The following is a 115,343-nucleotide window of genomic DNA, read 5'->3' as shown; positions in this document are numbered from 1 at the left end:
TAAGAACATACGTTCCAATCTAGTATACTCTTTTTATTAGAAAAGGGAAAGCAAAAAATAATGTAAGCTTGGATTTCCAAGCTTACATTATTGATGCGTCCGTCATAATCTCTATTTTTCATTATAAGTTAGATAAGAATAAGAAACAAGATGATATATATAATGTTGAGAGTTTTCAAATTTCTGTATATTATAGGTGTACTAAAGTGTAAGGGAATGAGAGGCATGGCATACGTAATTTCACTGCAAGGGCCGATGGCAAGCGGAAAAACAACATTGGCTAAAAGATTAGAAGAGAGAGGATATTCGGTTATATATGAAAATCCTTATCCAATTGTAGAAAAGCGAAAGCAATTAAATTTGGATGTGAATTCAAAAGAAGGGTTTATCATAAATCAAAAAATGTTTATCGAAGTAAAAATAAAGGAGTTTCAAAATGTGAAAGATTCAGTTGTTATTTTTGATCGTGGACCTGAAGATATTGAATTTTATACACTTTTTTATCCAATGATTATAGGGAAAGAGTGGGATATAGAAACTGGATTGAAAGATGAATTATATAAATTAAGAGAATGTCGTTCAGATGCGATTTTTTATTTAGATGTGACGAAAAAGAATGTATATGATAGAAAAAATAACGATAGGACAAGAAAACGAAGTACATTTGATGAGCAATTTAAATTAGTAGAAACGGAAAAAGATTGGTATAGACAATTTCCTGTAACTTATTTGGACACGAATAGATTAACAGTGGACGAATTAGAGGCATATTTTATGAGATGGTTGAAGGAGAAAGCGTTATGAAAAAAATACTTTTATTCGTATATCCAACATTTGCGGAGTTTGAAATAACGGTAGCTACAGCATTGCTGAAAAAGAAATATGACATCATTACAGTAGGTTTAACTAAGGAATTGGTTATAAGTGAAACTGGGTTGCAAGTGCAGCCGCATATAGAAGTAAGTGAAGTACGTGTAGATGAGTATGAGGGGATACTTATTCCAGGTGGAGAAGAAGTACAGTTAAAAGATGCAAAAACTCTTTTTTCAATCATTCGTCAATTTCATGAACAAGAAAAATTAGTGGCGGCAATTTGCGCTGGACCGTATGCGCTAGCAAAAGCAGGCTTATTTAAGGGGATTTCTTATACTGCGACTATAGATTATCAAAAATTCGATTGTTTTCCAGTAAAAAATTTTGTGTATGAAGAAGTTGTGAAACATTCAAATATTATTACAGCACAGGGGCATGCATTTGTAGCATTTGGAATAGTGATTGCCTCTTATTTTGGAGTGGCAGACGAACATAATACAAATTTTTATTGTGGTAAAGGCAATGTAGTAATGGAGAAACTTTTACGAGAAAACGTGTAAAAGCTAGCAAATGCTAGCTTTTTTCTTTTTTACACCGATAAATTACTAACGTTTTTGGATCGCGCCATATACCGTTATGGAGAGATAATTCCTTGTTGATTTCTTCTGTTAGCCATTCTTTCATCTCGGCTTGAAGATACATATTATCGGGTATATTTAGCGATGGAAACATGCTAGAAATATAGTTTACTATTGGGGTAGCATGATGAAAAACGAGCGCATTATGAATAACTGTTTCTTCAACAGTTGGAAAAACGGATTGTAATATCTCTTTACCGTTTTCTAAACAAAATGGAGTGACTGATGATGTTGTTTTCGGTAAATCAAATGCGTCTAACATGCGGTTACACATTTCAATTATACGAGGTAGTGTAACGTTAGAATTTGTTGTAGCTAAAAGTGAGCCGCCGGGACGAATTACTTTATGTAATCCTTGAATTGTTGTTTCAACGTCTTTCACATGGTATAACATATGTCTTGCAATTATTAGGTCATAACAATTTGTTTCAAAAGGAAGTTTATTAGCATCCCCTCGTTTCCATTCTATTAAGTTATTCGTCTTAGCAGCTTGAGCAAGCATAGCTTCGGATTGATCCAACCCGGTTAATGGGCCTTTATGACCATTTGTTTGTAAAAGGGAAAGGAATTTTCCACTAGCGCACCCAACCTCTAATATGCTTTCTTCCCCTTGAAGTTGTAAATGTTCAATAACGATTTCATCTAAATTCACTTGTTTTTCTTCGTAATGTTTATGCGTATCGATACGTGTTTGTAAATTGTTACTGACGCTATATTGCCGTTTTACATCATTCATTTTTTCACATTCCACCTTCGTGCAAAATTGCTGAATCGCATGTGTTAATACGTCGGTTTTCTTTAAACCTTCATATTGAAGTGCAGATTCAAACCTTTCAAGTAATTTTTCTTCAATTCGAAAATGAATATCTTTTCGCTTCGTCATTGAAATATCGCCCCTTTGCATCTGTTAGTGAGACTATAGCACGTCTGAAAAATTTGTGTAAATCATTTGTGTACACAAATGGAGGAGATGAAAAAAATGTTTGAATGTGAGTTTAAACTATTGACGATTTAACCGTTTTCATATATTCTTAAATTAAGAAATATTCAAATAATTAAAAGAAATGAGAGAGTCACATGCTTCTTCAAGGAACACATCGAATTGGTCGTATGGCCATGTTGTTGGCACTTGCGGATGAGAATGAAAGCCCTGTATTATCTATTCCAAAAGGTTGGAAGTATTGTACGGGGAAAGTGGGTTCGATGAATTCGCAAAAAGTTGTAGCAGCAATGGAAACAGCGGCTAAGAGCAACCAAGTTATTGAAACAGATGTTTACAGAGAAACACATGCACTTTATCATGCAATTATGGAAGCATTGTACGGAGTGACGAGAGGTCAAATTCAGTTAGCAGACGTTCTTCGTACAGTAGGACTTCGATTTGCGATTGTGCGCGGTAGACCATACGACGGAAAAAAAGAAGGCGAATGGGTTGCTGTTGCGCTATATGGAACGATTGGTGCACCTGTAAAAGGATCTGAGCATGAGGCGATTGGTTTAGGAATTAATCACATATGATTTGCCCATAGTCTATTAGTTAGAAGGGGGCCTTACTTTTTTAGGACAGAAGTCTGTCTTAAAAAGATAAGGTCCCCTTTTGCCTTTTTAAGGAGGAAAAAAAGAATGATTACGTTAACAGGACACACATTGACAATTGAAGAAATGAAGAGATTGTTACTTGAAGGGGAAGGTGTAACAGCCTGTCCAACTAGTATGCAAAAGGTGGCGGAGTGCCGCGAAGTTGTTGAGAAAATTGTCGAGGACGGAAAAGTCGTTTATGGTATTACAACTGGATTTGGAAAGTTCAGTGATGTGCTTATTCAAAAAGATGATGTAAAGGCACTTCAACACAATTTAATTCAGTCACATGCATGCGGTATAGGCGATCCATTCCCTGAAGAAGTATCACGCGGTATGTTAATTTTACGAGCGAACACGATGCTTAAAGGAGTATCTGGTGTTAGACCGCTTGTTGTAAATATGCTTCTTGAGTTTGTAAATCGTAAAATTCACCCAGTTGTCCCGCAACAAGGTTCACTTGGTGCAAGTGGAGATTTAGCACCTTTATCTCATCTCGCTCTCGTATTATTAGGCGAAGGTGAAGTGTTCTATAAAGGGAAACGCGTTCATGCAATGGTTGCTCTTACAGAAGAAGGGCTTGAGCCAATTGAACTTGAAGCGAAAGAAGGTCTTGCGTTAATTAATGGTACGCAGGCGATGACAGCACAAGGAGTTCTTTCTTATATAGAGGCAGAAGCAACGGCGTATCAAGCTGAACTAATTGCTTCGATGACAATTGAAGGGTTACAAGGCATTATTGATGCATTTGATGAAAATGTTCATAAAGCACGTGGTTATAAAGAGCAAGTAGATGTAGCAAGCAGAATTCGTGACATTCTTCATGATAGTAAGTTAACAACAAAACAAGGAGAACTACGTGTACAGGATGCCTATTCACTTCGCTGTATCCCGCAAGTACACGGTGCTTCTTGGCAAGTTTTGAATTATGTGAAAGAAAAATTAGAAATTGAAATGAATGCAGCAACGGATAATCCGCTAATCTTTGATGGCGGAGAAAAAGTAATTTCGGGCGGGAATTTCCATGGTCAACCGATTGCGTTTGCGATGGACTTCTTAAAAGTAGGAATGGCGGAACTTGCAAATATTTCGGAGCGTCGTATTGAGCGTTTAGTAAATCCGCAATTAAATGATTTGCCTCCATTTTTAAGTCCAGAACCAGGACTTCAGTCTGGTGCAATGATTATGCAGTATGCAGCAGCATCACTTGTTTCTGAGAATAAAACGTTAGCACATCCAGCGAGTGTAGATTCAATCCCGTCGTCAGCTAACCAAGAAGATCATGTAAGTATGGGAACAATTGCTTCACGCCATGCACATCAAATTATTCAAAATGCAAGACGTGTTCTTTCAATTGAGATGATTTGTGCAATGCAAGCAGCAGAATATCGTGGTATTGAAAACATGAGTACAGTGACGAAGAGCTTCTACCATCAAGGTCGTCAGCAAGTACCTTCTATTACAAATGACCGTATATTCTCAACGGATATTGAAAATATTGCGCATTGGTTAAAAACGAATTATTCGATAAAAGAAAGATTAGATGTAAATGCAGCACTATAAAATGAGAAAAGGGAGAGATTGAAATGGAAAAAGTACAACAAACAATTCGCGCGCCAAGAGGTACAGAGTTACAAACGAAAGGGTGGGTGCAAGAAGCTGCACTTCGTATGTTAATGAACAATTTAGATCCTGAAGTTGCTGAAAAACCAGAAGAATTAGTTGTATATGGCGGAATTGGCCGTGCAGCTCGTAACTGGGAAAGCTACAATGCAATTGTAGATTCATTAAAAACGTTAGAAAGCGATGAAACGTTACTTGTTCAATCAGGAAAACCAGTTGCCATTTTTAAATCACATGAAGATGCACCGCGCGTTCTGTTAGCGAACTCAAACTTAGTACCAAAATGGGCGAATTGGGATCACTTCCGAGAACTAGAGAAAAAAGGACTTATGATGTACGGACAAATGACAGCTGGTAGCTGGATTTACATTGGAACACAAGGGATTCTACAAGGAACATATGAAACATTTGGTGAGGCAGCTCGTCAACATTTCGATGGTTCATTAAAAGGTACATTAACACTTACTGCTGGTTTAGGTGGTATGGGTGGTGCACAACCTCTTGCTGTAACGATGAATGGCGGTGTTGTCATTGCTATTGATGTAGATAAGCGCAGCATCGATCGTCGTATTGAAAAGAGATATTGTGATAAGTATACAGAATCATTAGAAGAAGCATTGGCTATTGCAAACGAGTATAAAGAGAAGAAAGAGCCTATTTCAATTGGATTATTAGGTAATGCAGCAGAAATTTTACCTGAGTTAGTAAATCGTAATATTATCCCTGACTTAGTTACGGACCAAACATCTGCTCATGATCCATTAAACGGTTATATTCCAGTAGGTTATACGTTAGAAGAGGCAGCGAAACTTCGTGAAGAAGACCCAGAACGTTACGTACAATTATCAAAAGAAAGTATGACAAAGCACGTAGAAGCAATGCTTGCGATGCAAGAAAAAGGCGCAATTACATTTGATTATGGAAATAACATTCGCCAAGTTGCTTTCGATGAAGGTTTGAAAAATGCTTTCGATTTCCCAGGATTTGTTCCAGCATTTATTCGTCCATTATTCTGTGAAGGAAAAGGACCATTCCGCTGGGTAGCTCTTTCTGGTGATCCAGAAGATATTTATAAAACAGATGAAGTAATTTTACGAGAATTCGCTGACAATGAGCATTTATGTAACTGGATTCGTATGGCGCGTCAACAAGTGGAGTTCCAAGGGCTTCCATCACGTATTTGTTGGCTAGGTTACGGTGAGCGTGCGAAGTTTGGCCGCATCATTAATGAAATGGTGGCAAATGGTGAATTATCAGCACCGATCGTTATTGGTCGTGACCATTTAGATTGCGGTTCAGTAGCATCTCCAAACCGTGAAACAGAAGCGATGAAAGACGGTAGTGATGCAGTAGCAGACTGGCCAATTTTAAATGCATTAATTAATAGTGTAAACGGTGCGAGTTGGGTATCTGTTCACCATGGTGGCGGCGTTGGTATGGGTTATTCACTTCACGCTGGAATGGTTATTGTTGCAGATGGAACAGAAGCAGCAGCAAAACGTATTGAGCGCGTATTAACTTCTGACCCTGGTATGGGTGTTGTTCGTCACGTTGATGCAGGATATGATTTAGCAGTGGAAACTGCGAAAGAAAAAGGCGTTAACATTCCAATGATGAAATAAGGGGGAGAAAACATGCTGGACACTTTACTAATAAATATCGGTCAATTACTAACAATGGATCAAGAAGATGGCTTGTTAAGGCGGGAAGCGATGAACACGCTTCCTGTTATCGAAAACGGTGTGGTTGGAATTGAAAATGATGTAATTACTTTCGTTGGAACAGCGGAAGAAGCGAAAGGACTTCAGGCGAAAGAAGTTATTGATTGCGGCGGGAAAATGGTTTCTCCTGGTCTTGTTGATCCGCATACTCATCTTGTATTTGGTGGATCTCGCGAAAATGAAATCGCACTAAAATTACAAGGAGTTCCGTACTTAGAAATTTTAGAACAAGGCGGAGGTATTCTTTCAACTGTAAATGCAACGAAACAGGCGTCGAAGGAAGAACTTGTTCAAAAAGCGAAATTCCATTTAGACCGTATGCTATCTTTCGGAGTTACTACTGTAGAAGCGAAGAGCGGTTACGGATTAGATGATGAGACGGAATGGAAACAATTAGAGGCAACAGCACAATTACAAAAAGAGCATCCAATCGATTTAGTTTCCACATTTTTAGGTGCTCATGCAGTTCCGAAAGAATATAAAGGTAGATCGAAAGAATTTTTACAATGGATGTTAGACTTATTGCCAGAAATGAAAGAGAAGCAATTAGCGGAGTTCGTTGATATTTTCTGTGAAACAGGTGTGTTCTCTGTCGAAGAATCAAAAGAGTTTTTATTAAAAGCGAAAGAGCTTGGCTTTGATGTGAAAATTCATGCGGATGAAATAGACCCTCTTGGTGGTGCGGAAGCAGCGGCAGAAATTGGTGCAGCATCAGCGGACCATTTAGTTGGCGCTTCTGATAAAGGGATTGAAATGCTTGCAAACTCGAATACAGTAGCAACATTATTACCAGGAACAACTTTCTATTTAAATAAAGAAAGCTTTGCTCGTGGTCGTAAAATGATTGATGAAGGTGTTGCAGTTGCGTTAGCTACAGACTTTAACCCAGGTAGCTGTCCAACTGAAAATATTCAGCTTATTATGAGCATTGCGATGCTAAAACTGAAAATGACACCAGAAGAAGTGTGGAATGCCGTAACGGTTAACTCATCATATGCCATTAACCGTGGTGATGTAGCTGGGAAAATTAGAGTTGGTCGTAAGGCAGATTTAGTTTTATGGGATGCTTATAATTATGCTTACGTACCGTATCATTACGGCGTAAGTCATGTGAATACAGTATGGAAGAATGGTAATATTGCATATACAAGAGGTGAACAATCGTGGAGCACGGCCACTATTTAAAGAAGAATGCAAAGTTTATTGATCGTGAAGTGACAAAATGGAGTGAGATAATTAAAGATTGGGAGGAAGGCGTAGAAATATTCGGTGCTGCCTTAATTGGAGCACCCCTTTCTAAGCCATCTATTAGTCATTCAGGAGCAAGTTTTGCTCCAAAAACAATTCGTGCGATGTTAGATGCATATAGTACGTACGCAATTACAGAAGAACACGATATGAAAGAAAGTGTCTTATATGATTGCGGCGATATCACGATGCATGTGACGGATATAAAAGAAAGTCATAACCGAATTGCGAAAACAGTTGGTCATGTAACGAAAGTAAATCCGAACATGATACCAATCGTTCTTGGTGGTGACCACTCGATTAGTTTTCCGAGTATAACAGGCTTTACAAACAGTAAAGGAAAGGTCGGGATTATTCAATTTGATGCTCATCATGATTTACGTAATTTAGATGGTGGAGGCCCGTCAAATGGTACACCATTCCGTAGTTTATTAGAAAATGATGTCATTACAGGGAAACAACTTGTTCAAATTGGAATTCGTAATTTTTCTAACGCACGTGCGTACCATGAATATGCAATAGAGCATGGCGTAACAGTGTATACAATGAAAGACGTACGAGAGCGAGAAATAAAAGATATTATCACGGAAAGTATTGAAGTATTAAGAAAACAAGGTGTGACTTCTATTTATATTTCTCTTGATATGGATGTACTAGACCAAGCGTTTGCACCAGGTTGTCCAGCAATTGGGCCTGGTGGAATGGATAGTACGACTTTACTAGATGCGATTGAATTCCTTGGTAAAGAACCGCTCGTTCAAGGAATGGATATAGTAGAGATTGATCCAACTCTTGATTTTAGGGATATGACGAGCCGAGTAGCTGCGCAAGTAATTATGAGTTTTCTTTTAGCGAGGGAAACAATTAGTAAGCGGGTTAGTATATAGACGGAAAAGTAGATCTTTATCTATGCATTATCAAAAACACATTACTACTCAAAAGTAGTGATGTGTTTTTATGTTAAAAGAGAATGAATGTGTATGGAACCGTTAATAAAATTGCGGGTTGTTATAGTGTATTGTGTAAATTTAATTTCTTGCTTCTGAAGTGTTGACTTGTAAAATAATTTTATGATAAAATAAAATTTTTGCTAAAAAACTAAAAGTATGTTAAGCTTGAGAAGGTTACCATATATGGAGGTGGATTATTTGTTTCAAATTGGCGATAACATTGTTTATCCAATGCAGGGAGCAGGTATAATTAAAGCCATAGAAGAGAAGGAAATCTCAGGAGAAAAACAACAGTATTATGTTATAAAAATGTCGGCTAGTAATATGGAACTAATGATTCCAGCAGGGAGAATATCGAATTCGAATATACGACCAGTTACGGATATAACCGCATTAGTACACATAATGGATATTTTTCAACATGGGGAGTCAGATAGATTACTTACGTGGAAACAAAGGTATAAATTGAACACTGATAAAATAAAGACGGGTAAAATGCAAGAAGGTGCTGAAGTTGTGCGTGATTTAATGCGTATACAGAAAGAAAAAGCACTTAATGCAAGCGAAAAGAAGATGTTAGATAACGCATATGAATTTTTGATTAGTGAGCTGGGATTAATTGAAGGTATCACAGAAAATCAGATAAAAAGCTTTTGTTAAGGTTCATTACAAATAATGTATTATATCCCAAAAAAGATCTTGAATTTTTTGGGAACATAATTATAGAAAATTTATCATTTCAAAGACATTCAACTCTTTCACACCACTTTTAGAGCATTACCTCTATTGTTATTACTACAATCAAATCCATTTTTATTTTTTAATTTCATTTATGAATGTTCGAAGTTTAATTGAATACTTCGATAAAATAGTTACTTGATTTTTGCAATCCTGATTCACACTGGCACGGACGAGGAGCCGTAAGGATGAAAGAGAGGTAGGGCTTTCATTGTTTTAGGTATATAAGTTATTATTTTTAGAAGAATACTGAACCATATTCACTTCTATTGATAAGGTATTTTTTATATTAAAGAGATAAATGAATTGACAACCATATATGTTCAACAAAAAAGGTTTCCTTCTAAGGAAACCTTTTTAATATTATTTATAGCATTTTATTTTTTTTATATTCGAATTTTTTATTGTAAAGTCGTAAAAATTGACGTTACTATCTAAAAGTAAGTATGATGCGATTATAGTAAGATTTTTTAGGGGGAAGAAAGATGACAAGTTCAAGTAATAAAGCAGCGAGTATTTATGAAGGAACAAATGTAAACGCTGGGGGATCTTTTGAAAACGTTGAAGAAACAAAGTTGTTTGATCCAATTCAAATTGGAGCTTGGTCTCTTCGTAATCGTATAGCAATGGCACCAATGACAAGATGCTTTGCAGATAATGAGACTGGAGCAGTGGGTGCTGATGTAGTGGAATACTATAGAAAGCGTGCTGCTGACGGAGTTGGATTAATTATTACAGAAGGAATTGTCATTAGTCCAAGAGCGAAAGGGAATCCAGGAGTACCAGGAATTTATACACAAGAACAAATCGATTCTTGGAAACCTGTTACAGAGGCAGTACATAAAGAAGGCGGGACGATTATTGCTCAAATATGGCATGTTGGGCGTATGAGTCATCATGAAATAATTGGTGGCCAAATGCCGCAAGCACCATCTGCTATCGCTGCAGAGGGAAATGTTCCACGTTTTCGTAAACCGTTTGATACGCCAGAAGCAATGACGTTAGAAGAAATACAAGAAGTGATTGGTCAATACGCACAAGCTGCGAAAAATGCAATCGAAGCTGGATTTGATGGAATAGAAATTCACGGTGCACACGGATATTTAATTGATCAATTTACGTATGACTCTGCGAATAAGCGAACAGATAAATATGGCGGTAATTTAAAACAAAGGTTAACGTTTATGAAAGAAGTAACGGCTGCTGTAATAGAAGCTGTTGGAGCTAATAAAACACTTCTTCGCTTCTCTGCTTTCAAAGGTGATAATCCTACTTATATGTGGGAAAATCCTGAGCTTGCAATTGAAACGTTCGTAAATATGTTCAAAGAAGTTGGATTAACGATGATCCATCCTTCAACGATGAATTATACGCAAGAAATTGCTGACGGAAAGAATTTTCATCAACTAGTAAGAAAATATTGGGATGGTACAATTGTTGGGGTTGGTAATTTAAATCCGAAAGAGGCCGAAGAAGCGTTGCAAGAAGGAACGATTGATGTAGTGGCATTCGGCAGACCGTTAATTGCTAATCCAGACTTTGTTCATCGAATTAAACATGCTGAAAGTTTAGTTGAATATGACGCGAAAGAGCATCTTGTTACGTTAGTATGAATAAAGATAAAAGGAGAACACATCGAGTGTTCTCCTTTTATTATGGGATTTTATAGGGGGAAGCGGGATGAGTGAAACGCTACTCGTTATTATTAGTATATTACTATTTTTAATGTTGCTTTTAATCGTCTTTTTTATCATTACATTTTTTATAAAAAAACGAACACATCATTCTATTTTAAAGTTACATCCATACTTAGGAAGAATGCGCTACTTACTGGAAAAGATAGGGCCTGAATTTCGACAATATTGGTTTGATCATGATACGGATGGAAAGCCTTTCTCACGTTATGATTTTCAAAGTGTTATGTTTTTAGCGAAATATCGCTCTGAAATACTTGGTTTTGGATCAAAACGAGATTTTGAAGCTTCTGGCTATTATATTGCTAATACATTATTTCCGATATTGACTGAGGAATTAAGTGTGAATCTCACGCAAGAGCGAGAAGGTAAAAAGTACGTGATTCATAAAGAAGGGTTATTTTCAAGAAGAGAAAAATTGACAGCGGATACAACGAATCTTTGGCTGTACGAAGAAGATGATGCAATTATAGTCGGTGAGAACCGTAAATATCCGTGGAAGCTACATGGTATGTTTGGTGCATCTGCGACTTCTTACGGCGCGATTGGAGAAAATTATATTTTAGCGAGTGGTTTTGGAGCAAAAATGGCAGGCGGATCGTGGATTAATACTGGTGAAGGTGGCGTTATTCCAGAACATTTACATACAGGAGCAAATATCCTTGCGCAAATTGGTCCAGGGTTATTTGGATACCGCGATGAGGACGGTAATTTTTCAATGGGAAAATTCAGGGAGAAAGCAAAAGAAAGTAATATTAGAGCATTCGAATTGAAATTTGGGCAAGGTGCTAAAATACGTGGTGGTCATCTAGAGGGACAAAAAGTAAATGAGAAAATTGCTTCTGTTCGCAACGTCAGAAAGGGAGAGACGATTAATTCACCGAATCGATTTTCATTTTTAAAGAATGCAACGGATACACTTTGTTTTATTCAACAGTTGCAAGAAAGCGGCGGTAAACCAGTTGGAATGAAAATTGTAATTGGTCAGCAGGAGCCTTTGGAAGATTTATTTAAAACGATGAAAGAGTTAAATATCTATCCAGATTTCATTACAATTGATGGTTCAGAAGGTGGATCAGGAGCGACGTATAAATCGATGGCAGATAGTATGGGAATGCCGCTTATTCCAGCGTTACTGACATGTATTGATACAGCGAATCATTATGGTGTTCGGGACAAATTCAAAGTGTTTGCATCGGGGAAATTAATCACACCAGATAAAGTGGCGATTGCTTTAGCGATTGGAGCGGATGCTGTAAGTTCAGCCCGCGGATTTATGATGGCAAGCGGCTGTATTATGGCCCTTCAATGTAATTCTGGCCAATGTCCATCTGGTGTAGCCACGACGAATCCGCATTATCAAAAAGCGTTAGATCCGTATGAGAAGAAGTGGCGAGTCATGAATTATATTATTAGTATGAGATATAGTTTATTTTCATTAGCAGCGGCAGCGGGAGTGAAGAGCCCGCGCCATTTAACTAGAGAGCATATTGTGTTTAAAGACGAGATGGGGAGAGTAGTTCCTCTTTCGGAATTGTTTCCTATAGTAAATCAAATCTAAAAGTATATTTGATATGTAAGATTTTTCAGAGGAATAATCATATTGTTTGGAAAAATTAGGAGTATAATAGGGAAGTGTTTTTAAAAATGACTATTTTTAGGGAGAGATTTACTTGCAGCAAGGTTCGTACAGTATTACAATTTTTTTACTCGTCATAGGGCTCGTTATATTTAGACGCATGCGTTCTATGAATCGACCAATTAAAAATAAAGGAAGACGATTACTATTGCCATTATTCTTCTTATTACCAGGTTTTTCTTTATATGCTGCACCGATACAACTTGTTGGTTGGCAAATTGGTATAGCTGCTGGGATCGGTCTGTTATTGTCAATTCCACTTATTATTTTAAGTGGGTATGAAGTTAGAGAAGATGGCCAAATTTATGCGAAAAAAAGTATCGCTTTTATTGCTACATTTTTAGTTATCGTTCTTTTACGTGCTTATTTTAGAAGACATTTACAAGGTTTAGATCCAAAGTCAATTGGCATTCTTTTCTACACTCTTGCGGTTTGTTATATAGTACCCTGGCGTATTGGATGCTATATGAAATTTCGTAAAGTATATGTAGAGAAAGAGAAAATTGAGATGTCAATAAGCTAAAAGTCATACATTTGTATGGCTTTTTCTTTTAAAATTTATCGGGTAAACGAATGAAAATAAGGTGTGAAAAAAATATCGTTTAATTTTCTGAATATTTTTACTTGAATTTCTTGAAAAATCATTGTAATCCACTGGGATAAAGGCGTTTATAAAGGTTTTCACATGTAATGAAAAGTGCTCGTTCACTTGAAAGAACAAAAAATGTTTGTTAAGGTAGGGAACCATAAGCGAATACAAGAAAATAGAAAAAGTCATTTTTCGAAATTTTGAATGGCTTATGGGCTAAGGGAGAGATTTGGTGAAGATTGAAATTATGGTTTCGCTTGCTATTTATATGGCAGGTATGTTGTATATCGGATATTGGTCTTATAAGAAGACATCCGATTTATCAGATTATATGTTAGGCGGAAGAGGACTCGGTCCAGCAGTTACAGCTTTATCAGCTGGTGCTTCTGACATGAGTGGTTGGATGCTAATGGGATTACCTGGTGCGATGTATGCAACAGGATTATCAAGTGTATGGATTGCGATAGGTTTATTAATAGGTGCTTATGCAAACTATTTAATCATTGCCCCGCGTTTACGAACGTATACAGAAGTGGCAAATGATTCAATTACGATTCCAGACTTTTTAGAAAATCGATTTAAAGATCGTACGAAAATACTTCGTTTTGTCTCCGCTATCGTCATTTTAGTATTTTTCACATTTTATGCGTCGGCTGGTTTAGTTTCAGGTGGACGTTTGTTTGAAAATTCTTTTAACCTTGATTATAAAATTGGTTTATTTGTAACAGTGGGTGTCGTTGTTGCGTATACACTATTTGGTGGTTTTCTAGCCGTAAGTTGGACGGACTTTGTGCAAGGGTGTATTATGTTTATTGCGCTTGTACTAGTGCCAATTGTTGCTTTTACGGATGTCGGTGGTGTAACAGAAACATTCAATACGATTAAGCAAGTTGATGCATCACATTTAGATATGTTTAAAGGGACTACAATACTTGGTATTATTTCATTTTTAGCATGGGGTCTTGGGTATTTTGGTCAACCACATATTATTGTCCGCTTTATGGCAATTACCTCTATTAAAGATTTAAAAACTTCTCGTAGAATCGGTATCGGTTGGATGACGATTTCAATTATAGGTGCAATGCTTACTGGTCTAATTGGTATCGCTTATTATGCTAAAAATAATGCGACATTACAAGACCCAGAAATGGTCTTTGTAACATTCTCAAATATTTTATTCCATCCATACATTACAGGATTTTTATTATCAGCTATTTTGGCTTCGATTATGAGTAGTATTTCCTCACAATTACTTGTTATTTCAAGTGCAGTAACGGAAGACTTTTATAAAACGTTTTTCCGTCGTAACGCAAGTGACAGAGAACTTGTATTTATCGGTAGATTATCAGTATTAGTAGTAGCTATGATCGCAGTTGTTTTAGCGTATCATCCAAGTGATACAATTTTAACACTTGTAGGTTATGCCTGGGCTGGATTTGGTTCAGCATTCGGACCAGCTATTTTATTAAGTTTATATTGGAAAAGGACGAATAAGTGGGGCGTTCTTGCAGGTATGATTGTTGGTGCAGTAGTTGTTATAGCATGGGTACAAATTCCAAGTTTAAAAGCGACTATGTATGAAATGGTACCTGGATTCTTCTGTAGTTTATTAACTGTTATCGTTGTAAGTTTATTAACGAAAGAACCCGTTAAGGCAGTTCATCGTGAATTTAATGAGATGGAAGCAGTGCTGGAAGAGGAAACGAAATAATTAGCGAAGAGAGTAGACGAAACTGGCGTTTACTCTCTTTTTATTTAAAATGAAAATACGGAATTCGTTGACAACTAAAAGTAAGTAACTTATAATAAATTTGAGTTCAAGATAATTTATGTTACGAATACAGATTTTAAATAGAGTAAATATTTTTTGAGAATTATCTCGAATTTGAGATGATTTTGATAAAGTAGACATTCAAGTGTGATATTATAATTAATATCTCGAATTCGAGATAAGATTATAATGACGGATTTTACTTTTCAGTATGGACAAAATGAATAATGAATTTTAATGAATAAAAGTTTTTAAAATGAAATAAAAAGGGGCGGAGAAAATGACAAAGAAAACGATGGGAATTCACCACATTACAGCAATCGTAGGACATCCACAAGAAAATGTAGATTTTTATGCTGGTGTATTGGGGTTACGTTTAGTGAAACAAACAGTGAATTTTGATGATCCAGGTACGTACCATCTTTATTTTGGAAATGAAGGAGGAAAGCCTGGAACAATTATTACGTTTTTCCCATGGGCAGGTGCTCGTCAAGGTATTATTGGAGATGGTCAAGTAGGAATTACGTCTTACGTTGTACCAAAAGGTGCAATGGAGTTTTGGGAAAATAGATTAGAAAAATTCGATGTTTCGTATACAAAAATGACTCGTTTTGGAGAACAGTATTTAGAATTTGATGATCCGCATGGTTTGCATATAGAATTAGTTGAAAGAGAAGAAGGCGAATTAAATAATTGGAGTTTTGGAGAAGTTACACCAGAAGTAGCAATTAAAGGGTTTGGAGGTGCTGTTCTTTTATCTGCACAGCCTCAAAAAACAGCTGAATTGTTAGAACATATTATGGGTCTTGAGAAAATTGGAGAAGAGGGTGAATTTGTTCGATTCCGTTCTTCTGCTGACATTGGAAATATTATTGATTTGAAATTATCAACAATCGGTCGTGGCCAAATGGGCGTTGGCACAGTTCATCATATTGCTTGGAGAGCGAGTGACGATGCAGATCAGCTAGACTGGAAAGAGCATATGACTCGTTTTGGATATCACGTAACTCCTGTACAAGACCGAAATTATTTTAACGCGATTTATTTTAGAGAACATGGTGAAATCTTATTTGAAATTGCAACAGATCCTCCTGGTTTCGCTCATGATGAATCGTTAGAGACGATGGGTGAGGAATTAAAGTTACCGGAACAATATGAACAACATAGAAAACAGATTGAACAAACGCTTTTACCATTTGAAGTGAGAAATTTAGATTAAAGTGATTGAAGGGGGAAAAGGATTATGATGAAACATGTTTTTCAAAAAGGAAAAGATACGTCAAAACCAGTGTTGTTATTACTTCATGGCACAGGTGGTAATGAATTAGATTTACTATCACTTGCAGAAATAGTTGATCCGGAAGCGCCGGTATTAAGCGTTAGGGGAAATGTGTTAGAGAATGGGATGCCGCGTTTCTTCCGCCGATTAGCAGAAGGCATTTTTGATGAAGAGGATTTAATTTTCCGTACGAAGGAATTAAATGAATTTTTAGATGAAGCGGCTAAAGAATATAAATTCGATAGAAATAACATTGTAGCTATCGGTTATTCGAATGGGGCAAATATCGCAGCAAGCTTATTATTCCATTACGAAAATGCATTGAAAGGTGCTGTGCTTCATCACCCAATGGTACCAAGAAGAGGAATGCAATTAGCAAATTTAGCAGGGAAATCTGTGTTTATTGCTGCTGGGACAAATGACCCAATTTGTTCATCAGCAGAGTCCGAGGAATTGAAGGTACTATTAGAAAATGCAAACGCGAATGTAACAATACATTGGGAAAATCGAGGGCATCAATTAACGATGGGTGAAGTAGAAAAAGCAAAAGAGTGGTATGACAAAGCATTTTAAAAAAGAAGCATCTGCTAACGATTAGCAGATGCTTCTTTTTTATTTAAGACTGGATTGCAAGATGAGATGAAGAAAGTGGTAGCTCAATATCAACAATCGTACCTTTATTTAATTCGCTTGAAATGTGTAATTTACCATGATGTTCTTCAATTATTTTGTAACACATCATTAATCCTAGTCCTGTGCCTTTTTCTTTTAAACTATAAAAAGGTTCGCCTAGACGGGAGATACGATCTTCTGGAATGCCACAACCTTCATCGATAATTCGTATTAAGATGAAATTATCCTCTAATGGTTTTGTTTGAATGAAAATATTTCCGCCATTTGGCATCGCTTCTATCGCATTTTTTAATATGTTTATAAAAACTTGTTTTAATTGGTTACCGTCACATTGAATATCATATACGTAATCAAAATGATCCATGATGATATGAACGCTATGCATAATTGCAGTCGGTAAAATAAATGTAACTACCTCTTCAATTAAAGTTTGTATGTTACAAGTTTGGATAGATAATACTTGTGGCTTAGACATCGCCATAAATTGACTCGTGATGGATTCCATTTGTGAAATCTCACTTAACATAACATCGATATACCATTTTTGCTCCTCATTTATTTCAGGGAGGAGCAACGTTAGAAAACCTTTTAGAGAAGTGAGTGGATTTCGAATTTCATGGGCAATTCCAGCTGTCAGTTGTCCGACTACTGCGAGCTTCTCAGATTTTCGTAATAACTTTTCAGTTTCTTTTAGCTCAGTAACATCTCTCCCCATCACGATAAGACCTTTGCGAGAACCGTCAGGATGATAAAGCGGGACTTTTGATATACTTAAGATTAGATCGAAATCATCTCTATGTATAATAAATTCCTCGCCATGAAGAATTTGTCTTTGTTGCCATGCTAGTTCATCAATTTCTTCACAATGTAAAAAAGCTTCTCGGTATGCTTCATTATATTGAATGAGTTCGCTATCTTTTTTCCCATGGTAAGGTACATGATGGAAATTGAAGCAAGAAAGTGCGTAGTCATTTGCCTCAAGCCAGCGCCCTTCATGATCTTTAAATATAACAAAGGCAGGCATGGAGTTTACTAATGTACGTAATCTCTTCTCACTTTCTTTTAGCATATTCTCAATTCTTTCTGATTTTTCAAGCGGCTTCATAATAGCATATACGCCAGTAAGACGATTTTGAACAAAAATAGGAACTAGTTTTGTCACAACATCTAATAAGAATCCATTTTTATGATAAATAGATAAGATATACTCTTGTTGATTATCCGCTTCAGTATTCTTTATATTTTGTAATACTTGCTCAGAAATATGGGCTTCTAAAATAGAGGTAATATTTTTCTGTTCTAATTCTAAAGAAGTGTAACCTAATATTCTTTCGGCAGAAGGATTTATATGTAGAATAACTCCTTCTAAATTTAATGAAATAATACTATCAGGATTGTGTTCGAACAGAGATGCGTACATTTCTGTTAATGAACGATCTTGTATATGGTTTCGCAAACGTCTAGAAATGTTCGGATGACGTTTTTTTTGAGTTGGTGAATATTTTTTACGACTCATAATAGTTCCTCCGTACAAATAGCATCTAAAAAGATTTGTCTATTCATAACTATAATATAGATGTAATGTGTATTTCTATAAAAAATGGAAGTTATAGAATAAATTTTGTTTTTTTTATTTTTTGCAAGGTGAATGCAGGATGTTAATAAGGGGAGCTTATATTGTTTTATAAACCTCTTGTAAGTTACAGACGGCTGTTTTCCGTATAACATTAGGGTAGAGGAGGGGGAGAGAAAATGAAAAATTATATTCAAGGGATTAATCACGTGCAAGTAGCTGCACCTGTAGGGTGTGAAGAAGAGGCGCGTGATTTTTATGGGAATACGATTGGTATGGAAGAAATTCCAAAGCCAGAAAAGTTGAAAAAACGAGGTGGATGTTGGTTTAAATGCGGAAATCAAGAAATCCATATTGGTGTGGAGCGGAACTTTACACCAGCTAAAAAGGCTCATCCAGCTTTTTATGTGAATGAAATTAATGAATTTAAGCAAACACTTATAGAGCAAGGTGTTAAAGTGATTGATGATTATGCACGGCCAGATGTAATTCGATTTTACGTGTCAGATCCATTTGGAAACCGAATTGAATTTATGCAAAATAAAGACTAGGTGGATTCCCACCTAGTCTTTAACTTCTTCTGAAAAGTCCTAATACTTCTACAGTTTCTGTAATATTAACGAATGCATTCGGGTCGATTTCAGAAATTGTTAGTTTCATACTTGCTAATTCTTCACGAGAAACGACGGTCATAAGTACACGCTTTTTCTCGCTTGAATAAGCACCTTCGCCATCAAGTAACGTTATTCCACGTACAACAGTTGAAAGAAGTTGTTTTTTCATTTTTTCTGCTTCATTTGTTACAATCATAAGTGTAACTTTACGATGTTTTGTATGAACAGCATCAATTACTTTACCAGTTACATAAATTGAAAGTAAGCTTGTAAGTGCAACATCCCAGGTGAAGAAGAATCCTGCGATTATTACAACGACTGCATTTAAAATAATAAGGAATCCGCCAAGTTTAATGTCTCGCTTGCGGGATAAAAGCATACCGATAATATCAAATCCACCAGTGGATCCATTACAGTTAAAAACAAGACCAATACCAGCTCCGGCGATGACACCTCCGAAGATAGAAGATAACAATGGATCTGTTGCTACGACTTTTACTGGAACGTAGTATAATGCAACAGATAATACAACTACAGAGACAACTGTGTTAAAAATTACTTTTTTTCCAAGACCTATGTACCCTAAAATAAGGATAGGTAAGTTTAATACAAAGTTAATAATGCCTGTGTTTACAGGGGTTACAATTCCTAAAATAATAGCAATTCCGCCAATTCCACTACTTAAAATTTTGTGGGGGATAAGGAAAAGATTAAAGGCAACCGCAATAATAATAGAACCGATAATAACACCAAGGAATCTGACCATTTCTTTCCCGTCCTTCACTGAAAAATTCATATTATTTCAAGATTATATATGATATTGAAAGTTTTGGGTAAAAACAGTTTATTTCGGTAAATTAGATTAATCAAAAGAATTTGAGTATTTTATTATTTGAAAGGGGATACAGTTGTGAAGATAAAAACATATCAACAGAAAAGCCCGTTGAAGCAAGAATGTGAGGATTCTTATTTTTGTAATAAAGAAAAAAAGATTTATGGTGTATGTGACGGTGCAACACCACTTGTCCCGTTTGGTGATGAAAATGGACATAATGGAGCATACATCGCTTCGCATTTATTTGCAAGTTATTTTACTTCATTACGAGAGAATCATAGGTTACGATTTGCAGTTGCAAAAGCAAATGAAGCATTGCAAAGCAAAATGTTGGAATATAAAGTAGATACGAGAAAGAAAGATCATTTGTGGTGTACATGTATTGCGGCAGTTCAAATAGATGGTGAGAAAATTGAATATGCGCAGCTTGGGGACTGTATGATTGTCGCAACTTTTCAAAATGGAACGATGCAAGTATTAACGAAAGACACAGTTAAAGGAATTAGTAACCGAGCAAAAAGGAAGAGGGAAGAAGATCGTAAGAAAGGTTTATCTGTCCCGGAGGAACATGTTTTTCAAGATGTTCGAGAACAGTTAAAGTACAATCGTTATCTTGCAAATATGCCAAATGGTTATTCAGTTGCAAATGGAATGAAAGAAGCGATACATTATTTACAACATGGTGAATTACATATAGATGAAGTGAGTGGAATTTTTATTTGTTCAGACGGGTTATTTCACCCAGATTGGCCACTCGAACAAACAGTTGCATATATAAGAAAGAATAGTATAAACGAATATGTAGCAATCATTGAAGAGCTGGAAGGGGAAAAGAGAATAAGACCAGATGATAAAACGATTATTATGATTGATTTTTAAGAGGAGGCAGTTCAAATGGAAATTAAACGTGTCAATCTAACATTTCAAGATGAATTAGTTCCTTTAGAAAAAGTAAACAAACTGATTATTCACCATACAGCTGAAGATGGATGGGACGTGTATAAAACGCATGAATTTCATCAAACTGTAAAAGGGTGGAGTGGGATTGGTTACAACTATTTTATCGAAGAGGACGGAACTGTAGTGGAAGGACGAGGTTTACATATTGGAGCGCATGCGAAAGATCATAACCGCCATACAATTGGAATATGTATGACGGGAAATTTTGATAAATACGATCCAACTCCTGCACAAGTGAATGCATTATATTCTTTATGTAAAATATTTATGAAGAAATTTGCTATAAAGAAAGAGAATATACTCGGTCATAGGGAGTTAGAAGGAGTTACAAAAAGCTGTCCTGGTAATCGTTTTTCTATGGTAGAGTTAAGGAAGATATTATCTTAAATATAGAGGAGTAACAACGATGATGAATATAAAAATACCAAATGATAAAAAAGAAGAGCTTGTAGCACAAATTCAGCAATTTTTCATGGAAGAAGATTTAGATGAAATTGGACGTTTCCAAGCAGAGCGTTTAATAGAAGAGATGATTAAATTAGTTGGACCATTTGCATACAATCAAGCAATTGGAGATGCAAGAAAGCTTGTAAGTGAGAAATTAACGAATATTGAAGAAGATTTATACGTGTTAGAGAAGAATGAAGGAAAATAAAAAAGAGCCGATGGGCTCTTTTTTATTTTTCTTTCTTATGTTCTTTATATTCATGTACTTTTTCTTTCACATTACCAACTGTATCTTTAGCAGTGCCTTTCACCTTATCCCATTTTCCTTCAGCTTGTAATTTCTTATTGTCAGTTACTTTCCCAACAACTTCTTTTACTTCACCCTTTACCTTATCAATAGCACCTTCTACTTTTTCTTTTAAACCATGATCATGTTTAGTCATACATTTCTCCTCCTTGTAGTTTGATTAGAATTCTCTTTTCATAGTGCAAGTTGAATGATGTATCTAGTAATAGCGTAACAAATATAGTTTGAATATTCAAATGATTAATGGGATAGAAAAGAAAGTGTCATAAAATGTATAAAATTGTAATGAGAAGAGAAAGAATGTAAATTACATGTCTTTTGCAGTCCATATTGATTTCGTATAAGCAATTTTCATATGGGCACGTTCCATATTATTTTGACTGCTGCTACCGAACTTTGCTTGTCCAACTACTAAGTTACAGTTGGATTCAATAGCCGTCTCTATTCGTTTTTGAATTAATGCAGTATGACAGCCTTTACGCTGAAATTCTGGCAAAGTAGCAGAAGCAGCTAATGATGCAATCCCATTATTTATATACAGGACACCAATACCCGCAGGAGTGTTTTGAACTTCGGCTATGAAAAAATGCCAGCCAGGTTTATTGTAGAGAATTTCGTTATTTTGATGGACGCCATCTTTTGTAAAGGATGGCATGTTAAATCCGCGTACGTATATGTCTGCAAAAATATGAAATTCATTTTCTTTTAGTTCGCGTACTGAAATGTTAGAAGGAAGAAGGGAAGGGTCTTCTCTCGGTATACTATATAAAGCGGTATGGAAGCTGGATTGGTAAAATCCTCTTTGAGATAAGTATTGAAATAATTTGGCTGTACCTTGAGCGGGTGTAATTTCAAAACGACAAGGGATTTGTAGCGATTGATAATAAGAGACGATTTCATCTATCTCATCTGTATTTGTAAATGTAATACCTTTTACCGTATTAAAAGCTGGACCAGCAATTATTTTTGATGAAAAGGCAGTGGCACTCCCGAACTTTTTCATTTGTACTTGCATTGGATTTTCAGCTAATGCTTGTAATGCTTTTAGTCTAGAAGAGAGCATATGTATTTCTGCGTTTTCAATTTCTGTGGCTATATCGAGTGTTATAACAGTAGTCATAAAATTCCTCCATTAATAAATATATTTCATGGTATATATACGATTTTTGTTTTGAGATTCCTGTTGAAATGTGAGAGAATAAGAGGTTTTTTGGAAGGGAAATGGAAGTGAGCTGTCGAAGGGAGTGGAAACAGATTAAAGGTGGTGCTCTCATGAAACAAAAAGCCGTGCAGGCATGCTCTAATTGTGGTTCTCAAAACATAGGAGAAGGTGAGTTTGTCGGATATGCACAAATACGGAAAAAGGAAACGATGTTCACATCTTCACCGGTGGATGCTTATATTTGTACAGATTGCGGGAATATCCTTCTATTAAAAGTACGACATTATGAAAAGTTTAAGCAGAAGCCGTTATGATTATTGGGAAGTGGTCATATCCAACGTTGTATACGAAACGACTTATGTTAAGGAAAATGAATATGAGTGATAGTTTACATATATACGAGTATGCTACAGATAAAGAGATGACAACTTTTACTGTATGGGATGCTCATCGATCGTTATGTGACACATATAACTATGTAGAAGAAATTGTGGGTCAATATAATGAAGGGCAAGTAGCACCTCTTGGAATTGTATTAAAAGAGGAGAAAAAACTTATAGGCACGTGTGGATTTATAAAATATGATTTGGTCACACATACAGCAGAAATTGCATACGCCTTATCTCGAAAATATTGGGGAAGAGGATTAGCTACCGAGGCTGCGTTAGCTTTTTTCTACTATGGTTTTCATGATTTGTATCTTAATAGTATTGAAGCGGGATGTGATTCAGAAAATGAAGCATCTGAAAAATTAATGAAACGTTTGAATATGGAGTACGAGTGCACGATTCAAAAAAATATGTTCATTAAAGGTAAGTATCGTGACACGAAAAGATATTGTATATCTCGAGAAAGATATATGGATAAATGAAATATTTCATATTAAAAACTCCTTTAAATGAATAAGAGAGTTTTTATTTTTTTATAACAATAATTACCTTTAATTGTTATAATTGGTTATTAAAAGGTGAAGGTTTATTAACACCATATTTTTAGAAGGAAAATAGCTAAATCGTATACAAAACCGCTATATAACACAATCGCAACCGTAAGTTGACAAAGTGCAACCGTAGGAAGATAGAGATAGTGACAATGTTTACATACAATTTAGTTAAGAAAACGAAGGGGGACACACATATGGAATTTGGTGAGAAGCTTTTTAAATTAAGAAAGGAAAAGGGTCTTTCTCAAGAAGTGTTAGCTGAGAAATTAAAAACAACAAGGCAAGCAGTTAGTAAATGGGAAAACGGTCAAGGATTTCCTGAAACTGAAAAGTTAATAATGATTGGAAAGGTATTTGAAGTATCACTCGACTATTTATTAAAAGAAACTGCTGAGCAAAGTAATGAAAATGTGGAGGGCTATTACGTAAGTCAGGAAATGGCAGAAGGGTATATAGTGTATGGGCAAAAAATTTCTAAATATATTGCGCTAGGATTTAGTTTGCTCATTTTATCTACAATACCGTATTTATTATTTAAAGAAAATGCAACAATTTCGACATTCCTTGTTATTATCATTGCTGTCCTTGGAATTGGAGCAATGATGGTACCTGTAACAATAGAAGAGAGTAGATACAATGTATTAAAAAAAGAAGAACTACTATTTGATCAAAACTTTCTAAAAGAATTGACAAAAAGATATGAAGTAATTAAGAAGAAGTATGCTGCAGTAATGATCGTTGGATTTTGTTTTATAGCAGCAGGAGCGATACCATTTTTATTTGAGAAAAAGCATATCACTTCAGGAGAATTAGTACAGTATTATCCATACTGTGTTGTACTTATTGCGATTGGAATCTATCTTTTTGTTCGTGTTGTAGGAGTGTGGGAGATGTATCGGATTTTAGTAGAGAATAAAGAATATAGCAATCGTATTATTTTTAAACTAAAAAAGAAAGTGAGAGATAAAGTGGATAATTTTTAATAGGAGAAAATCTATTTTATTAAAAGCTAAGATAGGAGTGAAATGATGTCAAACATTCTGGAAATTAAAAATTTAAGTAAATCATTTGGAAGCAACGTTGTTTTAAAAGATGTTACATTCAATGTGCCATCAGGGGCAATTATTGGATTCATTGGTGACAATGGGGCAGGTAAATCAACAACATTTAAAACAGTACTAGAATTAATTTCTAAAGATAGCGGTACAGTAAAAATATTTGGTGAAGAGAATATAAATAAAGATGCCAAGAATAAGGGGAAGATTGGAGTCGTATTTGATGCTATGAATCTACCGGCTCATCTTACGATAAAGCAATTAAACAAAGTTTTTAAAAAGATGTTTGAATCTTGGGATCAAGATAATTTTTATCGATTAGTTAATACTTTTTCTTTACCTACTAATGAGAAAGTAGGTAAATTCTCGCGTGGAATGTCAATGAAACTAACTATAGCTGTTGCATTGTCGCATAATGCAAAATTATTAATTCTAGATGAAGCGACAGGAGGTCTTGATCCTTCATCTAGGGAGGAGGTGTTAGAGGAATTAAAAAGTTTTGTGAATAAAAGTAATGGTGGTATATTACTTTCTTCACATATTATGAGTGATGTAGAAAAAATAGCTAGTCACCTTATTGTGATAAAAGATGGAGAAATTTTATTGAATGAAGAAAAGGATAAGGTTTTGGACAATTATGCCATTGTAGATGTTGATGAGGAACAACTAATTTTAATCAACAAAGATATAGTTGTGGTGAAAAGGAATAATGGTTCTTATTTCAATGTACTTGTATCAGATGTGCATAAATTACCAAGTGATATTGCTCATAGAACCATCTCGATAGAAGAAATGAGTGTCTTATTAACGAGGAGTGAAAAATAAATGAAAGGTTTATTATTGACAAACTATTATCTAGTGTATCGAACTTTCTTTACGTTCATGGGAATAGCGATATTAGGAGCCGGATGCGTTTTTTATTTTGGTGATGCTTCAATGTACCGTTTAATTGCTACGTTTATTATCTTTTTTGCTGCAATTCCTGCACTTGAGGTTATTAAATATGAGAGTAAGTCGGGGTATGAAAAATATGTACTTACTTTACCGGTTACTAGAAATAATATTGTACAAAGTCACTATCTTTTCTATTTTTTAGTTGTAATTATTGGTACTTTATTATCGTATGGCATATTTTATGTACATGGTTTAGTTTCAGATACACCAATTGATGATGGTATATTTAAGAGTGTTTCTTTAGGGACGTTCATCATTCTTAATGCCGGAGCAATAGCTTATCCGCTTCTCTATGTTTTTGGAGCAGAAAAATCTGATGCTATTACAATTGGAGGCGCATGTGGGGGACTTGTTACTTATTTTGGATTACAAAGTGTAATTGGATATCTAATAGAACAATTTCCAATATCAAATTTAAATTCATCTGTATACGTTTCAATTCTATATACAACATTTGGCGTTATCATATATATCTTTTCTTATTTCATTTCGATATTTATATATCGTAAGAAGGAATTTTAATATATTTTCTCTTAGTATTTTCTGAATTATTTCCAAAGAAATAATTCAGAAAATACAGAAAAATGTCGTAATCATTTGTAGAAGTCTGTTATAATAAACGAAAAAATGAAAACGCTTTAAAGGGGGATATAACCAATATGATGATGAATGTACCGCTAACAATTAGTTCTATGATGGAAAGAGCAGAAAAACTGTTTTCAAAGAAAGAAATTGTTTCACGGACACATGATACAGTTACGACGTTAACGTATAAGCAGTTAGGTGAAAGGACGAGAAGGCTTTCTAGCGCGTTAAAAAAATTAGGAATTAAAGAAGGCGAGCGTATAGGAACGTTAGCGTGGAATCATCATCGACATGTGGAAGCTTATTTTGCTATTCCTGGTATTGCTTCTGTTTTGCACACAATTAATATTCGTTTATCTCCTCAACATATTTCATACATTATTCAGCACGCAGAAGATCACATTCTACTTATAGATGAAGATCTCGTACCACTCGTTGAAAATATTCAATCACAATTATCAACTGTACAAGCCTACATTATTATGACTGATAAAGATGAACTTCCAAATACTACGCTAGAACCTGTATATCATTATGAAAAACTATTAGAAGAAGGCGATCCAAATTTCCAATTTGTAAAAGATATTGATGAAAATACACCTGCTGGTATGTGTTATACGTCAGCGACTACAGGGAATCCAAAAGGTGTTGTATATACGCATCGTAGTACTGTACTGCATTGTATGGCACTCGGTTTAGCGGATACAGCTGCTTTATCGGAAAGTGATGCGGCGATGGCAATTGTACCGATGTTCCATGTGAACGCTTGGGGACTTCCTTTTGCAGCTACTTGGTTTGGAACTAAACAAGTTCTGCCAGGACCAATGTTTACTCCAAAAATTTTATTAGAGATGATCCAAGCTGAAAAAGTAACGATAGCAGCAGGTGTGCCGACAATCTGGCTCGGTGTATTACAAGAATTAGAAAATAATAGTTACGATTTATCTAGTATAACGAGAATATTATGCGGTGGTGCTGCTGCACCGAAAAGCGTTATTAAAGCATTTGAACAAAAATATAATGTTCCTTTCGTACATGCATATGGTATGACTGAAACAAGCCCACTCGTAACACTTGCACGTTTAAAAAGTTATGAAACAGAATTATCATATGAAGAGCAATTAGAAATCCGCTCAAAACAAGGATATCTTGTCCCTGGTGTAGAGATGAAAGTAGTCGGTACAAACGGTGAAGTGAAGTGGGATGGTACTGAGATGGGAGAGTTATGTTTACGAGCACCTTGGATTGCTGAAAGCTATTATAACGATGATCGTACTGTCGAAGGATTCCGAGACGGTTGGTTATATACTGGTGATGTTGTTACAGTTGACGAGGAAGGCTGCGTGAAAATTGTTGATCGTACGAAAGATGTTATTAAAAGCGGGGGAGAATGGATTTCCTCAGTTGACCTTGAAAATGCTTTAATGGCACATGATGCTATATTTGAAGCGGCCGTTGTTGCAGTTCCACACCCGCAGTGGCAAGAGCGTCCAGTTGCCTGCGTTGTACAAAAGGCAAATAGCACTGTTACAAAAGAAGAACTATATGAATTTTTAAAACCACAGTTTGCAAAGTGGTGGTTACCAGACGATATTGTATTTATGCAGGAAATTCCGAAAACATCTGTTGGGAAGTTTTTAAAACAGGCGCTTCGGAAAGAACTTGAGCATTTGCATAAGGAGAAATAATTGAAAAAATAATTGTAAACCTATATTCAAAATAAGTTGACAAATACTAAATAGAAAGATAATATAACTCCTATAATATGTTATCTAAAAATCGTTTTAAGTTTACAAATAGGAGAAGCAAATATGAATACAAAAAACTTAGTTTTCGTCGCTTTATTTAGTTCTATTATGGGAGTGTTAGGGTTAATACCTCCAATTGCTCTTGCTATTACACCAGTTCCGATTACATTACAATCACTCGGTGTTATGCTTGCTGGTGGATTGTTAGGATCACGTCTTGGTGCGTTAAGTCAGCTTATTTTCTTACTTATTGTTGGAGTTGGGGCACCATTACTTGCAGGTGGACGAGGTGGTCCAGGTATATTTGTTGGGCCAAGCGCAGGATATTTACTTGGTTATATTGTAGGAGCATTTGTTATTGGTTATTTAATTGAGCGTTTACGTGAAGTTTCTATTATAAAAGTATTATGCATTAATATAATTGGTGGTATTTTCGTAGTTTATGTATTTGGTATCATTGTACAAGCATTCGTAATGGATATTTCTATATGGCAGACGATGAAAGTGAGTGTCGTATTTTTACCAGGTGATTGCATAAAAGCGATTATAGCAGCAATTCTTGTAACGAAATTACATCGTTCATTGAAACATATTATTACGCCTGCTCTAAAGAGTGGGAAATATACAAATGCGGGATAAGAAAGAGAAGAAACACGTTCATTGCGTGTTTCTTTTTATTATTTTGTAAAGAAAGGACGTCTCAAATGGGGATTACAAAAGAATATAAAAAGTATGCCTCTTTACTATCAAGTAAAATAGCAATAAAGGAAAATGATCGAGTATTAACATATAAAGAGTGGTTTGAGTCAGTATGTAAAGTAGCAAACTGGTTGAATGAAAAAGAATCGAAGAATAAAACGATAGCAATTGTATTAGAAAATAGTATGGAGTTTTTACAACTATTTGCTGGGGCTGCGATGTCTGGATGGGTTTGTGTGCCGTTAGATATAAAGTGGAAAGAGGATGAGCTCAAAGAAAGAATTGCAATTAGTAATCCGGATGTGATTGTGACAGAGCGATATAAGGTAAATGATCTACCGGATGAAGAAGGAAGAGTAATTGAAATTGATGAGTGGAAAAGAATGATAGAGAACTATCTTCCTACATATAATCCTGTAGAAAGTTTACAAAATGCTCCTTTTTATATGGGATTTACATCAGGATCAACAGGAACAGCAAAAGCATTTTTACGTGCACAACAATCGTGGGTTCATAGTTTTGATTGTAATGTACATGACTTTCATATGAAAAGGGAGGATTCGATTTTAATAGCTGGGACGCTCGTTCATTCTCTTTTCTTATACGGGGCAATAAGTGCATTATATGTAGGACAAACGGTGTACATTATGAGAAAGTTCATTCCAAATCAAGTACTAGATAAGTTAGAAACTGAAAATATATCAGTTATGTATACAGTTCCGACAATGCTTGAATCTTTATATAAAGAAAATAGAGTAATAGAAAATAAAGTGAAAATTATTTCGTCAGGAGCGAAATGGGAAGCTGAAGCGAAAGAAAAAATAAAGAATATATTTCCTTATGCGAAAAGATATGAATTTTATGGTGCATCAGAGTTAAGTTTTGTAACAGCACTAGTCGATGCAGAAAGCGAAAGAAGGCCAAATTCAGTAGGAAAACCTTGTCATAATGTGCAAGTTCGAATATGTAATGAAGCAGGCGAAGAAGTACAAAAAGGTGAAATAGGAACTGTTTATGTGAAAAGTGATCAGTTTTTTATGGGATACATAATAGATGGGGTTTTAACACGGGAGTTGAATGCAGAAGGCTGGATGACAGTGCGAGATGTAGGCTATGAAGATGAAGAAGGCTTTATATATATTGTTGGTAGAGAGAAGAATATGATTTTATTTGGAGGAATCAATATTTATCCAGAAGAAATAGAAAGTGTATTACATGAACACCCAGCTGTTGATGAAATAGTTGTAATTGGTGTGAAAGATAGTTACTGGGGTGAAAAGCCCCTCGCGATCGTAAAAGGAAGTGCTACGAAACAACAATTAAAGAGTTTTTGCTTACAGAGATTATCCTCTTTTAAAATACCGAAAGAATGGCATTTTGTAGATGGAATACCTTATACAAATAGTGGGAAAATCGCTCGTATGGAAGCAAAAAGTATGATTGAAAACCGGGAGAAAATATATGAATAGAGCAGTTATTGTAGAGGCGAAAAGAACACCTATCGGTAAGAAGAATGGGATGTTAAAAGAGTATGAAGTTCAGCAATTAGTAACGCCGCTTCTTACGTTTTTAAGTAAAGGGATTGAGAGAGAAATAGACGATGTCATGTTAGGGAATATTGTGGGGCCAGGAGGGAATATTGCGAGACTATCTGCTTTAGAGGCGGGACTTGGCTATCATATTCCTGGTGTAACGATTGATCGGCAATGTGGTGCTGGTTTAGAAGCAATTCGAACTGCGTGTCATCTCATTCAAGGCGGGGCAGGTAAGTGTTATATCGCCGGGGGAGTAGAGAGTACAAGTACGTCACCTTTTCAAAAAAGAGCACGATTTTCACCTGAAACAATTGGTGATCCTGACATGGGAGTAGCGGCTGAATATGTTGCGGAGCGTTATAACATAACGAGAGAAATGCAAGACGAGTATGCTTGTCTTAGTTATAAGCGGACACTGCAAGCGTTAGAAAAAGGATATATACATGATGAAATATTTTCTTTTAATGGATTATTAGATGAATCTATAAAGCTAGAAATGAATTATGAACGAATCATTAAAAGAACAAAGCCCGCATTTTTACAAAATGGAACAGTAACGGCAGGTAATTCGTGCGGTGTAAATGATGGAGCATGTGCCGTTCTTGTAATGGAAGAGGGACAAGCCCGAAAGTTAGGTTATAAACCTGTCCTTCGTTTCGTTCGTAGTGCTGTAGTGGGAGTGGATCCCAAGCTTCCAGGGACTGGTCCGATATTTGCGGTGAACAAATTATTAAACGAAATGAATGTAAAAGTAGAGGACATCGATTATTTTGAAATAAATGAAGCATTCGCCTCAAAAGTTGTTGCTTGCGCAAAAGAGTTACAAATTCCGTACGAAAAAGTAAATGTAAATGGTGGAGCAATTGCGCTCGGTCATCCGTACGGTGCATCTGGTGCTATGCTTGTAACACGTTTGTTTTATCAGGCACAAAGAGAGTCTATGAAATATGGAATTGCTACATTAGGAATTGGAGGCGGGATAGGGATTGCGCTATTATTTGAGAAAGTAGAAGACTAGCGAGGTAACTAGTTTTCTACTTTTTGAGGAACATAAATATTGCTACCAGGCTTCGCTTTCATTTCGTTCCAAGCAGCAATCGCATCAGCTTTTGCTTTCCCTTTATTATTTGGATCTTCGAAAAAGTCACGAGTAAAGCGATTGTATTCAAATTGTGCACCGATAGTTGTTTTGTATGTAGGGTCTTTTTTTCGTTCGTTTTCTTCATGCCAAAAAGCTACCGCGTCTTCATATGTTTTTCCAACATTCTCTTTGGAAAATTTTTGAAGAGCTACTGTAAAGCGGAAGTTTGTTCCGATTTTTTCTTTGAAAAAAGCACGAACATCTTCGCTACAGCGGTGATTGTTAGTAATAATCGTTTGAAGAGAAAGGTCTTTATAAGAGAGGGAAGCTTTACGCACTTTTTGCCCAGAGCTGTTTTTTAAGACTTTCCCCGTAGTTAAATAATGTGAGATACAATCGGTTATTTCAATCTTAGAGCCGCTAGCTGGCAACCCATTCTCACGACAAAATGTTTGGAGTTCTGCTTTTAACCAATAATAGTTTTGGAAATCTTCAAGTGATATAGACTTTGTTAAAGGTGGACGCATGAATGTAACAACTACTTTCTTCCATAATTTTCTTCAATTATAAAACGTACGTTCTTTTTATGGAAGGGGTAATTTGTAAATATAATGGGAAGAGGAGATTACATATGGAAAATGTAATGCAAGTTCGTGTTACGGGAATTTTAATTGAAGGTGAAAAATTATTGCTAGTAAAGCAAAAAGTTGCTAATAGGAATTGGTCTTTACCTGGAGGAAGAGTGGAGAATGGTGAAATGTTAGAAGAGGCGATGATTAGAGAAATGAGAGAAGAAACGGGATTAGAAGTTAAAATTAAGAAGCTACTCTATGTTTGTGATAAACCGGATGCCAGTCTATCTTTATTACATATTACATTTCTACTTGAAAAGCTTACAGGGGAAATTATGTTACCCTCTAATGAATTTGATCATAATCCAATTCATGATGTGCAAATGGTACCGATTAAAGATTTAAGTCAATATGGTTTTTCGGAAACTTTTATCACTCTTATAAGTGAAGGTTTTGCAAGTGCAGGGAGTTATCAAGGCTTGAAACAAAATATTGGTTTGTAAGTATAGAGTAAGGATAGCTGTTAGCTATCCTTACTAAAAATGCTTTACACCGCCGACTGTAAAGAAGAAACAAGCTGATTTAAAAATTCATCTCCGCTCATAATTGCTCTCCCGCCACCGCGAGCACTCTTCTTATTTCCGCCACCTTTTCCTTCGATTGTAGGAAGAGCGTCTTTTAAAAGAGCATTCATATCGAGTGATACTGATTTTCCGCAAGCGAGAATACATTGTAGTTTGTCATCATTTTCGATGACGAAATACGTAATTGCATGCTCTTGTTGTTCTGTAATAATAGCGGAAAGCTTTGCGATTTCTTGCATAGAACGATTTGTAAATACTTTAGAAATAAGTATGTCAGCATGAATTTTTATGGGCTGTAGAAGTAGTTCATTTGCCTCTGCAAATAATAATTTTTCATTCATTGTTTGTATTGCTTTTTCATTTTCTTTTTGAGAAGTAAGAAGTTGTGCTACTTTTGCTGGGATATCACTCTCGCTACTGTTTAATTGTTTAGAAACATCTTTCATAATTTGTTGCTGTTGTCCCATTAATTTAAGTGTACGCCAACCAGCGATAAACGTTAAGCGTATACCACCTTTATTGCGCTCCCATCCTAGTACTTGAATAGGACCAACTTCACCAGTTCGTTTCGGATGCGTTCCACCACAGCCGTTGTAGTCAAAGTTTTCGATAATAACAACCCGTATATTTTCTGTTATAGTCGGTTCTTTACGAAGGGGGAATGTTTTCGCTTTTTCTAAGTTCATCCATTCGATATGGATTTGATGGTTTTCGAAAACAATTTTGTTGGCAATGTTTATTGCTTTTTCAACCGTTTCTGTATGAAGATTTTCTATTTCTAAATCAATTGTTACCGTTTCTTTACCAAGGTGGAATCCAATCGTAGGTATGTTAAAATGATCCCAAAAAGCAGCAGATAAAATGTGCTGAGCCGCATGTTGCTGCATATGATCAAAACGGCGCTCCCAATTGATTTTACCTTCTACTTCTTCTGTATGTAATTTTTCTACAATGAAGTGACGAATTTCCCCATGTATCTCTTCTACATTGATTACATCGATATCATTTAATGTGCCAGTATCATGCGGTTGTCCGCCACCTGTCGGATAAAATGCGGTCTCGTTTAAAACGACGTATAAGTTACCGTCTTTATCATAATCTTGCTTTATAATTTTTGTAGTAAAGTCTTGCTTATAAGCGTCAGTGTAATATAATTTTTGCTCCAATTTTCTTTCCCCTTTCGCGTTCACTAGTTTCATTGTAAAGCAATTGAAATTAGTTTCCTAATATTTCAGAAGAAAGAAACTATTTTTAGAATTTTCTTGCTATAATAAGAAAAAGAAAATGCGGGGGTGGAATGAATATGTTATATGAAAACGGCGTAGATAAACTTCTTAGTTTAAGTAAAAATATTTCTGAATTGTATCGAGAATTAAATGAAATGACCCGGATTTTAACGGATTGTAATCGAGAAAGTGTGAAGTTTGATCGGTTATATGTAAAAGAGTTACTGTGGAAGAAAGAAGATGTAATAGAGAAATATGACCAGCTACTTGTGCAACTTTGTATAAATGAATGCTTTGATTTAAAAAGTGTCATTACAGGGGAATATAAGTATACATATGAAGAAGTAGAAAACATAGTTTTACAATTTAATGAAAAGTATAATGTCGCAATCTTAATTAAAGATGTGTGTAAAGAATTACAGTTCACATATGGAATTGATATGGACATAACGAGAACAACTCGGGTATCAACAGCTCAAGTATAGAAAAAGGAAAAGAAAGCAGATCCTTTGCTTTCTTTTTTTTATGTAAGAACGGGGAGAGTAGGTTTAGTGATGAAGGGGAAGTTACAAAATATTCATCCGTTAGGAATGACAATTATAATAGGGACTTTATTTGCGAGGTTCGCCACGTCAATGAGCATTCCTTTTTTAGCAATTTATTTAACGACTGTTAAAGGTGTATCAGCTGGAATGACAGGTGCTATTATCGGAACGAGTGCACTTGTTGGTGTTTTTGCTAGTTTTATCGGAGGGAATTTATCAGATCGATTTGGCCGGAAAACGATTATGCTCTGGTCCATGATCGTTTGGATTTTTGTGTTTATAGGTTTTTCACTTGCGAATCATGTTTTAAGTTTCTTTTTATTAAACGCTTTAAATGGATTATGTAGGTCGTTTTTTGAGCCAACATCAAGAGCATTATTATCAGATTTAACGAAACCAGAGTATCGTTTACTCGTATATAATTTGCGTTACGGTGCAATCAATGTTGGAGTGGCGATTGGCCCTCTTGTCGGATTACAGATTGGAAGCGCAAAATCTACAATTCCTTTTTTAGTAGCAGCTGGAGTGTACATTCTATATACAGCTATATTAGCATTCCAATTTAAGAAGTATCCAATTGAAAAAAAGAAAATAAATACAGAAAAACCTGTCACAATGTTAAATGCAATTCGCATTTTGCGAAAGGATGTCGTATTTTTAGTTGCTTTAGTCGGTATTATTTTGAGTAATTGTGGTTTTTCTCACTTAACGACAACAGTATCTCAATATTTTGCAAATGCACATATATTTCAGGATGGAGTGAAATTATTTTCATATATGTTAGCTTTAAATGCGATTGTTGTAGTGATTATCCAATACCCTGTTATTCAAATGTGCAAAAAGTATACACCGTTAACATCAATTATGGTGGGGACTTTATTTGTAAGCGGAGGATTATTTGGCTTTGGAATAGTAGAATCTATGCTAAGTGCTGCCGTTTGTACAATTATTTTTACAATTGGAGAAGTCTTAATGTTTTCGATGACGGATGTATTTATTGATGATATTGCTATTGCGCATCTAAAAGGAACATACTTCGGTGCGATGGGCTTTTCGGGAATTGGAGCAGTAATAGGTCCGTGGTTTGGAGGAGTACTTCTCGATTACTACGGCTACCAAAATGGGTTTGTAGTATTTTCAGCACTAGCTATATTTTCAACTGTGGCATTTCCTGTGCTTTTAGTTACAAAAGGTTTATCGAAAAAAAGATATGATGCAAATTCTAATATAGAAATGCATGCGAAATAACATAAGCCCCAGTAACCAACTGGGGCTTAGTTTATATTATATTAACTCTTAATTTGAAAAAAGAACTTTTTTTTCATGCTTATCAGCAACTTCATTTTTGGAAATATGAATGGCTAAAAATCCGTTTTCTAAGCAGGCTAGCATCTTTTTATAAATGATAGTAGTAGGTAAAGGGATTGTTCGTTGTAAGGAAATGTTTTTATGAAGTATGCATATAGCTAGGCCTGTCTCTAACTTTTTAATGAGTACATTTTGTTCAGTGACATTTTGTACATCTGTTTCCAAAATATATTCTTCTTCGGTTTCGCAAAGGTCGATGTGAATTTGATTTGGAAAGCTAAAGTTACTATAAGAATCGGAACAAAATTGATCCATCCATTCTTCGAAACCATCAACATGAAAAAGACAATTCTTCTTTTTCTTGCCCATGTAAGACACCCTCCGTAAAATATCAATTCATATCATGTTATGCATGAATGAAACAGAGGTGAAGAATAAATGATGAAATACAAACATTTTATGTTGAATGTGCACGGTATGTGAATATTTTTTATTACATATCATGATGTGCATGTTTTTTTTGGCGTGAATGGTTACGGTTTTTTACTTTATGAGATCCGCTTAATGGCTCAGGTTGTCCTTTTTTTTCTTTAGATTCACGATTGTTTTTACTCATTATATGTTACACCTCCTCTTTCTTTTTAGAATGAGAGAAGTTGACGATTTTATACAAGAATGTTTTTAGAAAAAAAGGTAAAGATAAAGGGGACTAACTATTATAGAAAGGGGATTATATAATGCCATATCATAAAGATAAGCAACAAGCCTTTCAAGCGGCACAGCAAGGAGTTACACAAGCAGAAAATGCATTTAATAATATTGTGAAGAATGACCCTAACTATGGTCATGATTTAAAAGAGTTACGCCAAGAGGTTCAGGAAGCATATGAACAAATTCAAAATGCACTAGAGGTAGCTTCAGAAACACAACGTCCACAACTTGAGCAATATGAAAATAATCTCCAAAATATAATGCGAAATGTAGATCAATTAGAAAAGTAAATGAGGTTGTTGTCTATTCGACAACCTTGCTGCTTTAGTGAACGTTATGTTAAAACAGAAAATTCTTTTAATAGTTTTTTCTTTATTATGCGCAGTACATATATTTCAAGTGGAAAAAGTGGAAGCGAAAATGTTGCTCAGAAAAGAGTTAGAACCAACTGGTTATGTAACATGGGAAGTACCTAATAATGAAAAAATTATTGCAATTACATTTGATGATGGGCCAGATCCAACATATACACCGCAAGTTTTAGATTTATTACGTCAATATAAGGCTGAAGCGACATTTTTTATGATTGGATTTCGAGTTCAGCGCAATCCATATTTAGTGAACCAAGTGTTAAAAGAGGGACATGAAATTGGAAATCATACGATGAATCATTTGTATGCGAGTAATTCGTCAGATGAAAAATTAGAAAATGATATTTTAGATGGAAAGAAATTTTTTGAAAAATGGGTGAAAGAACCTTTGCTATTCCGTCCTCCTGGTGGATATATTAACGATGCTGTATTTAAAACAGCGAAAGAAGCTGGTTATCAAACTGTTCTATGGTCATGGCATCAAGATCCACGTGATTGGGCAGATCCAGGGGTTGAATCCATTGTAAATCATGTAGTGAAAAATGCTAAAAGTGGCGATATTGTATTGTTACATGATGGAGGAAATGATCGTAGTCAAACGGTAGCAGCGCTAGCAAAAATTTTACCTGAGTTGAAAAAGCAGGGCTATCGATTTGTAACGGTTTCGGAATTACTACGTTATAAACATTAGAAAAAATCCCAAAAGGAAAATAGACCTTTTGGGATTTTTCTTTACTGGTTCTTTTTACGTTTCTTATTATTTTGTCGCTCTGCTGGAGTTAAAGGCTCGTTTGCAAATTCTTCATTGTAACCAGTTCCTTGTCCTTGTGCAGATGCAACATTCATTCCTGAAATAGTATGATTTGCTTTTCTTTTACCCATTTTATTTCACCTCTATAACATTTTTTGTATGTTGAATGATGAGCAGTTCATAGTATGTATGAACTGTAAGTAAATCGCTGATAGAGCACTTTACTTTATGATAATAGTATTCATAAGGAGCATGAAAGCTATTCAAATTTAGAAACATAAAGAAAACTTATGATAATCTATAAGTTTCTTATTATTTACTTATTTAGAAAGTTGTAATAAGATATTATCGTAAGGTATTGAAAAGTTTGTCTACATTTTATATTCAGACAACTTAGTCACGTTTAACAGGGGGGAAACATAATGGTCAAACATAATCCATTTCAATCACGTGCAACTTTTGAAGTAGATGGAAAAACGTATCATTATTATGATTTGAAAGCGCTTGAAAATGCAGGGGTTGGCAACGTATCTCAATTACCATATTCCGTGAAAGTTTTACTTGAATCAGTACTTCGTCAAGTAGACGGACGTGTAATCACAGAAGAGCATGTTACAAATTTAGCGAAATGGGGAACGAAAGATGTGCAAGATATCGATGTTCCATTTAAACCATCTCGTGTAATTTTACAAGATTTCACTGGTGTTCCAGCTGTTGTTGATTTGGCTTCGCTTCGTAAAGCAATGGCAGACATGGGTGGGGATCCTGACAAAATTAATCCTGAAATTACTGTAGACCTTGTAATTGACCACTCTGTACAGGTTGATAGAGCGGGTACGGCAGACGCGCTTGCATTCAACATGGACTTAGAGTTTAAACGTAATGAAGAACGTTATAAATTTTTAAGCTGGGCACAAAAATCATTTGATAACTACCGTGCAGTTCCACCAGCTACAGGCATTGTACACCAAGTAAACCTTGAATATTTAGCACCAGTTGTTCATGCTGTGAAAAATGCTGAAGGTGACTTAGTTGCATACCCAGATTCATTAGTTGGAACAGACTCACATACAACAATGATTAACGGTATCGGCGTTCTTGGATGGGGCGTTGGTGGTATTGAAGCAGAAGCAGGAATGCTTGGACAGCCTTCATACTTCCCAGTACCTGAAGTAATCGGTGTGAAATTAACTGGCACACTTCCAAGTGGTACTACGGCAACAGACGTTGCATTAAAAGTAACACAAGTATTACGTCAAAAAGGTGTAGTTGGTAAATTTGTTGAGTTCTTCGGTAATGGACTAAAGAGTATGCCTTTAGCTGACCGTGCAACAATTTCAAATATGGCACCAGAATACGGCGCAACTTGTGGATTCTTCCCAATCGATGATATTTCATTAGAATACTTACGTTTAACAGGTAGAGATGAAGAGCAAATTCGTATTGTTGAAGAATACTGTAAAGCGAACGGTTTATTCTATACAGCAGATAGTAAAGATCCAATCTACACTGATCTTGTTGAAATTGATTTAAATACAATCGAATCTAACCTTTCTGGACCGAAACGCCCACAAGATTTAATTCCACTTTCAGATATGAAAGATGCGTTCCACAAAGCTGTTTTAGCACCAGTTGGAACACAAGGACTTGGATTTAATGAGCAAGAGTTCGATAAAGAAGTGAAGGTTACATTAGAAGATAAAGAAGTAACGATGAAAACAGGTGCAATTGCAATCGCTGCAATTACAAGCTGTACAAATACATCAAACCCATACGTATTAATTGGAGCAGGTCTAGTTGCGAAGAAAGCAATTGAAAAAGGACTTGTAGTACCTGAGTACGTAAAAACATCATTAGCACCAGGATCTAAAGTTGTTACTGAGTACTTAGATAAATCCGGTTTAACAACATATTTAGATCAATTAGGTTTCCAAACAGTTGGTTACGGTTGTACGACTTGTATCGGTAACTCTGGTCCATTAGCGCCAGAATTAGAAGAATCAATCGCAGCAAACGACTTACTAGTAACATCTGTTTTATCTGGTAACCGTAACTTTGAAGGTCGTATTCATCCTCTTGTAAAAGCAAACTACTTAGCATCACCACCACTTGTTGTGGCATATGCACTTGCAGGTACTGTTGATATTGACCTGAAAAATGATGAAATCGGTAAAGATGCAAATGGCAATGCTGTTTACTTCAATGATATTTGGCCATCAGCTAAAGAAATTGAAGATGTAGTTCAAAGCGTTGTTACATCTGAATTGTTCAAGAAAGAATATGCACAAGTATTTAACAGCAATGAGCGTTGGAATGAAATCCAAACTTCAAACGAAGCTTTATATACTTGGGATAATGATTCAACATACATTCAAAACCCACCATTCTTTGAAGGTTTATCTAAAGAGCCAGGTGAAGTTGAAACGTTATCAGGTTTACGCATAGTTGGTAAATTTGGTGATTCTGTAACAACAGACCATATTTCACCAGCAGGTTCAATTGGTAAGCACACACCAGCTGGACGCTATTTATTAGAAAACGGCGTACAACCAGTTGACTTTAACTCTTACGGTTCTCGTCGTGGTAACCATGAAGTTATGATGCGTGGTACATTTGCAAACATCCGTATTAAAAACCAAATCGCACCAGGAACAGAAGGTGGATATACAACATATTGGCCAACTGGTGAAGTAACATCAATCTATGATGCTGCTATGAAATATAAAGAAGATGGAACAGGTCTTCTAGTTGTTGCTGGTAAAGATTACGGTATGGGAAGTTCTCGTGACTGGGCTGCGAAAGGTACTAACTTATTAGGTATTAAAGCAGTAATCGCAGAAAGCTTCGAACGTATTCACCGCAGTAACTTAGTATTAATGGGTGTATTACCACTTCAATTTAAAGATGGCGAAAGTGCTGAAACGTTAGGTCTTGTTGGTAACGAGTCATTTGAAATTCAAATTGACAAAACAGTTAGACCGCGCGATCTTGTAAAAGTAGTTGCAACTGATTTAGATGGCAACGAAAAACAATTTGAAGTAGTAGCTCGTTTCGATAGTGAAGTAGAAATTGACTACTACCGTCACGGTGGTATTCTGCAAATGGTTCTTCGTGAGAAAATCGAAGAGTCAAAAGTGTCAAACTAAATAATTGAAATGAAAAATAAGGAAGCTAACAATAGTTAGCTTCCTTATTTTATGGAAAGGGATGAAACCATATGGTTTCATCCCTTTCTTTTTACTACGAAAAGTGGAGGGAACGTCATGAAAGAATATAAAAGAATATTGTGGCCGTTACGAAAAGAGAAAATATTAGTAATGGCAGCTGTATGTAGTGGGATAATTGCTGCCATTTTAAATTTATCACGCCCAATTTTCATGGGATTAATTGTAGACAATCTTATTCAAAGTGAGCTAAAAGGTGCGTATTTATATATAGCTTTGTTTGCGGGTATTCGCTTTTTAATGTGGACGAACAATCTTTTATTTGATTATATAAGTTCAAAAGCGAGTCAACGTATATTACAAACGAAACGTATAGAATTATTGCGTCACTATTTCTCATTACCGTTTGAAGAGAGTGAGAAGATCAAGCAAGGGGAGTTAGAAACTTGGGTCGTATCTGATATTCCGAACTGGATCAGATTATATGGCTTTATATTAATAGAGTATATACACGCTATTGCCCAATTTATTGGAGCTTTCATAGCACTACAACATATAGATATACAGTTTATATTGTGGGTAACTCCGTTTTTATTTTTAAGTACAATTGTTCCAATACTGATGGGAAAAAAGGTAAGAGATATTGCAAGCGTTGCTCAAAAAAATCAATCGAGTGTTGTAGAGATGGTGTCACAGTTTGTAAAGGGTATACAAGATTTACGTAGTTTACAAAAAGAAAAATGGGCTATTCGCTTATTTAAAGGAGTAACGGCACAATCTTATAAATCGGAAGTAAAGAAGACGATGATGCAACACTGCATTGGAGTAGTTGGAACAGTGATTGAAACAGGGGCATATATCGTTGTTCTCATTATAGGCGCGTAAAAAATAATGAAGGGAGAAATGGAAGTTGGCTCAATTGTTGCCGTGTTAGCCACAATTGAAATGCTCTTTTTTCCAGTCCGTTACGTTGGCGATTTATTAATGATGACACAAGTTGCAGTCGCTTCGGCAAATAGAATTTTTTCCTTTTTAGATAAACGAGTGGCAGATAGTAAGGTAGAAAGAGCGATGGGGATGACAGTAACAAATGTTTCATTTCAGGAGAATGATGAAGAGAAATGCAGAATTCATAATATTGATTTGCAAATTAATCCAGGTGAACTCGTTATTATTGTAGGAGAAAGTGGCGCAGGAAAAACAACGCTTTTAAAATTAATGACAGGGTTGTATAAACCATCTAATGGTAACATTGTTTATTATGGTGATGAGGCTCGTATGACTACAGTGTGGCAAGAACCTCGTTTCTTTCGGACGACAGTAAAAGAGAATATGTATTTCGAGGAAAAGTGTTTAGAAAACCAGTTAGAAAAAAATATTGAGCTTGTAAATGTGAAGCCGATAATTAGAGGTTTATCGGAAGGACTTCAAACTGTACTACATAAAAGCGGTGAAGAGTTTTCGGGGGGGGAAAGAAAACGTCTTGCATTATTACGTGCCATTGTTTCAAATCCGAATCTTATTATTTTAGATGAACCAACTGCGGGATTAGATCCGAGCAACCAAGAAACTATTTGGAATATGATAGAAGGATTAGGAAGAGAGGTCACGAGAATTGTGGCAACACATGATGTAGAGAAAGCGATACTAGCAGATCGTGTTGTCATAATGAAAGAAGGACGTATTGTTGCATGTGGAAGTCCTAAAAAATTAATAAATAGTCATTCGTTTTGCAAGTGATGTGAATAAAGATAAGAGTACTGCTCTTATCTTTATTCAGCATCATTTATTTGATACTCGATAGATTCTGAATGATTCAGATCAACGTTAAAGGTAGCGGTCGTAAGGAAAGTGGCAATTCCAAGAATTAAGAAAAGGACGAATGAGACTAGAGAGACGTAGAGACAAATACGCCCTACTTTCTTTTTTTTAAGGTCTTTACTAAAGAGTGAAATGATCCATGTAATAATACCGACTGGGTATAAAAGAAAACTAAGAATATATAATGTTGTTTTTTCGAATGAATTCATAAAAAATCCCCCTTTTGTTGTAGGTTTATAACTACGAGAGTAAAAAGGTGAATGGGTCCATAAGAAGATAAGCAACACTTCATTTATTTTTCTAATTATATGATAAAAAGGAAAAAATTTCACTTCAAATAAGAATATTCTAATTATTTAGACTGTGAATATTTCCAAGCTCGTCCGTATAAGCTAAAATAAGGTATATAGTATTTGGGTAATTAGGTTAATAAGAAGATAAATACGTTAGGGTGATATAAAATGTGGCGGAAGCTTACGATTATTGTAGTGTTACTTTGTTTAGCGGGATATGCAGCTTATGAACAATTTGGTAAAAAAGATCAGGCGGTACAAGGGGAGCAAGAAAAAAGTGAAGCTGCTATGAAAGAGATGATTGCAAGTAATGGTATCGAAATAGGGAAGAGTGCGCCAAACTTTGAATTAACGAAGTTAGATGGAACGAATGTAAAGTTATCGGATTTAAAAGGAAAGAAAGTGATTTTAAACTTTTGGGCAACGTGGTGTGGACCATGTCAGCAAGAAATGCCGGATATGGAAGCTTTCTATAAAGAACATAAAGAGAACGTAGAAATTTTAGCAATAAATTATACGCCTTCAGAAAAAGGTGGAGGAGTAGAAAAGGTAAGCAATTTTGTTAAAGAAAAAGGAATTACTTTTCCTATTTTATTGGACAAGAACATTGATGTGACAACAGCGTATAAAGTAATTACGATTCCAACTTCGTATTTTATAGATACAAAAGGTGTCATTCAAGATAAGTTTATTGGGCCGATGACGCAAAAAGAGATGGAGAAAAGAGTTGCTAAATTAAAATAATGGTGAAAAGGTAGAGGTGGAGAGTTCCCATTTCTGCCTTTTCTTTTTCAAGTAGTAATAACTTCATGATATGATGTAAGGAATATAAACGTTTAGAGATAAAGGAGTGTATGGAGTGGGGAATGTATCCTTACCGTTAGATTATGTTGTAATTGATTTTGAAACAACAGGATTTAACCCTTATAATGATAAAATTATTCAAGTTGCAGCAGTGAAATATCGTAATCATGAATTAGTAGATCAATTTGTTTCATACGTGAATCCAGAGCGGCCAATTCCGGACCGAATAACGAGTTTAACAGGTATTACTAATTATCGCGTTTCAGATGCACCGACGATTGAAGAAGTGTTACCTTTATTTTTAGCATTTTTACATACAAATGTTATTGTGGCCCATAATGCTTCTTTTGATATGCGCTTTTTGAAAAGTAATGTAAATATGCTAGGGCTACCTGAACCTAAAAATAAAGTAATTGATACTGTATTTTTAGCGAAGAAATACATGAAGCATGCGCCTAATCATAAACTTGAAACGTTAAAGCGAATGCTTGGCATTCGTTTAAGTTCTCATAATGCATTTGACGATTGTATTACGTGTGCCGCTGTTTATCAAAAGTGTGCAGCTATTGAAGAAGAAGGGAACCGAAAAGTAAATAAGGCTGTGCTTGATGAAACTGCGGTATACGAAGCGGTGAAAGAAATGCTTGTATGTAATAAACGTAATGTAGAATGGCTACGTTGTATGAATGTAGGAAGTTATTTAGATATAAAAGCTTTTTATCCGGTTATGAGAGTAAAGGTAAAAGGGCGAAAGAAATATGTATTAACAGAAATATTAGAAGATGATGTGAAAGAAATATGTACAAGCTTAAAATGTGAACCAGCGTTAAAAAGTGAAGTTGGTAATACGAGAATTATGCTTAATAGCTTAGAGGATGTTATGAAATTAGAAAGTTATATTTTAGAACAGTATGATTTTGTGTTACAGGCGCTTCATGATTATAAAGAAAATGAAATAAATGCAGATGAAAAGTTGAAAGAGTATTTAAATATTATGGTATGAAAAACTCCGTGTGCAATATATTGTACACGGAGTTTTTTTAGGAGTACTAAAACATAAAATTTTCTTGCAAATCTGATTAAAGAGTTTTTCGTTTGCTCATACTATGTAATAAGAAAGCGAAGGAGAGAGGGTGAACAACATGAGAAGAAGTCGCCGTAAATCGTTTGAAGAACTTGTAAATGAAAATAAACAACAATTATTAAGCGATCGTGATGCAATTGATCGCATTGAAGAGCGCATCGAAAAACGTTATGAAATGAAACTTTTTAAGCAAGCTGAATAATTCTTAACACTAGTACGATACTAGTGTTAAGGAGGCGATAGTAATGGGTAATCCGAAAAAAAATTCAAAAGACTTTGCACCAAATCATATTGGAACACAATCGAAAAAAGCTGGTGGAAATAAAGGAAAGCAAATGCAAGATCAAACAGGTAAACAACCGATTGTTGATAACGGTTAAAAAGGAGAATGTTATCATTCTTCTTTTTTGTGAGGAAATGAAAGATGAGTTTTTAGCAGTAATATGAAAAAAAGGGCTGACTTTTGTCAGCCCTTTTTCGTAATCGTGAAATTTTCAACGAGTAAACGCCAATTTTGCGGGAATGGTAAACCGATTTTCCAGTAACTAATACCACCTATACCTTGTTCTTTCATTAAATTGAATTTACTTTGAACAGACCGTGAATCTTCAAACCAAACTTCGTGTTGCACGCCGTTTTCATCAAAATAATTAAAATGAGGAGCTTGGGCTGTGAAATCATAACGAATAGGAACATTATATTTACGAGCTAGTGCAACAGCTGCGACGGAGCTAATTGCTTTTGCAGGTGGATTTCCTTGTTTAAATGGAAGTTTCCAATCAAACCCGTATAAATTTTGCCCCATCATAATTTTTTGTGGAGGCATTTGAGATTTTGCATATTGAAGTACTTCTTTCACTGGACCGATAGGAGAAATCGCCATCGGTGGCCCGCCCTGCCATCCCCAGTCATATGTCATAATGACGACGAAATCAACAATTTGCCCTTGCGCTTTATAATCATGAGCTTCGAAAAATTTGCCCTTTTGATTGGAACTTGTTTTCGGTACGAGAGTTGTGCTCAATGTGTACCCACTAGGTAAGCGTGTTTTTACATTTCGTAAAAAGCGATTATACGCCTCGCGGTCTTCAGGTGCTACACTTTCGAAATCGAAATGAATGTCTCGCATGCCATATTTTTCAGCTGTTTGCAAAATGTTAGTAATAAATTTGTTTTGAATCGTTGCGTCGCGTAAAATAACTGATGTTAGATCGGCACTGAAATTACCATTTTCAATATTTGTAATAACGAGCATAGGGATTGTTTTACCTTGCGTTGCAATATTAGCAATTTTAGCTGTTTCAGTAGGTTCTTTTAATGTGCCATCTCTTTTTGCCTCAAAACTAAAATAGGCTAAGTATGTTAAAAATGGATTGATGGCGCGTGTCGCATTAACTAAACTCTCTTTAATCGGTATAGTTGAAGGTTGTAAATAAGCGATGGATTCTACAGCTCGTTTTGTGCCTTTTGGTACATATAATTGTTGTCCGACATGGAGAATAGATTTTAAAGATAAATTATTAACTTTAGCTAAACTAGCGAGGGGGACATTATATGTTTGAGAAATTCGATATAGGCTGTCACCAGGCTGTACATAATAATTATTTCCTTTCGTATTAACGATAAGTGCCTGACCAACAACGAGCGTTTCAGCTGGATTTAGTCCATTGTCTTTTACTATTTCGTCAGGTGTTGATCCATATTTTGATGCCAAGCTATATACGCTATCACCACTACGAACAGTTACAATTTGAATCATATGCTGGCTCCTTTCAGTAAAAGATTCACTGTTTTTATTTTATTTTTGATGTTACTGTATTATGATTAAATGTATGCAAGGTAGCAGAAGTGAAAGAAGGCGAATACATATGTTTGTAGCAGAACATGAAGTTGAAATCCGTTATGCGGAAACAGATCAAATGGGTGTTGTTTACCATTCAAACTACTTAGTGTGGCTTGAGTTAGGTCGCACGAAACTTATACAAGATTTAGGTTTTTCATATGTTGAAATGGAGAAAGAAGGAATTATTTCTCCTGTGTTAGATTTACAAATTTCATATCGTAAAGCGATGCGTTATGGAGAAAAGGCAATCGTAAAAACATGGGTCGATACTGTGAGCCCGCTTCGCGTTGTATATGGATATGAAATATATAATGGTGATGGTGATCTTTGTATTACTGCAAGTACGACGAATATTTGTGCGAAAAAAGAAGGGTTCCGCCCTGTATCATTTAAAAAGTTATATCCTGAGTGGTATGCGAAATATGAGGAAATTAAGAAAAAATAAAAAAGCGTGGCAGAAGCCGCGCTTTTTTATTTTTCATAATTAAATTGTGGGAAGTCGTCACCTTCATGAAGTGTAACAGATAAATTATGTCCATCGAAGAACCATTCATCATCGCCTTCAATAAAGAAGTTAATACCTTCTTCTTGAATTTGAACAGCAGGGTGTGCAGGATCATCTTTACGAATACCTAAAGAAAGTCCTTTTTGCACAGTACTGCAACCACCGTATTGTACGAAAAAGCGTAGTGTTTCATTTGATTGTAAGTTTAATTCATTTTTATACCATTGTGCTGCTTCTTTTGTTACGGAAAGATTCATGTATAGTTCCTCCAAGTTATGTTGCTTTTTCTTTAGTATAAAAAATAACGCAAAAAGACGCTATTAATATGCTTCACGTTTTCTTTTTGCGTTATGTGGGTTACGATCTTATTTTTGCTTTTTTGAAAAGTTTGCTTTTGGTTCAGTTTTATTTATAATTCGTCCGATATTTGCACGGTGTTTATAAATAACCATACCTGCTAATAAACACATCGCAATAATGAAGATTTTATCCCCGCTAACAATGGATGCAATAACAGCAACAACTGCTGTTACCATAGAAGAAAGTGATACGTATCTTGTTGTAAATAAAAGGGTGAAAAATACAACAGCCAATATTGCAAAAACAACTGGTGAATAGCATAATAGCACCCCAGCAGAAGTTGCAACTGCTTTACCACCACGGAATTTCGCGAAGATCGGGTAGACATGTCCAAGAACAGCCGCTAACCCGAACCATAGTGGGTGAATATCTAATCCGAAAATCATTGGTAGACTTGTTGCTAATGTCCCTTTTAAAATGTCAGCAATTGTAACGGTAAAACCTGCTTTTTTCCCTAATGTACGGAATGTGTTTGTTCCGCCTAGATTACCGCTCCCGTGCTCACGAATATCGATTCCGTAGCCAATTTTTCCAACAACTAGTGCAAATGGAATCGAGCCAAGCAAGTAGGCAACGATAAATAAAAGATATGTAGTAACCATAAGTTCAGTCTCCTTTATTCAAATGTGTTGATAAAGGGTAAAAAGAGTTTTTCCCGTATATTGTACCATACATTTGTAAAGAGCACATTTCTTTTTTGTAAATGAAAAATTCATTATTTCGTGAAAAAAATTTCACAGTAATGTTACATTTCTCACAGAAACAGCAAGACTATATGTAGTAACATTTTAATCAAAAGACAACAACATATTGGTGGAGGGTTATAAATGTTACAAAATAATACACGTGGAGAAGAATTAATGAAAGTGTTCGAGACGATAGTCCACGGCAATGAACAAGATTTAATGCAAGAAAATGCAAACGTAGACGGCCGCTCTCCAATGGGTGTAATGGGAACATTCGCATCTGAGAGTGCAAAATATTATGCTGTTGAGAATTTATTGTCAGATCAAGTGAAAAAAGCGATAAATGAAAATATATTATATCCACATGATTTAGATTTTTATGCGACAGGAACGACGACTTGTTCGCAAATTCCGTTAGCGCAAATGCTTGCTAACGGTTTTCATACTGGACATGGACATATGAGACAACCACAAGACATTAAAAGTGCATTGGCTCTTTCGTCTATTATTTTTCAAGCGAATCAAAATATGCAGCATGGCGGTCAATCGTTTGCACTCTTTGATATTGATTTAGCACCTTATGTACGAAAAACAATTGAGAGACATAAAAAACGATTACAATCATATCCGCTTACGAAAGAACAAATAGAAGAATTTGCATGGAAAGAAACGGAAAATGATACGTATCAAGCGTGTGAGGCTTTCGTTCATAATTCGAATAGTATGCATAGTAGGGGCGGAGGACAAGTACCGTTTATTTCTATTAATTACGGAACAGATACATCAAAAGAAGGAAGAATGTTAATTAAACAACTATTAAAAGCAACACAAGCTGGACTTGGTAAAGGAGAGACACCAATTTTTCCGATTCAAATTTTCAAGATGAAAAAAGGTGTGAATTTTGAAGAAAGTGATCCGAATTACGATTTATTTGAATTAGCATTAGAGACAACTGCAGAGCGATTATTCCCTAACTTTTCATTTTTAGATGCTCCGTTTAATGCAGTGCATTATGATGGAAGACCAGAAAGTGAAGTATGTTACATGGGATGTCGTACCCGTGTTATGTCTAATATACATGGAGAAGAAACCGCGATTGGTAGAGGGAATTTATCATTTACGTCTATCAACTTAGTGAAATTAGCGTTAATTAGTGGTTCAAAAGAAGCATTTTTTGAAGCGCTAAACTACTATTTAGATTTAGGAATTAAGCAGTTATTAGAAAGATTTGCGTATCAATGTACGAAGCGAGCAAGAGATTTTCAGTTTTTATATTCACAAGGTGTATGGCGTGGTGGAGAAGCATTGCAGCCTGAAGACTCCGTAGCTTCGATTTTAAAACAAGGGACGTTAAGTGTTGGTTTTATCGGTCTTGCGGAATGTTTAGTAGCTTTAACAGGAAAGCATCATGGGGAAGATGAAGAATCATGGAAACTTGGGTACGAAATTATTTCCTTTATGAGAGATAGAATGGATAAAGCGACAGAAGAACATCAACTAAATTTCTCGATAATTGCAACTCCAGCAGAAGGATTATCAGGAAAGTTTGTGAAAAAAGATAGAGAAGAATTTGGCGTGATTAGCGGTATAACGAACCATAATTACTATACGAATTCATTCCATATTCCAGTTTATTATAACATTCAAGCGATAAATAAAATCCGTTTAGAAGGCCCGTTCCATGCTCTCTGTAATGGAGGACACATTACGTATATTGAACTGGACGGAGCAGCGATGCATAACAAAAAGGCATTAAAACAAATTATACAAGCCATGGCAGAACATGGCGTTGGATACGGTTCAATTAATCATCCTGTTGACCGTTGTAAGTGCTGTAGTTATCACGGGGTTATTGGAAATGAATGTCCAAGTTGCGGGAATGAAGATGAGGCTAATATAGAAAGAATTCGCCGTATAACAGGCTATCTTGTAGGAGATATGTCGAAGTGGAATAGTGCGAAACGTAGTGAAGAGATAGATCGGGTGAAACATAAATGAAAGTGATGAATATTATTCATGATAGTGTAGTAGATGGAGAAGGATTGCGGACAGTCGTGTTTTTTGCGGGCTGTCCGCATCGTTGTGTCGGTTGCCATAATCCGAAATCGTGGAATATTTGCAACGGAACGGAAATGACAGTAGAAGAAATTGTGAAAGAGATTGCAAGTAATCCATTAACTGATGTAACATTTTCAGGTGGAGATCCATTTTTTCAAGCTGCTGAAGTGAAAAAGGTAGCAAAAATCGTGAAAGATTTGAAAAAAAACCTATGGATGTATACAGGTTATACGTTAGAAGAGATACAGAGTTCCCAAAATAATGATATGATAGAGTTGTTACATTATGGGGATGTTTTAGTCGATGGAAGGTTTGAAATTGAGAAAAAAGATTTAACACTTCCATTTCGCGGAAGCTCCAATCAACGTATTATTCGATTGAAAGAGTAAAAAGGCGGGATAGATTATATGAATAAAACAGTATTGCTTGTTGAAGACGAAAGAAGATTACGTGAAATTGTTAGTGATTATTTTCGTAATGAAGGCTTTGAAGTAATCAAAGCAGAAGATGGAAAGAAAGCGTTAGAGTTATTTGCAGAGCATGAAATTGATTTAATTATGTTAGATATTATGTTACCGGAAATAGATGGATGGTCTGTTTGTAGACGAATTAGAAAAGAATCAGCAGTACCAATTATTATGTTGACAGCACGTTCGGATGAGGATGATACATTGCTAGGTTTCGAATTAGGTGCAGACGAGTATGTAACGAAACCATTTAGTCCGAAAGTGTTAGTAGCTCGTGCAAAGACGTTATTGAAACGTGCGGATGGCGCGGTAGGAGTAGCGGAAGAAAATGCTATGTCTTTAGCTGGAATTGAAGTGAATCGTCTATCTAGAACTGTTTTAGTAGATGGAGAAGAAATTATATTGACACATAAAGAATTTGAACTTCTCGTTTATTTAATGGAGAACAAAGGAATCGTATTATCACGTCAACATTTATTAGACCAGTTATGGGGATATGACTATTACGGTGATGACCGAACGGTTGATACCCATATTAAAAAACTTCGAAATAAGTTAGGAGATAAAGCGAAGCATATCGGTACTGTTATTCGAGTTGGTTATAAATTTGAAGAATAATCTAGAACAATTTGTGTAATTTAGCCTAGGAAAATGGCAATTTTATACTCTCTTTTGAAGGTAGAATGTACAAAAAATACTTTTCTTGTCTACAATGTTAGATAGGAGTATTTTTTTAATTGGATTTCACGATGAGTTCACAAGAAGGACACAAAACGTGACTATACTGAAAATACGAATTCACCAGAGAGGGGAAATAAAACATGGGATATTACGACGGACCAAATTTAAATGAAGAGCATAGTGAAACGAGAGAAGTGAGAAAATCAGGTAGTAAAAAAGGCTATTTCTTCACAGGTTTAGTGGGAGCTGTAGTCGGAGCGGTTTCGATTAGTTTTGCAGCACCATATATGCCATGGGCTCAAAATAATGGAGCACCAGTATCATCATTTAGTTCGGATTCAAAAGTAGAAGGTACTGTAGTTCCTGTTGTAAATAAAGCGAAAAATGAAACTGATTTACCTGGTATGATTGAAGGAGCGAAAGATGTTGTTGTAGGCGTTATTAATATGCAACAAAGCGTTGATCCATTTGCAATGCAACCGACAGGTCAAGAACAACAAGCTGGTTCAGGATCAGGTGTTATTTATAAAAAAGCAGGAAATAAAGCATATATTGTAACAAACAACCACGTAGTAGATGGAGCGAATAAACTTGCTGTAAAGCTAAGTGATGGTAAAAAGGTAGATGCAAAGTTAGTAGGGAAAGATCCTTGGTTAGACTTAGCTGTTGTTGAAATTGATGGGGCTAATGTAAATAAAGTTGCAACTTTAGGTGACTCAAGTAAACTTCGTGCGGGTGAAAAAGCGATTGCAATCGGTAACCCACTTGGATTTGACGGAAGTGTAACGGAAGGTATAATCAGTAGTAAAGAACGCGAAATCCCAGTTGATATTGATGGGGATAAACGCCCAGATTGGCAAGCACAAGTTATTCAAACAGATGCAGCGATTAATCCTGGTAACAGTGGTGGTGCATTATTTAACCAAAACGGTGAAATAATTGGGATTAATTCAAGTAAAATTGCACAACAAGAAGTTGAAGGAATTGGATTTGCTATTCCAATTAATATCGCAAAGCCAGTTATTGAATCACTTGAAAAAGACGGAGTAGTAAAACGTCCAGCTCTTGGAGTAGGTGTCGTTTCGTTAGAAGATGTGCAAGCTTATGCAGTCAATCAATTGAAAGTACCGAAAGAAGTAACTAATGGTGTTGTATTAGGTAAAATTTACCCAATATCACCGGCAGAAAAAGCTGGTTTAGAGCAATATGATATTGTCGTAGCATTAGATGATCAAAAAGTAGAAAATTCACTTCAATTCCGTAAATATTTATATGAAAAGAAAAAAGTAGGCGAGAAAGTAGAAGTCACATTCTACCGTAACGGTCAAAAAATGACGAAAACAGCTACTTTAGCAGATAATTCAGCTACAAAGAATCAATAATCGAAATAAAAGAAAGTCTCTTTCATATTGAAAGAGACTTTCTTTATCGGCTATACTAAAGGAATAGGAGGGATTAATTATGACAATTGAAAACCCAACTCGTACGGAAATTGGTGAAGTGTTAAAGAAAAGCAAAACAATTGCGGTTGTTGGATTATCAGATAAGCCAGAACGTACATCGTATATGGTTTCAAAAGCAATGCAAGATGCTGGATACCGCATTATTCCAGTTAATCCAACAGTAAATGAGGTGCTTGGAGAAAAGGCAGTTTCTTCACTAAAGGATATTAAGGAACACGTTGACATTGTAAATGTATTTCGTCGCTCAGAGTTTTTAATGGATGTTGCAAAAGAATTTGTCGAGATTGATGCAGATGTTTTTTGGGCACAATTAGGAGTACAAGATGAAGATACATATAAACTTTTAAAAGAAAAAGACTATACTGTAATAATGGATCGTTGTATTAAAGTAGAACATGCGATGACAAAATAGTATAGACTTAAAGTTAGAAAGATTGATTCAGCCCTCATTATAGATAAGTAGGGCCGATGAACGAGGTGTTCATCATGAGATTTTTTAAAGGCTGTTTTTGGGGATTGTTATTTGTAATCCCATTTTGGATTTTGATCATTTGGATCATAATAAAGGTTTGGAATGTGTAATCTTGGAATACATATCCATTTCTCGTTGACAAACGATTATTTTTCTGAAATAGTAGCCTAGAGGAATCCTTGTGAGAAAACAAGGATTTTTCTATTGAAAATGGTATATAAAAGAGATAAGATAACTTGCCAAAACTATAGTCGAGGCGTTATTCTATAATAGAAACATATGTTCTGATTTTGGATTAGGAAAGGGGCAAGGAGTTTGGCGAAGCATCAGTTCCAATATAATGAAGATGCGATTCAAGTGTTAGAAGGACTTGAAGCTGTTCGAAAACGCCCGGGTATGTATATCGGGAGTACGGATAGCCGTGGATTGCATCATTTAGTATATGAAATAGTAGATAACTCCGTTGACGAGGCGTTAGCGGGATTTGGCGACGAAATTTCTGTCGTAATACATAAAGATAATAGTATTAGCGTTATAGATAAAGGGCGAGGAATGCCTACGGGAATGCATAAACTTGGGAAACCTACACCTGAAGTTATTTTAACTGTACTTCATGCAGGTGGTAAGTTTGGTCAAGGTGGCTATAAAACGAGTGGTGGTTTACACGGTGTTGGGGCATCAGTTGTAAACGCCTTGTCAGAATGGTTAGTAGTAACAATTAAACGTGATGGTAACATTTATGAACAACGCTTTGAAAATGGTGGCGTTCCTGCAACAACGTTAGAGAAAATCGGGAAAACAAAAGAGTCTGGTACAACAATGCATTTCAAACCAGATACAACGATTTTTAGTACGACAAATTACAATTATGAAACATTATGTGAGAGATTACGTGAATCTGCATTCTTATTAAAAGGAATGAAAATCTCAATAAAAGACGAACGTAATGATTTAGAAGATATATTTCATTATGAAACAGGAATTGAAGCTTTCGTTTCATATTTAAACGAAGAAAAAGATTCAATTCACCCGGTTGTATATTTCACTGGTGAACAAAACGGGATTGAAGCAGAACTAGCATTCCAGTTTAATGATGGTTACTCAGAAAATATTCTTTCGTTTGTAAATAACGTACGTACAAAAGATGGTGGAACACACGAAGCTGGATTTAAAACAGCAATGACGCGTGTGTTCAATGAGTATGCTCGTAAAGTTTCATTATTAAAAGAAAAAGATAAAAATTTAGAAGGTACAGATATTCGTGAAGGTGTAGCGGCTATCGTTTCTGTACGTGTACCAGAAGAAGTACTGCAGTTTGAAGGACAAACGAAAGGGAAACTTGGTACAAGTGAAGCTCGTTCTTCTATTGATGCCATTGTATCAGAGCATCTAGCTTACTTTTTAGAGGAAAACCCGGATGTAGCTACACTTCTTGTGAGAAAGGCAGTTAAAGCAGCGCAAGCACGTGAGGCTGCTCGTAAAGCGAGAGAAGAAGCACGTAGTGGTAAGAAAAAGAAAAAATCAGAAGGTACTTTAAGCGGGAAGTTAACACCTGCACAATCACGTAACCCTCAGAAAAACGAATTGTATTTAGTAGAGGGTGACTCGGCTGGCGGTTCAGCAAAGCAAGGGCGAGATCGTCGTTTTCAGGCGGTACTACCATTGCGTGGTAAAGTAATTAATACGGAGAAAGCAAAGCTTGCTGATATTTTTAAGAATGAAGAGATTAATACAATTATTTATGCAATTGGCGGCGGTGTAGGAAATGAATTCGCTGTTGAAGATATTAACTACGATAAAGTTGTTATTATGACCGATGCAGATACGGATGGAGCTCATATTCAAGTATTGTTATTAACGTTCTTCTACAGATATATGAAGCCACTTATCGAAGCCGGTAAAGTGTTTATCGCACTTCCTCCTTTATACAAGGTAAGTAAAGGGAAAGGTAAGAGTGAGGTAATTGAATACGCTTGGTCAGATGAGGAATTAGACGGTGTAACGAAAAAAGTTGGCAAAGGCTATATGTTACAACGTTATAAAGGACTTGGTGAAATGAATGCGGATCAATTATGGGAAACAACAATGAATCCTGAAACGCGTACATTAATTCGCGTGAAAATTGATGATGCAGCAAGAGCAGAGCGTCGCGTTACAACATTAATGGGCGATAAAGTAGAACCGCGCCGTAAATGGATTGAACGTAATGTACAGTTTGGTATGCAAGAAGAAGGAAATATTTTAGAAAATGAAATGATTATGGAGACGGAGGTGGAATAACATGCAAGCAGAGAAGTTTCATGACCTCCCGCTTGAAGACGTGTTAGGTGACCGCTTTGCACGTTATAGTAAATATATTATTCAAGATCGTGCACTTCCAGATGCACGTGATGGCTTAAAGCCAGTACAAAGACGTATTTTATATTCTATGTATGTAGAAGGTAATGTACATGATAAAGCGTTTCGTAAATCAGCTAAAACAGTAGGTAATGTTATTGGTAATTATCATCCACATGGAGATTCCTCTGTATATGAAGCAATGGTTCGCTTAAGCCAAACTTGGAAAGTACGTAATGTTTTAGTTGAAATGCATGGTAATAACGGTAGTGTTGATGGGGACCCAGCGGCAGCGATGCGTTATACGGAAGCTCGTTTATCACCAATCGCATCTGAATTATTACGTGATCTTGATAAAGAAACAGTTGAATTCGTGTCAAACTTTGATGATACGAGTGAAGAACCGGTTGTATTACCAGCAGCGTTCCCGAATTTATTAGTAAACGGATCTACAGGAATTTCCGCTGGTTATGCAACAGAAATTCCTCCGCATCATCTTGGAGAAGTTATTGACGCTACAATGATGCGTATTGATAAGCCAAATAGTACTGTTGATGATTTATTAACAGTTATGAAAGGACCAGATTTCCCAACAGGCGGTATTATTCAAGGGATTGATGGTATTAAAAAGGCGTATGAAACAGGAAAAGGTAAAATTATTATTCGCGGAAAAGCAGAAATTGAAACAGTGCGCGGTGGGAAACAACAAATTGTAATCACTGAAATTCCTTACGAAGTGAATAAGGCAAACCTTGTAAAGAAAATGGATGAATTACGTCTAGATAAAAAGTTAGATGGCATTGCTGAAGTACGTGATGAGACGGATCGTACTGGTTTACGAATCGTTGTTGAATTAAAGAAAGAAGTAAACGCCGAAGGTATTTTAAATTATTTATATAAAAATACAGATTTACAAATTCCATATAACTTTAATATGGTAGCGATCAATAATCGCCGTCCAACACTTATGACATTACCGAAAATTTTGGATGCTTATATTGGACATCAAAAAGAGGTTATTACGAGACGTTCACAATATGAATTAAGAAAAGCAGAAAATCGTCAACATATTGTAGAAGGTTTAAAGAAGGCATTATCGATTTTAGACCAAGTAATCGAGACAATTCGAGCTTCAAAAGATAAACGTAATGCGAAAGATAATTTAAGTGCAAAATTTGGCTTTACAGAAGCACAAGCAGAAGCAATTGTATCCTTGCAATTATATCGCTTAACGAATACAGACATTACGGCGTTACAAGAAGAAGCAGATGAGCTTAATAAGAAAATTCTAGAGCTACAGTCAATTTTACAAAGTGAAAAAAGATTACTTCAAGTCATTAAAACTGATTTGAAGAGAGTTAAGAAAACATATAGTGATGATCGCCGTGCTATTATTGAAGAACAAATTGAAGAAATTAAAATAGACGTAGAAGTGATGATTCCACAAGAAGATGTCATCGTTACTGTAACGAAAGAAGGATATGTGAAACGTACTGGATGGCGCTCACATAATGCATCAAACGGCAAAGACTTCGGTATGAAAGAGGGTGACATCTTACTTGAACGATTCGATACGAATACGACTGAAACAGTTCTTTTATTCACAAGTAAAGGGAACTATATATATCTTCCAGTATACGAAATGCCAGATATTCGTTGGAAAGATTTAGGTCAGCACGTTGCAAATATCGTTTCACTCGACCGAGATGAAACGATCATTTGGGTAACGGTTGTACCGAACTTTGAGGAAGAAAAACGATTTATCGTATTTGTAACACGAAATGGTATGATAAAGAAAACAGAATTAAATCAATATAAAGTTCAGCGTTATTCAAGGGCATTCGTTGCTGTAAACTTGAAAAAAGGTGATGAAGTTGTCGATATATTTGCGACAGATGGAACGAGTGATATCGTTCTTGCTACACATGGTGCATATGCACTTATTTTCCATGAAGATGAAGTAAGTCCAGTCGGTGTAAGAGCTGCTGGTGTGAAAGCAATTAATTTAAAAGAAGATGACTATGTCGCTTCTGGTAAACCGTTAAATGGTGACAAAGATCAACTTATTCTCGTAACGCAGCGCGGTGCTGTAAAACGTCTAAAAGCATCAGAAATTGAGAAATCAACGAGGGCGAAACGAGGTCTTGTTATTTTCAAAGAGTTAAAACGTAATCCATACCGCATTGTCGGTATTGAAATTGTTCGGGACGATGAATTAGTTTATATGAAGACAGAGAAAAATATTGTAGAAGAGATTGATCCGAAAGCGTATCGAAATAAAGACCGGTATAGTAATGGTAGCCTAGTGCTAGATGTTAATGATACTGGTGAAGTAGTAGAAACGTGGACGAAAAAACGACCGGAGTAAAGTGAAACTATAATCAGTGGGGATTTTGTTCATCCCCACTGATTATTAGTTGAACCAATCGGACTTTAACGGGCAGTTGGTCTCCCATCTAACTCCTTCGCGGTCGGGAGCCTTACTGCCCGTTCAATCGGGTTAAAAAAAGCATCTTGCTATGAATAGTAGCAAGATGCTTTTTTCTAGGCAATTTATTATGTAAATAATAATAATCTTGTTATAATAACTGGATGAAATCGTTCTCATAAAGCGAAACTTTAATCAATGGGGATTTTCTTTATCCCCACTGATTATTAGTTGAACCAATCGGGCTTTAACGAGCAGTTGACTCCTCACCTAATTTCTTAGCTTTCGCTGGATTTTGAGTTAGGAATCTTACTGCCCGTTAAAGCTGGACAAATGGAGGGGCAACATGAAAAAAATAGGTGTAGGGATTGTAGGATTTGGTTTTTCTAGTACGACATTTCATATCCCACTATTACAAACAATAGAAGAATATGATATTCGTGCTGTATTATCCTCAAAAGAAGAGGTAGTAAAAGAAACATTACCAAACGCTAATGTTGTTAGTACAATTGATGAATTGGTGAAGCGAGCTGATGTTGACTTAGTTGTTATTACATCACCTAATACAACTCATTTTCCATATGTAAAAGAAGCAATTTTAAACGGTAAGCATGTTGTTGTAGAAAAACCATTTGTTGTTTCAATTGAAGAAGGGGAAGAGCTTATTTCATTAGCAGAGCAGCATAATGTAATGTTAAGCGTATATCATAATCGTCGTTTTGATAATGATTTCTTAACAATTAAGAAATTGTTAGGAGAAAACAGAGTAGGGAATGTATACGCATATGAATCAAATTTTGATCGTTTCCGTCCACATGTGCGTGATCGATGGAGAGAAAAAAATCTACCAGGTTCCGGTATATTATACGATTTAGGATCGCATTTAATTGACCAAGCGTTATCAATATTTGGGAAACCAGATGCGATAAGTGCAGATGTAATAAAACAACGACCAGGTGCAGAGGTGGATGATTATTTCCACATAGTACTGCATTACGGAGCTAAACGTGTCATTTTACGTAGTAGCAGTTATGTGAAAAAAGCTGGACCGCATTTTATAGTGCATGGAGAGAAAGGTTCTATCGTGAAGTACGGTATGGATTCGCAGGAAGAGCAATTAAAAAATGGAATGAAGCCAGGTGATAATGGTTATGGAGTAGATGATGAAGAGAATTTTGCTACTTTAGAAACAGAAGAAAGCTTAGAGCACATTCCAACAGAAGTCGGTTGTTATGACAATTATTATAAAGGTGTACGAGATAGTATATTAAATGGTGAGAAACTACCTGTAACAGCAAAAGAAGGCTTAGATGTTATTAAACTGATTCAATTAGCGATTGAAAGCAGTGAAAAGGGTAGAGTCATTTCTATAAAATAAAAAAGACACGAAATTCGTGTCTTTTTTATTAGGAATATGTGAATATGATTAATTATTTAGTTTAGTCGTTTATCATACATTAATTGGATTTGTATGCCATAAGGATCTTCAATAATACCATATGCTTCACTAAATATATTTTTTTCTAGGGGAGAGATTATTTTCACATGCTTATCGGAAATTAAATTATTATAAAACCTTTGTATTTCTTCTAAATTAGCGCTTTGAATGCAAAGTGACATGTTATTTCCAACGTTATAACGTTCATTAGGCTTCATTGTATCTTCTGCTATCATTAGCTTTGTATTCCCAATTTGTAAAACAGAGTGAGCAATATGATCTTTATTTTCACTTTTAATTTTAAAAGAACTATCTTTTTTCGCCAGTTCTTCATACGTAACAACCATTAACTTTTTGGCTTCTAAATGACGTGTATAAAAGTTAATTGCCTCCTTTGCTTGCCCATTCATTGAAAGAAAAATAGCTATTTCTAATGTCATAAATATATAACTCCTTTATTAGTTGATAATTATAATATAGATTAAAAGGGTTTCAATACATGACACCTTTTTGGGAGGGAAATATGAAAAAAACGGAACGAATAAATGATATGCTTATTTTCTTAAATAATAAAAGATATTTTAATTTAAAAGATTTAATGGTTAGATATGATATTTCTAAAAGTACCGCTTTGCGAGATATTCAATCATTGGAAGAAATAGGTGTACCCATATATTCTGAATTGGGTAGAAATGGAAGTTATAAAATTATAGAAAATAGTGTTTTATCGCCAATTTATTTTAGTGTGGATGAAATGTATGCCTTATATTTTTCAATTCTTACGCTAAATGGATACAAGACAAAACCATTTAATGTAGAAAGTATTGCGCTTGAAAATAAATTTAAACATGTATTACCTGATAATGCGAGTAAAAATATTTCAATTATGGAACGAACGCTTTCCTTTGAAGTAACAAATCATAGTAATTTTAGTCCGTTCTTAAAAGAAATTTTACAGGGGATTTTTGCTGAGCGAGTTTATCATTTAACATATTTAAAAAAAGGTGAGGAGAAAGCATTGGTTGCCCAATTTATTCGAATAGAATCTAAATTTGGCCAGTGGTATGCTAAAATCTTTAATTTTGAGACGAATAATGTTCAAATAATTAGATGTGATAAAATTCTTTCTATTGTGGAAACGAGCAATATTAATCCAAAAAATCTTGAAGAATTATTAAGTTATCTTACTACTTTTCACAGAAAGCCGGATGCAATTAATTTTAGCGTCATTGTTAATCAAAAAGGAAAAGACATTTTTGATAAAGAGAATTACCCTTCCATGAGGATGCAAAAGGAAAATGAAAATTACATTATAACAGGCTATTTTAACAAGCAAGAATTTGATTTTATTTCAAATTATTTTCTGAATTTCGGTGAAACGATTATTTCAATTCAGCCTGTTATGCTAAAAGAGTTAATCTATAATAAGGTGTTATCTATAAAGAAGCATTTAACTTCTTTAAGATAAAGTTAGTTTTAGACATTTTTTGATATGAAAAAGCCCTTGCGATTTAAATATCCAAAGGGCTTTTTGGTAATTCTATTTGTTCTTTAGAAAAATTATTTTTCTGGGACGGAGAGTCCATAAAAGAACATCGTAACGATATCTTGTATATGTTTTTCACGATCTCCTTCAAGAAGTTGTGCTCCAAATTCATCACCTAATTTTGTAAACATTTGAATGTAAAGTAACATCATTTCTTTAGTAAGGTGAGGATTAATTTCGTTTTTGCGCTGCGCTCGTTCTAATATTTCTAAATACCAGGGCAGGATTTTTTCATTTTGATAACTATAAATAAACTTCCGGAGTTCTTCGTCCCTTTGCATCATTTGTAGTAACATATCAGGTTGAAATAACCCGCCAGTATTCATTTTTCTTACAATCATTTTTTGCATCATATCATGAAAAGGTAATTTTTCTTCTGCAAGCTCTTTATAATATTGAAATTCAGATATGATAAATTCTTGTATAAGCTCCCTAAATAACGCATCTTTACTTCCGAAATGATTATAAATTGTAACTTGAGAAACGTTCGCTTCTTTTGCGATATGTTCTATTTTCACTTCATTAAATCCACGTTCTGAAAATAATACGAATGCTGCTTCTTTAATGGCACGTTTTTTCTTTTCTTTTACTCTTTCAAATCCGTTCAATGCAATCACCTCACTTAAAATATACAAGAAAAAATAATGGAAAACAATAATTTTGAAATATGGACTAATAAATATTTCAAAAAGTTGTTGCGAATATGAAAGATGAGGAGTACAATGATTTTGAAATATCACATATTAAATATTTCAAAAAATGAGGTGGAATTATGATTTCAGTTCAGGATGTCACAAAACAGTTTTCGAATGGAAAAGGTTTGTTTCATATTACATTTGATGTAAAAGAGGGAGAAGTATTTGGTTATTTAGGACCGAATGGTGCCGGGAAATCAACGACGATTCGTAATTTAATGGGATTTATAAAACCGACAGCTGGTAAAGCGACAATTTTTGGATTAGATTGTTGGAATGAAGCAGCGAAAATTCAAAGGGAAGTTGGTTATCTACCGGGTGAAATTTCTTTTATTGAAGGAATGAACGGATTAGAGTTTTTAAAATTAATGCAAGGAATGCGTGGATTAAAGGATACGACAAGACGAGATGAACTGATAGATCGTCTGCAATTTGATGTGAAAACACCGATTCGCAAAATGTCTAAAGGAATGAAGCAAAAAGTGGGGATAGTTGCTGCATTTATGCACGATCCAGAGGTGTTAATTTTAGATGAACCAACATCTGGACTTGATCCACTTATGCAGCAAGTATTTATAGAATTAATATTAGAGGAAAAGCAAAGAGGAAAAACAATCCTAATGTCATCACATATTTTCACTGAAATTGAGCGTACGTGTGATCGAGTAGCGATTATTAAAGATGGTCGACTCGTAACGGTTGAAAATATTCACGATTTACAAAGTATGAGACGACAGGTAATAGATGTAACCGTATCATCGCAAGAAGAGATTGAATCTCTTACAAAGTGTAATTTGCAATTTGAAGTGGTAAAAGGTAGAGAGGCATCTATCATTGTACAAGGAAACTATCAAACTGTTTTACAAACAATTTCAAACTATAATGTAACGGCACTTCAAACGAGAGCGATGGATTTAGAACATTTATTTATGCATTATTACGATAAGAAAGAAGGGGTAACGCATGAATAAGCAATTATTTTTAGCTAGTTTGAAAGAAACACAAAAAAATATTTTGAGTTATGCGTTTGGTGCGGCTTTATATTTGTGGTTATTAATTTGGATATTCCCGTCAATGGTATCAGCGAAAGGGCTAAATGAACTAATAGCTGCCATGCCTGATAGTGTGAAAAAAATCGTTGGTATGGAAAGTCCGATTCAAAACGTAATGGATTTTTTAGCTGGTGAATACTATAGTCTATTGTTTATTATCATTTTAACAATTTTTTGTGTAACAGTTGCAACACATTTAATTGCTCGTCATGTAGATAAAGGAGCAATGGCATACTTGTTAGCAACACCTGTATCTAGAGTGGAAATTGCTATTACACAAGCTGCTGTTCTCATATTGGGACTTCTGATTATTGTATCTGTTACGTATGTAGCTGGGTTAGTAGGTGCAGAATGGTTTTTACAAGATAATAACTTAAATAAAGAATTATTTTTGAAGATAAATGTAGTCGGAGGGCTCATATTTTTAGTCGTTAGTGCGTATTCATTTTTCTTTTCTTGTATATGTAATGACGAAAGAAAGGCACTAAGTTATTCAGCGAGTTTAACTATCTTATTTTTCGTATTGGATATGGTAGGTAAATTAAGTGATAAGTTAGAGTGGATGAGAAGTCTATCATTATTCACGCTGTTTCATCCGAAAGAAATTGCTGAAGGAACGTATAATATATGGCCGGTAAGTATAGGTTTAACTGCTGGAGCACTTTGTATTTTCATAGTAGCAATTGTAGTTTTTAAGAAGAGGGATTTACCGTTGTAAAGTAGAAAGTCCACTGAGAAAGTGGGCTTTTTTTATTTGTAAATTAAATCTAGTATGTTTATTACATAACACTTATAAAGGATATTTGTCTTTTTATTTACAAAAATATTCAAAAAAATGAACCTTTTCCTAGGTTCCTACGTCTAATACATGTAAAGTTAAATTTGAAGTGAGGATGAAACAGGAGGAGCAATTGTGAAAGTAATCCCTTTATATAAAATGATTATAAAAGAAGAAACCGATGTTTCTTTAGCGAAAAAAGGCGATCATGAAGCCTTTATAACGCTTATACATACAGAAAAAGTGAAGATGTATCGAATAGCAAAGGCGATGTTACGTGATGAGACAAATATAGAGGACGCGATACAGACAACAATTTTAAAAGCTTATGAAAATATAAAAAAACTAAAAAAAGAAGAGTTTTTTCAAACTTGGTTAATTCGAATTTTAATGAATGAGTGTAACAATATTATTAGAGCGTATAAAAATGTAATTGTGACAGAAGAGAATGATTACAATATGAGTGCGTGTGATCAGTATGAAGATATAGATTTGTATAATGCGATTCAATCGTTACATGAAGAATTAAGAGCTGTTACGGTGCTTTATTACTATGAAGATATGAATCAAGATAGTATTGCGAAGCTGTTAGAAATACCGAAAGGAACAGTGAAATCAAGATTATCGCGTGCGAGGGAACAACTACAAAAACGATTAAAGATGGAATAGGGGGTGTAAAGGGTGGATAGTGAAAAATTATTTGATGAGAAATTAAAAAAGAGAATAAAAAATGAAAATGTTATAGTACCTCCAGAGTTAAATGAGAAGATTAATGGTACACTACATAATCTTCAGGTAAAAAAGAAGAGTTACAAAATCCATATGATGATAATTAGTGCAGCGGTTTGTATACTTTCAGTGGTATCTATGTCTGAGTTTTCTATACAAAGTTTCGCGCAAAACGGTGGAGTATTTGAATATGTAAAGAAAAAAGCGTTTTCTGATTATGAAAATGAAGAAGAAATAAAATCAAATGTACATTATCCAGATAAAGAAAAGATTCATCAAAAGATGCTAGATTCTATTGATTATTTTAAAAATAGTTCAGGACAATTTGAGGAATATTCTAGCTCATCAAGAATTGCTACAACATATAAGTATGCAATTGATACGGAAAAACAAAGAGGTATCTCTTCGAAAGAAGATAAACTAGCGAAAAAACGAACAATTATATATAACGAGGGCAAGAAAAAAGAGTTTGATGATGAGAAGTATACCTATAAAGAGACAAAATGGAACCCGAAAGAAAGAAACAATGAATTATTAAAGTTAAATCCTACGGAAAGGTTATTGAGAAAATCAGGTGAAAAAAAGCGATATGATGATGAATATGTAGGACTAGCGAAATATAGTATTCAATCAGAATTCGCAGATTTGTTAATTCGATATAAAGATTGGAATTATAAAGAAACGAAATATCTTGGATTAGATTGTTACAAAATTGAAGGAGTCATCAATATAGAGATGCCTGTTAGCACCTCTGAAGATTTAAGAGGGAAATTCGAAATGGTTGTGGAGAAAAATACAGGGATTATGTTGAAATTTCTTAGTTTTCAAGAAGGCTTGATTCAATATTCACTTACGACAGAATGGATACAAATAGATAAGGGATTGAAAGAAAGTATGTTTCAAAAGGATAGCGCTAAATATGAAAAACATATTGGATGAATAGAAACAGGAGGAGAGTAAATGGGGAATCATTCATCTTTAAGAGAAGAGAAAAATAAGCAAAAATATAAAAAGAAAACGATAATAAGTTTACTACTAGCGGTATTGCTATTTGGTGGAATTGGCTATGGAGCCTATGTATATATGAAAACTTCTAGTCTCGTACAAAAATCTAATTTGAATTTAGCACGAGGTGAAAAATCCAATTTACGTGAGAAATCTGTAAAGCCAATTGCAAATCATGTTTCACTTTTAATTATGGGAATTGATGAAAATCAAGAACGACAAAAGGAGTATAATGGTGCATTTCATACAGATGCATTATTGTTAGCGACTTTTAATAAAGACGATAAAACAGTGAAATTAACGAGCATACCGCGTGATACATATACATACGTTCCAGTTGAAAAGAAAAAAGATAAAATAACCCATGCATATGGAAGTGGTTTCGTTAAAAATGGTAAAGATGGAGGACCGCAAGCTTCTGTGGAAGCGGTAGAAAAATTGTTACAAGTGCCCGTTGATTATTTTGTGAAATTTAATTTTGGTTCCTTTACTAAAATTGTTGATGGGTTAGATGGTATTGAAGTAGATGTCCCAGTTGAATTTACGGAGCAAAATAGTAAAGATGAACCTGATGCGATTCATTTGAAAAAAGGATTGCAAAAATTAAATGGGGAAGAAGCACTTGCACTAGCAAGAACGCGCCATATTGATAGTGATGCGATGAGAGGGCAGAGGCAACAACTTGTTATTGAATCGATTTTAAGTAAATTAAAAAGTATAGGATCGATTACGAAGCTAGAAAAAATAGTTGAGGCAGTTGACGACGATTTTAAAACAAACTTAGTAATGGATGATATTTTATCTTTTTATAAATACGGTTTAAACGGTTCAGTTGAAAAAATACAACTAGCTGGTGATGATTTATATTTACCTAATGGTCCAAATGGGCAACGTGTATATTATTATAATCCTAATAAAAAAGATTTGCAGAGTTTGAGTAATACTCTTAGAACACATCTAGGGTTAAGTGAAAAGCAAATTGAGGAGAATTAAAGCAGACGTAATGTCTGCTTTTTATTGTGTATAATAGTATGTCATTTATTTTTAAATGTTATATACTATTTTCAAATTAAAGATAATAGTGTAACATAAAATTGTGGTTTAAGTTAAATAGCAAGGGGGCTATCACATAGAATAAATGTTATTGCTTAAAATAGTTTGGGAGAAATGAAAATACAGGGGAGTAGCAAAAATGAGAATTGCAAAGAATTTAACATTCCAAGTTATAGTGGCCATTATTTGTGGTATTGCAGTAGGGGCAATTTGGCCGAGTGTTGGACAACAAATGAAGCCAATTGGTGAAACATTCATCAATATGATTAAAATGGTAATTGCACCGATTATCTTTTTAACAATTGTGCTCGGTATTGCAAGTATGGGAAGTATGAAAAAGGTAGGCCGTGTTGGTGGGAAGGCACTATTATATTTTGAAATTGTTACAACAGCGGCTTTAATTATTGGTATCATCGTAGCGAATGTTGTGCGTCCCGGAGACGGATTAGATCCCTCAAAACTAAAGGGCGGAGATGTTTCGCAATATGTACAAAGCGGACAAGAAATGAAATGGATGGATTTCTTTTTACATATCGTGCCGTCTAACATGTTTGAAGCATTCGCCAAAGGTGATATTTTACAAGTTCTGTTCTTCTCCATTTTATTCGGCGCAGGGTTAACGATGTTAGGGAAAAATGGACAACCGGTTATTGACTTTTTTGAAAGATTATCGAAAGTATTTTTTAACATTTTATCAATTGTAATGAAATTAGCACCGGTTGGAGCATTCGGTGGGATGGCATTTACAATTGGGAAGTATGGTTTAAGCACGCTCATACCACTTGGCAAATTAATGATTTGTGTATATGCGACAATGGCATTATTTGTTTTTATTGTTTTAAATTTTATTTGTAAACTGTACAAATTTAGTTTGTGGAAATATTTAGCGCATATTAAAGAAGAATTACTTATTGTTCTTGGGACATCATCGTCAGAATCAGTACTGCCGCGAATGATGACAAAGATGGAAGACTTCGGGTGTTCGAAACCAGTAGTAGGTTTAGTCATTCCAACAGGTTATTCTTTTAACTTAGATGGAACAACGATTTATTTATCAATGGCAACTATATTTTTAGCTCAAGTTTTTCACGTCGATCTTTCACTAGGTCAACAATTAACTATAATAGCTATTTTGTTAGTTACATCTAAAGGAGCAGCAGCAGTAACTGGTGGAGGTTTTATTGTGCTAGCATCTACTTTATCTGCAATGAATGTTATCCCATTAGAAGGTTTAGCGCTATTACTTGGTGTAGATCGTTTCATGTCAGAAGCACGTGCTATCGTTAATTTAATTGGTAACGGTATTGCAACTGTAGTTGTTGCAAAAAGTGAAAATGAATTTGATGATGAGAAGTATACGAAAGTAATAGAGGAAATGAAAAGAGAAAAAATAGCCGGGTAAAAAGTCAGTTTTGCTGACTTTTTTTATTTTTGTAGGAAAGGAGTTTCTAAAAATATACATTATTTATTAACAAGAGCTCATAGATATTTAATGTGTAAATATGATAAATACCATTAAAGTGGTACATTTATATGAAAGAGAAATAGAATTTGAAGATCATATGGAATTTTTATGAATATTACTGTAAGAAAATAATTTTTTAAAAATTTTCAATAATAATACTTTACAAATTTTAAAAAATTAGTAGAATAAGAAGTAGTAAGAATCGTCTGATAAATATATAGAGAAAAACAGAATTATCAGAAAATTCTTGAATAGCTATCGTTTAGAATTAGGGAGGGTACAGAAAATGAAAAAGAAACAAATGAAAAAACTAACAGCAGTTGTAGCACCGGTTTTAGCAATGAGCATGGCGTTAACAGCATGTTCTACATCAGGTGGAGATAAGAAAACAAGCACAAATTCTAGCTCTGGTGGAGATAGTAAGTCAGGGGAAAAATTAGCAACGAAACAAGTGCTGAATCGAACAGTAACACAAGAAATTCCAACTATGGATTCTTCTAAATCAACTGATACAGTATCTTCACAAATGCTTGGTAATACGATGGAGGGTTTATATCGTCTTGATAAAGACAATAAGCCGATTCCAGCAGCGGCAGAATCTAGTACGAAAAGTGAAGATGGTAAAAAATATACGTTCAAACTACGTAAAGATGCAAAATGGTCAAATGGAGATCCAGTAACTGCAAAGGATTTCGTATATGCTTGGCAACGTCTGTTAGATCCAAAAACGGCTGCTGAGTATGCATTTATTGCATTCCCGATTAAAAATGCAGAAGTAGTAAATAAAGGAGAAAAACCTGTAACTGAATTAGGTGTGAAGGCGGTAGATGATCTTACACTTGAAGTTGAGTTAGAGCAAGCGGTACCGTACTTCTTAAATTTAGTAGCATTCCCATCATATTATCCATTAAACGAAAAGTTCGTTAAAGAAAAGGGCGAGAAGTTCGGTTTAGAGGCTGATACAACTGTCTATAACGGACCGTTCGTTCTTAAAGATTGGAAGCATGAACAAGGATGGCAATTAAAGAAAAATGATCAATATTGGGATAAAAAGACTGTAAAACTTGAAGAAGTTAATTTTAGTGTTGTTAAAGAGGCTGCAACTTTAGTCAATCTATATGATAGCGGTCAAGTTGACTTTGCTTTATTAAATGGAGAGTTCGTTGATAAATATAGAAGCAAGAAAGATGAATTTGGCACATATTCACAAGTGAGTACGTATTTCATTCGTATGAACCAAAAACGTGATGGACAAGACACGCCATTAAAGAGCAAAAAATTACGTGAAGCAATTGCGCTATCAATTGATAAAAAGAATTTAGCAAATGTAATTTTAAATGATGGATCAAAAGAAGCTGACTTCTTAGTACCAAAAGGATTAGCAACGGGACCAGACGGTAAAGATTTCCAAGAAACATTTAAAAACGGTTTGAAACCAAATCCTAAAAAAGCTGCTGCAGCTTGGGAAGAAGCGAAAAAAGAACTTGGAAAAGATCAAGTTACAATCGAATTCTTAAACTACGATACTGGTAATGCGAAAAAAGTTGGCGAATATATTAAAGATCAGATTGAGAAAAACTTAAAAGGTGTAACAGTTAATATTAAACTTCAACCATTTAAGCAAAAACTAAAATTAGAAACTGAACAACAATATGATATTTCGTATGGCGGATGGAATCCGGATTATGCAGATCCAATGACGTTCTTAGATATGTTTGAGACTGGACATTCACATAACCAAATGAGCTTCTCTGACCCTAAATATGACGGCATGGTGAAAAAAGCTGGGACGGAATTAATGAGTGATGCGAAAAAACGTTGGGAAGAGTTAGGAAAAGCTGAAAAAACATTACTTGAAGAAGATGTAGCGATTGTACCTTTATACCAACGTGGAGATTCTTATGTTTTACAACCAAATGTAAAAGGTGTAGTAAAACACAATATCAGTCCAGAATTCAGCTTTAAGTGGGCATATGTAACTGAAAAATAATAGAGTTGAAAAAGCATTTAAAAGTGGCTTAGCTACTTTTAAATGCTTTTTTTGTGAGCTTAAAATACTAATTTTTAGTATGGTTAAATAGAGGAGAATAAGGTGTATAGTATGTACATATAGTAGATGGGAGATAAATCCTACTAAGAAATCAGAATATTTAAAATAAAAATATTTGCAATTAGGGAAAAAAGAGTAGAATGACATTAGTTGTAATCTTCTAAAAAAAAGTCTTTAGTAAGGGGTCTCTCAAGGGTTGGTAATGTACATATAATTAGGGAGGGTACAAAAATGAAGAGAAAAAAATGAAAAAGTTAACGGCAGTTGTAATACCAGTTTTAGCGATGAGTGTTGCATTGACAGCATGTTCTGGATCAGGTGGGGAAAAGAAAACGACTACTACATCAAATAGTGGGGAAGAAAAAAATCTGATATTAAATATGCAGCGAAACAAGTATTAAATCGTACGGAAAACCAAGAAATTCCGACGATGGATACTTCTAAATCTACTGATACATTAGGTGCGCAAATTTTAGGGAACACGATGGAAGGCCTATATCGCCTTGATAAAGATAATAAGCCAATTCCAGCAGCGGCAGAGTCTAGTACGAAAAGCGAGGATGGCAAAAAATATACATTTAAACTACGTAAAGATGCAAAATGGTCAAACGGTGATCCTGTAACAGCGAAAGATTTCGTATATGGATAGCAACGCTTACTTGATAAAAATACAGCGGCAGAATATGCGTTTATCGCTTTCTATATTAAAAATGCAGAAGCAATTAATAAAGGTGAAAAACCTCTACCAGATTTAGGAGCAAAAGCGGTAGATGATTATACACTAGAAGTAGAATTAGAAAAGCCAGTACCGTATTTCTTGAATTTAATGGCATTCCCATCGTACTATCCTTTAAATGAAAAGTTCGTAAAAGAAAAAGGAGATAAGTTCGGTTTAGAAGCAGATACAACGTTGTATAACGGACCGTTCGTTATGTCTTCATGGAAACATGAACAAGGTTGGCAGCTAAAGAAAAATGATAAGTACTGGGATAAAAAGACTGTGAAATTAGAAGAAATTAACTATAGTGTAGTAAAAGAGGTTGCAACGAAAGTAAACTTATATGATACAGGATCAATTGATTTTACATTACTATCAGGAGAGTTTGTAGATAAATATAAATCGAACAAAGAAGAATATGGTGAGTATGCGGAATCAAGTACATTCTTCTTACGTTTAAATCAAAAACGTAACGGACAAGATACGCCTTTAAAGAGCAAAAAACTTCGTGAAGCAATTGCATTATCAGTTGATAAAAAAGGCTTAGCGAACGTTATTTTAAATAACGGTTCAAAAGCAAAAGATCAATTAGTACCAAAAGGGCTTGCGACAGGTCCTTTTGGTAAATATTACCAAGATGCATTTAAAAATGGTCTAAAATATGATCCGAAAAAAGGTGCAGCAGCTTGGGAAGCAGCGAAAAAAGAACTTGGAAAAGATCAAGTTACAATTGAATTGCTAAGCTATGATGATGGAACTGCGAAAAAGATTGCTGACTATGTAAAAGATCAAATTGAGAAAAATTTAAAAGGTGCAACAATTAATACGAAAATTCAGCCGTTCAAACAAAAATTAAAATTAGAAACTGCGCAAGATTATGAAATTTCTTATGCAGGTTGGAGTCCAGACTATGCGGATCCAATGACATTTATTGATATGTTTGAATCGAAGAGCCCGTACAACCAAATGAGTTATTCAAATCCAAAATACGATGAAATGGTAGGAAAAGCAGGTAATGAATTAATGAGTGATGCGAAAAAACGCTGGGAAACGTTAGGGAAAGCTGAGAAATTATTCCTTGAAGAAGATGCAGGGTTAGTTCCTTTATATCAAACAGGAAGATTGTACGTAATGAAACCGAATGTAAAAGGAATTGTGAAACATAACATCAGTTCAGAATATAGTTTTAAGTGGGCGTATGTAACTGAGGATGCGGAAAAAAATAAAGTGAAATGCTTTTTAGTATGTATAAGGGAATAAATCTCGTTAGCCTATTGAGAATCGGATAGGTAATAAGGAAGGTTCTATCCGAGGAAATTAGAGAGGTCAGTAAGTAGTAAGAAAGATGAATGATAGTAAGAGACCTCATGCTAATAAGAAAAATATAGAACGTAGTAATAGAGTGGAATAAGGGAATGGATGTTTACATATAGTAGACGGGGGATAATTCATATAGTAGTTAAAACAACAAGTTACTATCATAAAAAAATAAATTTTTAGAAAATTTACAAAAATACTTTACAAAACCAGAAAAAACAGTAGAATATTAATTAATAAGAATTTTCTGATAACGAAAGTTAGTAGGGAATCTCTAAATGTTAATAGCGTACATATAATTGGGGAGGGTACAAAAATGAAGAGAAAAAAGATGAAAAAATTAACAGCGGTAGTAGCACCAGTTCTAGTAATGAGTATGGCATTAACAGCTTGCTCTGGATCTGGGGAAAAAGATAAAGCAAGCACAACACCAAAAAGCGGTGAAAAAGAAGGCGGAAAGCTAGCGGCGAAGCAAGTGCTTAATTTAACAGAGTCTCAAGAGATTCCATCTATGGACTCTGCTAAAGCGACAGACCAAGTATCGTTTCTCGCTTTAAACAACGTAATGGAAGGTTTGTATAGACTTGATAAAGATAATAAAGCAACACCAGGGGTTGCTGAATCATATAAAAAGAGTGATGACGGTAAGAAATATACATTTACATTAAATAAAAATGCAAAATGGTCAAATGGAGAGTCTGTAACAGCAAAAGATTTCGTGTTTGCTTGGAAACGTGCGATAGATAAAAATACAGCAGCAGAATATGCATACATTATGTTTGATTTAAAAAATGCACAAGCGATTAATGAAGGAAAAGCGGAACTAGATACGTTAGGAGTAAAAGCTGTAGATGACTATACGTTAGAAGTAGAATTAGAAAATCCAGTTCCTTACTTTGTAGAATTAACTTCATTTGGAACATTTTATCCATTAAACGAGAAGTTTGTAAAAGAAAAAGGAGAAAAGTACGGTTTAGAAGCAGATACAACGTTATACAACGGACCATTTACATTAACAGACTGGAAACATGAAGAAGGTTGGAAGTTAAAGAAAAATGCACAATACTGGGATAATAAAACAGTTAAGTTGGAAGAAATTAACTTTAATGTGGTAAAAGATAGCGGTACACGTGTCAATTTATATGAAAGTGGACAAATTGATCGCTCAGGACTTACATCTGAATTTGTTGACAAATATAAATCAAGCCCCGATTTCTTTACACAAAAAACACCGTCAACGTACTTCTTACGCTTAAACCAAAAACGTGGTGGGCAAGATACAGTGCTAAAGAGCAAAGATTTACGTTTAGCGATTGCAAAAGCGTATGATAAAAAAGGCTTAACGAATGTAATTTTAAATGATGGTTCTACACCTGCAGATTACTTAGTACCAAAAGAATTTGCTAAGAGCCCAGATGGAAAAGACTTCCGTAAAGAAAATGGAGATATTTTAAAAACAGATGTGAAAAAGGCAAAAGAGCATTGGGAAAAAGCGAAAAAAGAACTTGGAAAAGATGCAATTACAGTAGAACTATTAAACTATGATGGTGATGGTGCGAAAAAAGTAGGAGAATTCTTAAAAGGAGAACTTGAGAAAAACTTACCAGGCTTAACAGTGAATTTGAAAAACCAGCCATTTAAACAAAAGTTAAAATTAGAATCAGATCTAGATTATGATTTATCTTACGCTGGTTGGGGCCCTGACTACTTAGATCCAATGACATTCATTGATATGTTCGTTACAAATGGTCCTCATAACCAAACAGGATATTCAAATCCTAAATATGATGAAATTGTGCAAAAAGGTAAAGGCGAGCTATTAACGAAAACGAAAGATCGTTGGGATAGCTTACTGAAAGCGGAGAAAATGTTACTGGAAGATGCAGCAATTGCACCATTATATCAACGTGGTGATGCTATCGTTCAAAGACCTAAAGTAAAAGGTATCGTTCATCATCCAGTTGGTGGAGACTATAGCTATAAATGGGCATATATTACAGAGGATAAGTAAGATGAGGGGCGTACAATACGCCCCTTTTTCTATGCACTTTTCTTCCGTCCTCGAATATATAAAATAAAAAAGGGAGAATCCCATGAAACGAAACACATACATCGATTTCCTAGCTTATTACGGAATAGGAAGTGCTCATCCTGGCGGGTTTACGTTAACAAAACAATTGCTAGCACAACTGCCTTTTAGACATGGATCGAATGTTCTTGAGATAGGTTGTGGAACAGGGAAAACAGCGGCGTATATGACAAGGGAACTTGGTTATAAAGTAACAACGGTTGAAAAGAATAAAATTATGATTCAAAAGGCAAAAGATAGATGGTTGTTTGAAGGATTAGATATACAATTAATTGAAGGAAATGTAGAGCAATTACCTTGTTTGAATAACTCATTTGATTTCGTACTTGGAGAATCAATCATCGCTTTTACAGAGAAAGAAAGAGCTATCTCGGAGTGTTACCGTGTATTACAGCAGGACGGTAAGCTTGTTGTTATTGAAATGATTATTGATAGGCACATTGATAAGGGTGAGGAAGAAAAAATAGCTCAATTATATGGCATGAAAGAACTATTAACTGAGAATGAATGGGTACAATTATTTCAGAAAGCAAATTTTAAAAGAATTACAATTGCTGGCGGTGGTACAATTGCAGAAACGATCTCTAGCTATGTAGAAGAGCCGGAATGGAATGTATCCTCACATATTCCAAATGAGTTATATGAGGCATGGGTACAGCATGAAAATGTACGGCTTATGTACCAACATATTTTAGGGCATCGTATTTTTATATGTGAAAAATAAAGAAAAAGAGTTGGCTAAAGGTAGTCAACTCTTTACTATGTTAAATGAAAAATAATGCAGCTAATGCAATTCCGAAGATGAAACCAAATCCGAGTTCAACACCCCAGCCACAACCGCCGCCACCCCAGCCGCCGCAACCACAACTACTACAACCACGCCCACCACAGCCGCAGCTGCTGAATCCACAACCGCCACCGCATCCAAATCCGCAACTATCACATCTGCTAAGGCCGCCGCAAAGGTCACAACCACCGTTTGCATAAGCGTCGTAGTATCCGAATCCTGAATCAAAAGATGAGCGCTGTTGCACCGGTTCGATCCATACAGAGCTTTGTGTCACATCGATTATTTTACCTAAATGTATACGGCCATCACGGTCTTCAATCCGAACAACTTTTCCGAAGTAACGTCGGCATGTATCATAACATTTTTGTCTATGCATGTTCTTTCCTCCTTCCGCATTACAGTAATACGATATGTAAGGGGGACAAGTGCGGCTTGTACGAATGCCCTATCTATTATAATTGTTATAGGAAAGGGGAAATATAAGAAGAGGATATATAAGGAGGAAAAGGCATGAAATCTACAGATCAGTTTCAGACATACGAAGTACCGTGGGAAGAATTTATTGAAGCGTTGCGAGAGGAAATGAAGAAGCAAGTAGGAGCAGATATTATTGATACAGTAGTTTGCAATTTAGAAGATGGTTTTGAAGTGTATACATATGTGCAGGGGGATTTAGATTTTGAATATAAGGAAGCGCTTGAGAGAAAATACGGAAGTGATGCGAAGACACCTAATGTGTTAACGATAATGTTACTAGCTAGTATTTATAATGCAAGTGAAGAGAATATACGCTTGCATGCGGATAATAAAGAGAATCCGATTGTTGAAGTGTATGTAAAGCAATGAAACACGCTGTGAAAGGCGTGTTTTTTATTTGTATGATAAAATGTTAGAAAATTGAGAAAGAAGGTGGAGGATTGGGAATTAAACATCTCAATTTAACAGTTACAGATGTAACAGCATCTAGAGAGTTTTTAGAGAGGTATTTTGGTTTAATTTGTAGTGGAACAAGGGGGAATGCCTTTGCAGTTATGCGTGATAATGATGGATTTATACTAACTTTAATGAAGGGAAAAGAAGTTCAGTATCCAAAAACATTTCATGTAGGATTTCCACAAGGAAGTGAAGAACATGTAGATAAGATAAATCAAAGATTGAAGAAAGATGGATTTTTGGTGGAGCCTCCTAAGCATGCCCATGCATATACATTTTACGTTGAAGCACCTGGTGGATTTACAATAGAAGTGATGTGTTAAATCAAAAATCAAACTTTTTATTATGTGTTTTTAAAATAAAAAGTAGGAAAAGTCTGTTTTAAGTGTGGAGCTTAAACAGGCTTTTTTACTTATATAATTGGATAGAGAATGCTAGAAGGAATATTACCAAGTGTATGATCTGTTTACATAATAAAGTTATGGTGGGTTAGTTGTCCTAAAATACAAGTCATATATCTTGTTTCCTCTCATAAATTTAAACATAGGAATTTGTCTACAAAGGTGGCGAAGCCTCATCATGAAAATCCGAATTTGTGCCACGTTCATGTTATTTCTATTTATATGTTTACCTTTATCAGCTTTTGCAAAAGGAGAGGAGGCAAAGGAAAGGGTCGTTTCACTTGTATATGATGATTCGGGCAGCATGAGAAATAACGATCGCTGGAAATATGCCAATTATGCTTTGCAAAGTTTAGTTGCGCTATTAGATGAAAAAGATAAATTTTCTTACATTCCAATGAGTAAGCCAAATGATCCATTAAATATTTCGTTAACGAAGGATAAAAGGCAAACAGAAATTGAGGGAATTGGAGCGTGGAAAACGTATTTAAATACTCCATTTAGCGCGGTAGAAACGGCGATGCAATCTATAAAAAAGGAAGCAGATATAGATGGAAAACGTGAATTTTGGCTTATTGTATTAACTGACGGGGCATTTAATGATTTAGAGAAAGATAAGATTGGCGGAAAAGAACAAATTACACAGAAATTAGCCCAGTTTAAGAAAGAAATGGATGCAAAAAAGATATCGTTACATCCAGTCTTAATTACGATGGAAGAAGATTTAGGACAACAAGAAAAAGAACAATTAAACACGTTCAAAGAAATATGGAAGAAAGAGATAAATGGTGTTACGATGCCGTCAAGCGGAGAAGATGGCATTGTAAAAAGTGTAAATCAAGTGGCAGCATTAGTTGCAAATCGTGATCCATTCTCCTCTGTTGAATCGATTGTAAAAACGAAAGTAGTGGGGAAAAAAGTAGAGATTACAACACCGTTTCCGTTAAAGCGTATGACGCTTGTACGACAATCGCCTTCTCTGCCCGATTATCAGGTCGCACAAATTTCTAAACCATTACAATTACAATCTTCTTTTTCCATACATGCACCAGGAGAAGCAAAATTGTTCGGAAATATAGTTCATATAAGTACGGAAAATCAGGAAGTTATTAAACCAGGAACTTATACGATAGAAGTCGACCAGGACATTGAGAAAGAAGGACTACAAGTACTAGTTGAACCGGCGCTTAATTATACGGTTTCTACTTATGACAAAGATGATAGTAGTCAAAAAAATGTAGAGGAAATGCACGAAGGGGTTACTGCTGTTATTGAAGCGAAGCCTACGGAGTTGCCAGTTCAGTCTTCTTACTTTCAGGCAGAAGTAGAAATAGACGGAAAACAATATCCGATGAAGTGGGACGATAAAAGGCATGTGTTTTATTACGAAACTAAGCTTGGTAAAGGGTTAGTACGCGGGAAAGTTCATATGAATATAAAGGGGTTTTATAGACAGACGAAAGAATTTAAAATTGAAACAGCTGAGAAACCGAAATTATCACTTCAAACTGTTACAAAAGATTATAAAGAAAAAGTAACAAATTTAGAGAAGAGTAAACCATTTGTTTTACAACCACAGTTAGATGGTAAGCCGATGACAGAAGAAGCTGTAAAAAAACTATTAAAATCTACTGGTGTCACATCTAAACAATCAATCAATTATGAAATAAAGCAACATGGAAATCAGATCTATGTTTATCCTCGTCCCTATTACTCCGACACATTTAATTTTACAGATACCGGCACCGTAGAAGCTACCATCGTAATGCAGGATTCAAAGTTACAAGAAGTAAAGAAAAACATAACATTCCATATTCAAGATGCTTCGTTTTATGAAAAATATGCGCTCATTTTTAAGTTTGTCATTCCTATCACTTTATTACTGCTAGTAGTAGGAATCATTGTTTTAGGATGGATTGTTCGGCCGAGATTTCACCGGAAGGCACTACTGTATTATGAATGGGATCAAGAGGTAGCGAAAGATTGGCTATATCAATCTGAACCAGAATTACTTCGAAATAAATGGTGGAACCATTATTTTGGTATCCCATTTAGAGCAGAAAGAAAAACGGTGCAATCTGTTACATTTATAGCGAAGAAAGGTTCGAAATCTGTCTTTGTAGCGAAAGAATCACAAGTAGTTGGAATGATTATTGATGGAATGTTTATAACAGAGGATGAAGTAGGAATGGAACATAAGACACTATATCCAAATGAACTTTTACTAATTGATAGAGGATATGGTAAGGAGATTTACAAATACGAATGTGAATAGTAGATAGGGAAAAGAAGGGGATGGAGTATTGATTCTCTTTCCCTTTTTTCAAACAAGCAAGAATAGGAAGGTGGTTCACATGACATTACAAGTTCCAACAATATTAATTGGTTTAGGTGGAATCGGTAGTACTGTGACGCATCAAATATATGAAAAACTGCCTGAAGAGCGCCGAAAAAAGGTAGCAATGCACGTATTTGATACAGATGTGAATACTTTGAGTAAATTTGATCATATTCGAAAGTTTAAGACACAAACAAGTTCTAGTAAAACGCCTAGGGAGTATATTGCGGGAGATCCAACGATTCCAGAGTGGTTTCCGATGGATCCGACTATACTTGATAAACCATTAACAGAAGGAGCAGGACAGTTACGCGTCATTTCACGTTTAGCATTACGTGCTGCGATGAAAGAAGATAAATTGACCTCTTTTTGGCAAGAAATTGAGAAAATTTTTCCAGTTACAAGTGATCAAACAGAATATGGTGTGCGTGTCATTATAGTAACATCACTAGCAGGCGGAACAGGTTCGGGGATGTTTCTACAAATTGCATTATATTTACGTGAAATGCTTCGGAAAAAATTGCAGCATCATAACATTTTAATACGCGGTGCGTTTTTAATGCCTGATGTTTTAGTAAAGACGAGAACAGTTAGTGCGAAAGAGTTTGAGACGGTGCAAGCAAACGGATATGCATCGTTAAAAGAATTACATGCTATTACGCTCGGTTCTACTGGGGAATTATCAAAACGCGGCGGGGTAACAATTGAATTAGAGTATCGCCCTGATCAAGTAGATGAAGACGGGAGAACGAATCATACAATTAAACAACATCATTTACCGTACAATTATTGTTTCTTATACGACTACGAAAACCTACATGGACACCATTTGCACAATTTATCAGATTATATGGAGCAAATGGCAAATACAATTTATTTACAGTTATTTAGCCCGATGTCTACAAGTCATTTTGCACAGGAAGACAATCAAATTCAGCAATTAGCAGAATCAAGCGGAAAAGGACGATATTGCGGGGCAGGAACGGCAAAACTCATTTATCCGTATGAGCATGTGTTAAAATATTGTGCTTTAAAATGGGCTGTGCAAGGTTTAGATGAATCGTGGCTTCATTTAGATCAACTGTTTCAAGAGAAGAAGCAAAGATATGACCAAGATGTAAAACGTGGGATGCAGCGTGAAAAGCCGGAGAGAGGTAAAAGTTATTTAGAGGACTTGGAACATCTTGCTACCCGTCCAGAGCAAGCTCATATTTTCTATAGACAAATGTACAATGAAACGCGTGAAGGAGCAGAGGGTGGTAAGCTCGGAGTTGCGAAATCAAAACTGTTTTTAGAAGCTGTAGAAAGTTATGTACAACGCACGGTGCAAAAAGATGAGGAATTAAATCGTCTGCAACATGAGTGTAAAATTTCAGCTGCGAAGCTGAAAATGATGGAACAAATGAAAGGTGAAGTGGCAAGAGTGGATCATGCGGTGCGTTTATATGCGTATGCGATTCCGAGCCGTGTACATGAACATGTAACGACACTTTTATATGACATGATTGAATCAGACCGCTTTTCACCAAGTGGTTCTGAAGGGCAGTCCTATCAACTAAATACATGGTTTTTAAAGAAAACAGATCCAGTTCACCCAGTAGCAGCACGTTTTATGTTATATGAAATTCGAAAGCAGTTAGTAGAAAAAATGAATCGACTACATGAAAATAATGAACAAAAGCGTAATGTAATTCAAAACTACGATAAAAAATTTAATGTGGGTAATATCGATGGAACGGTAACGGCTGTACGCCGAGTAGAAATTGCTCAACAACAAGGCTGGTTTGGAAAAATGATTAATAATCAGCAACGTTTATTCAAAAGAGAATTTGAAGACATCGTAACGCAATATGTACACAAATTAAATGAATATCGAAAAGAAATGCTATTAGAACTTGTGTATCAATCGCTATATCAAACAGTTAATAAAATGATTCAATATTGGGAAAGGTTTTTTGATAATTTACATGAAACACGTGAAAATTTATTGTTTGAAATCCAAAAGCGCAGTAAGGAATTTGAAGGGAAAACAAACCCGACGAATGTATATGTATTAGCTGAGGAACAGCTGCAAGAAAAGATATGGCAAGATATGCAGCAACATTTAAATTTAGGTGTACTACCAAAAGATATATCAGCGGAAATTTATATGAGTTTGTACGGGGAATATTGTCGTGATGCGAAATCAGAAGAGATTCAGTCGAAAAAGGTAGAGGATTTCTACCGAGAACATATACTGAGCTATTGTTATGACGAACTGCAAGTACGCTATCGTGATAAATTAGAACTGAATATCATTGAGGCGTTGCGAAAAGAAGCGGATTATAAGAAACGTGATCGCGATGAATACGTTCGTGAAAAAATTGAAGACCTGTTCCATTTAGCGAGTCCATTCGTTCCGAAAGTTGCTCATCATAGGGAATTACAATATTGGGGTATACATCCTTCTTTAAAGAAAGAGCTGCAAGAGGAATTAATTCAAGAAATGTTTAAAGAAAAAGATACAGTACATGAAGCCTTTTCGCCATTTGAAGTGATCTGTTATCGAGCACATTACGGCTTATCGCTGCAAGACTTTCCTAAATTATCATCAGGACATATTTCAAACGGATTTATGAATGATAAAGGGGACTATTTCCAATCGTATTATCGCCGTGTAAACAAATTAAATAGTAAAAAATCTAGTTTAACGCCGCATTTAGATAAGTATTGGCACTTACCAGCCTTTATGCCAGATTTGAATGCGACTCAAACAAAATTAGATTATGATAAATGTAATCGTGCATTACTATACGCATATATGTATCGCTGGATTAGTTTAGTTGCTGTTGATGGACAGTTTGTGTATCAATATAACGGTGTGGGACGTAGCTTTTTAATTCAGTCGATGGGGAAAAATATTTCAAGCGAAAGTTATAAATTACACAGAGCATTGCTTCATAATCCGTTTATTTATGAAAACATCTTGTCACGATTTGAAGAAGAGCAAGAAAAGGCGATGATACAAGGTGGACATTTATATACACATCCGTTCGTATTAGGAGCCCAAGATGTAAGATGGCTTAGAAAAGAACATGTCCACAATCTTTTAGACATGATTTTAATGTATGACCGTGAAGCGAAGTATGATCCGACGTTAGAAGAAACATCAGATGAATTATTAAGACTATTCCTTGATGAAATCGAGTTGTATTTCCAGAACTATTACGGTACAGGTGCTGATATGGTTGCAAAGAAAGAGAAAGAAATGTTTATTAAACAATTGTGGGATCGCTCGCATGCGAAAGGATATGTAGATCCAAATAGCGCTCCGTATAAAAAATGGCAAAATTTATTAAGTATTCAAGATGAAGAAGAAACGCCAAAAACGAATGTATAGTGAATGAAAAGGGAATCCTTAAAAGTGGCAATACAACTTTAGAAAAGAGGGATTCTGATGCCGTTTTTAGGAAGTGTATATCAAATATTTGGGTTATATCCGGAACTTTATTATGGGATGATTTCAGCAGAGTTGCAAGAGGAAGCTCAGAAGGAGCATCTTGAAAATAGTAGTGCAGAAGCTGAAGTGGAAGAATAAAAAAAGTGCAGATGAAAATCTGCACTTTTTTGTTAGTATTAAAATGGTGAAATAACCTCAAATTAATTATTATTTTTGAATAATAATTAATTTGAGGTTATTATGATTTTCATTACATTGTATGTAATGAAGGTTGTATGAAAATCAATGTAATAAAATGAATATGAATATTAAGGTGGGAAACAACAATGTTTTTGAGAAAATGATTATGTATAAAAATAACATTTGATACATAATCAACCGATTATTTTTGAGTGATTTATTATTGACAATATAATTAATTGTATGATAAATTCAATCAGCATTCTTAATGGTTTTTTGGTATGATTAATATTTTGAAAATTCAATACGGTATAAAGAGATTGATTTTTCTGTTTTTATTGAGACGGGTTACTAAGTCTATAAGGGAAGTGAACTATGTATATTTTTATTTTTAAAATAGAACAGTAATAAAGAATGTAACAAGTAAGAGATAAACTTGAAAAAGAGGTTTCAAAGAATGAGTCTTTTCATAAAGAAAGCAATGGATGAAGAAAAGAAAAAAGTATTGAATCAAACTTTAGGAGCGATTGATTTAACTCTTTTAGGTATTGGAGCAATTATTGGTACAGGTATTTTCGTATTAACTGGTATTGTAGCAGCGAAACATGCTGGTCCGGCGATTGTATTATCTTTTGTATTAGCGGCAATTATATGTGCATGTGTAGCTTTCTGTTATGCTGAATTTGCATCTACAGTTCCAGTTTCGGGAAGTGTATATTCATATACATATATGACACTAGGTGAGATTTTTGCATTTATAGTTGGCTGGTGTGTTATGCTGGAGTATTTATTAGCGACTTCTGCGGTTGCAGCAGGCTGGTCAGCATATTTTCAGTCACTGCTACTAGGTTTTAATATTCACATTCCTACGGTTTTTGCTTCGGCACCAGGAATGGAGAAGGGTGGAATCATTGATTTACCAGCAGTTCTTATTATTTTAGTTGTTACATTTTTATTAAGCCGTGGTGCAAAAGAAAGTGCACGAATTAATAATATAATGGTTATTATTAAACTGGCTGTTATTGTAGGATTTATTGTTGTAGGGACACAATATGTAAGACCAGAGAATTGGCAACCATTTCTACCGTTTGGTTTTCACGGTGTGGTAGGGGGCGCTGCTACTGTATTTTTTGCTTTTTTAGGATTTGATGCAGTTGCAACAGCCGCAGAGGAAGTGAAGCGTCCACAACGTAACGTGCCAATTGGGCTACTTGTTTCCTTGTTCATTTGTACCGTTCTATATGTAGGTGTTTCATTCGTGCTAACTGGAATGGTTCCGTTTACGGAATTAAATGTTGCTGATCCGGTTGCATATGCGTTGCGCACTGTAGGAGAAGATAGAATTGCTGGGTTGTTATCGGTGGGAGCGATAGCAGGGCTAACAACAGTTCTGTTAGTAGCTATGTTTGCATTTGTTCGTGTATCTTATTCGATGAGTCGAGATGGACTGTTACCAAAAAGACTTTCAAGTGTCCATAAACGTTTACAAACTCCATTTTTTAATACGTGGGTTACAGGTATACTAGCAGCTTTATTAGCGGGATTAGTGGATTTGAATTTATTAGCTAATTTAGTGAATATGGGAACGATAACAGCATTTGTGTTTGTATCTATAGCTGTCATTGTATTAAGAAAGACACATCCTGATATGAAGAGGCCATTCCGTGCCCCTCTAGTACCTTTTTTACCTATTGTTTCAATAGTAAGTTGTATATATTTGGCTTTGAACCTTTCTAAGCTTACTTTAATTAGTTTTGTGGCATGGATTATAATAGGCGTTTTCATATATTTTGTATATGCTAAAAAACATAGTAATGTTAGAAATGGAAATAGAGTATAGTCCATTGAAATAATACTTGTAATGGAAATGAAAACACGCTACTTATTCATATAAGAACAAGTAGTGTGTTTTTTCTATTTAATAATCCCATTTTCTAAAATTTTAATAGTTGGTGCTACTTTCACATTAGCTTTTGAAAAGGCACGTGGCCAATCATCTTCAACTTGTTTCCATTCTTTATAGTGAAATGCTCTCGCATAATCACCAAATCCGAATGGATCGAGTTGCTGTTTTTGAATTTTGTAGATTAATTCGTTTAAATCTTTGTTTAGTTGTTTTGTAATAAGAGAAGTTAATTTCTTTCTATCTTTATCTATATCCATGTTGAATGTAAGTTCAGATACGGCAATTTTTAAATCCATTTTAATATTAAATTTGAAGCGGTTATCGCTATAGTCTGTATCGATATCATGATTCATACTAAGAACGTTTATTGTTATGAAATCGTCGCCTTTTGTATCTTTTAGATGGCTATTACTTTCAACTAAATTAGAGGGGATTTTCATTGTAAGTGAAACGGGTATATTAGCTTTCTTTTGCACCATAAGAAGAAGGGCACTTTCATAGCGATTTAAAGACATCTTATAAGTTCCACGAGAAGTTAATAGTGCCGAACCGGTAACAATAACATCTTTCTTCCCTTTTTTTATTTCTGAAATAGCAGGAGTTACGCCTTTATTAAAAGTTTGTCTATGAAATTCATGGAATGTCGTAAACACGGTCCGATTGTATAGTTTGTTCGTATTAATTAAATCTGTTAAATATTCAGGAAGAGCAGGCTTATCTTTGAAATTATTATATATAACAGAAGAAATGGGGCCATCTACTGCAACCATGCGCATATTTCCTGTATTTTTAGGATCGCGATACCAAACATCCAGATAAGGCATAGCTCCTTCTTGTTTTAAAAAATTTGTGCTAAACAATATGAGCTGTAACTTTTCTGTGGACACTAAACCGCTGCTTGAACTGTTAAACGTATCTTTTGCTTCTCGGGGTGTATGTACTTTCGCTTCATGAATTTCGTACTTTTTCTCTACATCTTCATTAAAAATAGGGTTTACGTGATACACAATTAATTTTCCTTTTGGTTTTGCGTCAAAACCGTAAATTAATGAGATGGATTGTTTTTCTAAATCAAGCCGATCTTCACAGCCTACTAAAAAAATTATGAGGAAACAAAATATAATAAAATGAATACAACGTCTCATTTAAATTTTTCTCCTTTTCCAATGCTGATAAAGTGTCATGTATAAGAGAAATACCACTGGGAATAGAAAAACGATAAAATAACTAGCAGTTCCCCAAAATTCCCGCAACGCACTTATCTGATAAGAAGAAGGGATATAAAAGAATAAGATGAAAATACATCCGAATAATAAAAAATAAATAGGTAATGAACTGCCTTTTTTGTTAAGTAATTGATTAATTCCATCTGAAGCAGTGAAAATATAAGGAATACAGGAATCAAAAATAATAAAGAGATAAAATGACAAAAAGATAATTTCAAATCGCTCAAGAAATGAGAAGTGAAACGGTGTAACAAGAGAAAGTGTCGGCCATAAAAACTTTGTTATACCATCTGGACTAAAATAAATAAAAGAAACGAACGTGATTTGAAGATAAATAAATAACGTAATCAAATTCGCAATAACGATTCCTTTTTTTGCAGATGCTTTGTTAGTTAAATAAGGATAAAGGACAAACGAAAACTCGAATCCGAGAAACGCAATGATAGTTGATTTCACGGTGTTTATAATTGGTAGCCATCCTTCCTTGATAAGAGGAAGTAGATATATAAAATGCCCATCTTTAAGAGGAATAAATAATAATAATGGCATCCAAAGTGTAAAGATGACAGTGAAAACAGCAAAACGACTAATAATAAGTGCTCCTTTACATGCAAGCATAAGCATTGGAATAGATAGCAAAATCATAATTAAAGACATAGGAGATCTAGGTAAAATCCAAATATGAATAACGTATAAGAGGGAAAAAATTAAGGAAACAGCTGCGAGTACAGCATATAAAATCCAAAAAATCATTACTACTCTTCCTAGCCATTTTCCAAGATAGCGTATCAGCACATCAAGTAAAGTATATCCTGGATGTTTTTCCATAATTTTTACAATACATAGACTGACTAAAGTAGTAATGACACATCCGATAATAATAGACATCCAGCCATCTGTATTCGCCCCTTGTGCAACTTCACGCGGGAGTGTAAGTACGCCAAATCCGACTTGAACACCACTAATAGTTAAAATGTATTGAAATAAAGTGATTTCCCTCTTTGCACGTTTTGTCACTTATTCTCCTCCTTTTCCTCAACATCGCTTTGCCGGTTATTTTGTTTTAATTGTAGAGATAGTGGCCGTTTCTTCATGATTTTCCATGGGAAACGTACAAGGGTATCTTTTAAGTCCGAAGCATATGACGGAGAAAAAGGACTACCATATGGCACACCAAGTGATTCCATAGAAAGAATATGGATGATAATGATTGCCATTCCAACCATAATTCCAATGACGCCAAATAAAGAGGCTGCTATCATCATTGGGAATCGAAGAAGCCGAATTCCTGCTGACATTTCTAAGTTAGGAATAATGAAAGAGGCAACCGCAGTAATTGATACGACGATAACCATAACGTTACTAACAATCCCAGCTTGAACCGCAGCTTGTCCAATTACAATTCCTCCTACGACGCCGATTGTTTGTCCAACAGGCCCAGGAAGCCGAATCGCTGCTTCTCGGAGCATTTCGAGAACTAATTCCATTAATAAAGCTTCTAATATGGGGGGGAAAGGAATTTTGGCTCGAGATTCTCCAATCGTTAACAACAATTTGAGCGGAATTACTTCATAATGGAAGGAAATCATAGCAATATAAAGAGCAGGAGCAAATATTGCAATAAATAGCCCAGTGAAACGAAGAAGTCGTATAAAAGATGGAATCATAGGTCTGAAGCTGTAATCATCTATCGTCTGAAAAAAGGATGAAAAGGTCATAGGTCCTATTAATACGCCTGGTGAGCGATCTACAACAACAGCGATTCGCCCATTCAAAATATGATGTGCCGTTGTGTCAGGACGTTCAGTGATAGACAATTGTGGGAAGAGAGTATAGGAATTATCTTCAACAAATCCTTCTAATTCACCGGTAGTAAGAATAGCATCTACTTTGATTGATTCAATGCGGCATGCCATATCTTGTACAACATCTTCGTTTGCAACATCTGCAAGATAAAGTAAAAAAACTTTAGAGGTTGCTCGTTCGCCAACAGTGAATTCCTTCACTTTTAATTCGCGATTTGGAATATAGCGACGAATAAGTGCGATACTATCACTTGCCACTTCATTAAATCCTTCGTGTGAGCTTTTTATGGAAGTCTCTGTTGTAGGTTCTTCAATACTCCTTTTTGGCGCCGCTTGTGTATCTAGTTCTAAAGCTGATAATTGCCCGTTTATAAATAAAATACTTTTGCCATGTAAGAGAGATTGCTCAATGTCTATCCACTTCTGAACTTTTTTAATATTCCCTATAGAAACAGAAGATTCCCAAAAATCATCTTCATTCCATTCTTTAAATAAGAGAGGACGAAGAATATCTACATTAATAACAGTTTTATCTACAAGTCCTTCCATATATATAAGAGCAGCTTCTTTTCCGTTTTTTAACGGGAAAGTGCGTGTAATTAATTCTGGAATACCACTAAATAATTTGGATAAGTGTTTAAGATTAAGCGGCATGGAGGAAGAAATTTCTTTATTTAATACAGTTTCAGATTGCTCATGTGTAGAGAAAGATTTTTCGCCCCTTATCCATTTTCGAAAAGATCCCATATATTCACCTTATTCCTCGTTGAACTTTATATGGGTTATTATGGATAGTTACATACAGACATATGCGCAGTTTAAAATTTATATTGTATATTTGTACATTTAACGCTATAATTATAGTGTTAAAGATGGAATCGTGATATGACCTGTTATGAATCTATCGTTTTATTTATGAATAAATGGATTGGTATTTTAGCAAGATGTGCTAATAAACTACTCCACCATGATGATAGCGTGCCCAAAATGTGGTGCGTATATTTTCGTGGTGGAGTTTTTTTTATTCTCAAAAAGGGGGAAAGACCATGAATGACAACATGGTTCATATTACAATTGACGGAAAAAAGTATACAGCGGAGCCTGGTTCAACGATATTGGGTGTTATTAATGAGAACGGGATTGAACATCCGCAAATTTGTTACGTGCCGGAAGTAGATCCTATTCAAACATGTGACACTTGTATTGTAGAAGTTGACGGAAAGTTAATGCGTTCTTGTTCGACGATAGCAACGGAAGGTATGAACGTTGAGCGTGCTTCTGTTCGCGCAAAAGAAGCACAAACAGAGGCGATGGATCGGTTACTAGAAAATCATTTATTATACTGTACAGTATGTGACAACAACAATGGGAACTGTAAACTGCATAATACAGCAGAATTAATGGAAATTGAACATCAAAAATATCCTTATGAACCGAAAGTAGATGTAAGTGAAGTTGATATGACGCATCCGTTTTATCGCTATGACCCTAATCAATGTATTGCATGCGGTCAATGCGTTGAGGTGTGTCAAAACTTACAAGTAAATGAAACGTTATCGATAGACTGGGAAGCGGAACGCCCACGAGTTATTTGGGATGAAGGAGTAAATATTAATGATTCTTCATGCGTTAGCTGTGGTCAATGTGTAACGATTTGCCCTTGTAACGCTTTAATGGAGAAAACGATGCTCGGTGAAGCTGGATTTATGACGGGATTAAAACCAGATATTCTTGAACCGATGGTAGATTTAATTAAAGAAGTTGAGCCTGGATATAGCGGTATTTTTGCGGTATCAGAAGTGGAAGCGGCCATGCGTGATACTCGTACGAAGAAAACGAAAACAGTATGTACATTTTGTGGTGTAGGTTGTTCGTTTGAAGTGTGGACGAAGGGGCGTAAAATCCTTAAAGTACAGCCATCTTCAGATGCACCAGTTAACGCAATTTCCACTTGTGTAAAAGGGAAATTTGGTTGGGATTTCGTAAATTCTAAAGAACGAATTACAAAACCTTTAATTCGTAAAAATGGAACGTTTGTTGAATCTACATGGGAAGAAGCACTGAATGTAGTTGCAAATAAATTAGGTACTATTAAAGAAGAGTACGGTAAAGGTTCTATCGGATTTATTTCTTCCTCTAAAATTACAAATGAAGATAATTATGTAATTCAAAAATTAGCTCGACAAGTATTTGTAACGAATAATATTGATAACTGCTCACGTTATTGCCAATCACCAGCAACGGATGGTTTGTTCCGTACAATTGGTATGGGCGGTGATGCAGGAACGATTAAAGATATTGCGCAATCTGGTCTTGTTATTATTGTAGGATGTAATCCGACAGAAGGTCATCCTGTTTTAGCTACACGTATTAAACGTGCACATAAATTACACGGACAAAAGTTAATTGTAGCTGATCTTCGTAAAACAGAAATGGCAGAGCGATCAGATGTCTTTATTAGTCCAAAACAAGGAACAGATCAAGTTTGGTTAATGGCTGTTACAAAATATATGATTGATCGAGGTTGGCATGATCAGGAATTTATTAATGAGAATGTAAACTTCTTTGAAGATTTCAAAGAAAGTCTAGAAGAATATACACTTGCATATGCAGAAGAAGTAACAGGTATTTCAAAAGAAACACTTATTCAAATGGCTGAAATGATTCGTGATGCAGATGGTACATGTATCCTTTGGGGTATGGGGGTAACGCAAAATACAGGTGGTTCTGATACTTCCGCTGCAATTTCAAACTTACTTCTTGCAACAGGGAACTATCGTCGTCCAGGAGCAGGTGCATACCCACTTCGAGGTCACAATAACGTACAAGGTGCTTGTGATATGGGTACTTTACCAGGATGGCTTCCAGGATATCAGCACGTTACTAACGAAATGGAACGTGCGAAATTTGAAACTGCTTACGGAGTGAAAATTGATAGTGAACCAGGTCTTAATAATATTGAAATGCTTCACGCAATTGACGAAGGAAAAATGAAAGCAATGTATCTTGTCGGAGAAGATATGGCTCTTGTAGATTCTAATGCAAATCATGTACATGAAGTGTTGTCGAGCCTTGATTTCTTCGTTGTGCAAGATGTTTTCCTTTCTAAAACTGCTCAATATGCAGATGTTGTATTACCAGCAGCGCCATCTCTTGAGAAAGAAGGTACTTTCACAAATACAGAGCGCCGTGTCCAAAGATTATATCAAGTTCTTCCTACGTTAGGAGATGCGAAACCAGACTGGTGGATCGTCCAGGAGGTTGCGAATAAACTAGGGGCAAACTGGAATTATAGCCACCCAAGTGAAATCTTTGCTGAAATGGCAAGTTTATCACCATTATTCTCGCAAGCGAACTATGAAGTGCTTGAAGGATGGAACAGTTTCCATTGGGGAAGTTTTGATGGAACAAATACACCACTTCTGTTCCAAGATGGATTTAACTTCCCAGATAAAAAAGCTCGTTTTGCGATTGCTGACTGGGTACGTCCAGCTGAATTTCCAGCGGAGTTCGACCTTCACATTAACAACGGTCGTATGCTTGAGCATTTCCATGAAGGGAATATGACAAATAAATCAACAGGTATTCAAACGAAAGTACCTGGTGTTTTCGTTGAAATCTCTCCAGACCTTGCAAAAGAACGTGGCGTAAAAACGGGTTCGTTAGTTCGTCTTGTCTCTCCTTTTGGAGCATTAAAATTACGTGCACTCGTTACAGATCGTGTAAAAGCGAATGAGTTATATTTACCGATGAACTCTACAGATAACGAAACGGCAATTAATTTCTTAACAGGTCCTGCTGTGGATGTACGTACGAATACACCTGCGTATAAACAAACGAAAGTACGTATGGAAGTGTTAGAAGTTGATGGCGAAAATCCGATGCCAAAAGCGAACCCACGCAATAAAAAACGTCACCCTCAAGCTGGAATTGAGGTACATCGTAAGTGGGCACGTACAGGGTATGTGCATTTAACGGATAAGTAGGAGGAGAAAACTATGGCTGCACCTATAAAAATGATTCAAAAACAAGAATTAACTGAGGAAGAAATAAAACAGCAAAAGTTAGATGATTTAAAAGAGCTTCTAACTAATAATGAAGAAGCTCTAAATCAGATGTTTAATATAGTAGGGGAATTAAATGACATTGGAATGCTAGAAGCTGCAAATTCTATGCTAAAAGCGAAAGAACCAATTGCGAAGATTGTTCTAGGTCAAGTAACTCGTGAGCCTGTTACAAATTTAATTAATAATATGATGGGCGCTGCAGGTGCGTTAACTGAACTTGACCCAGAACTTACGAAAAAGCTTATAGGTAGTTTATTAGTCGGGCTAGAAGAAGGTAATGAACATCTAGAAAGTAAAAAAAAAGTAGGGGTATTCGATCTTATGAAAGTATTGAAAGACCCAGATATTAACCGTGCGATCGGGTTTGGGCTTCATTTCTTAAAAGGAATGGGGAAAGGGTTAAAAGACGAATAAACTTCATGAAGTGAACCTTTTCGCCCAAATATTTGTACGAAATAGTTTGGGCGGAAGGCTCATTTTGGTAAAATATATAATAAAGTAAAATGAGGCTTTTGGGAGGTATAATTGTATGTCAAAAAAAGTACATGAATTTAATGATATGATCCGAAAACTTCGAAAGGAACTTTTCGGAAAAGGACCGGAACGAATTCATACTGTTTTTGCAGAAAATATGGCTATAGCGACTCTTTATGGAAACTTAACACCTACTGAAAAATTTATTTCAAGTACGATGGACGGTGCGGAAATGGTTCATCTGGCTAGAACAAAAATGATTCAAGAAGTGTATGCTGCGAATTCCCGTGAACATTTGGAGGAACTTGTTGGCGCGAAATTAGTGAATTTGTTTTCAGATATGAAAGTAGAAGAAGATATTGCAGTTTCGGTATTTGTTTTTGATAAAAATATAACGTGAGAGAAGGATACTGATCGTGAAACCGATACAGGTAGAAAGAGAAATCTTTCGTTATGAACAAGAGGTATTTAAGCATATAGAGGACAGCATTGTAACAGAGTTTCCTGTCACCATTAAAATGAACGGACAGGAGTTTGTTACAATGGTTAGTACTCCAGAATATATAGAAGATATGGTAATAGGCTTCTTAGCATCTGAAGGAATCATTCGAAAGTATGAAGATATTGATAGTGTATGGGTGCAGGAGAAAGAAGGATTTGTACATGTAACAACGACAAAAGTAAATCCGTATTATGAACAAATGCAAAATAAACGATATATTACGTCTTGTTGTGGTATGAGTAGGCAAGGATTTGTTTTTGCAAATGATGCACTAAGTGCAAAAAAGATGAAGGGTGTCCATGTACAGGTTGCTGCCGATGATTGTTTTCGGTTAATGAAAGAAATGCAGCAATCTGCGGATACGTTTCATCATACTGGCGGGGTTCATAATGCAGCTTTATGTGATGTGAATGGTATTATTTTAAGCCGAATGGATATTGGTAGGCATAATGCACTAGACAAAATTTACGGTTATTGTTTAAAAAACGATATTTCTATAAAAGATAAAATCATTGTTTTTAGTGGTCGTATTTCTTCGGAAATATTATTGAAAGTTGCAAAAATCGGTTGTGAAATTATACTATCAAAATCAGCTCCAACTGAGTTAGCTTTGCAACTAGCGGAAGATTTAGGTATTACGACAATAGGATTTATTCGTAATCAATCCTTAAATGTGTATACCCATCCAGAGCGTGTTTTAAATATAAAATAAAAGTGAGGCAATGAAGATGAAATCAGTTACATTAGACAAGTTGCAACGTCCGTTAAAGGATTTACGTATTTCAGTTACTGATCGCTGTAATTTTCGCTGTCGATATTGTATGCCAGAAGAAATATTTGGTCCTGATTACTCGTTTTTGTCTAATGACAAAATTTTATCTTTTGATGAAATTGAAAGGATAACACGTATTTTCGTTTCTTTAGGTGTGAGAAAATTACGGATTACAGGCGGAGAACCGTTACTTAGAAGAGGGCTTCCAAAGCTTATTGAGCGGCTTCATAAAATAGATGGTGTAGAAGATATCGGTTTAACAACCAATGGATCGTTACTTAAAAAATTTGCTCCTGATTTATATAAGGCGGGACTATCACGTGTAACAGTTAGCTTAGATTCCTTAGAAGAAGAGCGGTTTTTCTATTTAAATGGTAATAGGAGCAAAGTGCAAAGGGTTCTGGAAGGAATACAGGCTGCAGCTGAAGTTGGAATGAAAATTAAAATAAACATGGTCGTTCAAAAGGGAAAAAACGAACAGGACATTTTGCAGATGGCGCAATACTTTAAGGAAAACAAGCATATTCTTCGTTTTATTGAGTATATGGACGTTGGAAATTATAATGGTTGGGATTTAAAAGAGGTCGTCTCTAAACAAGAAATAGTAGATACGATTCATCAAGTTATGCCGTTAGAACGGATAGAAGCAAATTATTCTGGTGAAGTGGCTACTAGGTATCGTTATATAGGAAGCGACGAGGAAATAGGTATTATTTCATCGGTAACAGATTCTTTTTGCTCATCATGTACGAGAGCTCGTATTTCTGCAGAAGGAAAATTATATACTTGCTTATTTGCTTCTAAAGGAAATGATTTAAGAGAATTGCTTCGTTCTGAACATACAGATGAGGACATTACAGATGTAGTACGCGATATATGGAATAATAGGGAAGATCGTTATTCAGATGAACGCTTAAATCATAAAAATAAGAATACAATACCTAAAATTGAAATGTCACATATCGGTGGTTAATATATAAAGCTAGCGTCATAGTGAAAAATGGGGAATTTACAAGAGTTGTGGATTTTCTATTTTATAGTAAAAGTGATGATTGATATCTCTGTAAAAGATGTGCAGAGAAATTAAGCAGCATTCAAAAACCTTTATTTTGAGGAGGTTTTTTGAAGCTGCTTTTTTATTTGGAGAAAATGGAGGAATGGGTAATGGCATTTCATAAGCCGGAACAAATTGCTGAGCTTGTCATTGAGGCCGGTGTTCAAAAAGTAAGACAGACATTGCCAGCGATGCTTATTCTCGGTTTTTTAGGAGGAGCGTTTATTGCGATAGGTTTTTTACTTAACATTCGAGTTTTAGGGAATTTACCTGAGCGCTGGGGGAGTCTAGTGAATGTTTTAGGAGGAGCGGTATTTCCTGTTGGACTTATGCTCGTAGTATTAGCAGGAGGAGAATTAATTACGGGAAATATGATGTCACTGTCTATGGCGCTTTATGCAAAGAAAATTACATTGATAAGTGTACTGAATAACTGGGTTTGGATTACTCTCATGAATTTTATTGGGGCAATTTTCGTTGCGTATTGCTTTGGACATCTTGGCGGATTAACAGAGGGAGAGTATTTAAATAAAACAGTAGCAATAGCGGAAGGGAAGTTACATGAATCATTTGGAAGAACTTTAATTTTAGCAATTGGTTGTAATTGGCTCGTTTGTCTTGCTCTTTGGCTCGCTTACGGGACGAGTGATTTTGTCGGAAAAATCATCGGAATTTGGATTCCAATTATGGCATTTGTAGTGATTGGATTTCAGCAAGTAGTAGCAAATATGTTTGTCATTTCCGCTGTTATTTTTGCTGGTCATCTAACGTGGATGGATTTGGCTAAAAATTTTGTTCCTGTTTTTATCGGAAATGTAATTGGAGGAGCTGGGTTTGTTGGTTTTGCTTACTTTGCTTGTTATCAGAAACAACATTCTAATATGAAATAGAGTTCTTGAGAGGAAGGGTATGTAATGGCTGATCGGTATTCACGACAACAGTTGTTCAAACCAATTGGGAGTAAAGGACAAGAAAAAATTCGAAATAAACATGTGTTAATTGTAGGGGCAGGCGCATTAGGAAGTGCAAGTGCCGAAAGTTTCGTACGTGCAGGTGTTGGCAAGTTGACGATTATTGATCGTGACTACGTTGAATGGAGTAATTTACAAAGGCAACAATTGTACTCTGAACAAGATGCGAGAGAGAAAATGCCGAAAGCAATTGCTGCAAAAAATCGGTTAGAACAAATTAATTCGGAAGTACAAATACATGCTTTCGTAATGGATGCAACTTCAGAAAATATGGAAGGTCTATTAAAAAATGTAGATGTAATCATTGATGCAACAGATAATTTTGATATTCGATTTGTAATAAATGATTTATCACAAAAACATAATATTCCTTGGGTATATGGTTCTTGCGTTGGATCGTATGGTATGAGTTATACAATTATTCCGCAAGAGACACCGTGTTTACATTGTATGCTGAAAAATATTCCTGTTACAGGTGTGACATGTGATACCGCTGGAATTATTAGCCCGACTGTTCAAATCGTCGCAGCATATCAATTGGCAGAAGCACTCAAAATTTTAGTGGAAGATTTCTCAGCAATTAGAAAAACATTTTTCATGTTTGATATATGGAGTAATCAAAATCATTTTATAAAATTAGGGAAAATAACAACAGACGCTTGTCTCTCATGCGGTTTGAATCGAACTTATCCTTATTTATCATACGAAAATCAAACGAAAGCAGCTGTTTTATGCGGAAGAAATACAGTTCAAATTAGAACAGTAGACAATAGGAAATACAATTTTGATGATATAGAAAAAGTATTACAAAAACTGGGGAAAGTAGATCGGAATCCGTATTTACTATCTTGCCAATTCGATGATTACCGCGTGGTTGTTTTTCGAGATGGTCGTGTTTTTATTCATGGTACAAATGATATTTCGAAAGCGAAACAACTATATTATCGCGTATTCGGTTAATAGAGAGGGTGTCAACAATGGAAAGAAGAGTGCCAATTACGGTTGAAGAAGCTGTTCGTAAAGTGATGGGATTTGCTGATAAAGGCTTAAAGGAGCTATTACCAATTGAATTAGCTTATGGACGTATATTAGCAGAGGATTTAATAGCTGACCATGATGTACCGTCATTTAATCGTTCGCCGTATGACGGATTTGCTATTCGAGCAGAAGATACTAATTTAGCAAGTTATGAAACGCCAATTGTATTTGAAGTAGTGGGTGAAATTGGTGCAGGATCGCTATTCCATGAGAAAGTAGGTCCGTTTCAAGCAGTTCGAATTATGACGGGAGCACAAATTCCGAATGGGTGTGATGCGGTTGTTATGTTAGAGCTGACTCGTCAATATGAGAAGAATGGCAACAATTATATGGAAGTGAAGCGATCATTCAAAAAGGGCGACAATATTTCTTTTCAAGGTGAAGATGCTCGTAAAGGAACGGTTCTTGCAAAGAAAGGATCGTACATTAATCCAGGTATTTCAGCTCTTCTTGCTACATTCGGTTATAGTGAAGTGCCAGTTGCGAGAAAGCCTGTAATTGGACTGTTAGCGACTGGGAGTGAATTGCTTGATGTCGATGATTCATTACAGCCAGGGAAAATCCGAAATAGTAATACGTATATGATATTGTCTCAAATTCGAAGAGCAGGCGGCAGAGTAAAATATTTTGGGAAGTTTAGTGATGATTTTAATACATGTTTTACAGCTGTGAAAGAAGCGCTTGGGCAAGTGGATATGTTAATTACAACGGGCGGTGTATCAGTAGGAGATTACGATTATTTACCAGCTATTTACGAAAAGTTAGGTGCCTCTGTTCTTTTCAATAAAGTTGCAATGCGGCCAGGGAGTGTTACGACTGTAGCACAATTAAATGGCAAGTTATTATTTGGTTTATCAGGAAATCCATCAGCTTGTTATGTAGGGTTTGAATTATTCGTAAGACCGTGTATTCGGGCGTATATGTTTAGTGAAAAAGTACATTTAAAAAGAGAAAAAGCGTTATTAGGAGAAGATTTTCTAAAACCGAATCCATTTACAAGATTTGTACGAGCGAAATTGCAATATGATGAGGGGAAATTAATAGCTTATCCATCAGGTTTTGATAAATCTAGCTCAGTTTCCTCATTGGCAGAATCAAACGTGTTTATCGTATTGCCGGGCGGGACAAGAGGATATAAAAAAGATATGTTTGTCGATGTTCTTTTATTAGAAGATAACGAAGGTAGTGAATGGCCTTGGACATTTCATAAAGTGAGAGGTGGTTCTAATGGGACAAGTGTTATTTGAGATTGTAGATAATCCGATTTTAGTTGAAGAAGTAACGAATAAAGTCGCAAGAAGGGAAGCGGGTGCGATTACAACATTTATTGGTACCGTGAGAGAACTTACAAAAGGAAAACGAACGCTACATTTAGAGTATGAAGCATATAAACCGATGGCAGTAAAACAACTTATGAGAATTGGTGAAGAAATTAGTGAAAGATGGCCGGATGCAAAAGTAGCAATTACGCACCGTGTAGGGCGGCTAGAAATCATGGATATTGCGGTAGTCATTGCAGTTTCATCACCGCATCGTAAAGTAGCTTATGAAGCGAATGAGTACGCGATTGAACGTATAAAACGAATCGTTCCAATTTGGAAAAAAGAATTTCGGGAAGATGGAACGATGTGGGTTGGAGATCAACTTGAAAACACACCATATCCAGAAGGAAAACCAAAGAAGGAAGAATGAGAAGATGATTACAATTTTATTGTTCGCAAATTTGCGTGAGGAAGTTGGATTGGATCAATTAATAATTTCAGAAAAACAAGAAATGACTGTTGGGCAATTAAAAGAATGGTTGAAAGATAGTTATCATTTGCAATCCTTGGATACAGTAATGGTTGCAATTAATGAAGAGTTTGTAACGAATGAAGAGATGATAAAAGTAGGAGATATAGTCGCATTAATCCCGCCCGTTAGCGGAGGGTAATAAGCTTTTTCAACAGATGAAGCGCCAAGAAGATGTTGTATATAAATTAGAATAAGAGAAGGGATGAGTTCTATGCTTACTCAAGAACAAATAATAAATGCATTAAAACATGTAGAGGATCCAGAGTTACACAAAAGTGTTGTAGAATTAAATATGGTTAGAAATATACAAATGAACGGAACAGAGGTTAAACTTGAAGTAGTACTAACAATACAAGGTTGTCCGTTAAAAGCAAAAATTCAACAAGATATTGAAGAATCACTTCACGCAATTGGTGCCTCTAAAGTGGATGTAACATTTGGTTCTATGACACAAGAAGAACGTGCAGCTTTAACAGAGAAGTTAAAGAAAAATAGTAGAACAGAAACTGGTATGCCGAGCATGCTTCGCCTTGATTCAGGAGTACGGTTTATTACTGTAACGAGTGGAAAAGGTGGAGTTGGAAAATCAACGGTGACAATTAATCTTGCAACTGCACTAGCTCGTATGGGCAAAAAAGTGGGGATATTAGATGCAGACATATATGGTTTTAGTATTCCAGCTATGATGGAAACGAATAAGAAACCAACGATGATTGATCAAACAGCAATTCCGGTCGTTAGTCACGGTGTTAAAATTATGTCGATGGGATTTTTTACGGAAGGAAATAACCCGGTTATGTGGCGCGGACCGATGTTAAATAAATGGATTCAAAATTTCCTTGCGAATACGCACTGGGGAGAATTAGATTATTTACTTCTTGATTTACCACCTGGTACAGGAGATGTTGCTATTGATGTTGCAGCAATGATCCCGCAGGCGCAAGAAATTATCGTTACAACACCACACAATGTAGCTTCGTTCGTAGCATCTAGAGTAGGAGTTATGGCAAAGCATACGAAACACGAGATTTTAGGGATTGTAGAAAATATGGCTTATTATGAAGAGCAAGATGGATCGAAAAACTATCTCTTCGGAAAAGGTGGCGGCGAAATGCTTGCAGAACAATTGCAAACAGAAGTGATCGCGAAAATACCTTTTGCAAAACGAGAAGAAAATAACGGTTCATCTGTATATGATGAAGACTCTCTTGTAGGAGAAGTGTTTACATCGTTAGCTGAGGATATTATTTATAGAGGATAGAGGGGGAAGTTTAATATGGCATGTAACATTGATCATTCTATTGAAGATGTGATGAATAAGCTTGAAAGTCAAAAGAGTTTTTTACCTGAAGGGATCTTTAAAGAGTTAAAGAGTTTTTTGCAAGGTATTCATTCACAGAAATTATTAAATGATGTTTTTCACCTCCTAAAAAAGTATGATTTAGTCAGTGAGGAAGAACGAGAGACGAGAAACGCACAATTATTGTACATTTTGAATTAAGTACTCTTTGGCTTTAGAATTTTTTCAGAAGGGGTGAATGTAATGAATATGAAAAAGATGATTGAAATGGTAGAAGCAACTAAAGTGACTGACGAAGAATTATCGATTTCTACTTTACATCAAAAGCTTGTGAAGTTGTATAGTCAAAAAGATTGTGCAGAGTATACGGAGTTATTAAAATATATTTTATCATTATCCGTGCAGCTGAAGCTGAATCTCGTATTGAAATATTTTGGTGTGCGTCCGGTTGTTGCTGCAGACGAGCGTATGCAATTTCAAGAGATATTTAAATGCTTAGCTAAGAAAGATGAGAATGGGGAATGGTTTCTAAATTTTGTTTCTTTATATGTAGGGCTAATTGTAGTTCTTCATTTTGATGAGAAAGTGATTGAGAGCAATTTTTTTGATGATATGGTAGTGGGTGAATGTAATGAAATATAAGATTCTGCTCATAACGTTTTTCTATTTAAATGCTTTAATTGCGATTTTAGTTGGTTATATAAATATGAAGGCAATTAATTAAGAAAAAGGAATGAAACTAGTTGGATAAAAAGAGTTCTTCAGTTGTTTCCGTCGTTTTTTCGTGTTACTATTAATCGAATTTTTCATAAGGAGAGAAAGCGATGAAATGGATTTATTTTCTTATTATTAACGTTATAGCTTTTAGCCTTATGGGGCTTGATAAACGAAAAGCAAAGAAGAAACAGTGGAGAACGCCAGAAAGTACGTTGTTTTTATCGGCGGCAGCTGGAGGAGCAGTTGGAGCTTGGATCGGCATGTATATGTTTCATCATAAAACTCATAAAAAGAAATTTGTTTTCGGCATACCGTTACTTGTTGTAATAACGGTATGTTTATTATTCGTTGTATGAGAAATGTCGAAAGAAATGCAGATTGATTATTGGTAAAGTGAGCATGTGAGACCGTATAATGGAGAAAAAATGAGAAGAGGAGAAAAAGGAAGATGGGGAGTCAATCAGCAGAGCAAAAAAAAGGGATACTATATGCGGCTGGTGCTTACACGATGTGGGGAATTCTACCGATTTATTGGAAATGGGTTGAGGAAGTTCCAGCAGATGAAATATTAGTGCACCGCATCGTTTGGGCATTTGTTTTTATGTTACTTGTATTAGGTGTTACGAAGAGGTTTCGCCAGTTTATTGGGGAATTTGTGAATCTTTTTAAACGACCTAAATTATTAATGTCATTAACAATAGCTTCAGTCTTGATTAGCGGAAACTGGTTTGTTTACATATGGGCCGTTAATCATAATCATGTTATTGAAGCGAGTCTTGGCTATTATATTAATCCGCTTATTAGTATTTTACTTGGTACAGTCGTTTTAAAGGAAAAGTTAAACTTTTGGCAATATGTTGCAGTTGGTTTAGCAGGAGTAGGGGTTGTCATTTTAACAGTACGTTTCGGATCTATTCCGTGGGTTTCTCTTTCACTTGCCTTTTCATTTGGATTATACGGATTAACGAAAAAACTATTAAACTATGATGCTACAATTGGACTTACGATGGAAACCATGTTAGTGACGCCGTTTGCGATCATTTATCTTGTTATGACAGGAGCACATGGTTTCGGCTCATTTGGATCTATTTCAATGTTATCAACGTTACTTTTAATAGGAGCAGGTATTGTAACAGCATTACCACTATTTTATTTTGCAAAAGGAGCACAACTTATTCCGCTTTATATGGTGGGATTTTTACAATATATTGCGCCAACAATTAGCTTAATTTTAGGTGTATTTGTATTTGGTGAACATTTCACATCTACACATATGATTGCATTTTTCTGTATATGGGTTGCTTTATTTGTATTCTCGGTAGCGAAAACAAAGTTTTTAGTGCAGAAACAACCGAAATTTATAAAAAATAAATCAGCAAAAGTATCATAATGCGTAGTATTTTCTACGCATTTTTCTTTATACTTATATTATATAGAATTTCCATTATAGTCAGTAAGGAGCTGAGAACATGGAAACAATTTTACATAATGATCCGCTTATGGCAGCTGTAATTTCATGGTTTTTAGCACAATTAACGAAAGTAGTCTTTAAATTAGTTAAAACGGGTGAATTTGATTTTGCAAAGTTTTTTGCTTCAGGTGGGATGCCAAGTTCTCATGCTTCAACAGTTACAGCGCTTGCTACAGGAGTTGGAGTTGTGGAAGGTGTGGAAAGCTCGATGTTTGCGGTTGCTGCTATTTTTGCCATTATTGTTATGTATGATGCTTCAGGAGTAAGGCTTGCAGTAAGTAAACAAGCAAAAATATTGAATGACTTTTTTCACGGTAGAGAAACAGAATATAAGAAGTTAAATGAACTTGTTGGGCATACACCGTATGAAGTAGTAGTCGGTGCTTTATTAGGGATTATTGTCGGAGTAGGATATTGTTTATGAGCAGAACATTTTATATGTTCTGCTTTTCTTTGTTTTCATACATATTCAGCTACCTTTTTGAATATCGTTATACGGATTTCGAAAGGGTGGGTGAGTAACTTGTTATTATATGAAAAAGTGCATGAAGAAATAGCGAGAAGAACAACTGCACTTCAAACGATGCAACGGCAAGATGGTACGTGGCGGTTTTGTTTTGAAGGAGCGCCACTAACAGATTGTCATATGATTTTTTTATTAAAATTATTAGGTAGAGATAAAGAGATAGAACCGTTTGTAAAAAGATTAGCATCACTCCAAACAAATGAAGGAACATGGAAATTGTATGAAGATGAAGTGGGTGGTAATTTATCTGCTACAATTCAATCTTATGCTGCCTTACTTGCATCGGAAAAATATACAAAAGAAGATGCGAATATGAAGCGAGCGGAAATGTTTATAAATGAGCGCGGGGGGGTGGCGCGTGCTCATTTTATGACGAAGTTTTTATTAGCGATTCATGGAGAATATGAATATCCTTCTCTCTTTCATTTGCCAACACCAATAATGTTTCTGCAGAACGATTCCCCCCTCAGTATATTTGAATTGAGTAGCTCAGCACGTATCCATTTAATTCCGATGATGTTGTGTTTAAATAAAAGATTTCGAGTAGGGAAAAAGTTATTGCCAAATTTAAATCACATTGCAGGCGGGGGCGGAGAATGGTTTCGGGAGGATCGGTCTCCAGTTTTTCAAACGTTATTAAGTGAGGTGAAGAAAATTATAACGTATCCACTTTCTTTGCATCATAAAGGATATGAGGAAGTAGAACGTTTTATGAAAGAGCGTATTGATGAAAATGGAACATTATATAGTTACGCAACTGCCTCGTTTTATATGATTTATGCTTTACTTGCATTAGGGCATTCTATTCAATCGCCAATTATTCAGAAGGCTATAACGGGAATCGCATCTTATATATGGAAGATGGAGAGAGGGAGCCATTTGCAAAACTCTCCGTCAACTGTATGGGATACAGCTTTACTCAGTTATGCTTTGCAAGAAGCTCAAGTTCCGAAAGCAAGTAAAGTGATTCAAAATGCATCAGCGTATTTACTAAGAAAACAGCAAACGAAGAAAGTAGATTGGAGTGTACATGCACCGAATCTATTCCCAGGTGGTTGGGGCTTTTCGGATGTGAATACGATGATTCCAGATATTGATGATACAACTGCTGTGTTAAGAGCACTGGCGCGAAGTAGAGGGGACGAAAATGTAGATAATGCTTGGAAGAGAGCGGTTAATTGGGTTAAAGGATTGCAAAATAATGATGGTGGTTGGGGAGCTTTTGAAAAAGGGGTAACGAGCCGTATATTAGCAAATTTACCAATCGAAAATGCAAGTGATATGATTACAGATCCTTCTACACCAGATATTACAGGAAGAGTGCTAGAGTTTTTTGGGACATATGCGCAAAATGAATTGCCCGAGAAACAAAAACAAAGTGCGATAAATTGGTTAATGAATGTACAAGAGGAAAATGGATCATGGTATGGGAAATGGGGAATTTGTTATATATATGGTACATGGGCAGTGTTGACTGGTTTACGGTCACTAGGAATACCATCTAGCGATCCATCATTAAAACGAGCAGCTTTATGGCTTGAACATATACAGCATGAAGATGGTGGCTGGGGAGAATCTTGCCAAAGTAGTGTGGAAAAAAGATTTGTTACTTTGCCGTTTAGTACACCATCACAAACGGCATGGGCGTTAGATGCTCTCATTTCTTACTATGAAAAAGAAACACCAATCATTCGAAAAGGTATTTCATATTTGCTCTCCAACCCTTATGTAAATGAAAAATATCCTACTGGAACAGGTTTACCAGGTGGGTTTTATATTCGTTATCATAGTTATGCTCATATATATCCGTTGCTTACTTTGGCTCATTATACAAAAAAATATAGAAAATAAACCGAGAGATGTCTCTCGGTTTATTTTGTTGGGTAGTAGGTCCCTTTTGAAAAGAATAAGGTTGTGATGTACCTTATTTTTCGGTTGACTGGCGTTTTTGACGTGCATCAGCGGCATTTGCACGTGCGTTTGCTTCTAAGTCATTGTGGTCAGCGAGTTCGCGAGAGAACTCAACATCAATGCCATCAGTTGCTTTGCTTTGTTTGAAATTCTTTTTGTTCATTCGACACAATCTCCTTGCGTTTATGCGACGTTGCAAAGTTAGTTTGACACAAATAGACTTTTTTATACAAAGAGGAATTGGAAAGCAAAAAGCCGAAATATACAGTATAAGTAATAGAAATGGGGGATAGGAATGGAGTTTTTAAATGGGAAAACAGCTGTTGTAACAGGAGCTGCACAGGGAATTGGAAAAGAGATTGCAAGGGTTTATGCAAAACTAGGGGCGAAAGTATTAATTAGCGATGTAAATGAAGAGAATCTACAAAAGACGACACGTGAGTTATCAGATGAAGGATATGAAGTGTGCTCATATCGATGTGATGTGAGTAATCAAAATGAAGCAAAGTCGTTAATTGAATATGCGGTTCAAAAATTTGGTACATTACATATTTTGGTGAATAATGCTGGAATTACAAGAGACGCAATGTTACATAAAATGGAGAAGTCTGCTTGGGAACAAGTATTACAAGTGAACTTAACTGGAGTTTTTTATTGTATGCAACCAGCGCTTCTTTACATGAGACAACAAGGGTATGGACGCATTATTAACATATCTTCAATTAGTAGAGAAGGAAACATAGGTCAAGCAAATTATGCGGCTACAAAGGCAGGAGTTGTAGGATTAACAAAAACAGCAGCGAAAGAAGTTGGAAGTTTCGGTATTACTTGTAATGCGATTTGTCCGGGGTTTATGGATACAGATATGACAAAAACGATACCAGATAAAGTGAAAGAAAAGATGGTGGGCGCTATTCCAGTTGGTAGAATTGGAACGCCAGAAGATATTGCGAACGCAGCAGCCTTTTTAGCATCAGAATACGCATCTTATATTACAGGTGAAGTATTAAATGTGAGCGGAGGACTGCAAGTTTAAAGGAATACATAATGAAAAGAACCTGACCAGGTAAGTCAGGTTCTTTCTCATTAATTTAAGTTAAGCCAAACGCTCTTCACTTCTGTATAGTTATTTAATGCGTAAGATCCCATTTCACGGCCGAGACCAGATTGTTTAAATCCTCCAAATGGAGATGCTGCATCAAAGACGTTATAACAGTTTACCCATACTGTACCTGCACGTACTTTACTTGCAACATAGTGTGCAGTTTTAACATTTTCTGTCCATACACCAGCAGCTAAGCCAAATTGAGATTTATTCGCACGTTCAATTACTTCATCAATATCGTTAAACGGTATTGCAGAAATAACTGGACCGAAAATTTCTTCTTTTGCGATCGTCATTTCGTCATTTACGTCAGCGAATACTGTAGGAGAAACGAAGTAGCCTTGATCGAATGGATTATTTCCTCCGCAAAGTACTTCAGCGCCTTCTTCAATCCCTTTTTCAATGAAGCCCATTACACGTTTTTGTTGTTCTTCGGAAACGAGAGGACCGATTGTAGTTTCTGGACTTAGACCAGCGCCTTGATTTAATTTTTTAGAATAAAGGACGAGATCAGCCATGACATTATCATACATTTTCTTCGGAACAAATAAGCGTGATCCAGCAGAGCATACTTGTCCTTGGTTAAACATAACACCAGAAAGTGCACCAGGAATCGCGCGAGATAAATCAGCATCTGGCAAGATGATATTTGGTGATTTACCGCCTAACTCAAGTGTAACGCGTTTTAATGATTCGGATGCTTGTCGCATAATTTGTTTACCGACAGGAGTAGAACCGGTAAATGCAATTTTATCAACGAGTGGATGATTAACGAGAGCTTGTCCAGCTGATTCACCGAATCCAGGTACGATATTAATAACACCTTTCGGGAATCCAGCTTCTTCAATTAATTCAGCTAAGTATAGAGCAGATAGTGGAGTTTGTTCTGCAGGTTTTAAAACGATTGTACATCCTGTAGCAAGCGCTGCTCCCATTTTCCACATTGCCATAAGAAGCGGGAAGTTCCAAGGGATAATTTGACCAACGACACCAACAGCTTCATGGCGTGTATAGTTAAAGTAATCACCGGAAACAGGAATTGTTTGACCAACGATTTTCGTAGCCCAGCCAGCGTAATAGCGCATATGCTCAATTGCAAGTGGTATGTCTGCTGCCATTGTTTCACGGATTGGCTTTCCGTTATCTAATGTTTCGAGCTGTGCAAGCTCTTCTTTATGTTCTTCCATTAAATCAGCTAACTTGTACATGAGACGGCTTCGCTCAGCAGTGCTCATACGAGACCAAGGACCTTCGTCAAAAGCCATACGAGCTGCGACTACAGCTTTATGAATATCTTCACGACCAGCTTCAGAAACGACGGCAAGTGTTTCACCAGTTGCTGGGTTAGGTGTTTTAAATGTTTTTCCGGAAGCGCTTTCAATGAAAGATCCATTCACATATAACTTTTTTGTACCTTGAAGAAAATTTTCTACCTTTTCATGAAGATTTACAGCTAGTTGACTCATTGTATAACCCCCTTGAAAATATAATGTAAACGCAGTACGAGACGGCGCTTATTCCGAAATCAAGGATGTGGAAACTAGATGGAAAGCCTCTAATTAAAATCATAATTAATAAATACTGAAAATTCAAATTTCATTTGTGTTACAATTGTAAAAAATATGTAATGTAACAGAACCTTCTATATGATTGTAAAAAATCCTGCTTGTTTTTGCTTTCTAGTAGGAAAAACTAGAAGAACAATGGTACAATAATACATCGTGAGAGGAGGGGGAAAAATGAAAGATTATCATGATGATCCACGCTTTCGAATAGCCCATAGAGAAGCGTTAATTGGTCTTGGACTTGCTATTATTAATTTTATAATATGGTACGGATTCGCTTATGGGCTTGGTAGTAAAAATCCGAGTGAATATACATATGTATTCGGTTTTCCCACATGGTTTTTTTATAGCTGTATCGTTGGATTTATCGTTATGGTTATTTTACTTAGTTTAGTTGTTCGTTTTGTATTTCAAGATATTTCACTCGATGAGGAAGAAAAAAGTGAGGAATAATAGATGAATTGGTATGTAATCATTCCAATGATAATTTCGTTTATCGTTGTATTTTTAATTGGTGTATATGCTTCAAGACGCGTGCAAGCAACTGCTCATAATAAATTTTTACAAGAATATTTTCTAGGTGGGCGTGAGCTAGGCGGTTTATTATTAGCGATGACAATGATTGCTACGTACGGTAGTGCAAGTAGCTTTATTGGTGGCCCTGGTATTGCTTACAATATGGGGCTTGGATGGGTACTGTTATCTGCGATTCAAGTTGTAACAGGGTATATCGTTTTAACGGTTATCGGTAAAAAGTTTGCAATTATCGCTAGGAAGATGGAAGCAATTACTCTTATCGATTATTTAAAAGGGAGATACAATAATAAAGCAGTTGTTATACTCTCTGCGTTATGTATTATTATCTTTTTATTTTCGGCGACAGTAGCCCAGTGGGTCGGCGGTGGACGATTAATTGAGTCACTAACGGGTCTATCGTATACAACAGCACTATTTTTATTTACTTTTTCTGTACTTGTGTACGTATTAATTGGTGGATTTCGTGCAGTCGCGCTATCAGATACATTATTAGGAATCATTATGTTAGTTGGAACGACAATCATTTTAATTGCTACTGTCATTGCTGGTGGTGGAATTGAAAAGATTATGCAGGAACTTGTTCAAATTAATCCAAATTTAATTACACCATTCGGAGCAGATGGCAGTTTAACGAAATCATATGTTACATCATTTTGGATTTTAATTGGAATTGGCGTTGTAGGTTTACCGCAAATTAGCGTGCGTGCCATGTCTTATAAAAATTCAAAAGCTATGCACCAAGCTTTAATAATTGGAACAGTTGTCGTTGGTACAATTATGATCGGTATGCATTTAACAGGTGTATTTGCAAGAGTAGTACTTCCAGGTATAACGGTACCAGATAAAGTAATGCCGCTACTTGCGATGGAAGTGTTGCCACCGTGGTTAGCTGGAGTTTTCTTAGCCGCACCAATGGCAGCGATTATGTCTACAGTAAACTCTTTATTATTACTTGTAAGCTCGTCAATTATTAAAGATATATACGTAAATTACATAAAGAAAGATGCAGCAGACAGTACGATAAAAAAAGGAAGTTTGTGGATTACTGGTATTGTAGGACTACTCGTTTATGCAGCGGCGATTAAACCACCAGATTTTTTAATATGGCTAAATTTATTTTCTTTCGGTGGATTAGAAGCAGCATTCATTTGGCCAATCGTATTAGGGTTATATTGGAGGAAAGGAAATGCTACAGGAGCGCTTGCTTCCATTTTCGTTGGAGTAGGTTCATATATGTGTATTCATCTTTTCTATCCAAATCCGTTCGGTATACATACAGTTGTCTTCCCAATTTGTTTTGCGTTTATCGCTTATGTTATTGGAAGTATGAGTGCTGTAAAAAAAACAGTATAGGTTAGCTGAAGAACGTAGTCCTTATAGGACTGCGTTTTTTCGTATGAATTTGTTCTTTTTTATTCTGTATATCCACGTTTATTCATAAATTAATAACAACTGAGGGGATGGAGTTGAGGTCGATGAAAAAAGTGTTATTTTTAGGAGACCCAGGCATTGATGACTCTTTAGCAATTATGTATGGATTGTTGCATCCTGATATTGATATTGTTGGGGTAGTAACGGGATATGGAAATGTAACACAAGAAAAGGCGACAAGTAATGCCGCATATTTATTGCAAATGGCAGGACGGGAAGATATACCTGTTATTAATGGTGCGAAAATTCCTTTATCCGGAGATGTTACAACGTATTATCCAGAAATTCATGGGGCAGACGGTTTAGGGCCAATTAAACCTCCAAAAACTTTTTTGCCAAATATAAAGCCTTTTTGTGCATTTTTTGATCTTCTTGAAAAATATAAAGGGGAATTAATAATAGTCGATGCTGGTAGATCAACAACACTAGCGACGGCATTTATTTTAGAAAAGCCGATGATGAAGTATGTGAAAGAATATTATATAATGGGCGGTGCTTTCTTAATGCCTGGCAATGTAACACCAGTCGCAGAGGCGAATTTTCATGGTGATCCGATTGCGTCGCAATTAGTTATGCAAAATGCTAAAAATGTGACATTAGTACCACTTAACGTTACATCTGAAGCAATTATTACGCCGGAAATGGTAAAATATATTACGAAACACTCTAAAACGAGTTTTAATAAGTTAATCGAGCCGATATTTACGTATTATTATAAAGCTTATAGAAAGTTAAATCCGAAAATAAAAGGAAGCCCAGTACATGACGTCGTTACAATGATGGTTGCGGCAAATCCATCCCTTTTAGACTATGTATATCGTCGTGTCGATGTAGATACAGTTGGAATTGCAAAAGGAGAAAGTATTGCAGATTTCCGTCCTCAACCTGATGCAAAAGCCTTGAAAAATTGGGTGCGAATTGGTTGGTCATTACATTATAAAAAATTTCTTGAGGATTTTGTGAAAATCATGACGTAGACATAATAGGAGTATACAAGTTAAAATAATGGAGATGGTTATTTAAATGACCATCTCCATTAATTTGTTTTTTAATGATAAATAGAGAAGAGTTACACAATAGGAGAGGAATTTTACTTGAAAAAAACTATGGTATGCGCAGTAATTGTGGGTATTTTCGTTTTGCTAATATCGGGTAACTTTTTAGTGAAAAAAGTATGGAGTTCAAATAATGATGATGCACAGTATATTGCATCTTTTATTGAAGAACATAAAGATGAAAAAAATAGTGCACTTCTAGTAAAGAGAAATGATAAAGTTGTTTATTCTGTAAATCCCAATGTTGTATTGCCAGTCGCTAGTACGATGAAATTAATTGTGGCGCTTGAATATACGAAACAAGTTACTGAAGGGAAAATTGATTCGTCTAGTTTCGTTTCGATTAATGATGTGAATCGTTATTATGTTCCGAATACAGATGGGGGTGCACAAGATAGATGGCAAAAGTATTTGGAGAAGACAGGCAAGATAACTGAAGGAGCGGTTTCTTTAGAAGAAGTGGCAAAAGGAATGGTTAAGTTTAGTTCGAATGCGAATGCTGAATACTTAATGGAATTGTTAGGATTAGATAACATTAATCGGAATTTACAAAGTTTATCACTTCCTGCACATCAACCACTATTTCCAATCGTTTCATCTTTATATATCCCGGGATATTTGCATAAAGAATTGCATGTTCCAAAATATAAAATAGAAAAAAAGTTAAAAGAAATGTCTCAAGAGCAATATCGTGAATATGCGATGAATATTCATGAACGCTTAAAGAAGAAGGGACCATTATTACAGAAGGAAATTCCGCTTTATTTAGAGGAACGTTACGACAAAATTTGGTCAGATAGATTACCAGCAGCTTCCGCAAATGATTATATGGTATTACTTCAAAAAGCAAACCATAAAGGCGGCTTGACAGAGGCTGAAGAAAAAGTATGGGCAAATATCGTTGAAACAGACATGAGTGCCAAGAAATACCGTAAAACATTTAGACATGCTGGGCAAAAGAATGGTTACACACCATGGACGGTGACAAAAGCAGTTTACGCTATGGATAAACGTGGAAACTGTACAGAAATTGTGTTTTTAGCGAATAATTTAAATGAAGACGATAGTGCAGAAATACGGAAACATTTAGCAAACTTACATTTCCAAGTGTTGCAAAGTGATAAGTATGATGCGACTTTTATTAAATAAACTCGGTGCAGAGAGCACCGAGTTTATTTTTATGTACAAGCACTTTTTTTCTATCTCTGGGTATGATGGGTAGTAATACTTAGGTGAGAGGGGAAAAGGTGATGAAACAGAGTAAGGAAGAGTTTATAAAGAGTGAAGGCGCTGATTTCCCTGGAAAAACATATGTGGATTGTGTATTACAACATGTATTTGATTTTCAACGAAATTACTTATTGAAAGATATGTTTCAAGTGCATAAAGCACATATTACGATGTTGACTGAAGAAAGTTTAATGAAAATAGAAGAAGCTAAAGTTATATTAAACGCACTTAGAAAAGTAGAGCGAATACCAAAAGATAAATTGGTATATACAGAGCAGCATGAAGACCTCTTTTTTTTAGTCGAACATTTAATTTCTCAAGAAGCGAAATGCGATTTTGTAAGTAATATGCATATTGGTAGGAGTAGAAATGATATGGGTGTAACGATGTATCGCATGAGTTTAAGGCGATATGTAATACGGTTAATGGAGCATCATTTGTTATTGCAAGAAAGTATATTACAACTTGCCGATAATCACAAGGAAACGATTATGCCAGCTTATACACATACACAACCAGCACAGCCAACAACATTTGGTCATTATACTTTAGCAATTTATGATACGATGCAAAGAGATTTAGAACGAATGAAAAAAACGTACCAACTTTTAAATCAGTCTCCAATGGGGGCGGCTGCACTCTCTACAACAAGTTTCCCGATTAAACGAGAACGAGTTGCTCATCTACTTGGATTTACAAATGTAATTGAGAACTCATATGATGCTGTTGCCGGGGCGGATTATTTATTGGAAGTTAGCTCGCTACTTATGGTAATGATGACGAACACGAGTAGATGGATTCATGACTTTTTGTTGTTAGCAACGAAAGAATATGACGGTATTACTGTTGCAAAGCCATATGTACAAATCAGTAGTATAATGCCGCAAAAACGAAATCCAGTTTCAATTGAACACGCTCGTGCAATTACGAGTGGTGCTTTAGGAGAAGCATTTACAGTATTTCAAATGATCCATAATACGCCATTTGGTGATATTGTCGATACGGAAGATGACTTGCAGCCGTATTTATATAAAGGAATTGAAAAGACCATTCGTGTTTTTTGTATGATGAATGCAGTTGTTCGAACGATGAAAGTAGAAGAAGAAACGTTGAAAAGTCGTTCCTATAAACATGCAATTACGATAACTGATTTCGCAGATGTTTTAACAAAAAATTATGACATTCCATTTCGGCATGCTCATCATGCAGCAAGTGCTATTGCAAATATGTCATTGGAGCAGAAAAAAGAACTACATGAATTACACTTCAAAGATGTAAATATGTATTTGCAAGAACATTTTAAAATAAATTTATTAGAAAAAGAGTGGAAAGAAATTATATCGCCAGAAGCTTTTATTCAAAAAAGAAATGTATACGGTGGACCGAGTAAAAAAGAAATGGAGCGCATGATTAAAAATCGAAAAGAGTCATTTCAAAATGAAGAAGAGGTATTTGAAAGGGAAAAACAAAGAATTTTACAAGCTGAAACGAATTTGAATTCATTAACTTTGAATATTGTTGAATCGTAAAAGAGGAATTTAGTGAATTAATCGCCAATACTTTATGAAACTATAAATAGAGAGAAGAGATTGTCGATGATTCAATTATATGTATATGAAGAGATTTTTCATTTTAAAGAAGATGTTACAACATTTCTAGAAAAGAATGAGCAGGAAAACAATCTCATATTAGGTGTATTACAAATGGTCCAAGAACCGATATTTATGGGGATAGCGAAACAAGGAGAAGAAATTGCCGTTGTATTTCTGCAAACAGAAGAGAAGAAACAAATCATTGTTGCAACTTCTGAAATTGCAGGAGTAGCTATTGAGGAACTTGCAAAAGAGTTAACGAAAGTATACCCGGATATTCCTGGATTGATCGGTAATAAGAAAATTGTACAGAAATTAGCGGAAGAGATTGCGGTATTAGAAAATAAGAAAACGAATGTTGCAATGGAGCAAGGTGTGTATGAGCTGAACAAAGTAAAGAAGAGGTGTAATGCGAACGGACTTTTCCGGGCAGTAAATAATGATGAATTACCATTAATAGAACAGTGGATATATCAATTTTGTGAAGATGTAAAGCTTCCTACTACGAAAGAAGAAGCAAAACAAACTGCGCATACATTAATAACTACAAATCGACTGTTTGGTTTGGAAGTGGATAGGAAACTCGTTTCTGTAGCTGCAAAAACGAGACCAACTAAAAATAATATAACAGTTAATTTTGTATATACGCCGAAAGAAGCAAGGAAAAAGGGATACGCATCTAATTGTGTAGCGGCACTTAGTCAACGTATGTTAGATGAAGGGTACAAGACGACTACGTTATATACTGATCTAGCGAATCCGACATCTAATAAAATTTATCAAGAAATCGGTTATGAGCAAATTGCGGAGTCTGTGCTTATATTTTTAGAGAAGTAGAACAAAAAGGTGTGCTAAAATAGCACGCCTTTTTATTATTCATCAATCCTAATAACCTCGCCTTGAGGGAAGTCCTCAGTTTCTAGTAAGTTACGAATAGCTTTCGCAACATATTCAGGTGATAATAGTTTTCCTTCTTCTTTTAATGCAATGAAGCGGTCCAAATTTATAAAATCTTCTTTATTTGTTTCACGAATTTGTGATTGCATATTTGTATCAACAACACCAGGTGCAAAAGCGACGATTTTTACTGGATATTCTTTTTCTACTTCTTCAGTTGCTACGCACTGTGTAAACATATTTACACCAGCTTTCGTTGTGCAATAAGCGCCCCAGCCAAAGTAAGGATTTTTTCCTGCACCAGATGAAATGTTAATAACGCGTTTATCTACTTTCCAGCCTTTCGTATGCTTCATAAACGTAGATGTAAGAATCATAGGTGCAAGTAAATTAATGTGAACGTTCGTAATGAATTGTTCGCTTTCAGCTTTTTCAATTGGCTTCATAGGTGCAACTGTACCCGCATTATTAATTAAATGAATAGAGGATACATTTTCTTTTCTAATAGATGAAATGATCTCTTTAAAGTTAGTTTCTAAGTTATGTACATCTTGAAGATCTAGGGAATGAAAAATGCAATTGCTGTTATATTGTTCTGCAAGTTTAGTAAGCTCTTTATTTTCTCTTCTAGAAATAGAGATGACAGTTGTATTTTTTTCTAATAATTGCGTGGCAATAGCTTCCCCTAAACCTTGTGAAGTTCCTGTTATAATAACATAGCGCATAGTTTTATAAACTCCTCTCATATGTGCGGAATTTTGTTGGACAACGTACATCCCATAGGTTGTCTACATTTTATAGTATAGAGCACTTTTTACTATAAATGAAATGAGATGATTGTGTGCCTTTTATAAATCGTTTTACGACAACAGTACCTGGTGCCGTCACGTTCACTGGGAATACACTGGGACTTAGTCCTACATCACCTGCACCAGGTAATATTTTTGGTACACTTGCTGTGTTTACGACAGTAAATACAGCATTGCAAGTACCAGGATTCCCAGCAGGGACAACAGATGAATGGGAATTGAATTCTTCAAGTGCAATTTTAAATCTTCCAGCGGGAAGCAGTGTGTTATATGCAGAATTAGTTTGGGCTGGTACGTTCCGGACTGATACGGAAGATGTGTTACCATTTTTAAATGATAACATTACATTTACAACGCCAGCAGGGACGTTTTCTGTTACGCCAGATCCTGTTACCGCGCAGCAAGGTTCAGTAGGAAACCAGTTTTATTATGCTCGCTCTGCCAATGTAACGAATCTTGTTAGTGCAGGTGGAGCAGGAACATATACAACGGGTGCTGTGCCAGCTGCAAGAACTTCAGCCGACCCAACAATCAGTCGTTCAGCTGGATGGACGCTTGAGGTTGTGTATCAAAATGCCAATTTACCACTTCGAAATTTGTCAGTATATGCAGGTCAAGAAATTATTGATGCTTCATCACCACCAGTTGATGCCACTATTTCAGGATTTGCTACTCCAGCTACAGGAGCTGTAACAGGACGAGTGCTCGTAACTGCTCAAGAAGGTGATTCTAACATTGTTGGAGATCAACTTCGCTTTGGACCGAATGCAAATGCTACAGTTGCATTATTCGGACCAAGAAATCCTGCGAATAATTTTTTTCAGTCACAAATTTGTAATGACAGTGGAAATTTAGATACGAGTGGCACGTTTGGAGATTTGAATCAGCCGTTAGGGATAGCTTTGGCCGTCCGAAGACAGGGGTGGGATATTACAAATGTAGATGCCTCCTCATCTTTAGTAAACAATCAAACATCAGCAACGGTTCGATTCGTTACTAATGGAGATGGATACGCTGCAGCTGGTTTTGGGGTTCAAATTGATGCAACGGGGCCAATTATTAATCCTGTTAAATCGGTCAATAGAACAGTTGCAGGAGTTGGAGATATTCTTACCTACACAATTACAGTTCCTAATACAGGTACAGGAAGTGCAGAAAATGTTATATTACAAGACAGTATTCCGAACGGAACGACGTTTGTTACAGGTAGTGTAACAGTAGGTGGAGTAACACAGCCGAATGCGAACCCTGCTAATGGAATTAATTTAGGCACAATCCCAAATAACACGCAAAGAATTGTTACATTTCAAGTACGAATAACATCGTTTCCGAACCCAAATCCTATTCCAAATCGTGCAATGGTGTCATATCAATTCCGTCCTTTCGTTAGTAGTCCTCCTATTACAAGTACGTCTTCTTCAAACACAGTACAAACGACAGTGAATCAAGCGACTATAAGTATGCAAAAATCTGTAGATTTACAGACGGCAACGCTTAATGATGTATTAACGTACACAGTTAATGTCACAAATAATGGGAACGTTACTGCAAACAATGTTATTTTTGTTGATAGTATACCTGCTGGAACAACATTTGTTCCAAATAGCGTTACAGTGAATGGAGTAG

110 protein-coding genes and 2 pseudogenes (1 of these 112 cut by a window edge) are annotated in these 115,343 nt (G+C 35.5%); 89 read left to right on the top strand and 23 right to left on the bottom strand.

What is annotated here, in order from left to right:
- The first annotated feature begins 225 nt into the window (after window positions 1-225).
- Window positions 226-804, top strand: coding sequence for an AAA family ATPase (locus NZ044_RS17990; RefSeq protein ID WP_000332115.1), 579 nt, complete (start codon window positions 226-228; stop codon window positions 802-804).
- A complete protein-coding gene (locus NZ044_RS17985; RefSeq protein WP_000722190.1) occupies window positions 801-1,373 on the top strand; it encodes a DJ-1/PfpI family protein in 573 nt (190 codons plus the stop codon). Before NZ044_RS17990 ends, NZ044_RS17985 begins: the two co-directional genes overlap by 4 nt.
- A gap of 13 nt (window positions 1,374-1,386) precedes the next feature.
- Here NZ044_RS17985 and NZ044_RS17980 read toward each other — a convergent pair whose 3' ends face one another.
- Window positions 1,387-2,334, bottom strand: a complete 948-nt coding sequence (locus NZ044_RS17980) for a class I SAM-dependent methyltransferase (protein ID WP_016098818.1) — start codon at window positions 2,332-2,334, stop codon at window positions 1,387-1,389.
- Between the two features lie 194 nt (window positions 2,335-2,528).
- Here NZ044_RS17980 and hutP point away from each other — a divergent pair, with 194 nt between their 5' ends.
- The 12 genes from hutP to NZ044_RS17920 all read left to right on the top strand — a co-directional run bounded on the left by hutP (window position 2,529) and on the right by NZ044_RS17920 (window position 16,854).
- On the top strand, window positions 2,529-2,969 hold the full coding sequence (gene hutP, locus NZ044_RS17975) for a hut operon transcriptional regulator HutP (protein ID WP_000926515.1): 441 nt from the start codon (window positions 2,529-2,531) through the stop codon (window positions 2,967-2,969).
- A 105-nt stretch (window positions 2,970-3,074) separates the two neighbouring features.
- Window positions 3,075-4,592, top strand: coding sequence for a histidine ammonia-lyase (gene hutH / locus NZ044_RS17970; protein ID WP_000631844.1), 1,518 nt, complete (start codon window positions 3,075-3,077; stop codon window positions 4,590-4,592).
- A gap of 23 nt (window positions 4,593-4,615) precedes the next feature.
- Window positions 4,616-6,274 (top strand): urocanate hydratase, encoded by a 1,659-nt coding sequence (gene hutU, locus NZ044_RS17965; RefSeq protein ID WP_000416938.1) that lies wholly within the window; start codon window positions 4,616-4,618, stop codon window positions 6,272-6,274.
- A 12-nt stretch (window positions 6,275-6,286) separates the two neighbouring features.
- The gene (gene hutI / locus NZ044_RS17960) at window positions 6,287-7,558 is read left to right on the top strand and encodes an imidazolonepropionase (protein ID WP_000887549.1); all 1,272 of its coding nucleotides are present in this window, start codon (window positions 6,287-6,289) and stop codon (window positions 7,556-7,558) included.
- Window positions 7,537-8,508 carry a formimidoylglutamase gene (hutG, locus tag NZ044_RS17955; RefSeq protein ID WP_000399815.1) on the top strand — a complete coding sequence of 324 codons (972 nt, stop codon included), beginning with the start codon at window positions 7,537-7,539 and terminating at the stop codon, window positions 8,506-8,508. The genes hutI and hutG overlap by 22 nt, the downstream gene beginning before the upstream one ends.
- Before the next feature lie 261 nt (window positions 8,509-8,769).
- Entirely contained in the window at window positions 8,770-9,231 is a 462-nt protein-coding gene (locus NZ044_RS17950) for a CarD family transcriptional regulator (protein WP_170264802.1), read from the top strand.
- Between the two features lie 563 nt (window positions 9,232-9,794).
- Window positions 9,795-10,922, top strand: coding sequence for an alkene reductase (locus NZ044_RS17945; protein ID WP_000204594.1), 1,128 nt, complete (start codon window positions 9,795-9,797; stop codon window positions 10,920-10,922).
- A gap of 67 nt (window positions 10,923-10,989) precedes the next feature.
- Window positions 10,990-12,564 carry an FMN-binding glutamate synthase family protein gene (locus NZ044_RS17940; protein WP_000005159.1) on the top strand — a complete coding sequence of 525 codons (1,575 nt, stop codon included), beginning with the start codon at window positions 10,990-10,992 and terminating at the stop codon, window positions 12,562-12,564.
- Window positions 12,565-12,676: 112 nt separating this feature from the next.
- The gene (locus NZ044_RS17935; protein ID WP_001183916.1) at window positions 12,677-13,165 is read left to right on the top strand and encodes a cytochrome c biogenesis protein CcdC; all 489 of its coding nucleotides are present in this window, start codon (window positions 12,677-12,679) and stop codon (window positions 13,163-13,165) included.
- A 298-nt stretch (window positions 13,166-13,463) separates the two neighbouring features.
- Window positions 13,464-14,942, top strand: a complete 1,479-nt coding sequence (gene putP, locus NZ044_RS17930) for a sodium/proline symporter PutP (RefSeq protein WP_000687593.1) — start codon at window positions 13,464-13,466, stop codon at window positions 14,940-14,942.
- Window positions 14,943-15,282: 340 nt separating this feature from the next.
- On the top strand, window positions 15,283-16,221 hold the full coding sequence (locus NZ044_RS17925; protein ID WP_000163260.1) for a ring-cleaving dioxygenase: 939 nt from the start codon (window positions 15,283-15,285) through the stop codon (window positions 16,219-16,221).
- A gap of 24 nt (window positions 16,222-16,245) precedes the next feature.
- On the top strand, window positions 16,246-16,854 hold the full coding sequence (locus NZ044_RS17920) for an alpha/beta hydrolase (protein ID WP_097890515.1): 609 nt from the start codon (window positions 16,246-16,248) through the stop codon (window positions 16,852-16,854).
- 43 nt (window positions 16,855-16,897) lie between these two features.
- Here the strand turns inward: NZ044_RS17920 and NZ044_RS17915 are convergent, their stop codons facing one another.
- Complete coding sequence (locus tag NZ044_RS17915) at window positions 16,898-18,430, bottom strand: BA3702 family sensor histidine kinase (protein ID WP_000087650.1); 1,533 nt, start codon at window positions 18,428-18,430, stop codon at window positions 16,898-16,900.
- Between the two features lie 236 nt (window positions 18,431-18,666).
- Between NZ044_RS17915 and NZ044_RS17910 the strand changes: the two genes are divergently transcribed.
- Entirely contained in the window at window positions 18,667-19,038 is a 372-nt protein-coding gene (locus tag NZ044_RS17910) for a VOC family protein (RefSeq protein ID WP_000800779.1), read from the top strand.
- Window positions 19,039-19,057: 19 nt separating this feature from the next.
- On the opposite strand, the gene NZ044_RS17905 is transcribed toward NZ044_RS17910, so the two are convergent.
- A complete protein-coding gene (locus NZ044_RS17905; RefSeq protein ID WP_000251344.1) occupies window positions 19,058-19,867 on the bottom strand; it encodes a YitT family protein in 810 nt (269 codons plus the stop codon).
- Window positions 19,868-19,993: 126 nt separating this feature from the next.
- Between NZ044_RS17905 and NZ044_RS17900 the strand changes: the two genes are divergently transcribed.
- From NZ044_RS17900 to NZ044_RS17890, 3 genes are read left to right on the top strand one after another with little or no spacing between them, the layout of a single operon-like run.
- Entirely contained in the window at window positions 19,994-20,815 is an 822-nt protein-coding gene (locus NZ044_RS17900; protein WP_002162635.1) for a protein phosphatase 2C domain-containing protein, read from the top strand.
- Window positions 20,816-20,830: 15 nt separating this feature from the next.
- On the top strand, window positions 20,831-21,283 hold the full coding sequence (locus NZ044_RS17895) for a peptidoglycan recognition protein family protein (RefSeq protein WP_000403997.1): 453 nt from the start codon (window positions 20,831-20,833) through the stop codon (window positions 21,281-21,283).
- Window positions 21,284-21,302: 19 nt separating this feature from the next.
- Window positions 21,303-21,551, top strand: coding sequence for a DUF2164 domain-containing protein (locus NZ044_RS17890; protein ID WP_000981064.1), 249 nt, complete (start codon window positions 21,303-21,305; stop codon window positions 21,549-21,551).
- A gap of 22 nt (window positions 21,552-21,573) precedes the next feature.
- On the opposite strand, the gene NZ044_RS17885 is transcribed toward NZ044_RS17890, so the two are convergent.
- Complete coding sequence (locus tag NZ044_RS17885) at window positions 21,574-21,786, bottom strand: CsbD family protein (protein WP_000160410.1); 213 nt, start codon at window positions 21,784-21,786, stop codon at window positions 21,574-21,576.
- A 171-nt stretch (window positions 21,787-21,957) separates the two neighbouring features.
- A complete protein-coding gene (locus NZ044_RS17880; protein ID WP_000214258.1) occupies window positions 21,958-22,770 on the bottom strand; it encodes a GNAT family N-acetyltransferase in 813 nt (270 codons plus the stop codon).
- 101 nt (window positions 22,771-22,871) lie between these two features.
- Here NZ044_RS17880 and NZ044_RS17875 point away from each other — a divergent pair, with 101 nt between their 5' ends.
- The 9 genes from NZ044_RS17875 (at window position 22,872) to NZ044_RS17835 (ending at window position 31,349) form a co-directional block, all read left to right on the top strand.
- A complete protein-coding gene (locus tag NZ044_RS17875) occupies window positions 22,872-23,126 on the top strand; it encodes a hypothetical protein (RefSeq protein WP_003260719.1) in 255 nt (84 codons plus the stop codon).
- Window positions 23,123-23,683, top strand: a complete 561-nt coding sequence (locus tag NZ044_RS17870) for a GNAT family N-acetyltransferase (protein ID WP_118961762.1) — start codon at window positions 23,123-23,125, stop codon at window positions 23,681-23,683. Before NZ044_RS17875 ends, NZ044_RS17870 begins: the two co-directional genes overlap by 4 nt.
- A gap of 266 nt (window positions 23,684-23,949) precedes the next feature.
- Window positions 23,950-24,738 carry a helix-turn-helix domain-containing protein gene (locus tag NZ044_RS17865; RefSeq protein WP_086390005.1) on the top strand — a complete coding sequence of 263 codons (789 nt, stop codon included), beginning with the start codon at window positions 23,950-23,952 and terminating at the stop codon, window positions 24,736-24,738.
- Window positions 24,739-24,783: 45 nt separating this feature from the next.
- Window positions 24,784-25,635: an ABC transporter ATP-binding protein gene (locus NZ044_RS17860; RefSeq protein WP_098505500.1), complete on the top strand. Its 852-nt coding sequence runs from the start codon at window positions 24,784-24,786 to the stop codon at window positions 25,633-25,635.
- Complete coding sequence (locus tag NZ044_RS17855) at window positions 25,636-26,286, top strand: ABC-2 transporter permease (protein WP_086390007.1); 651 nt, start codon at window positions 25,636-25,638, stop codon at window positions 26,284-26,286.
- Window positions 26,287-26,423: 137 nt separating this feature from the next.
- Window positions 26,424-28,037: a long-chain fatty acid--CoA ligase gene (locus NZ044_RS17850; RefSeq protein WP_042595448.1), complete on the top strand. Its 1,614-nt coding sequence runs from the start codon at window positions 26,424-26,426 to the stop codon at window positions 28,035-28,037.
- Between the two features lie 123 nt (window positions 28,038-28,160).
- Window positions 28,161-28,736 (top strand): biotin transporter BioY, encoded by a 576-nt coding sequence (locus NZ044_RS17845; protein WP_001093320.1) that lies wholly within the window; start codon window positions 28,161-28,163, stop codon window positions 28,734-28,736.
- Window positions 28,737-28,801: 65 nt separating this feature from the next.
- Window positions 28,802-30,265, top strand: coding sequence for an acyl-CoA synthetase (locus tag NZ044_RS17840; RefSeq protein WP_042595444.1), 1,464 nt, complete (start codon window positions 28,802-28,804; stop codon window positions 30,263-30,265).
- A complete protein-coding gene (locus tag NZ044_RS17835; protein ID WP_001078011.1) occupies window positions 30,258-31,349 on the top strand; it encodes an acetyl-CoA C-acyltransferase in 1,092 nt (363 codons plus the stop codon). Before NZ044_RS17840 ends, NZ044_RS17835 begins: the two co-directional genes overlap by 8 nt.
- 8 nt (window positions 31,350-31,357) lie before the next feature.
- Here the strand turns inward: NZ044_RS17835 and NZ044_RS17830 are convergent, their stop codons facing one another.
- Window positions 31,358-31,939, bottom strand: coding sequence for a DUF6434 domain-containing protein (locus tag NZ044_RS17830; protein ID WP_149290016.1), 582 nt, complete (start codon window positions 31,937-31,939; stop codon window positions 31,358-31,360).
- A gap of 104 nt (window positions 31,940-32,043) precedes the next feature.
- Between NZ044_RS17830 and NZ044_RS17825 the strand changes: the two genes are divergently transcribed.
- Window positions 32,044-32,487: an NUDIX hydrolase gene (locus tag NZ044_RS17825; RefSeq protein ID WP_000432582.1), complete on the top strand. Its 444-nt coding sequence runs from the start codon at window positions 32,044-32,046 to the stop codon at window positions 32,485-32,487.
- Window positions 32,488-32,531: 44 nt separating this feature from the next.
- Here the strand turns inward: NZ044_RS17825 and NZ044_RS17820 are convergent, their stop codons facing one another.
- On the bottom strand, window positions 32,532-33,734 hold the full coding sequence (locus tag NZ044_RS17820) for a serine-tRNA(Ala) deacylase AlaX (RefSeq protein WP_000435889.1): 1,203 nt from the start codon (window positions 33,732-33,734) through the stop codon (window positions 32,532-32,534).
- A gap of 137 nt (window positions 33,735-33,871) precedes the next feature.
- On the opposite strand from NZ044_RS17820, the gene NZ044_RS17815 reads away from it, so the two are divergent.
- Window positions 33,872-34,279, top strand: coding sequence for a hypothetical protein (locus tag NZ044_RS17815; RefSeq protein WP_000965134.1), 408 nt, complete (start codon window positions 33,872-33,874; stop codon window positions 34,277-34,279).
- 69 nt (window positions 34,280-34,348) lie between these two features.
- Window positions 34,349-35,587, top strand: coding sequence for an MDR family MFS transporter (locus NZ044_RS17810; RefSeq protein ID WP_041488172.1), 1,239 nt, complete (start codon window positions 34,349-34,351; stop codon window positions 35,585-35,587).
- A gap of 48 nt (window positions 35,588-35,635) precedes the next feature.
- Here the strand turns inward: NZ044_RS17810 and NZ044_RS17805 are convergent, their stop codons facing one another.
- Together NZ044_RS17805 and NZ044_RS17800 are read right to left on the bottom strand one after the other, a co-directional pair.
- Window positions 35,636-36,016 carry an Hsp20/alpha crystallin family protein gene (locus NZ044_RS17805; protein WP_000516758.1) on the bottom strand — a complete coding sequence of 127 codons (381 nt, stop codon included), beginning with the start codon at window positions 36,014-36,016 and terminating at the stop codon, window positions 35,636-35,638.
- Window positions 36,017-36,140: 124 nt separating this feature from the next.
- The gene (locus NZ044_RS17800; protein WP_000042142.1) at window positions 36,141-36,263 is read right to left on the bottom strand and encodes a small acid-soluble spore protein P; all 123 of its coding nucleotides are present in this window, start codon (window positions 36,261-36,263) and stop codon (window positions 36,141-36,143) included.
- A 121-nt stretch (window positions 36,264-36,384) separates the two neighbouring features.
- Between NZ044_RS17800 and NZ044_RS17795 the strand changes: the two genes are divergently transcribed.
- Window positions 36,385-36,648 carry a hypothetical protein gene (locus tag NZ044_RS17795; RefSeq protein ID WP_001146295.1) on the top strand — a complete coding sequence of 88 codons (264 nt, stop codon included), beginning with the start codon at window positions 36,385-36,387 and terminating at the stop codon, window positions 36,646-36,648.
- 46 nt (window positions 36,649-36,694) lie between these two features.
- Window positions 36,695-37,420: a polysaccharide deacetylase family sporulation protein PdaB gene (gene pdaB, locus NZ044_RS17790; protein ID WP_000917689.1), complete on the top strand. Its 726-nt coding sequence runs from the start codon at window positions 36,695-36,697 to the stop codon at window positions 37,418-37,420.
- Between the two features lie 41 nt (window positions 37,421-37,461).
- Here pdaB and sspO read toward each other — a convergent pair whose 3' ends face one another.
- Entirely contained in the window at window positions 37,462-37,611 is a 150-nt protein-coding gene (sspO, locus tag NZ044_RS17785; RefSeq protein ID WP_000518060.1) for a small acid-soluble spore protein O, read from the bottom strand.
- Window positions 37,612-37,902: 291 nt separating this feature from the next.
- Between sspO and acnA the strand changes: the two genes are divergently transcribed.
- Both acnA and NZ044_RS17775 read left to right on the top strand, forming a co-directional pair.
- On the top strand, window positions 37,903-40,626 hold the full coding sequence (gene acnA / locus NZ044_RS17780; protein ID WP_000238552.1) for an aconitate hydratase AcnA: 2,724 nt from the start codon (window positions 37,903-37,905) through the stop codon (window positions 40,624-40,626).
- Window positions 40,627-40,743: 117 nt separating this feature from the next.
- Window positions 40,744-42,384, top strand: a pseudogene (locus NZ044_RS17775) (ABC transporter ATP-binding protein).
- Between the two features lie 32 nt (window positions 42,385-42,416).
- Here the strand turns inward: NZ044_RS17775 and NZ044_RS17770 are convergent.
- Window positions 42,417-42,674, bottom strand: coding sequence for a hypothetical protein (locus NZ044_RS17770; RefSeq protein WP_001083890.1), 258 nt, complete (start codon window positions 42,672-42,674; stop codon window positions 42,417-42,419).
- Window positions 42,675-42,926: 252 nt separating this feature from the next.
- On the opposite strand from NZ044_RS17770, the gene NZ044_RS17765 reads away from it, so the two are divergent.
- The 4 genes from NZ044_RS17765 to sspN all read left to right on the top strand — a co-directional run bounded on the left by NZ044_RS17765 (window position 42,927) and on the right by sspN (window position 45,026).
- Complete coding sequence (locus tag NZ044_RS17765; RefSeq protein ID WP_000269061.1) at window positions 42,927-43,502, top strand: redoxin domain-containing protein; 576 nt, start codon at window positions 42,927-42,929, stop codon at window positions 43,500-43,502.
- Window positions 43,503-43,617: 115 nt separating this feature from the next.
- On the top strand, window positions 43,618-44,565 hold the full coding sequence (locus tag NZ044_RS17760; RefSeq protein ID WP_042595436.1) for a 3'-5' exonuclease: 948 nt from the start codon (window positions 43,618-43,620) through the stop codon (window positions 44,563-44,565).
- Window positions 44,566-44,704: 139 nt separating this feature from the next.
- Window positions 44,705-44,848, top strand: a complete 144-nt coding sequence (locus tag NZ044_RS17755) for an FbpB family small basic protein (RefSeq protein ID WP_001254699.1) — start codon at window positions 44,705-44,707, stop codon at window positions 44,846-44,848.
- A 43-nt stretch (window positions 44,849-44,891) separates the two neighbouring features.
- Window positions 44,892-45,026 (top strand): acid-soluble spore protein SspN, encoded by a 135-nt coding sequence (gene sspN / locus NZ044_RS17750; protein WP_000527987.1) that lies wholly within the window; start codon window positions 44,892-44,894, stop codon window positions 45,024-45,026.
- An 86-nt stretch (window positions 45,027-45,112) separates the two neighbouring features.
- Here sspN and NZ044_RS17745 read toward each other — a convergent pair whose 3' ends face one another.
- Window positions 45,113-46,405 carry a glycosyl hydrolase family 18 protein gene (locus NZ044_RS17745; RefSeq protein ID WP_000614855.1) on the bottom strand — a complete coding sequence of 431 codons (1,293 nt, stop codon included), beginning with the start codon at window positions 46,403-46,405 and terminating at the stop codon, window positions 45,113-45,115.
- Between the two features lie 109 nt (window positions 46,406-46,514).
- Between NZ044_RS17745 and NZ044_RS17740 the strand changes: the two genes are divergently transcribed.
- Window positions 46,515-46,934 (top strand): acyl-CoA thioesterase, encoded by a 420-nt coding sequence (locus NZ044_RS17740; RefSeq protein ID WP_000495808.1) that lies wholly within the window; start codon window positions 46,515-46,517, stop codon window positions 46,932-46,934.
- A 26-nt stretch (window positions 46,935-46,960) separates the two neighbouring features.
- Here the strand turns inward: NZ044_RS17740 and NZ044_RS17735 are convergent, their stop codons facing one another.
- Together NZ044_RS17735 and plsY are read right to left on the bottom strand one after the other, a co-directional pair.
- On the bottom strand, window positions 46,961-47,251 hold the full coding sequence (locus NZ044_RS17735; RefSeq protein WP_001054452.1) for a HesB/YadR/YfhF family protein: 291 nt from the start codon (window positions 47,249-47,251) through the stop codon (window positions 46,961-46,963).
- Between the two features lie 108 nt (window positions 47,252-47,359).
- Window positions 47,360-47,956 (bottom strand): glycerol-3-phosphate 1-O-acyltransferase PlsY, encoded by a 597-nt coding sequence (plsY, locus tag NZ044_RS17730; protein WP_000258974.1) that lies wholly within the window; start codon window positions 47,954-47,956, stop codon window positions 47,360-47,362.
- Between the two features lie 225 nt (window positions 47,957-48,181).
- Here plsY and NZ044_RS17725 point away from each other — a divergent pair, with 225 nt between their 5' ends.
- The 8 genes from NZ044_RS17725 (at window position 48,182) to NZ044_RS17690 (ending at window position 59,324) form a co-directional block, all read left to right on the top strand.
- Complete coding sequence (locus NZ044_RS17725; RefSeq protein WP_000940081.1) at window positions 48,182-50,038, top strand: anaerobic ribonucleoside triphosphate reductase; 1,857 nt, start codon at window positions 48,182-48,184, stop codon at window positions 50,036-50,038.
- Complete coding sequence (gene nrdG, locus NZ044_RS17720; protein WP_000867078.1) at window positions 50,035-50,487, top strand: anaerobic ribonucleoside-triphosphate reductase activating protein; 453 nt, start codon at window positions 50,035-50,037, stop codon at window positions 50,485-50,487. Before NZ044_RS17725 ends, nrdG begins: the two co-directional genes overlap by 4 nt.
- Window positions 50,488-50,505: 18 nt before the next feature.
- Entirely contained in the window at window positions 50,506-51,183 is a 678-nt protein-coding gene (locus NZ044_RS17715) for a response regulator transcription factor (RefSeq protein WP_340949896.1), read from the top strand.
- A 203-nt stretch (window positions 51,184-51,386) separates the two neighbouring features.
- Entirely contained in the window at window positions 51,387-52,628 is a 1,242-nt protein-coding gene (locus NZ044_RS17710) for a S1C family serine protease (RefSeq protein ID WP_000542642.1), read from the top strand.
- A gap of 79 nt (window positions 52,629-52,707) precedes the next feature.
- Window positions 52,708-53,121, top strand: a complete 414-nt coding sequence (locus NZ044_RS17705; protein ID WP_000151394.1) for a CoA-binding protein — start codon at window positions 52,708-52,710, stop codon at window positions 53,119-53,121.
- A gap of 375 nt (window positions 53,122-53,496) precedes the next feature.
- On the top strand, window positions 53,497-55,461 hold the full coding sequence (gene parE, locus NZ044_RS17700; protein ID WP_001062195.1) for a DNA topoisomerase IV subunit B: 1,965 nt from the start codon (window positions 53,497-53,499) through the stop codon (window positions 55,459-55,461).
- Between the two features lies 1 nt (window position 55,462).
- Window positions 55,463-57,886: a DNA topoisomerase IV subunit A gene (parC, locus tag NZ044_RS17695; RefSeq protein ID WP_001147460.1), complete on the top strand. Its 2,424-nt coding sequence runs from the start codon at window positions 55,463-55,465 to the stop codon at window positions 57,884-57,886.
- A gap of 406 nt (window positions 57,887-58,292) precedes the next feature.
- Complete coding sequence (locus tag NZ044_RS17690; RefSeq protein ID WP_000719767.1) at window positions 58,293-59,324, top strand: oxidoreductase; 1,032 nt, start codon at window positions 58,293-58,295, stop codon at window positions 59,322-59,324.
- A 56-nt stretch (window positions 59,325-59,380) separates the two neighbouring features.
- On the opposite strand, the gene NZ044_RS17685 is transcribed toward NZ044_RS17690, so the two are convergent.
- Window positions 59,381-59,824: a VOC family protein gene (locus NZ044_RS17685; RefSeq protein WP_000171339.1), complete on the bottom strand. Its 444-nt coding sequence runs from the start codon at window positions 59,822-59,824 to the stop codon at window positions 59,381-59,383.
- Window positions 59,825-59,883: 59 nt separating this feature from the next.
- Here NZ044_RS17685 and NZ044_RS17680 point away from each other — a divergent pair, with 59 nt between their 5' ends.
- Complete coding sequence (locus NZ044_RS17680; protein ID WP_000187492.1) at window positions 59,884-60,852, top strand: helix-turn-helix transcriptional regulator; 969 nt, start codon at window positions 59,884-59,886, stop codon at window positions 60,850-60,852.
- A 92-nt stretch (window positions 60,853-60,944) separates the two neighbouring features.
- Here the strand turns inward: NZ044_RS17680 and NZ044_RS17675 are convergent, their stop codons facing one another.
- Window positions 60,945-61,547 carry a TetR/AcrR family transcriptional regulator gene (locus NZ044_RS17675; RefSeq protein ID WP_003309799.1) on the bottom strand — a complete coding sequence of 201 codons (603 nt, stop codon included), beginning with the start codon at window positions 61,545-61,547 and terminating at the stop codon, window positions 60,945-60,947.
- Window positions 61,548-61,702: 155 nt separating this feature from the next.
- Between NZ044_RS17675 and NZ044_RS17670 the strand changes: the two genes are divergently transcribed.
- The 10 genes and pseudogenes from NZ044_RS17670 to NZ044_RS17625 all read left to right on the top strand — a co-directional run bounded on the left by NZ044_RS17670 (window position 61,703) and on the right by NZ044_RS17625 (window position 74,605).
- On the top strand, window positions 61,703-62,596 hold the full coding sequence (locus NZ044_RS17670; RefSeq protein WP_000626571.1) for an ABC transporter ATP-binding protein: 894 nt from the start codon (window positions 61,703-61,705) through the stop codon (window positions 62,594-62,596).
- Window positions 62,589-63,395 carry an ABC transporter permease subunit gene (locus NZ044_RS17665; RefSeq protein WP_001041417.1) on the top strand — a complete coding sequence of 269 codons (807 nt, stop codon included), beginning with the start codon at window positions 62,589-62,591 and terminating at the stop codon, window positions 63,393-63,395. Before NZ044_RS17670 ends, NZ044_RS17665 begins: the two co-directional genes overlap by 8 nt.
- A 195-nt stretch (window positions 63,396-63,590) precedes the next feature.
- Entirely contained in the window at window positions 63,591-64,124 is a 534-nt protein-coding gene (locus NZ044_RS17660; protein WP_000864724.1) for an RNA polymerase sigma factor, read from the top strand.
- Between the two features lie 12 nt (window positions 64,125-64,136).
- Window positions 64,137-65,123, top strand: coding sequence for a hypothetical protein (locus NZ044_RS17655; protein WP_000376636.1), 987 nt, complete (start codon window positions 64,137-64,139; stop codon window positions 65,121-65,123).
- A gap of 21 nt (window positions 65,124-65,144) precedes the next feature.
- The gene (locus tag NZ044_RS17650; protein ID WP_016077386.1) at window positions 65,145-66,182 is read left to right on the top strand and encodes an LCP family protein; all 1,038 of its coding nucleotides are present in this window, start codon (window positions 65,145-65,147) and stop codon (window positions 66,180-66,182) included.
- A 199-nt stretch (window positions 66,183-66,381) separates the two neighbouring features.
- Window positions 66,382-67,644: a dicarboxylate/amino acid:cation symporter gene (locus tag NZ044_RS17645; protein ID WP_001216970.1), complete on the top strand. Its 1,263-nt coding sequence runs from the start codon at window positions 66,382-66,384 to the stop codon at window positions 67,642-67,644.
- A 349-nt stretch (window positions 67,645-67,993) separates the two neighbouring features.
- Window positions 67,994-69,697, top strand: coding sequence for a peptide ABC transporter substrate-binding protein (locus NZ044_RS17640; protein ID WP_016077387.1), 1,704 nt, complete (start codon window positions 67,994-67,996; stop codon window positions 69,695-69,697).
- 305 nt (window positions 69,698-70,002) lie between these two features.
- A pseudogene (locus NZ044_RS17635) lies at window positions 70,003-71,735 on the top strand (peptide ABC transporter substrate-binding protein).
- 373 nt (window positions 71,736-72,108) lie between these two features.
- Entirely contained in the window at window positions 72,109-73,803 is a 1,695-nt protein-coding gene (locus NZ044_RS17630; protein WP_000823457.1) for a peptide ABC transporter substrate-binding protein, read from the top strand.
- An 82-nt stretch (window positions 73,804-73,885) separates the two neighbouring features.
- Window positions 73,886-74,605, top strand: coding sequence for a class I SAM-dependent methyltransferase (locus NZ044_RS17625; protein ID WP_000828269.1), 720 nt, complete (start codon window positions 73,886-73,888; stop codon window positions 74,603-74,605).
- A gap of 40 nt (window positions 74,606-74,645) precedes the next feature.
- Here the strand turns inward: NZ044_RS17625 and NZ044_RS17620 are convergent, their stop codons facing one another.
- Window positions 74,646-75,047, bottom strand: coding sequence for a hypothetical protein (locus tag NZ044_RS17620; RefSeq protein WP_000554986.1), 402 nt, complete (start codon window positions 75,045-75,047; stop codon window positions 74,646-74,648).
- A 134-nt stretch (window positions 75,048-75,181) separates the two neighbouring features.
- Between NZ044_RS17620 and NZ044_RS17615 the strand changes: the two genes are divergently transcribed.
- The 6 genes from NZ044_RS17615 (at window position 75,182) to NZ044_RS17590 (ending at window position 83,802) form a co-directional block, all read left to right on the top strand.
- Complete coding sequence (locus tag NZ044_RS17615) at window positions 75,182-75,517, top strand: hypothetical protein (protein WP_000842899.1); 336 nt, start codon at window positions 75,182-75,184, stop codon at window positions 75,515-75,517.
- A 71-nt stretch (window positions 75,518-75,588) separates the two neighbouring features.
- The gene (locus NZ044_RS17610; protein ID WP_000511530.1) at window positions 75,589-75,927 is read left to right on the top strand and encodes a VOC family protein; all 339 of its coding nucleotides are present in this window, start codon (window positions 75,589-75,591) and stop codon (window positions 75,925-75,927) included.
- A gap of 256 nt (window positions 75,928-76,183) precedes the next feature.
- Entirely contained in the window at window positions 76,184-78,280 is a 2,097-nt protein-coding gene (locus NZ044_RS17605) for a vWA domain-containing protein (protein WP_000702057.1), read from the top strand.
- Between the two features lie 79 nt (window positions 78,281-78,359).
- A complete protein-coding gene (locus NZ044_RS17600) occupies window positions 78,360-81,722 on the top strand; it encodes a tubulin-like doman-containing protein (RefSeq protein ID WP_016077391.1) in 3,363 nt (1,120 codons plus the stop codon).
- Window positions 81,723-81,779: 57 nt separating this feature from the next.
- Window positions 81,780-81,920, top strand: coding sequence for a hypothetical protein (locus NZ044_RS17595; RefSeq protein ID WP_001116193.1), 141 nt, complete (start codon window positions 81,780-81,782; stop codon window positions 81,918-81,920).
- A gap of 499 nt (window positions 81,921-82,419) precedes the next feature.
- On the top strand, window positions 82,420-83,802 hold the full coding sequence (locus tag NZ044_RS17590; protein ID WP_000051659.1) for an APC family permease: 1,383 nt from the start codon (window positions 82,420-82,422) through the stop codon (window positions 83,800-83,802).
- 74 nt (window positions 83,803-83,876) lie between these two features.
- Here the strand turns inward: NZ044_RS17590 and NZ044_RS17585 are convergent, their stop codons facing one another.
- The 3 genes from NZ044_RS17585 to NZ044_RS17575 are packed head-to-tail and all read right to left on the bottom strand — an operon-like array spanning window position 83,877 to window position 87,646.
- Window positions 83,877-85,013, bottom strand: coding sequence for a Ger(x)C family spore germination protein (locus NZ044_RS17585; RefSeq protein ID WP_001250481.1), 1,137 nt, complete (start codon window positions 85,011-85,013; stop codon window positions 83,877-83,879).
- A complete protein-coding gene (locus NZ044_RS17580) occupies window positions 85,014-86,111 on the bottom strand; it encodes an endospore germination permease (protein ID WP_000166526.1) in 1,098 nt (365 codons plus the stop codon).
- Window positions 86,108-87,646 carry a spore germination protein gene (locus NZ044_RS17575; RefSeq protein WP_017763495.1) on the bottom strand — a complete coding sequence of 513 codons (1,539 nt, stop codon included), beginning with the start codon at window positions 87,644-87,646 and terminating at the stop codon, window positions 86,108-86,110. The genes NZ044_RS17580 and NZ044_RS17575 overlap by 4 nt, the downstream gene beginning before the upstream one ends.
- 299 nt (window positions 87,647-87,945) lie before the next feature.
- On the opposite strand from NZ044_RS17575, the gene fdhF reads away from it, so the two are divergent.
- The 17 genes from fdhF (at window position 87,946) to NZ044_RS17490 (ending at window position 103,436) form a co-directional block, all read left to right on the top strand.
- Window positions 87,946-90,885: a formate dehydrogenase subunit alpha gene (gene fdhF, locus NZ044_RS17570; RefSeq protein ID WP_340949891.1), complete on the top strand. Its 2,940-nt coding sequence runs from the start codon at window positions 87,946-87,948 to the stop codon at window positions 90,883-90,885.
- A 12-nt stretch (window positions 90,886-90,897) separates the two neighbouring features.
- Entirely contained in the window at window positions 90,898-91,380 is a 483-nt protein-coding gene (locus NZ044_RS17565; RefSeq protein ID WP_098382185.1) for a DUF1641 domain-containing protein, read from the top strand.
- Window positions 91,381-91,495: 115 nt separating this feature from the next.
- Window positions 91,496-91,840: a DUF2294 domain-containing protein gene (locus NZ044_RS17560; protein ID WP_000039580.1), complete on the top strand. Its 345-nt coding sequence runs from the start codon at window positions 91,496-91,498 to the stop codon at window positions 91,838-91,840.
- 16 nt (window positions 91,841-91,856) lie between these two features.
- Window positions 91,857-92,654, top strand: a complete 798-nt coding sequence (fdhD, locus tag NZ044_RS17555; protein WP_086397752.1) for a formate dehydrogenase accessory sulfurtransferase FdhD — start codon at window positions 91,857-91,859, stop codon at window positions 92,652-92,654.
- 16 nt (window positions 92,655-92,670) lie between these two features.
- On the top strand, window positions 92,671-93,687 hold the full coding sequence (gene moaA / locus NZ044_RS17550; protein ID WP_000844115.1) for a GTP 3',8-cyclase MoaA: 1,017 nt from the start codon (window positions 92,671-92,673) through the stop codon (window positions 93,685-93,687).
- A gap of 191 nt (window positions 93,688-93,878) precedes the next feature.
- Window positions 93,879-94,658 carry a formate/nitrite transporter family protein gene (locus NZ044_RS17545; protein ID WP_000863998.1) on the top strand — a complete coding sequence of 260 codons (780 nt, stop codon included), beginning with the start codon at window positions 93,879-93,881 and terminating at the stop codon, window positions 94,656-94,658.
- A gap of 24 nt (window positions 94,659-94,682) precedes the next feature.
- The gene (locus NZ044_RS17540) at window positions 94,683-95,699 is read left to right on the top strand and encodes a molybdopterin-synthase adenylyltransferase MoeB (RefSeq protein WP_098505502.1); all 1,017 of its coding nucleotides are present in this window, start codon (window positions 94,683-94,685) and stop codon (window positions 95,697-95,699) included.
- 17 nt (window positions 95,700-95,716) lie between these two features.
- Window positions 95,717-97,024 (top strand): molybdopterin molybdotransferase MoeA, encoded by a 1,308-nt coding sequence (locus NZ044_RS17535; protein ID WP_000442187.1) that lies wholly within the window; start codon window positions 95,717-95,719, stop codon window positions 97,022-97,024.
- Entirely contained in the window at window positions 97,005-97,469 is a 465-nt protein-coding gene (moaE, locus tag NZ044_RS17530) for a molybdopterin synthase catalytic subunit MoaE (RefSeq protein WP_000531883.1), read from the top strand. Before NZ044_RS17535 ends, moaE begins: the two co-directional genes overlap by 20 nt.
- A 4-nt stretch (window positions 97,470-97,473) precedes the next feature.
- Entirely contained in the window at window positions 97,474-97,710 is a 237-nt protein-coding gene (gene moaD, locus NZ044_RS17525; protein WP_000628473.1) for a molybdopterin converting factor subunit 1, read from the top strand.
- Window positions 97,711-97,782: 72 nt separating this feature from the next.
- Window positions 97,783-98,832 carry a P-loop NTPase gene (locus tag NZ044_RS17520; RefSeq protein ID WP_000957495.1) on the top strand — a complete coding sequence of 350 codons (1,050 nt, stop codon included), beginning with the start codon at window positions 97,783-97,785 and terminating at the stop codon, window positions 98,830-98,832.
- A gap of 15 nt (window positions 98,833-98,847) precedes the next feature.
- Window positions 98,848-99,072 (top strand): hypothetical protein, encoded by a 225-nt coding sequence (locus tag NZ044_RS17515; RefSeq protein WP_000752380.1) that lies wholly within the window; start codon window positions 98,848-98,850, stop codon window positions 99,070-99,072.
- A gap of 42 nt (window positions 99,073-99,114) precedes the next feature.
- Entirely contained in the window at window positions 99,115-99,513 is a 399-nt protein-coding gene (locus NZ044_RS17510) for a hypothetical protein (protein ID WP_001056281.1), read from the top strand.
- A 182-nt stretch (window positions 99,514-99,695) separates the two neighbouring features.
- Window positions 99,696-99,944 (top strand): DUF1294 domain-containing protein, encoded by a 249-nt coding sequence (locus tag NZ044_RS17505; protein WP_000871349.1) that lies wholly within the window; start codon window positions 99,696-99,698, stop codon window positions 99,942-99,944.
- A gap of 92 nt (window positions 99,945-100,036) precedes the next feature.
- The gene (rarD, locus tag NZ044_RS17500; protein ID WP_000535543.1) at window positions 100,037-100,978 is read left to right on the top strand and encodes an EamA family transporter RarD; all 942 of its coding nucleotides are present in this window, start codon (window positions 100,037-100,039) and stop codon (window positions 100,976-100,978) included.
- 79 nt (window positions 100,979-101,057) lie between these two features.
- On the top strand, window positions 101,058-101,483 hold the full coding sequence (locus NZ044_RS17495; RefSeq protein WP_000447819.1) for a divergent PAP2 family protein: 426 nt from the start codon (window positions 101,058-101,060) through the stop codon (window positions 101,481-101,483).
- A 99-nt stretch (window positions 101,484-101,582) separates the two neighbouring features.
- A complete protein-coding gene (locus NZ044_RS17490; protein ID WP_000928149.1) occupies window positions 101,583-103,436 on the top strand; it encodes a terpene cyclase/mutase family protein in 1,854 nt (617 codons plus the stop codon).
- A gap of 73 nt (window positions 103,437-103,509) precedes the next feature.
- On the opposite strand, the gene NZ044_RS17485 is transcribed toward NZ044_RS17490, so the two are convergent.
- Complete coding sequence (locus tag NZ044_RS17485; RefSeq protein WP_001035815.1) at window positions 103,510-103,659, bottom strand: YfhD family protein; 150 nt, start codon at window positions 103,657-103,659, stop codon at window positions 103,510-103,512.
- Between the two features lie 132 nt (window positions 103,660-103,791).
- Here NZ044_RS17485 and fabG point away from each other — a divergent pair, with 132 nt between their 5' ends.
- Window positions 103,792-104,532 carry a 3-oxoacyl-ACP reductase FabG gene (gene fabG / locus NZ044_RS17480; protein ID WP_000395038.1) on the top strand — a complete coding sequence of 247 codons (741 nt, stop codon included), beginning with the start codon at window positions 103,792-103,794 and terminating at the stop codon, window positions 104,530-104,532.
- A gap of 50 nt (window positions 104,533-104,582) precedes the next feature.
- On the opposite strand, the gene dhaS is transcribed toward fabG, so the two are convergent.
- Window positions 104,583-106,067: an aldehyde dehydrogenase DhaS gene (dhaS, locus tag NZ044_RS17475; protein WP_000080306.1), complete on the bottom strand. Its 1,485-nt coding sequence runs from the start codon at window positions 106,065-106,067 to the stop codon at window positions 104,583-104,585.
- A 273-nt stretch (window positions 106,068-106,340) separates the two neighbouring features.
- On the opposite strand from dhaS, the gene NZ044_RS17470 reads away from it, so the two are divergent.
- The 6 genes from NZ044_RS17470 (at window position 106,341) to NZ044_RS17445 (ending at window position 112,848) form a co-directional block, all read left to right on the top strand.
- Complete coding sequence (locus NZ044_RS17470) at window positions 106,341-106,619, top strand: YhdT family protein (RefSeq protein WP_000656243.1); 279 nt, start codon at window positions 106,341-106,343, stop codon at window positions 106,617-106,619.
- 3 nt (window positions 106,620-106,622) lie between these two features.
- Window positions 106,623-108,056, top strand: coding sequence for a sodium/pantothenate symporter (gene panF, locus NZ044_RS17465; protein ID WP_001104822.1), 1,434 nt, complete (start codon window positions 106,623-106,625; stop codon window positions 108,054-108,056).
- 122 nt (window positions 108,057-108,178) lie between these two features.
- Window positions 108,179-109,111, top strand: coding sequence for a nucleoside hydrolase (locus NZ044_RS17460; protein ID WP_098505503.1), 933 nt, complete (start codon window positions 108,179-108,181; stop codon window positions 109,109-109,111).
- 117 nt (window positions 109,112-109,228) lie between these two features.
- Window positions 109,229-110,338 carry a serine hydrolase gene (locus NZ044_RS17455; protein WP_000753478.1) on the top strand — a complete coding sequence of 370 codons (1,110 nt, stop codon included), beginning with the start codon at window positions 109,229-109,231 and terminating at the stop codon, window positions 110,336-110,338.
- Between the two features lie 101 nt (window positions 110,339-110,439).
- On the top strand, window positions 110,440-111,948 hold the full coding sequence (gene argH, locus NZ044_RS17450) for an argininosuccinate lyase (protein WP_000813973.1): 1,509 nt from the start codon (window positions 110,440-110,442) through the stop codon (window positions 111,946-111,948).
- A gap of 66 nt (window positions 111,949-112,014) precedes the next feature.
- Window positions 112,015-112,848 carry a GNAT family N-acetyltransferase gene (locus NZ044_RS17445; protein WP_000615512.1) on the top strand — a complete coding sequence of 278 codons (834 nt, stop codon included), beginning with the start codon at window positions 112,015-112,017 and terminating at the stop codon, window positions 112,846-112,848.
- A gap of 35 nt (window positions 112,849-112,883) precedes the next feature.
- Here the strand turns inward: NZ044_RS17445 and NZ044_RS17440 are convergent, their stop codons facing one another.
- On the bottom strand, window positions 112,884-113,633 hold the full coding sequence (locus NZ044_RS17440) for a (S)-benzoin forming benzil reductase (RefSeq protein WP_001271058.1): 750 nt from the start codon (window positions 113,631-113,633) through the stop codon (window positions 112,884-112,886).
- 116 nt (window positions 113,634-113,749) lie between these two features.
- Between NZ044_RS17440 and NZ044_RS17435 the strand changes: the two genes are divergently transcribed.
- Window positions 113,750-115,343, top strand: the 5' portion of a protein-coding gene (locus NZ044_RS17435) for a DUF7507 domain-containing protein (RefSeq protein ID WP_044783425.1). Its footprint extends 5,879 nt past the window's final position; only the first 1,594 of its 7,473 coding nucleotides appear in the window; its start codon is at window positions 113,750-113,752; its stop codon lies beyond the right edge, outside the window.

The organism is Bacillus sp. FSL K6-1338 (genome assembly GCF_038006965.1).
Classification (GTDB): Bacteria; Bacillota; Bacilli; order Bacillales; family Bacillaceae_G; genus Bacillus_A; species Bacillus_A thuringiensis_S.
This window is presented reverse-complemented; position numbering and strand designations above follow the sequence as displayed.

Coding starts and splice junctions, on each gene's coding strand:
- NZ044_RS17990 (WP_000332115.1), top strand. CDS start 226: ATGGCATACGTAATTTCACTGCAAGGGCCGATGGCAAGCGGAAAAACA.
- NZ044_RS17985 (WP_000722190.1), top strand. CDS start 801: ATGAAAAAAATACTTTTATTCGTATATCCAACATTTGCGGAGTTTGAA.
- NZ044_RS17980 (WP_016098818.1), bottom strand. CDS start 2,334: ATGACGAAGCGAAAAGATATTCATTTTCGAATTGAAGAAAAATTACTT.
- hutP (WP_000926515.1), top strand. CDS start 2,529: ATGCTTCTTCAAGGAACACATCGAATTGGTCGTATGGCCATGTTGTTG.
- hutH (WP_000631844.1), top strand. CDS start 3,075: ATGATTACGTTAACAGGACACACATTGACAATTGAAGAAATGAAGAGA.
- hutU (WP_000416938.1), top strand. CDS start 4,616: ATGGAAAAAGTACAACAAACAATTCGCGCGCCAAGAGGTACAGAGTTA.
- hutI (WP_000887549.1), top strand. CDS start 6,287: ATGCTGGACACTTTACTAATAAATATCGGTCAATTACTAACAATGGAT.
- NZ044_RS17945 (WP_000204594.1), top strand. CDS start 9,795: ATGACAAGTTCAAGTAATAAAGCAGCGAGTATTTATGAAGGAACAAAT.
- NZ044_RS17940 (WP_000005159.1), top strand. CDS start 10,990: ATGAGTGAAACGCTACTCGTTATTATTAGTATATTACTATTTTTAATG.
- NZ044_RS17925 (WP_000163260.1), top strand. CDS start 15,283: ATGACAAAGAAAACGATGGGAATTCACCACATTACAGCAATCGTAGGA.
- NZ044_RS17920 (WP_097890515.1), top strand. CDS start 16,246: ATGATGAAACATGTTTTTCAAAAAGGAAAAGATACGTCAAAACCAGTG.
- NZ044_RS17915 (WP_000087650.1), bottom strand. CDS start 18,430: ATGAGTCGTAAAAAATATTCACCAACTCAAAAAAAACGTCATCCGAAC.
- NZ044_RS17910 (WP_000800779.1), top strand. CDS start 18,667: ATGAAAAATTATATTCAAGGGATTAATCACGTGCAAGTAGCTGCACCT.
- NZ044_RS17905 (WP_000251344.1), bottom strand. CDS start 19,867: ATGGTCAGATTCCTTGGTGTTATTATCGGTTCTATTATTATTGCGGTT.
- NZ044_RS17895 (WP_000403997.1), top strand. CDS start 20,831: ATGGAAATTAAACGTGTCAATCTAACATTTCAAGATGAATTAGTTCCT.
- NZ044_RS17890 (WP_000981064.1), top strand. CDS start 21,303: ATGATGAATATAAAAATACCAAATGATAAAAAAGAAGAGCTTGTAGCA.
- NZ044_RS17885 (WP_000160410.1), bottom strand. CDS start 21,786: ATGACTAAACATGATCATGGTTTAAAAGAAAAAGTAGAAGGTGCTATT.
- NZ044_RS17880 (WP_000214258.1), bottom strand. CDS start 22,770: ATGACTACTGTTATAACACTCGATATAGCCACAGAAATTGAAAACGCA.
- NZ044_RS17875 (WP_003260719.1), top strand. CDS start 22,872: ATGGAAGTGAGCTGTCGAAGGGAGTGGAAACAGATTAAAGGTGGTGCT.
- NZ044_RS17870 (WP_118961762.1), top strand. CDS start 23,123: ATGATTATTGGGAAGTGGTCATATCCAACGTTGTATACGAAACGACTT.
- NZ044_RS17865 (WP_086390005.1), top strand. CDS start 23,950: ATGGAATTTGGTGAGAAGCTTTTTAAATTAAGAAAGGAAAAGGGTCTT.
- NZ044_RS17860 (WP_098505500.1), top strand. CDS start 24,784: ATGTCAAACATTCTGGAAATTAAAAATTTAAGTAAATCATTTGGAAGC.
- NZ044_RS17855 (WP_086390007.1), top strand. CDS start 25,636: ATGAAAGGTTTATTATTGACAAACTATTATCTAGTGTATCGAACTTTC.
- NZ044_RS17850 (WP_042595448.1), top strand. CDS start 26,424: ATGATGATGAATGTACCGCTAACAATTAGTTCTATGATGGAAAGAGCA.
- NZ044_RS17845 (WP_001093320.1), top strand. CDS start 28,161: ATGAATACAAAAAACTTAGTTTTCGTCGCTTTATTTAGTTCTATTATG.
- NZ044_RS17840 (WP_042595444.1), top strand. CDS start 28,802: ATGGGGATTACAAAAGAATATAAAAAGTATGCCTCTTTACTATCAAGT.
- NZ044_RS17835 (WP_001078011.1), top strand. CDS start 30,258: ATGAATAGAGCAGTTATTGTAGAGGCGAAAAGAACACCTATCGGTAAG.
- NZ044_RS17830 (WP_149290016.1), bottom strand. CDS start 31,939: ATGCGTCCACCTTTAACAAAGTCTATATCACTTGAAGATTTCCAAAAC.
- NZ044_RS17825 (WP_000432582.1), top strand. CDS start 32,044: ATGGAAAATGTAATGCAAGTTCGTGTTACGGGAATTTTAATTGAAGGT.
- NZ044_RS17815 (WP_000965134.1), top strand. CDS start 33,872: ATGTTATATGAAAACGGCGTAGATAAACTTCTTAGTTTAAGTAAAAAT.
- NZ044_RS17810 (WP_041488172.1), top strand. CDS start 34,349: ATGAAGGGGAAGTTACAAAATATTCATCCGTTAGGAATGACAATTATA.
- NZ044_RS17805 (WP_000516758.1), bottom strand. CDS start 36,016: ATGGGCAAGAAAAAGAAGAATTGTCTTTTTCATGTTGATGGTTTCGAA.
- NZ044_RS17800 (WP_000042142.1), bottom strand. CDS start 36,263: ATGAGTAAAAACAATCGTGAATCTAAAGAAAAAAAAGGACAACCTGAG.
- NZ044_RS17795 (WP_001146295.1), top strand. CDS start 36,385: ATGCCATATCATAAAGATAAGCAACAAGCCTTTCAAGCGGCACAGCAA.
- pdaB (WP_000917689.1), top strand. CDS start 36,695: ATGTTAAAACAGAAAATTCTTTTAATAGTTTTTTCTTTATTATGCGCA.
- sspO (WP_000518060.1), bottom strand. CDS start 37,611: ATGGGTAAAAGAAAAGCAAATCATACTATTTCAGGAATGAATGTTGCA.
- acnA (WP_000238552.1), top strand. CDS start 37,903: ATGGTCAAACATAATCCATTTCAATCACGTGCAACTTTTGAAGTAGAT.
- NZ044_RS17770 (WP_001083890.1), bottom strand. CDS start 42,674: ATGAATTCATTCGAAAAAACAACATTATATATTCTTAGTTTTCTTTTA.
- NZ044_RS17765 (WP_000269061.1), top strand. CDS start 42,927: ATGTGGCGGAAGCTTACGATTATTGTAGTGTTACTTTGTTTAGCGGGA.
- NZ044_RS17755 (WP_001254699.1), top strand. CDS start 44,705: ATGAGAAGAAGTCGCCGTAAATCGTTTGAAGAACTTGTAAATGAAAAT.
- sspN (WP_000527987.1), top strand. CDS start 44,892: ATGGGTAATCCGAAAAAAAATTCAAAAGACTTTGCACCAAATCATATT.
- NZ044_RS17745 (WP_000614855.1), bottom strand. CDS start 46,405: ATGATTCAAATTGTAACTGTTCGTAGTGGTGATAGCGTATATAGCTTG.
- NZ044_RS17740 (WP_000495808.1), top strand. CDS start 46,515: ATGTTTGTAGCAGAACATGAAGTTGAAATCCGTTATGCGGAAACAGAT.
- NZ044_RS17735 (WP_001054452.1), bottom strand. CDS start 47,251: ATGAATCTTTCCGTAACAAAAGAAGCAGCACAATGGTATAAAAATGAA.
- plsY (WP_000258974.1), bottom strand. CDS start 47,956: ATGGTTACTACATATCTTTTATTTATCGTTGCCTACTTGCTTGGCTCG.
- NZ044_RS17725 (WP_000940081.1), top strand. CDS start 48,182: ATGTTACAAAATAATACACGTGGAGAAGAATTAATGAAAGTGTTCGAG.
- nrdG (WP_000867078.1), top strand. CDS start 50,035: ATGAAAGTGATGAATATTATTCATGATAGTGTAGTAGATGGAGAAGGA.
- NZ044_RS17715 (WP_340949896.1), top strand. CDS start 50,506: ATGAATAAAACAGTATTGCTTGTTGAAGACGAAAGAAGATTACGTGAA.
- NZ044_RS17710 (WP_000542642.1), top strand. CDS start 51,387: ATGGGATATTACGACGGACCAAATTTAAATGAAGAGCATAGTGAAACG.
- NZ044_RS17705 (WP_000151394.1), top strand. CDS start 52,708: ATGACAATTGAAAACCCAACTCGTACGGAAATTGGTGAAGTGTTAAAG.
- parC (WP_001147460.1), top strand. CDS start 55,463: ATGCAAGCAGAGAAGTTTCATGACCTCCCGCTTGAAGACGTGTTAGGT.
- NZ044_RS17690 (WP_000719767.1), top strand. CDS start 58,293: ATGAAAAAAATAGGTGTAGGGATTGTAGGATTTGGTTTTTCTAGTACG.
- NZ044_RS17685 (WP_000171339.1), bottom strand. CDS start 59,824: ATGACATTAGAAATAGCTATTTTTCTTTCAATGAATGGGCAAGCAAAG.
- NZ044_RS17680 (WP_000187492.1), top strand. CDS start 59,884: ATGACACCTTTTTGGGAGGGAAATATGAAAAAAACGGAACGAATAAAT.
- NZ044_RS17670 (WP_000626571.1), top strand. CDS start 61,703: ATGATTTCAGTTCAGGATGTCACAAAACAGTTTTCGAATGGAAAAGGT.
- NZ044_RS17665 (WP_001041417.1), top strand. CDS start 62,589: ATGAATAAGCAATTATTTTTAGCTAGTTTGAAAGAAACACAAAAAAAT.
- NZ044_RS17650 (WP_016077386.1), top strand. CDS start 65,145: ATGGGGAATCATTCATCTTTAAGAGAAGAGAAAAATAAGCAAAAATAT.
- NZ044_RS17645 (WP_001216970.1), top strand. CDS start 66,382: ATGAGAATTGCAAAGAATTTAACATTCCAAGTTATAGTGGCCATTATT.
- NZ044_RS17640 (WP_016077387.1), top strand. CDS start 67,994: ATGAAAAAGAAACAAATGAAAAAACTAACAGCAGTTGTAGCACCGGTT.
- NZ044_RS17630 (WP_000823457.1), top strand. CDS start 72,109: ATGAAGAGAAAAAAGATGAAAAAATTAACAGCGGTAGTAGCACCAGTT.
- NZ044_RS17625 (WP_000828269.1), top strand. CDS start 73,886: ATGAAACGAAACACATACATCGATTTCCTAGCTTATTACGGAATAGGA.
- NZ044_RS17620 (WP_000554986.1), bottom strand. CDS start 75,047: ATGCATAGACAAAAATGTTATGATACATGCCGACGTTACTTCGGAAAA.
- NZ044_RS17615 (WP_000842899.1), top strand. CDS start 75,182: ATGAAATCTACAGATCAGTTTCAGACATACGAAGTACCGTGGGAAGAA.
- NZ044_RS17605 (WP_000702057.1), top strand. CDS start 76,184: ATGAAAATCCGAATTTGTGCCACGTTCATGTTATTTCTATTTATATGT.
- NZ044_RS17600 (WP_016077391.1), top strand. CDS start 78,360: ATGACATTACAAGTTCCAACAATATTAATTGGTTTAGGTGGAATCGGT.
- NZ044_RS17595 (WP_001116193.1), top strand. CDS start 81,780: ATGCCGTTTTTAGGAAGTGTATATCAAATATTTGGGTTATATCCGGAA.
- NZ044_RS17590 (WP_000051659.1), top strand. CDS start 82,420: ATGAGTCTTTTCATAAAGAAAGCAATGGATGAAGAAAAGAAAAAAGTA.
- NZ044_RS17585 (WP_001250481.1), bottom strand. CDS start 85,013: ATGAGACGTTGTATTCATTTTATTATATTTTGTTTCCTCATAATTTTT.
- NZ044_RS17575 (WP_017763495.1), bottom strand. CDS start 87,646: ATGGGATCTTTTCGAAAATGGATAAGGGGCGAAAAATCTTTCTCTACA.
- fdhF (WP_340949891.1), top strand. CDS start 87,946: ATGAATGACAACATGGTTCATATTACAATTGACGGAAAAAAGTATACA.
- NZ044_RS17565 (WP_098382185.1), top strand. CDS start 90,898: ATGGCTGCACCTATAAAAATGATTCAAAAACAAGAATTAACTGAGGAA.
- NZ044_RS17560 (WP_000039580.1), top strand. CDS start 91,496: ATGTCAAAAAAAGTACATGAATTTAATGATATGATCCGAAAACTTCGA.
- moaA (WP_000844115.1), top strand. CDS start 92,671: ATGAAATCAGTTACATTAGACAAGTTGCAACGTCCGTTAAAGGATTTA.
- NZ044_RS17545 (WP_000863998.1), top strand. CDS start 93,879: ATGGCATTTCATAAGCCGGAACAAATTGCTGAGCTTGTCATTGAGGCC.
- NZ044_RS17540 (WP_098505502.1), top strand. CDS start 94,683: ATGGCTGATCGGTATTCACGACAACAGTTGTTCAAACCAATTGGGAGT.
- NZ044_RS17535 (WP_000442187.1), top strand. CDS start 95,717: ATGGAAAGAAGAGTGCCAATTACGGTTGAAGAAGCTGTTCGTAAAGTG.
- moaE (WP_000531883.1), top strand. CDS start 97,005: ATGGGACAAGTGTTATTTGAGATTGTAGATAATCCGATTTTAGTTGAA.
- moaD (WP_000628473.1), top strand. CDS start 97,474: ATGATTACAATTTTATTGTTCGCAAATTTGCGTGAGGAAGTTGGATTG.
- NZ044_RS17520 (WP_000957495.1), top strand. CDS start 97,783: ATGCTTACTCAAGAACAAATAATAAATGCATTAAAACATGTAGAGGAT.
- NZ044_RS17515 (WP_000752380.1), top strand. CDS start 98,848: ATGGCATGTAACATTGATCATTCTATTGAAGATGTGATGAATAAGCTT.
- NZ044_RS17510 (WP_001056281.1), top strand. CDS start 99,115: ATGAATATGAAAAAGATGATTGAAATGGTAGAAGCAACTAAAGTGACT.
- NZ044_RS17505 (WP_000871349.1), top strand. CDS start 99,696: ATGAAATGGATTTATTTTCTTATTATTAACGTTATAGCTTTTAGCCTT.
- rarD (WP_000535543.1), top strand. CDS start 100,037: ATGGGGAGTCAATCAGCAGAGCAAAAAAAAGGGATACTATATGCGGCT.
- NZ044_RS17495 (WP_000447819.1), top strand. CDS start 101,058: ATGGAAACAATTTTACATAATGATCCGCTTATGGCAGCTGTAATTTCA.
- NZ044_RS17485 (WP_001035815.1), bottom strand. CDS start 103,659: ATGAACAAAAAGAATTTCAAACAAAGCAAAGCAACTGATGGCATTGAT.
- fabG (WP_000395038.1), top strand. CDS start 103,792: ATGGAGTTTTTAAATGGGAAAACAGCTGTTGTAACAGGAGCTGCACAG.
- dhaS (WP_000080306.1), bottom strand. CDS start 106,067: ATGAGTCAACTAGCTGTAAATCTTCATGAAAAGGTAGAAAATTTTCTT.
- NZ044_RS17470 (WP_000656243.1), top strand. CDS start 106,341: ATGAAAGATTATCATGATGATCCACGCTTTCGAATAGCCCATAGAGAA.
- panF (WP_001104822.1), top strand. CDS start 106,623: ATGAATTGGTATGTAATCATTCCAATGATAATTTCGTTTATCGTTGTA.
- NZ044_RS17460 (WP_098505503.1), top strand. CDS start 108,179: ATGAAAAAAGTGTTATTTTTAGGAGACCCAGGCATTGATGACTCTTTA.
- argH (WP_000813973.1), top strand. CDS start 110,440: ATGAAACAGAGTAAGGAAGAGTTTATAAAGAGTGAAGGCGCTGATTTC.
- NZ044_RS17445 (WP_000615512.1), top strand. CDS start 112,015: ATGATTCAATTATATGTATATGAAGAGATTTTTCATTTTAAAGAAGAT.
- NZ044_RS17440 (WP_001271058.1), bottom strand. CDS start 113,633: ATGCGCTATGTTATTATAACAGGAACTTCACAAGGTTTAGGGGAAGCT.